Origin of the sequence: Lachnoanaerobaculum sanguinis, assembly GCF_033242365.1 — a bacterium.
Classification (GTDB): domain Bacteria; phylum Bacillota; class Clostridia; order Lachnospirales; family Lachnospiraceae; genus Lachnoanaerobaculum; species Lachnoanaerobaculum sanguinis.
Map to the genome: position 1 here is coordinate 115,343 of NZ_BTHK01000002.1, position 106,482 is coordinate 221,824.

Genomic DNA, 106,482 nt, shown 5'->3' on the forward strand with positions numbered 1-106,482 from the left:
ATGTTATAGATCAGCTTTGCTCCACAGGAGAGGCTACACATTCCATTCAGGGTGCTACATTAAAGACAGGCGTGGCAACACTTCCCGACTTTGAAACTGATGCTACAGACAGAAACAGAACATCACCTTTTGCCTTTACAAATAATAAATTCGAATTCAGAATGGTAGGTTCTTCCGACTCCATCGCATCACCGAATATTGTTTTAAATACAATAGTGGCTGAAAGTTTTAAAGAGGCTGCAAATGAGCTTGAAAGTGCAAGTGATTTTGATGAAGCCGTTCATGATATAATCAAAAGACTCTTCACCGCTCACAGAAGAATTATATTTAACGGAAACGGGTATTCCGAGGAATGGGTAAAAGAAGCAAAGAGAAGAGGACTTTCAAATCTTCCAAGTATGATAGATGCCATTCCGGCTCTTGTATCTGAGGATTCTATAAAGCTCTTTGAAGAGTTTGAGGTATTCACCAGAACCGAGCTTGAATCAAGAGTTGAAATAGAATATGAAGCATATTCAAAAGCAATAAATATCGAGGCAAAGACTATGATAGATATTGCGGGCAAGTCTATTATACCGGCGGTTATAAGATATACCACAAGACTTGCTGATTCTATAATTAAGTTAAAATCTGCGGTTTCAGGTATAGAGCCTTATGCACAAAATGCTATCTTAATAGAAGTTAATGAGCATTTAAAAGAGTCAAAAGTTGCACTTGAAAATCTTAAAAATTATATGGATAATGCCGCAGAAATCACGGATGTAACTGCGCATGCTAAATATATGCATGAGGTGGTGGTTCCTGCAATGGAAGCGCTCAGAAAGCCTATTGATACTTTGGAAATGATAGTGGATAAGGATCTTTGGCCGATGCCAAGCTATGGCGATCTTTTGTTTGAGGTGTAATAATGATAAAGGCTGTTATTTTTGATCTGGACGGTACATTGCTTAATACATTGACTGCACTGTCGTATTGTATGAGTAAAACAATGAAACATTTCGGGTTAAAAGAAATTGATATAGAGCATACAAGATATTTTGTCGGAGAAGGTGCAAAGAAGTTCGTGGACAGATCATTGATATATAACGGTGATAGGGATTTGAAACTTGCAAATGAAGCTTACAAAGTATATGATGAGATATTTGCTGTGGATTGTCTAAAGGGTGTTAAGCCCTATGACGGTATTACAGAGCTTCTTGAAGCTCTAAAGCGGATGGGAATAAAGTCTGTGGTTTTATCAAATAAATCACAACTCGGTGTGGAGAAAAATATAAATGGGATTTTCGGTGCCGGAGTATTTGATTTGATATACGGAGAGAGGGACGGTATTCCAAAGAAGCCCGATCCTACTTCTTTAAATATGATAATAAAGGAGCTTGGACTCTCAAAAACAGAGATACTCTATGTCGGAGATACCGCTACGGATATGCAGACAGCTCTCAGAGCCGGAGTTACAAGCATAGGAGTACTCTGGGGATTTAGAGATGAGGATGAGCTTAGAGAAAATAAGGCTGATTATATTATAAATAAACCAAGTGAAATACTTGAAATAATAAAAGAAAGATAAAAGCAATTCCGGGTCATATGGCCTGGAATATTTTTTATTTTAGAATATTTAAAAATTTGCCGAGAGAAGGATTGATATTCTTTTCATCATATAAAAATACAATCTCTCTTTTTGGTATTGTAAGACCTTCAGGCATCTCTATTTCCACCAATGTTCCTTCTTCAAGTTCTTTTTGTATAAACTCCTTTATAACACAGGCGATACCTATTCCGGTTTTTGCAAACTCTATAAGAAGTTCCATATTGCTTGTTTCAATGGATTGATTGAGCTGAAGTTTGGAATCTTCTATGCAATTGTCAATATATTTTCTTGTGGCATTGTTTTTATCCAATAACATTATATTTCCGTCTCTGAAGGGATTGAAGTTGTTGTTAAATATATGTTTCAGACTGTTAAGATATCCGGGAGTTGCTACAAAGACATCATGTATCTCCATTATATTTATATATGACATATTGTTGACTTTAGCAGGCTTTGCAACAAGACCGATATCAATTTTATTTTCAGAGAGAAGAAAGCTTGTTTCATCGGAAGACTGAGTAAAAATACTTACCATGGTATGTGGATTTTCCTTCATGAATTTGTTCAGATACGGAAGTAAAATATATTTACAAAGTGTATTACTTGTTCCGACCGTTATTTTACCTATATTGAATTGTTTTATCTTTGTGAGATGATTTTCACCTGCTTCTATAGCCGAAAATGCATTCTGCAAATACTCATAAAAAATCTGTCCCTCCGGTGTAAGGCTGACACCCTTTGATGTTCTTACAAAGAGTGCGATTTCAAGACCTTCTTCCAACCTTAGGATTGATTTTGATATGGCAGGTTGGCTGATATACAATAGCTTTGCGGCTTTTGATATACTGCCGGCCTTGGCCACCTCAAAAAATATTCTATATTGTGATAAATGCTGTTCCATATTCCTCCGCCTAGTTACATTATATATATTAAAATTATAGTTAATCTGTAACCAATATAACTATATGTAATACTTGATATATTAAATTTATATCGCTATTATATCATTTGATATGTTACAATCAACAGTAATTAAATGAAAAGAGGAAAAAAATATGGGAATGACAATGACACAGAAGATTTTGGCTGCCCATGCAGGACTGGACTTCGTAGAAGCCGGCCAGCTTATAGAGGCTGACTTGGATCTTGTGCTTGGAAATGATATCACATCACCTGTTGCAATCAATGAAATAAAGAAATTTGAAAATAAAAAGGTATTTAACGGTGAGAAGATAGCACTGGTAATGGATCATTTTGCTCCGAATAAGGATATTAAATCCGCTCAGAACTGTAAGACATGTAGAGATTTTGCAGATGAGAATGAGATAGTTAATTTCTTTGATGTCGGAAGAATGGGAATTGAACATGCACTTTTACCTGAGCAGGGACTTACCGTGGCAGGTGACTGTATAATAGGTGCTGATTCTCACACATGTACTTATGGTGCTCTTGGGGCATTCTCAACCGGTGTAGGTTCTACAGATATGGCCGCCGGTATGGTTACAGGTAAAGCATGGTTTAAGGTTCCGAGCGCAATCAAGTTTAATTTAAAGGGTAAGCTCTCAAGTGATGTTTGCGGTAAGGATGTGATTCTTCATATTATCGGAAAGATAGGTGTAGACGGTGCGCTTTATAAATCAATGGAATTTGCAGGTGAGGGTGTTGCATCCTTATCTATGGATGACAGATTTACAATCTGTAATATGGCAATCGAAGCCGGTGGAAAAAACGGTATCTTCCCGGTAGATGATATAACTTTGGATTATATCAAGGAACATTCAAACAGAAGCCCTAAGATATTTGAAGCCGACAGTGATGCTGTTTATGACGAAGTAATAGATATTGATCTGTCGGCATTAAGACCTACAGTTGCATTCCCGCATTTACCTGAAAATACAAAGGTAATCGGTGAATTCGGTGATATAAAGATTGACCAGGCGGTAATCGGTTCATGTACAAACGGGCATATTTCAGACCTTAGAAGTGCGGCTGCACAGATGAAGGGCAAAAAAGTTGCAAAGAATGTAAGATGTATTGTAATTCCTGCAACACAGGAGATTTACAAGCAGGCTATAAAAGAAGGACTGGTAGATATTTTCATAGATGCCGGTGCAATAGTTTCAACTCCTACATGCGGTCCTTGTCTTGGAGGTTATATGGGAGTTTTGGCGGCAGGTGAGAGATGTATATCCACTACCAACAGAAACTTTATCGGAAGAATGGGACATGTTGAATCAGAGGTGTATCTTGCTTCTCCTGCAGTGGCTGCAGCCAGTGCGATAGCAGGAAAAATAGTGGCACCTACAGTATAAAGATTGGGAGGTTAATATGGAAGCAAGAGGACATGTATTTAAATACGGTGAAAATGTAGACACCGACGTTATAATTCCTGCAAGATATCTTAATGCTACAACAGGTGAAGAGCTTGCAAAGCATTGTATGGAAGATATTGATAAGGAATTTGTGAATAAGGTTCAAAAGGGAGATATAATTGTAGCAAGAAAGAATTTCGGCTGCGGCTCATCAAGAGAGCATGCACCGCTCGCTATCAAGGCAAGCGGAGTAAGTGTGGTAATCGCAGATACATTTGCAAGAATTTTCTATAGAAATGCTATAAATATAGGTTTACCTATTATTGAAAGCCCTGAGGCTGCTGCAGAGATAAAAGCAGGTGATGAGGTCAAGGTGGATTTTAATACCGGACTTATTACTGATATTACAACAGGAAAGACCTATAAAGGTCAGGCTTTCCCTGAGTTTATGCAAAACATAATAAATGCGGGCGGACTTGTAAACTACGTAAATAATAAGAATAAATAATTAAAGGGGCTGAATTTTCAGCCCCTTAGTTTTACTTATTCTTATTTATTTCAGCCATCTTCATAGCCCTTACCTTTAGTGGAAGACCGAATAATGTAATAAATCCGTCAGCATCATGGTGGTCATATAAATCACCTGTAGTAAATGATGCAAGTGACTCCGAATAGAGTGAGTATGGTGATGTTGTACCGGCCTTTATAATATTTCCCTTATAAAGCTTAAGTTTAACTTCACCTGTTACATACTGCTGTGTAGATTCTACAAAGCTTTGAATGGCTTCACGAAGAGGTGTAAACCATTTTCCTTCATAAACTATCTGTGCAAATTTATTGCCCATGTCTTTCTTCACTTCAAATGTCGCCCTGTCAAGTACAAGCTCCTCAAGTGCATTATGAGCTTCCATAAGTATGGTTCCGCCGGGAGTCTCATAAACACCCCTTGATTTCATACCTACAACACGGTTTTCAACTATATCTATGATACCGATACCGTTGGCACCTCCAAGCTCATTTAATTTGGTGATAATCTCTGAGACTTTCATTTTCTCGCCGCCCAGTGCTACAGGAACGCCTGCTTCAAAGCTTAGATAAATCTCTGTTTCCTTATCAGGAGCTTTTTGAGGTGTTACTCCAAGCATAAGCACATGCTCGTAGTTTGGCTCAAGAGAAGGATCTTCAAGCTCAAGTCCTTCATGGCTTATATGCCAAAGATTACGGTCACGGCTGTAACTTGAATCAGCTGAGAACGGAAGATCTATACCATGCTCTTTACAGTAAGCTATTTCATCCTCACGTGAATTCATTTTCCATATATCTGTCATACGCCAAGGTGCAATGATTTTAAGATCCGGTGCTAAAGCCTTGATACCAAGTTCAAATCGTATCTGATCGTTTCCCTTTCCTGTAGCACCGTGACAGATTGCAACAGCACCTTCTTTTCTTGCGACATCTACAAGAGCCTTTGCGATTCCCGGCCTTGCCATTGATGTACCGAGAAGATACTTGTTCTCATATACCGCACCTGCCTGTACACATGGAACAATATAATCATCACAGAACTCATCGATCAAATCTATAATATAAAGTTTCTCCGCACCTGATAATTTTGCTCTTTCCTCAAGTCCGTCAAGCTCATTTCCCTGACCGCAGTCTATGCAGCAGCAGATTACATCATAATCAAAATGTTCTTTTAACCAAGGTATAATAGCGGTGGTATCAAGACCGCCTGAATATGCCAATACAACTTTTTCCTTTGCCATAAAGCCTCCTATGTATAAAAATACTATAAAAATATAGAATAATAGCTTATAAACATCTATAGCTAAAAAATACATTTATAAATATACATTAAAAAAGAATATTATGCAAGTGTATTTTTGTTTTTATACAAAGAAAAATATAAATTTTAAGAAAAATAAAAAACTGCTTGACAAACAAAAATAAATAGATTATTATAAACCCATAAAACAAGTAGGAAAACAGGAATACAGAAAACGGAGGTTTGTATGTCTAGAGTTTATAAGAGCAGTAGTGAGTTAATCGGTAATACACCATTGGTAGAGGTTTCAAATATTGAAAAGGAGCTTGGCCTTAAAGCAAGAGTTTTGGTAAAGCTTGAGTATTTCAATCCGGCAGGTTCTGTAAAGGACAGAATTGCACTTGCAATGATAGAGGCTGCAGAAAAGGAAGGTAAATTAAAGCCGGGTTCTACCATTATAGAGGCAACATCAGGTAATACAGGAATCGGACTTGCATCGGTAGGTACAGCAAAGGGTTATAAGGTTATTCTTACAATGCCTGAGACAATGAGCGTTGAGAGAAGAAATATCCTTAAGGCATATGGAGCTACCATAGAGCTTACAGAAGGATCAAAGGGAATGAAGGGTTCTATTGCCAAGGCTGAAGAGCTTGCTGCAAGTATTGAGGGAAGCTTTATACCTGCACAGTTTGAGAACAAGGCAAATCCTGCAGTTCACAAGGCTACAACAGGTCCTGAGATTTGGAATGATACTGAAGGTGAGGTTGATATCTTTATTTCAGGTATCGGAACAGGCGGTACTATATCAGGTGTAGGTGAGTTCTTAAAGGAGAAGAAGCCAAGTGTTAAGGTAATCGCAGTGGAGCCTACAGGTTCTCCTATACTTTCTGAAGGAAAGAGCGGTCCTCATAAGATTCAGGGTATCGGAGCCGGATTTATTCCTAATACACTCAATACAAAGATATATGATGAGATTATCACGGTAGAAAACGAGGAAGCATTTGAGTATGGCAGACTTATAGCATCAAAAGAGGGTATCCTTGTAGGTATATCTTCAGGTGCGGCACTCTTTGCTGCAATTGAGGAGGCTAAAAAGCCTGAGAATGAGGGAAAGACTATAGTTGCTCTTTTACCTGACAGCGGAGACAGATACTTCTCAACACCTTTATTTACAGAATAAAAATATTTCATACCCTTATTATCAGCGAACGGTAATAGGGGTATTTTTGTAATATTAAGGCTTGTGCGGGATTGCGATAGAGATATATCAATGATATAATAATAGCTTAGTGAATAAACCGATACAGATGGGGGAAACTTATGTCAGAAGAAATTAAAAATACAAATACTGAGACAGTTTCAAAGAATTTTATTGAGATAGAGATAGATAAGGACCTTGAGTCCGGCAGATTTGACCATGTACAGACCAGATTCCCGCCGGAGCCAAACGGTTACCTGCATATAGGTCATGCAAAATCAATTATTTTAAATAATGATATTGCAAAAGAGTACGGCGGAAAATTCAACTTAAGATTTGATGATACAAATCCTACAAAGGAAAAAGAGGAGTTTGTACATTCAATACTTGAAGATGTTAAATGGCTTGGCGGAGAGTTTGAGGACAGATTGTTCTTTGCTTCAAACTATTTTGAAGAGATGTATGAGAAGGCTGTTCTTCTTATAAAGAAGGGCAAGGCATTTGTTTGCGATTTAAGTGCCGATGAGATCAGAGAGTACAGAGGAGATTTCAAAACTCCGGGAAAGGAAAGTCCATACAGAAACAGATCCGTTGAGGAAAATTTAAAGCTCTTTGAGGATATGAAGAACGGACTCTGTGAGGACGGAAGTCGTGTGCTTCGTGCAAAGATTGATATGGCATCACCGAACATCAATATGAGAGATCCTGTAATCTACAGAGTTGCAAGAATGACTCATCACAATACAGGTGATAAATGGTGTATTTATCCTATGTATGATTTTGCACATCCGATAGAGGATGCTATAGAAAATATTACACACAGCCTTTGTACATTGGAGTTTGAGGATCACAGACCGCTTTATGACTGGGTTGTACAGGAGTGTGAGTATAAGAATCCTCCAAGACAGATAGAATTTGCAAAGCTTTATCTTACAAATGTGGTAACAGGTAAGAGATATATCAAGAAGCTTGTAGAGGACGGAATAGTTGACGGATGGGATGATCCGAGACTTGTTTCAATTGCCGCACTCAGAAGAAGAGGTTATACTCCTGATGCAATCAGAAACTTTGTAAAACTTGCCGGAGTATCAAAGGCAGATTCTTCTATAGAGTCGGCAATGCTTGAGTATTGTATAAGAGAGGATTTGAAGCTTAAGAAGGCAAGAATAATGGCAATACTCGATCCTATAAAGCTTATAATAGATAATTATCCTGAAGGTCAGTCGGAATTATGTACAATGCCTAACAATCTTGAAAATCCGGAGCTTGGCGAAAGAGAAATAGAATTCGGCAGAGAGCTCTATATTGAGAGAGAGGACTTTATGGAAGTGCCTCCAAAGAAATATTTCAGACTGTTCCCGGGAAATGAAGTAAGACTTATGGGTGCATATTTTGTAACCTGTACATCAGTGGAAAAGGATGAAAACGGTGAAATTGTAGCAGTTCATGCCACATATGATCCGGCGACAAAGTCAGGTTCGGGATTTAGCGAGAGAAAGGTAAAAGGAACTATCCACTGGGTAAATGCTAATACTGCACTTAAGGCTGAGATAAGACTTTATGAGAATATAGTTGATGAGGAAAAGGGTAAGCTTGATGAGAACGGAAATCTGAATCTGAATCCTAATTCATTGACTGTATTAAAGGATTGCTATGTGGAGCCATGCCTTAAGGATGCAAAGGCTTATGACAGCTTCCAGTTTGTAAGAAACGGTTTCTTCTGCGTGGATGCCAAGGATTCAAAGCCTGATGCATTGGTATTTAACAGAATAGTTTCACTTAAGAGCTCATTCAAGCTTCCGAAGAATGACTGATGGAACTTCTTATAGATTTAAATAGTGATTGCCCTATATACGAGCAAATCTATGAATTTATTAAGAATGAAATAAAAAACGGGCAAATCTTGCCCGAAACCAAACTTCCTTCAACAAGAAGTTTGTCTCAAAGTTTGAAAATATCCAGAACTACAGTGGTCAATGCCTACGAGCAGTTGTCAGCTGAAGGGTATTTAAAATCTAGAGGCGGTAGCGGATATATTGTAAATCGTCTGGATGTTTTAAACATTGAAAGAAAGAAATACAAAAGGGAAGCCAAGAGAGAAGATTTTAAGATTGAAGATGATATTAAGATTGATTTTTCACCGACAAAAATTGACTCAAAAAGCTTTCCCTATGCATCCTGGAGGAGTATCGCAAGGAAGGTGTTTTCAAGTGAAAAGGAGGATGTTTTCACTGCAGGAGATAAGCAGGGAGAGTTTGGGCTTAGAACTCAGATAGCCGATTATCTTCATACTGCAAGAAGGGTTGTATGCACTCCTTCAAATATTGTGGTCGGAGCCGGAAGTGAATATCTGATATTGCTTCTTGGATTATTGCTAGGTACAAGAAATATTGCACTTGAAAATCCGGGATATATTAAGGCCAAAGAAATCTTCAAATCAATGTCTTGGAATGTACTCAGTGTAGATATGGACGATGAGGGTATAAATATAGATATACTCGAGTCGACTGATGCTGATATATGCTATCTGATGCCTGCAAATCAATATCCTACAGGTGTTATAATGCCAATAAACAGAAGAAGAGAACTTATTTCATGGTGCTATGAAAAGAGTGACAGATATATAATAGAAGACGATTATGATTCGGAGTTTCGATTTGTGGGTAAACCTATTCCTGCAATGCAAGGGCTTGATCCTTCAAGGATTATATATATGGGAACATTTTCAAAGGCAATAGCACCGGCGATAAGAGTGGCTTATATGGTCCTGCCTGAAAAGCTGATGGAAGAGTATGAGAATAAACTGAAATTCCTTTCCTGCACGGTTCCCAAGTCCGATCAAAATATTCTTGAAACATTTATAAAGGGAGGATATTTTGAAAGACATCTGAACAGAATGAGAACCAACTACAGGTTGAAAAGAGATGCTCTTATTGAAAGCATAAGAAATAATTTGCCAAAGGCAAAAGTTTTTGAAAACAACTCGGGACTTCATATTTTACTTACACTGGATCATCTTAGCGAGGAAGAGATACTAAACTATGGAAAACTTGCAGGAATCAGACTTTATCCCATATCTGTTTTTTATACAGGTAGAAATATAAGAAAATCTACCGTTTTGGTGGGCTTTGCCGGATTAAGTATAGATGAGATAAAAAAAGGTATAGAAGATTTCGGCAAAAAGATTTATACTGAATAAAAATATTGTAAAGGAGTAAGATTATGACAATAAATAAGAATATGACAATCGGTGAGCTTTTGCTTACAAATGATTTAATAGCACCTATACTTATGAGAGCGGGAATGCATTGCCTCGGATGTCCTTCATCACAGATGGAGACTTTAGAAGAGGCTTGCATGGTACACGGAATTGACTGTGATGTATTGGTGTCACAGATAAATGAAATTTTATCTGCTTCATAAAATAAAGAAAGCTGTAGCTTTAAATAAAATTTAAAGCTGCAGCTTTTTTATGTCAACTATATAAGTTTTGCAAAGAATGAAGCAAATATAACCGTAATAATACCTGCAACCGCTATGGATAAGGAACTCATAGCACCTTCGGTTTCGCCCATTTCAAGGGCTTTTGAAGTACCTATGGCATGTGCGGACGAACCGAGACCTATTCCCTTTGCAATAGGATTTGTTATATTAAAAATTTTATAAACAATATCGGCCGATACATTACCGAAAACACCTGTTACAATGATAACGGCAGTGGTAATAGTGGATACACCTCCAAGTTCTTCCGATACTCCGATACCTATTGCTGTAGTTATTGACTTCGGAAGCATGGAAACATAATTTTCATGACTCAGACCGAAGAGCAGAGACATTACAAATATTGATATCAAAGAGGTTAAAACGCCTGCAATCAGTCCCGACATAATGGCCTTAAAGTTTGATTTTAACAAAGTAAGCTTTGAATACAGCGGTATGGCCAGAGCCACAGTCGCAGGAGTCAATAAAAAGCTGATATATTTTGAACCTTTATAAAAATCTTCAAACTTGATATTAAACATAACAAGTACAAAGATTACTATAATGATGGAAATAAGCAGCGGATTAAAGGCGGCTATTTTTGTCTTTTGCCTTAAGAATACTCCGGCCTGATATGACAGTAAACATAGGAGAACTCCGAAAAATATAGAATTACTTAAAAAATTACTCATCTATTTGCCTTCCTTTTGCTCTTTATTGTCAAGTTTTATAACGAATTCGGTTACCTTACCTGATACAACCATTACCAAAACAGTGGAAACTATAGTCATAATAAGAAGCGGTATAAGTACAGGCTTTAAAGTCGGCCAGATATCAATTAGACCTGCCGAGGCAGGGATGAACATAAGAGGCATTATATCTATTAAAAACATAGAAGCGCCTTCAACCTGTTCAAGCTTAACTACTTTTAAAACAAGTAATGCAAGCATAATGACAAGTCCATATATGCTTGCAGGTATGGGAAGCGGTAAAACGGATTTTAACACTTCCCCTAAAAAACTTACAAATAATATGATTAGAAATTGTCTGATAAAACGCATAAACTCCCTACAATTCTATTAGATTGAAATCCTGCATAGTAGCTGTCATTAACTGAGCTTCTCTCATATGACAACTGAATACAATGATTTGTTCCGGCACATTATTGGTAATCCAAAGTAAAGCGGCTCTAAGACGTATCGAATCGTAGTTTACAAAACTGTCGTCAAATATAAAAGGTAATTCTTTAGCGCGTCCCTGCATAAGTCTGCCGGCTGCTATTCTAAGTGCCAGATACACCTGATCCATAGTACCTGAGCTGGCCTGTTCTATCGGAACAAGTCTGTTCGGAGTATTAAGGAATACATTAAAATTCTCGTCAATGGATATAGAATCATACACACCGCCTGTTATACCTTCAATAAGTTCTGAAGCATCCTTATTCAGATACAATCCGAAAGAATTCTTGATAGTCTGTGAAAGATTTTTCAAGGTCTCGGTGGCAAGATCTATAGCATCTATTTCAAAGCGGATTTTGTCGTTTTCCGCAATGATATTTTTTAATGAAGTATTTGCTTCCTTCAATTGTGCAAGCTTTTCCATCAGTTTTTCGAGTTCCCACTCGTTTTGCTTTTTGGCATCAATACCGCTGGCATATGCGGCTTTTTTTGCACGCAGGTTTTCTATATCTGCGCTCAAAGCCTCACACTTTGCAATTTCGGCTTCCATTTCGTCAAAAATTCTCAGCTTTGAACTTAGTGTCTTGTTGGCTCGGTGGATATTTTCTTCCGTTATAGAATCAAATGAACCTACTCTTGCCATTATTGCAATAAGATTTACTTTAAGCTCGGTCAAATGCCTGTTGTCCTTATTATGAACCGTATAGATATAACTTGCAAAAATCAAAGATGCAAGACATATAATTATAAAAAGGACCATTGCAAACTGATAACTTATACCTGTGGCGGTTGTAAGAAAATTGCTTTTTCCGGTTTTAAAGATATAACCTGCAAGGATTACACTGACTATCGATAAAACAAGGAATATTGTTGAGTAAACCTTATTAATTGATTTCTTCTCATTTTCATAAGCTGAAAGATAATCGTTATATCCTTTATTAAGATCGTTTTGCAATTCTATAATAGTCTTTTTATCATTAAAACCGAGATCGGAAAGGTGCTGACGCTTGGATGCAATACTTTCAATCAGAGACTCTTTTTGAGAATTTAAATCAATAATTCTTTTCTCAGTGATGGCATCGGCCTCTTTCAAAGTTTTCAAATGAGTTGAAAATTCGGGAGAGGAGATTTTCTTTTCAAGAGCTCTTATTTCGGTCAAATTCTGATTGTAAGTCTTTGCTGCATCGGGATCCAAGGAGGCGGTAAACGCTTTCTTTTTTTCTTTCAAGAAATCAGATGCTTTATTGATATTTAAAGACATATTACCGGTGGTATTCATATTAGCAATATAGTTTTTAAGCTCCACCACCATTTTGGCGTCTGTTGCTGATTTGAGCTGTGATATACTCACTGTATTTGAATATGCGGTTTGTGAAAGTCCGCAAAGTGCTTCCTTTAAAAATTCGCCCGGATTTTCAACATTCTTTCCGTCGGTTTCATTCACTACGGCAAAAGGGGTTGTTGCGGTCTTTGTAAAATCTCGCTCTATTCGATAGTTTTTGTCCTGATAAGAAAAACGCAGGTTTCCGCCATATATATCGCCATTGCCCCAAGGTTTGAACTTAGTCCAGGTATCGCTTTTACTTGCTCTGCCTTTTGCTCTTTCGAGACCGTAAAACATTGCTTCGATAAACATAAATATTGTGGATTTCCCGGCTTCATTGTAGCCGTAAACAATATTCATATTATCGGCAAATTGCAAATCTTTATTTTTGAATTTGCCAAAGCCGTCAATATGCAAGCTTAGCAGTTTCATGTTTTCCCCCTTTCATCAGTAGTTCTAAGTAATGCATTAATACCGTAATAAAGGGCTTTTTTATCGAGTTTGCTCATATTGGGCCTGTCAAGTTCCCTGATAAAAAATCCTATCATATCGGAAGGATGCTCCGCAAATAGTTTTGCAAAATCATATTTCGGTTCGGAATCATCTATAATCTCGGCAATTCTAAGTGTTGATGAGAGCGAATCCAAATCAAATTCGATATCTGGATCTCTTAGACCCTTTATTTTAAATCTGTATATATTTTGTTTGCCCTTAATATTAATGGTTTCCGTTAAAGAGGTATGTAACTCCGCATTTGTAGTTTCGGGAGTTACATTTATTGTAAGTGAAATATATGAAGTATTTGAAATTTTTATAAATTCGAAATCCTTCATGACACGTGTGTTATTATCTATCTCACCATAAAAAATTCCGTGGTCTCCGGTTTCAGTCATATCCAGAGGTTCAGGAGACCCACAGTAAGCCATATGTCTGTCAAAAAGTACTTCAGGCTTATGCATATGTCCGAGAGCTATATAAGATGAAGAAATCTTGTTTAATTCATTTTTATCAAAAGGTAAATGCGTTGCATCACCGCCATGTAAAAGAAGAATTTTTACTCTGTCATTTTCACGAATGGAAAGTCCGGAAACAATATTTTCCTTAACCTCCCTGTCATGATATGAAAAGCCGTAGATTTCCGTGTTTATATCCTGGAAATATACACTGCTGATAGTCGGGGTGGACAAATAAACCACATTTTTTGCCCATGGAAAGCTAAGTATATTATTGTTTTCTCTTAAACAGTCATGATTACCGGCAATAATAACCACTTTGGTATCCGGTATTGTGGAAAAAAGGAAGTTGACTTCTTTTAAATCACGACTGAAGGGCTGGGAGTGGAAGAGATCGCCTGCAATAAGAAGCAAATCGACTTCTTTTTTCTTTGCAACATCAATAATCTTTTGAAGCGAAGATTTTACCGCATCGGCTCTTTCCTTACCCCATGGTCTATTTGAATCAGGCTTCATACCATAATGAATATCACCTGTATGTATAAATTTCATATGGCTAAAGTTTACCTCCCTATTATTATAATTCGCAATTTCCTACTGTTCTTGGGAATGGAAGTACATCTCTTATATTTGACATTCCTGTAAGATACATAACGCATCTCTCAAATCCGAGACCGAAACCTGCATGTCTGGTTGAACCGTATTTTCTGAGATCAAGGTAGAAGTCATAGTCCTTTGTATCCATACCAAGCTCCTCTATTCTTGCTAAAAGCTTGTTATAGTTATCCTCTCTTTGGCTTCCGCCCATTATCTCACCTATTCCCGGTACAAGACAGTCCATAGCGGCTACAGTTTTCTTATCTTCGTTTTCCTTCATATAGAATGCCTTGATTGCCTTAGGATAATCTGTAACAAATATAGGCTTTTTAAATACCTGCTCTGTAAGGTAACGCTCATGCTCGGTCTGAAGGTCACATCCCCATGAAACCTTGTACTCAAAGTTTCCATTATTCTTTTCAAGTATTTCAATGGCCTCGGTATATGTGATTCTGCCAAAGTCCGACTCGGCAACATTCTTAAGTCTGTCTAAAAGTCCCTTGTCAACAAACTGATTGAAGAATTCAAGCTCAGGTGCGGCATTTTCAAGTACATAATTTATTATGTATTTGAGCATACTTTCGGCAAGATCCATATTGTCATTAAGATCACCGAAGGCAAACTCGGGCTCAATCATCCAAAACTCAGCGGCATGTCTGGTGGTATTTGAATTTTCGGCTCTGAAAGTAGGTCCGAATGTATAAATATCTCTGAATGCCATCGCAAAAGTTTCACCGTTTAACTGTCCCGAAACTGTAAGGTTTGTCTCCTTACCGAAAAAGTCCTTGGAATAATCTATAGTTCCGTCGTCTTTAAGCGGTGGATTTTGCGGATCGATTGTTGTAACTCTAAACATCTCACCGGCACCCTCGGCATCACTTCCTGTAATGATTGGAGTATGTACATACACAAAGTCTCTTTCCTGGAAGAATTTATGTATAGCATAGGCAATAAGAGATCTCACTCTGAATACCGCCTGGAATGTATTTGTTCTTGGACGCAAGTGAGAGATTGTTCTCAAATACTCCAAAGTATGTCTTTTCTTTTGCAGAGGATAATCTGAACTTGATTCACCCTCGATATCAATATGTGCAGCCTGAATTTCAAAAGGTTGCTTTGCACCCGGTGTTGCTACAAGTGTGCCCTTTATAACAAGTGCGGCACCGACATTAACCTTAGTCAATTTATTAAAATCAGGTAGACTGTCATTGTATACAACCTGAATCTGCTCAAAATAACTTCCGTCACTTATAACAAGAAAGCCGAAAGACTTTGAATCTCTGTTGCTTCTTACCCATCCTCCTATTGTGATTTCAGTATCAATATACTTTGAAGTGTTTTTGTATATTTCTCTTACTGTTGTCAGCTTCATTAGATTTCCTCCTCAATACCGTTTAGGCATAAATTTAGTAACATCTAATTATAACATACATTCAATTGTTTGGACAACTTAAGAACTGATAATATTTTGCGTTTTATGCAACATTTGAAACCTTAGTGAAAATAACTAAAAACATATAAAATACTTTGTGCAATTTTTAATGTAACATGGTAAATGCTGTTAATTGTATCATAATTATTGGAAGCGAATATTAAATTTCATCAAAACATAGAAAAAAATACGTTAAAATAAAATCTTTTATTCACAATCGAGTATATTTGTGCTATAATTCAAGTGTAAACATAAGGAAATAGCATTAGCAACGAGGTGTGTACATGATTAAAAAGGAAATGATAGCTATGCTGTTGGCAGGAGGACAAGGCAGTCGCCTTGGGGTGCTGACACATAATGTGGCAAAACCAGCAGTTTCATTTGGCGGTAAGTACAGAATTATAGATTTTCCGTTGAGCAACTGCATCAATTCAGGTGTTGATACGGTTGGAGTCTTGACTCAGTACCAGCCTCTTAGGCTGAATACCCATATCGGAATCGGAATTCCGTGGGATTTGGATAGGAATATGGGAGGAGTCACTGTATTGCCGCCGTATGAAAATGCTGCAGGTAGTGACTGGTATTCAGGTACTGCCAATGCAATTTACCAAAATCTTGAGTATATGGAGAGTTACAATCCTGATTATGTTTTGATACTTTCAGGTGATCACATATACAAGATGGACTATGAGGTAATGCTCGATTACCACAAGGCAAACAATGCCGATATAACTATTGCGGCTATGCCTGTTTCGATGGAAGAGGCATCAAGATTTGGAATACTTATAACCGACGAAAACAGCAGGGTAACGGAGTTTGAAGAAAAACCTAAAGTTCCAAGGTCAAACCTTGCATCTATGGGAATTTATATTTTCTCATGGAAAGCGCTTAGAGATTCTTTGATCGAATTGTCAAATGAACCGGGATGTGATTTTGGTAAACATATTATTCCACATGTGTTTAACAAAGGCGGTAGAATTTTCAGTTATGAATTTAACGGATATTGGAAAGACGTAGGTACTTTGGAAACATATTGGGAAGCAAACATGGAGCTTGTTGATATAATACCTGAATTCAACCTGTATGAAGAATACTGGAAGATTTATACCAAGGGCGATATTATTACTCCACAATATATTTCGGCGGCTTCCAGCATAAACAAGAGTATTATCGGTGAAGGTGTGGAAGTTTACGGAGAAGTGAACAATTCGGTAATAGGTGCGGGAGTTGTTATTGAAGAGGGTGCGGTGGTTACCGACTCCATAATTATGAAGGGCAGTAAGATAGGCGCTAACTCGAAGGTTACCAAAGCTATTATCGCTGAAAATTCCGAAGTCGGAAAAAATTGCGAGATTGGAGCTTTTGAATTCTGTGAGAGCAGATATGATAAGAAAGTTTACAATTGCGATCTTGCAGTAATCGGGGAGAGAACAACTATCCCTGACGGTGTTGTTATTGGTAAGAATACAGCTATTTTGGGAAAGACAACCATAGATGACTATGTGGATGGTAAACTTTTAAGCGGTGACTTCATTGTAAAGGTAGGTGGTAAGATATGAGAGCAATAGGAATAGTGTTGGCGGGCGGAAACTCAAAAAGGATGAAAGAACTTTCCAACAAGAGGGCTATTGCAGCAATGCCTATCGCCGGAAGTTACAGAAGTATAGATTTTGCACTCAGCAATATGTCAAATTCACATGTACAAAAAGTAGCTGTATTTACACAGTACAACTCAAGATCGTTGAATGAACATTTGAGTTCATCAAAATGGTGGGATTTTGGAAGAAAACAAGGTGGTTTGTTTGTTTTCACACCGACTATTACCGCTGAGAGTTCAGATTGGTATAGAGGTACTGCTGATGCATTGTATCAAAATTTGGTGTTTTTAAAGAGATCTCATGAGCCGTATGTTATTATTAGTGCAGGTGATGGTATTTATAAACTTGACTATAATAAAGTATTGGAGTATCATATTGAAAAGAAAGCAGATATTACTGTAGTATGCAAGAAAGCAAATGATACAGAAGATTTGACTAGATTCGGTATGGTTTCAATAAATGATGATGGTAGAATAGTCAATTTTGAAGAAAAACCGATAGTTACTGATTCTGTAAATATATCCTGCGGGATATATATTATCAGAAGGAGACAACTTATTGAACTGATTGAAAGAAGTATCGCGGAGGACAGATATGACTTCGTAAAAGATATTTTGATCAGATACAAAAATTTGAAGAGAATATATGCATATAAGATTAATTCTTATTGGAGCAATATAGCTTCGGTAGAATCTTATTATAAGACAAATATGGATTTCTTGAAAAAAGAGGTGAGAGATCATTTCTTTGTAGAATATCCGGGTGTGTATTCTAAGGTTGACGATTTGCCACCGGCAAAGTATAATCCGGGGGCTAAGGTGTCAAATTCACTTATTGCAAGTGGCTGTATCATAAACGGTACAGTTGAAAACTCAGTTCTTTTTAATAAATCGTACATAGGTAACGGTTGTATAATTAGGAATTCTGTTATTTTGAATGATGTATATATTGGCGATAACACAGTCATTGAAAACTGTATTGTGGAAAGCCGTGATACAATACGTGCAAATTCGACTTATATTGGGACAGCAGAGCAGGTCAGAATAGTAATAGAAAAAAACGAAAGATATACTCTTTAAGGAGATTAAGGGGGGATTCAAATAATGCAGATTACTGATGTCAGAGTTAGAAGAATTGATAAAGAAGGTAAGATGAAGGCCGTTGTATCGATTACTTTAGATAATGAATTTGTTATTCACGATATTAAGGTTATCGAAGGTGAAAAGGGATTGTTTATAGCTATGCCAAGCAGAATGGCGGCTGACGGTGAGTATAGAGATATTGCTCATCCTATAAACTCTCAAACCAGAGAGCTTATTTCGGATACGGTCATAGGTAAGTATGAAGCAATGTTGCTTGAAGACGCAGCAGATGTGAATGTATAATTTGATGAGTGTGAAATTTATATTATGAAAAGTTTTTAAGGGCTGTGAAAACAGCCCTTATTTAAGTTTTATAGAAAATCGCTAAGCTTGATAGATTATACTTTTCTTGATATAATCAATTAAAACTTTTATAATAAAAGCGATGACATTTTGCCGCATATTATATATGTGGAGGAATACCATTTTTAAAATAATGGAGATGCTAATGAAAAACAAAAAAAATACAAAGGCAATCTTAAGGAAAAACTTGCTGTATTCACTTATAGTCTTGGTGTTTTTGCTTGGAATATTGTTTGTTGCACCGGGGAAAGGCTGTGGTGCAATAATTTTTTTACTGGCGCTTTTCGGAATAATATACATTGTCGTATGGAATATTATGATTTCAAGAAATCTGTCAAATTACATGGTAGAGTATGCCATGGCAAGCGAAAATACGCAGAATATTTTTTCTCAGGATTTGGATATACCATATGCCTTGATGGATAAAAAGGGAATTATAGCCTGGAGAAACAGAGCCTTCAATTCGCTTGTACAAAAAGACAGGCAGTCTAAAAAAGATATTCATGCGATGTTTGAAAATATAACTGAAAATGATATTGAGGAAATTACCGATAAAACGGATTTTCACGGCGAATATCAGGGTAGAAAATATCGTATAAGGATAACCAGATTATATATTGAGGAGTCTTTTGTATATACGATTTGCCTTTTTGATGAAACCGACCTGGTGGAATTACAAAATAAGAAGGATGATTCCATGCCCGTGGTAGGACTTATCTATATGGATAATTATGATGAGGCCATGGAAAGTGTTGAAGAGGTAAGAAAGTCGCTTCTTGAAGCGTTGATTGACAGAAAGATAAATCAATATATAAACAGTTTCAACGGTATTGTAAAGAAGCTTGAGAAAGATAAATTTTTCTTTGTTATAAAGAGAGAGAATTTGAACTCGGCTATAGAGGTAAGATTTGATATTTTGGAGGATGTAAAGACTGTAAATATAGGTAATGAAATGAGCATCACCTTAAGTATCGGTATCGGCTATGGAAGTGAGAATCTTTCAAGAAACTATGAACTGGCCAGAATGGCTATGGATATGGCACTTGGAAGAGGAGGAGACCAGGCTGTTGTAAAGACTGAAAAAGAGATAAAATACTTCGGCGGAAAAGCACAAACTGTTGAAAAGCAAACCAGAGTGAAGGCCAGAGTAAAGGCTCATGCATTCAGAGAATTGCTTGAGAATAAAGATAAAGTGATTATAATGGGGCATAAAATTCTTGATATGGATGCCTTCGGTGCTGCGATAGGAATCTGGAGGATTGCTACCAGTCTTAACAAAAAAGCTCATATCCTGATGGGGGATGTAAATCCTTCGGCAAGGCCTATGATAGAGAAGTTTAAGACTGCGGAGTATCCGGATGATTTGTTTATTTCCGAGGAAAAGGCTGTAAACAGTATTACAAACGAGTCTTTAGTGGTTGTTGTGGATGTAAACAGACCGAGTATTACAGAGGGACCTTCTCTTTTAAAGAAGGCTAAAAATATTGTGGTATTTGACCACCACAGGCAGAGCTCGGAGATAATTACAAATGCAACATTATCTTATGTGGAGACTTTTGCATCATCGGCCTGTGAAATGGTATCTGAGATTGTACAGTATATATCTGACGATATTAAGTTGAAAACCCTGGAAGCGGACGCTATGTATGCGGGAATAGTAATAGATACACAAAACTTTAATGTGCAAACAGGTGTCAGAACATTTGAGGCTGCGGCATTTCTAAAGCGATGCGGTGCAGATGTTACCAGAGTCAGAAAGATGTTTAGAGAAGACGCTATTGATTACCTTGCAAAGGCCGAGGCAATTCACAATGCCGAGATCTTTAAGGAGTGCTATGCCATAAGTGAATGTGATTCCGAGAATACGGCATCACCTACTTTGGTATGTGCACAGGCTGCAAATGACCTTTTAAATATAAAGGGCATAAAGGCAAGTTTTGTTTTGACATTATATAATAATATAATATATATCAGTGCAAGATCCATGGATGAAGTAAATGTTCAGACAATTATGGAAAAACTTGGTGGAGGCGGACACAGATCCGTTGCCGGAGCACAGATAAAAGAGGGCACAATAGAAGATGCGAAAAAACGTGTGAAAGAAGTGCTGAAAGAAATGATTGAAAAAGGAGAAATATAATGAAAGTTGTTTTATTGGAAGATGTAAAATCATTGGGAAAAAAGGGTGATATTGTTGAAGTAAGTGAAGGTTATGCAAGAAACTTTATTATACCTAAAAAGAAGGGTGTAGAGGCGAATCAGGAAAATTTAAACACTTTAAAGCTTCAAAAGGCAAATGAAGAAAAAATTGCAAAGGAAAAGCTTGAGGCTGCAAAGGAGTTGGCTGCAAAGCTTAATGAAGCAAGCGTATCATTGACAATAAAGGGTGGAAAAGACGGAAGAACTTTCGGTTCCGTATCATCAAAGGAAATAGAAGAAGCCATAAAGAGTCAGCTCGGACTTGAAATAGATAAGAAAAAACTTGTAATTGCAGAGCCTATAAAGACTTTCGGAAACCATGAAGTAAAGGTTAAGTTACATAAGGATGTTACAGCCGCACTGAAGGTAAAAGTTGGAGAAGAGTAATGGAAGAAGCTCTGGTTAAGAGAGTGATGCCAAACAGTATAGATGCCGAAAAAGCGGTTTTGGGATCTATGCTGCTTGACAAAGAGGCTGTTGCAAGTGCCATAGAAGTTCTGGATAAAAATGATTTCTACAGTAAGGCATACGGCACTGTATTTGAATGTATGGTTGAACTCTTTAATGAAGGCAAACCTATAGATTTGGTGCTTATTCAAAATAAACTTGTTGAAAAGCAGGTACCTCCGGATATAACAAGTCTTGATTTTTTCAGAGGGATAATGGACTCGGTTCCGACATCTGCAAATATAAAAAATTACGCTAAAATAGTTAAGGATAAGTCCAATGTCAGAAGGCTTATTAAAATATCGGAGGAAATAGTAAACGATTGCTATGTGGGCGAAAAGGGAGTCGATGAACTTTTTGCAAAGACGGAAAATGAGATATTTAAACTGCTTCAGACCAAGGAAACAAAGGATATTGTACCTATAAATGATGTGGTATTAAATGTTTTGGATAAAATAGAAGCCGCATCAAAAAACAGTGATACCGTTACAGGTATTCCTACAGGATTTGTGGATTTGGATTTTAAGACCAGCGGACTTCAGCCTTCCGATCTTGTTTTGGTGGCTGCGAGACCTTCCATGGGTAAGACCGCATTTGTCCTTAATATAGTTCAAAATATTACTATGAAGAAGAAAATTTCATGTATGGTTTTTTCTTTGGAGATGAGTGCCGAGCAGCTTGTCAACAGACTTTTGAGTATGGAGAGTAATGTGGATTCGCAAAAACTGCGTACAGGAAATCTTAATGATAATGATTGGAACAGTTTGATAGAGGGTGCTGTAAGTGTCGGATCTTCCACATTGGCAATTGATGATACTCCGGGTATTTCTATAAATGAATTAAGGTCAAAGTGCAGGAAGATGAAACTTGAAAAAGGGCTTGATATTATTATAATAGACTATTTACAGCTGATGACCGGAAGCGGAAAGGCAAATATAAGCAGACAGCAGGAAATCTCCGATATTTCAAGAAGCTTAAAAGCTTTGGCAAGAGAGATGAGAGCACCTGTTATCGCACTTTCGCAGCTTTCAAGAGCCTGTGAGACAAGGCCGGATCACAGACCTATGCTTTCGGATTTGAGAGAGTCCGGAGCGATAGAGCAGGATGCCGATGTTGTAATGTTTTTGTACAGAGATGATTATTATAATAAGGACACGGAACATCCGAATGAAGCCGAGGTTATTATTGCAAAACAAAGAAACGGTGCAATAGGAACAATAAATCTGGTTTGGAAACCTGATATAACAAAGTTTGTAAACATGGCGAGATAGGCAACTGTCTCGCTTTTTTATATAATTAAATATTTTTTGAGCAATAAAAAAGACCTGCATAAGCAGGTCGTATGATAAGTATTATCGCTTTGAGCAAGCAATAATTAAGCTATAATAGCATCTGTAGGGCAAACTGAAGCACATGTACCGCAATCGATGCAAGCATCAGCGTCGATGTTGAACTGAGTATCTCCCTGTGAAATTGCACTTACAGGACACTCACCTTCGCAAGTTCCGCAACTAACGCACTTATCTGTAATTGTATATGCCATTGAAATTTCCTCCTAAAATTTATATGTTTCTCTTACTTGATGATATTCTAATCTATTTAATGTAAAATAACAAGAGTAAATTTGCATGTATTGAATAAAATACAAGTTAGTACGACCTTACTTAATATACAATTTATACAATGATTTGCATTAATCAGAATATTCTATAATCCTGCTATCTTGCTTTTAAAGAGGTTTTAGTATATAATACTTAATCAAGTTTAAGAAAAAAGGGGAAGTTACGATGACCTTATTGGAAAATTGGAGAAATAAAGCTTACGGCGATGCAACAGATGACAGGCAAAAAGAAGAGATTTGGAAAAACTACTTTATAGTTGAAAAGGGTATCTATGAGAAGATCTTAAAGAACCCTAAAGATGTTATCAGATGCACCGTAGCGGAATTGGCAACAAAATTTGATACAGATATACAGACAATTACAGGTTTTTTAGACGGTATAAATGATTCACTTAATAAGCCTAATTCTATTGAAGAAATGAAGGAAGATACAGAGATTGCTCTTGATATCGACCTTGAGAAGCTCTATTATAACATGGTGGAGGCTAAGGCGGACTGGCTTTATAACTTACCTGAGTGGGACAGCCTTTTGGATGAAGAAAAAAGAAAAGAACTCTACAAGGCTCAGAAAAAGAGCGGTACTGTAGTTAAAGAAAAGAAAGTCGGCAGAAACGATCCATGTCCATGCGGAAGCGGAAAGAAGTATAAATTCTGCTGCGGTAAGAATTAAATAAAGGTATTGTTTTAGGTGGCGGTTTGACGTCACCTAAAATTTTAAGGAAAAATAATGGAGCAATATACAAATTTTGCAAAAGTATATGATTTGTTCATGGACAATGTTCCATATGACAAGTGGGTGGAGCAGATAAAGGATATATTATATAAAGAGAATATAAAAGACGGGTTGATATGTGATCTGGGATGCGGTACCGGAGCAATTACCGAAAGGCTTGCAAACTTAGGATATGATATGATAGGCATAGACAACTCGTATGATATGCTTGATGTGGCAATGGAGAAAAAATATGCTTCGGGCCATGATATATTATATCTTTGTCAGGATATGAGAGAATTTGAGCTGTACGGTACTGTAAGGGCAATAATATCTCGTTGTGACAGTTTGAATTATATAAGAGAATTATCTGAGCTTAAAGAAGTATTTGCCTGGGTGAACAATTATTTAGATCCTGACGGGCTTTTTATTTTTGATATGAATACTGAATATAAATATCAAAATATACTTGGAGACAATACTTTTGCTGAGGTAAGAGAGCAGGCAAGTTTTATATGGGAAAATACATACGACATTGATAAAAGAATCAATGAATATGATTTGAATCTATTTATAAAGCTTGAAGGTGATAATTACAAAAAGTTTGAAGAAAGACATGTACAAAAAGCTTATACTTTCGATGAAATATTATCTGCAATAGATTCAAGTAATATGGTGCTTGAAAGATATATGGATGCGGATACCTATGGGGATGTAAGCGAAAATACTGAGAGAATACTTTTTGTAGCCAGAGAGAAGGGAAAGTAAATGAAAGATTATATGGTGAAAGCCACTGCGGCAAACGGATATATAAGAGCTTTTGCTGCAAATACAAAAGATTTGGTTGAGGAAGCCAAAAACGATCACAATACTTCACCTGTGGCGACTGCGGCATTGGGAAGAATGCTTACCGCGGCGGCAATGATGGGAAGTATGATGAAAGGAGAAAAAGATCTCCTTACATTAAAAATTGAGGGCGACGGCCCTCTCGGAGGAGTGATTGCAACAGCAAACAATAAAGGTGAAGTAAAGGGATATCCTTTTAATCCTACGGTTATTATTCCTCCTAATGCAAAAGGCAAACTTGATGTTGCAGAGGCAATCGGTGTCGGACTTATGAGTGTTATAATGGATACCGGAATGAAGGAGCCTTATGTAGGTCAGGTGGCGCTTTTATCCGGAGAAATAGCTGAAGATTTGACATATTACTATGCGACAAGTGAGCAGACACCTTCAAGTGTCGGACTTGGAGTATTGTTAAATAAAGATAATACAATAAATGCGGCAGGAGGATTTATTATACAGCTTATGCCACATTGTCCTGATGAGATAATAGATAAGCTTGAAACTAAAATCAATAATCTGAAACCGGTGACCACAATGCTGAGTGAGGGCATGTCTCCAAATGATATACTTAAAAGTATTTTGGGGGATATGGATCTTGAATTTAACGAGAGCCTTGATCTTTGCTTTAAATGCAATTGTGATAAGGAGAGGATAGAAAAGGCTCTTATAAGTGTCGGAAAAAAAGAGTTGCAGGAAATGATAGATGATGGTAAGTCTATAGAAGTGAAATGTCATTTTTGCAATAAGGCATATGATTTTAATGTGAACGAGCTTGAGGAAATGCTGAAAAAAGCTACAACAAAGTAGTTTACAGCATCTTGATGAGAAGATGATATAAAAAAAGAGCTCTTAAAAGAGCTCTTTAAACATATCTATGATTATCTGACTACTGTAACGTTTACGGCCTGTGGTCCCTTAGCACCCTCGGTTAAATCATATTCAACTGAGATTCCCTCATCAAGAGTCTTAAATCCTTCCATGTTTAAATCAGAAAAATGTACGAATACATCACTTCCGCCTTCATCTGAGATGAAACCGTAACCTTTTTGGTTATTAAACCACTTAACTGTACCTCTGTTCATAAATAATGCCTCCAAATAAAAAAGTGTAACTACAGAAAAAAGTTAAATAGCTTGAAAGATTACAGGCTCAAAAATCCTTTTTGGGGGGATAATTGAAAGTCGTTCTTTGTTTAGATGAAAGTAAAACTTTCTATCATCAAGCATTCAAGTGGTAATTTTTATCTGTAATCATATAGTATCACGTAATGTGTATATTGTCAAATATTTAATTAGAGGAGATAGATAATTATGCATAATAACAGTGTATTTAATCATTTAAAGACAATAAATAAACATAAGCTTACTGTAATGGACCTTTGTTTTAAAATTGGTCTAATTAAGCAGGGATTCCTACACGATTTAAGCAAATATTCGCCTGAAGAGTTCCTAATAGGTATAAAATACTATCAAGGAGACAGGAGTCCGAATGCCATAGAGAAGCTTGAAAAGGGATATTCAAGCTCATGGCTACATCATAAGGGAAGAAATAAACATCATTTTGAGTACTGGATTGACTATGGTCCTGACGAAAAAGACGGGCTTATGGGTATGAAAATGCCTTTAAAATACGTGCTTGAGATGTGTTGTGACAGAATTGCGGCTTCAAAGGTCTATTCCGGAGACAGCTATACAACAGATGTTCCATGGGATTATTACAGCAAGAGAAAAGATTATATTGATTTACATAAGGATACAAGAGCCTTGCTTGAAAAAATCCTGCTTATGAATAAGAACGAGGGTGAAAAGAGGGCTTTGGCATATATGAGATGGCTTTTAAAACATCCGTATGTATATTGATTTTATATTATAAATTATATAAAAAATTGAAAATATATATTGAGTTAATACATAAAGTCCTTATAATCAGAATTTATAAGGACTTTATAAATTTACAACCTATTTTAGTATTTTTTGTATCTATTTTCTGAATAATCTAATTATTATTTTAATAGTTTAAAATGTTTGAATATTTCGACCAAGTATTTACCGAAAAACTCTTTGTCATCAAAATCGAGTTTCGCTAAATTTATATATTTTTCTTTTGATTTGTAATCTTTTTTAAATGTTTCATCAATATCCGACATATTAAAGCAGTATATATAATCAGCGGACTGTCTGATATAGGCGGTTTGTCTGGTGGCTTTTTTCTTTACCGCTTTGTCTACAAATTCTCCTATACTTTTATGTATGGCATAATCTTCAATTGTCAGATAATAGTAGTCCTTGTAATTTTCAAAGAAAAATTTTAACTCATCTTTTAATATAGGTATGCTTATTTCCGCTTTATTACCTGAAATATATAATAACACATCGTCGGTGAGTTTCAAATCATGCGGTAGGGTTTCATTGCAGATGTAGTTTAAAAACAGTGTATCATTATTTACATGTCCTGATGTGACAGTAAAGTTTGAGTTAAAAAAATCCGGGTAAGAGAGCATTTCTACAACCTTTAACATACCCAAGAGATCTTCTTCGTTATGCAATAGCAGGGCATGTAAAATGTCCGAATCTTTATTTTGTGTATATCTGTAGTAAAATTCTATAAGTTCGCCTCCGGTATAGATATCCTCTCGATGCAGCCCCAGAAATTCCTCCAATGATTTCTGATTCATTCTTTCAAGCCCGAGAGGTTTCTTTAAATGTCTTATCTTCTTGTAAATATCGATGCTTACATACTCATCAAGCGGATTGAAAAGATAGTATTGCTTGGCACATTCTCTTATATAAGGAAGGTCAAAGCCGTCTCCGTTAAAATGAATCAAAGTATCGAATTTAGCGGCATACTCATAAAATGACTGTAACATAGTCGTTTCATCGGACATATTTTCGGAAAACCATTGCTTAAAGTTTAAATTATCTTTTTCAACACTTATACAGCCGATAAGATAAAGTTTTGAATTTTTCGGACTCAGTCCTGTGGTTTCTATATCAAAAAAAAGTACTTTTTCCGGATTTCCTATTTTTGATAAATCATATTTTATATTGTTTTTAAAAATCTTTGTTATTTCTTTCATACCTGTATTATAATATCCTCGCATGTTTTAATCAATAATTTGCGAAAGTGTGTTCGATTTTGTTTGATTTGTAATCTTGCTATATGATATTATAGTCTTGAGATTAAAATATTGGGAAGAGATATGATTGCATATATAAAAGGAATTGTTGTAGAGAAAAATATTGACAATATAATAGTGGAATGTGCCGGTTTGGGCTATGAAGTATTTGTTTGCGGTAGAGATCTGGAAAATATATCAAAGGGAAAAGATATTGTTATACATACATATTTGAAGATTTCAGAGGATGCACATACATTATACGGATTTTTAGACAGAGCGGACCTTAGTATGTTTAAAAAACTTATAGGAATAAGCGGTGTAGGTCCGAAGGCTGCGCTCAGTATAATGTCGACTTTAAGTACATTTGACTTGAAGATGGCTATAGTTTCCGATGATCACAAGGCGATAAGTACGGCTCAAGGTATAGGACCTAAGATTGCAAAGAGAATAATCCTTGATTTAAAAGAGAAGGTTGATCTTGAAAGTATCACATCCATAGAGAATGAAAAGCCTGTAAACGGCGGAGTGCAAAGTGAAGTTGTGGAAGCTTTGGTTTCTTTGGGATATTCAAGCAGTGAAGCTTATAAGGTGTTAAGAAGCATTGATATAAATGAATCCGATACTACAGAGGATATACTGAAAATTGCGTTAAAAAAGATGGCGATATTCTAAGAATAAGATATAGTGGGCATATAAATGGAAAGAAGAATAATTTCAACTGAAATAACAAAAGAAGATAAGCAGATAGAAAAAAGTCTGAGACCTCAATTTTTAAATGAATATATAGGTCAGGATAAAATAAGAAAAAACCTTAAAATTTATATAGATGCTGCAAAGCTTAGAAAAGAAAGTCTTGACCATGTGCTTTTCTACGGCCCTCCGGGACTTGGAAAGACTACACTTTGTAATATCATTGCAAATGAGATGGGTACAAACTTAAAGGTTACCTCAGGACCTGCAATTGAAAAGCCGGGAGATATGGCCGCTATTTTAAATAATTTAAATGAGGGTGATGTACTCTTTGTGGACGAGATACACAGGCTGAATCGTCAGGTGGAAGAGGTGCTTTATCCTGCAATGGAAGATTTTGCAATAGATATTGTAATAGGTAAGGAAGCCGGTGCAAGAAGTATAAGACTTGATTTGCCGAAGTTTACTTTGGTAGGTGCAACTACAAGAGCGGGACTGCTTACAGCACCGCTCAGAGACAGATTCGGTGTGGTGCAAAAGCTTGAATTTTATACTACAGATGAATTAAAAGAGATTGTAATGCGCTCATCCATGGTTTTGGGAGTGGAAATAGATGAGAGCGGAGCTGTGGAAATTGCAAGAAGAAGTAGAGGCACTCCAAGACTTGCAAACAGGCTTTTAAAGCGTGTCAGAGATTTTGCACAGGTAAAGTATAACGGTGTGATAGATAAAAAGGTTGCGGATTATGCACTGGATATACTTGATGTTGACAAGCTTGGGCTTGACAACAATGACAGAATGATTTTACTCACTATTATAGAAAAGTTTGGAGGAGGTCCGGTGGGACTTAATACTTTGAGTGCGGCATTGGGTGAGGATGCAGGTACTTTGGAAGATGTATATGAGCCATATCTTTTGATGAACGGGCTTATAAACAGAACGCCGGGAGGAAGAGTTGCTACGGAGAATGCATATATCCATCTCGGTATTGAAATGAAAGGTTAAGAATGAATAATGTAGAGCTTTTGGCTCCTGCCGGCTCGTATGAGAGTCTTGTGGCGGCGGTCAATGCAGGAGCGGATGCGGTATATATAGGAGGAAAAAAGTTTTCAGCCAGAGCATATGCCGATAATCCGGAAGAGGATATTTTAATAAAGGGTATTGAATACGCTCATACTTTCGGAGTAAATGTCTATATGACTGTAAACACTCTTTTAAAGGAAAGTGAGATTGGAGAGCTTTTTGATTATATAAAGACTTACTATAATGCAGGTGTTGATGCGGTTATAGTACAGGATCTCGGTGTGTTTGAATTTATAAGGAAGCATTTTCCGAAACTTTCGGTACATGCCAGTACTCAGATGACTATAACGGGAAGCTACGGAGCCATATTCTTAAAAAATCAGGGGGCAAGCAGAATAGTTCCTGCCAGAGAGATATCTTTGGAAGAGATAAGAGACATAGATAAAAAGAGCGATATTGAAATAGAGTGCTTTGTACATGGAGCGCTTTGCTACTCGTATTCGGGGCAATGCCTTATGAGTTCAATGATAGGCGGAAGAAGCGGAAACCGAGGAAGATGTGCTCAAACCTGCAGACTGCCTTATGATGTGTATGAAGGTGATAAAAAACTTAATAAATCCGATGAAAGAAATCTTTTAAGTTGTAAGGACCTTTGCAGTTTGGATATTTTGCCGGATCTTATTGAGGCGGGAATAGATTCTTTGAAAATCGAAGGAAGAATGAAAGCACCAAGATATACTGCAGGTGTGGTAAGTATATGGAGAAAGTATTTGGATCTGTATAATGAAAAAGGAAGAGCCGGATATAAGGTTGAGAAGTCGGACAGAAGGCTTTTGCTTGACCTCTTTGACAGAGGCGGACAGACCGACGGTTATTATAAGGAGCATAACGGTAAGGATATGATTGCTCTGCATGAAAAGCCTGTTAACAAGCAGGTGAACTCAGAGTACTTTGATTATCTTGATAAGACTTTTGTTGAAGGTAAAAAGCAACTCTCCGTTTCAGGCTCAATCAGATTAAAAGAAAATACTCCTATAACATTTGATGTAAGTATAAATAATTTAAAAGAGGTCTATGGCAGAGATAAAGAATCTGACAAGTTTTTAGCTGTAGAAAGTATCGGTGATATACCTCAGCCTGCAAAGAACAAAGCTGTTTCTTTTGAAGATGTGGACAAGCAACTAAAAAAGACGGGTAACAGCAGGTTTTACTTTGAGAATTTAAGTATAGAGCTGGATGATAATCTGTTTATCCCTTTAAAGGCTTTAAACGAGATAAGAAGAGAGGCCTTGGATAAGCTTGAAGAGAAAATTTTAACAAGGTATACAAGAGATGATTCGGATATAAAGGAATACGAAGGATTTATACATCCGATTATAAGTGGTGAGAAAAAAGAATCCGAGAGAGTAAAACTCAATATTCTTTGCGAGAGTATGGACCAGATAGACGGTGCAATTCAATTTGCAAGGGAGGAAGGTATTGTATTTGATGAGATAAGTTTAGAGAGTGAACTGCTTGGATATGAAGGAATCACCGGAAAAATAAATACATTAAAGTCTTATTCAAGCACCTGTAATTTATATATGCCGCATATTTTCAGAGATGAGGCAAAGAAGTTTTTCGACAAGTATTTAAATACTATAAGAGATTTTAAATTTGATAATTTTATAGTCAGAAGTCTGGAAGAGATATTTTATATAAATGATAATATAGACGCTTCGGCAAGCATTATACTTGATTATAATATTTATGCTTACAATAAAAGAACTATAGATTTTTATAATGAAAAGTTTAATGTAAAGAGACTTACATATCCTTTGGAGCTTAATCTGAATGAGATGAAGCAACTTGGAAATCCGGGAAATGAAATGGTGGCTTACGGTAAGATACCTATGATGGTTTCGGCGCAATGTTTAAAGAAAACAACAAAGGGATGCGATCATAAGAAGGAAGTACTTGTATTAAAGGATAGAAAAAACAGTGATATGCAGGTAAAAACACATTGCGATTTTTGTTATAACACAATACTTAATTCAAAGCCGCTTTCAGTTATAGGAATGGAAAAAGATATAAAAAAAATCGCACCGGGGACTTTAAGACTCTGGTTTACCACAGAGAGTGAGAGAGAGACAAAGGCTGTTATAAGAAAATATTTCGATTATTTTATTAAGGGAATTGATGTTGAAAATGTTTCAGATTTTACAAGAGGACATCTAAAAAGAGGCATTGAGTGATATGTTCTTTACTATAGAGCGGCATTAGTTTATACTTCTTTTAGTTATCACTAAAGTGGAGGTGTGGAATGATAGAAGCAACCAGCTGCGGTGGTGTAGTTATATATCACGGAAAGATATTGACCTTGTTTAAAAATTATAAAAATAAATATGAGGGATGGGTTTTACCGAAAGGAACTGTGGAACCGGGTGAAACATTTGAGAAGACTGCACTGAGGGAGGTTTACGAAGAAACCGGAGCAAAGGCTAAAATAGTACAATTTATAGGAACCAGCCATTATACATTTAACACAAGTACGGAGATTATTGATAAGAGAGTACATTGGTTTTTGATGAAGACCGACAGCTATTTTTCAAGACCGCAAAGAGAAGAATATTTTGTGGATTCGGGGTATTATAAATACCATGAATCTTTTCATCTTTTGAAATTTTCAAATGAAAGAATGATGCTTGAAAGAGGCTATAATATGTATATGGAATTAAAAAGGAAAGGGAGATGGGATGATAGATTTTAACAGAGTTTATGTTATGAATTTGGAAAATGCCATAAGAGGCGCAAGAAATCCGATGAATTCATGGGCGAGATCTGACAGTTATTATGATGAAAACGGTCAATATATTTTAGGAGAGAATGATTTATCGCTTGCAAAAAGGCTCAGAAATGCCGGAACAAGCGATCACAGAAAGTATTTAAGACAGGTAATGCTTTCCGTTGATATAACCGCACCTATGTATTGGTGGAAAGAGTACGATACATATAAGGTTGCCACAGTTGCAAATTCCACATCCACAATGCACAAGATTCATTCAAAGCCTTTTGAGATGGATGATTTTTCACATGATCATCTGACTGAGAACGGTCTGAGAGTTTTAAGAGCTCTTGTAGATGAAATGGAAAAAATCAGACTTGAATATGTGGAAACTAAGGATAAGGCACTTTGGTATGACCTTATACAGCTTTTACCTTCAAGCTACAATCAAATGAGAACCTGCACATTAAATTATGAGATACTCATTAATATTTATAAATCAAGAAAGCATCATAAACTTGATGAGTGGAGAAGTTTTTGTGAATGGATAGAGACATTGCCTTATGCAAAGGAACTGATTATAGCTGAGGAATAGAATGAATATAATTGTTTCGGTAGATAAAAAATGGGGAATCGGAAATAAAGGGAAACTCTTGGTTTCGATTCCCAAAGATATGAAACTTTTCAGGGAGGAGACTATCGGAAAGGTGATAATAATGGGACATAATACATTATTGTCACTTCCCGGTTCTCAGCCGCTTGCGGGAAGAGAAAATATAGTTTTATCAAAGGATAAAAACTTAAAAATAAAAGGTGCAAAAGTAGTAAACAGTTTGGAGTCGTGTTTGGAGTACCTCAGAGAAAATAATATAAATGATGAAGATGTTTTTGTTATAGGGGGAGAAAGTGTTTACAGGAATTTCTTGCCCTATTGCAATGTTGCTCATGTTACATATATTGACTATGAGTATGCGGCGGACAGACATTTTTTGAATTTGGATCTGGATAAAGAATGGAATCTTGTCCTTGAAACAGAGGAAGAAACTTATTTTGATATACCTTATACATTCAGAATGTATAAAAGAGTTTAGATAATTTTTTGAAAGGCAAAGAAATGGATAAGAAATTTGATTTATTGACTTTGGGACAGGCGCTTCTAAGACTTTCACCTGTAAGAGATGACAGATTGGTAAGAGGAGATACTCTTATCAGGCAGGTAGGAGGTGCGGAGTTAAATGTTGCTGTAGGTGCATCGCTTCTGGGTTTAAAAACCGGTGTTATAACAAAGCTTCCTTCACATGAAATGGGTCAATATATAAAGAATACTGTCAGATCTTATGGAATCAGTGACGATTATATAATATATGATTCAAACAAAGATGCCAGAGTTGGGATATATTTCTACGAAAACGGAGCATATCCAAGAAAGCCTAATGTAATATATGACAGAAAAAATTCCTGCTTTGAAACTATAAGCGTAAACGAGTTTCCTGAAGATATGTATAAGTCTACCACATGTTTTCATACAACCGGCATAACATTGGCCCTTTGTGAAAAATCAAGAGAAACCGCAATAGAAATGATAAAGAAATTTAAAGAGAACGGATCGATTATATCATTTGATGTGAATTTCAGAGCCAATCTTTGGTCGGGTGAAGAGGCAAGAGAGACTATAGAAAAAATATTGCCCTTTGTGGATATATTCTTTTGCTCCGAGGATACGGCCAGACTTACTTTCGGAAAGACCGGAGATGTAAGAGAAATTATGAAGTCGTTTACCGAGGAGTATCCTATCTCAATAGTGGCATCTACACAAAGAACGGTTCATTCACCGAAGGTGCATGATTTCGGTTCCGTAATATACAATGCTTATCAGGATAAGTATTATACGGAAAAACCTTATAAGGCGATTGATGTTGTAGACAGAATAGGAAGTGGAGATGCATATATTGCAGGAACATTGTACGGTCTTTTGCATTACAGACTTGACTGTGAAAAAGCGTTGGCTTACGGCAATGCATATTCTGCCGTAAAAAACACTATACCGGGCGATGTGCCTTCTTCAAATCTGAATGATATCGACAATATAATTGCGGATCATAATATGACTGACGGCTATAAGTCTGAAATGAACAGGTAGCAAAAAATAACATTTAAGGTTAAATTAGCGAAAAAAATAACGAACTGTTCTTATATATTGCTTTTATTTAGTTTGTTTTTTTTATTTTTTTGTGTTAATATTAAGTTTGAGATTTTATCTATTTGGAGGGATAAGCAATATGTTTCCTATTGTGAAGAAAAGAAAATTAGCTGAAAACATTTATTTATTCGATGTTTTGGCTAAGAGAGTAGCAGCAAAATGTCTTCCGGGAGAGTTTGTTATAGTAAAGCAGGATAAGCAGGGTGAGAGAATTCCGCTTACAATCTGTGACTATGACCGCGAAGCGGGAACTGTTACTATAGTTATTCAGGTTATTGGCGGCTCAACCAGACTGATTGCAGATGAGCTCAACGAAGGTGATGAGTTTATGGACTTTGTAGGACCGCTTGGAAATGCAAGTGATCTTATAGGTGAAGACATAGAGGAATTAAAAAAGAAGAAGATTCTTTTTGTTGCCGGCGGACTTGGTACAGCTCCTGTATATCCACAGGTTAAATGGCTGTTTGAAAGAGGCATTAAGGCTGATGTTGTTCAAGGTGCAAAGAGCAAAGACTTTGTAATTCTTGAGGACGAGCTTAAGTCGGTATCGGATAATTTATATGTATGTACAGATGACGGTTCTTACGGATTTAAGGGACTTGTAACAGATAAGGTAAAAGATCTTGTTGAAAATGAAGGCAAGAAGTATGACCACTGTGTAGTTATCGGTCCTATGATAATGATGAAATTTGTATCACTTCTTACAAAAGAGCTCGGTATACCTACTATCGCAAGTATGAATACAATCATGGTAGACGGTACCGGTATGTGTGGTGCCTGCAGACTGTCTGTAGGTGATGAAATTAAGTTTGCATGTGTAGACGGACCTGAGTTTGATGCACATAAGATTAATTTCAACGAAGCACTTCAAAGATTACAGATCTATAAGACGGAAGAAGGTAAAGAACTTTTGAAGATTGTAGAAGGCGAAACACATCATGGCGGATGTGGCGTATGTGGAGGTGACAAATAATGGCACAGGATATGTGGAAGAAAGTTGCTGTTGCTGAGCAGGAGCCTGAAGTAAGAGCTAAAAACTTTGAAGAAGTATGCCTCGGATATACTGAGGAAGAGGCAATGGCTGAGGCTGCAAGATGTTTCAACTGTAAGAATGCAAAATGTATACAGGGTTGTCCTGTATCTATAAATATTCCTGCTTTTATACAGGAAATATTAAAGGGTGATATTGAAGGTGCGTCAGATGTTATCGCACAGTCAAGTTCACTTCCTGCCGTATGTGGAAGAGTTTGTCCGCAGGAGACACAGTGTGAGGGTGTATGTATCAGAGGAAACAGAGGTGAGGCTGTTTCAATAGGTAAGCTTGAGAGATATGTAGCCGATACTGCAAGAAAAATGGGTATTAAGCCGAAGGCAAATCCGAATAAGAACGGTAAAAGGGTTGCCGTAATCGGTTCAGGTCCTGCAGGACTCAGCTGTGCAGGAGATCTTGCAAAACTCGGATATGAAGTTACCATATTTGAAGCATTGCATGAGCCGGGCGGAGTTTTGATTTACGGAATTCCTGAGTTTAGATTGCCTAAGGATGAAGTTGTTTTACCTGAGATTCAAAACGTTATTGACCTCGGAGTAAAGATTGAGACGGACGTCATCATCGGAAAAACCGTTACAATAGATGAACTTTTGGAAGAAGAGGGTTTTGATGCCGTATTTATCGGTTCAGGTGCAGGTCTTCCTATGTTTATGGGTATTCCGGGTGAGAACGCAAACGGAGTATTCTCGGCTAACGAGTATCTTACAAGAAATAACCTTATGAAGGCCTTCAGAGACGACTATCACACACCTATTATTAAGAGTAAAAAGGTATGTATTGTAGGTGGTGGAAACGTGGCTATGGATGCCGCAAGAACCGCCCTAAGACTTGGAGCCGAAGTACATGTTATATATAGAAGAAGTGAAGCCGAATTACCTGCAAGAGCTGAAGAAGTTCATCATGCAAAGCAGGAAGGTATCATATTTGATATTTTGACAAACCCTGTTGAGATCCTTGAAGATGAAAAGGGTTGGGTAAAGGGCATGAAAGTTATCAGAATGGAACTTGGAGAGCCTGATGCCAGCGGTAGAAGAAGACCTGTAGAGGTAAAGGGAAGTGAGTTCGTTATCGACTGTGATACGGTTATCATGTCACTCGGTACTTCACCTAATCCTCTTATCGCAAGAACTACAGAAGGTCTTGATATCAATAAGTGGAAATGTATTGAAGCCGATGAAAAGACAGGACAAACTTCAAGAAAGGGAGTTTTCGCAGGTGGTGATGCCGTAACAGGTGCCGCTACGGTTATTCTTGCTATGGAGGCCGGAAGAGCCGGAGCAAGAGGAATACATGAGTATCTCTCAGAAAAATAAATATAAAATAATATAAATTAATTGAAGCCTTTATAGTCGTATTTAGTAAATAATAACGGTTATAAAGGCTTTGTTATATCTATTTGTTATACCTGCCATGAAAAAAATATATATGCATTTCAAATGTGTTTATTGACAGAATTATATGAAATAAATATAATGAGGTGAGTTTTATAAAATTTAATTTATGGAGGCATTATGAAGAAAAGAGTATTATTGTCAGCAATGGCATTGACATTCGGATTGGCATTGACAGCTTGTGGAAACGCAGGTTCAGATAAAGCTGCAGATTCAGGATCTAAGGCTGAGACTGAAGCTGCTGCAAAAGTTGACGGTGACGTATTTACAATAGGAACTACAGGACCGCTTACAGGTAGTGCTGCATCTTACGGTAACTCGGTAAAGAACGGTGCTACTATAGCTATTGACGAGATCAATGCGGCAGGCGGAGTAAAGGTTGGAGACAAGACATATAAGCTTGCACTTAACTTCCAGGATGATGAAGCTAAAGAAGATAAGGCTGTTAACGCATATAACAATCTTATGGACAGCGGAATCAATGTATTTATGGGTGCTGTAACAAGCGGTTCATCACTTGCACTTACAGATTTAACAGCAAAGGATAATATTTTACAGATTACACCTTCAGGCTCAGCTAAGGCAATCACTGAGAATCCAAATGTTTTCAGACTTTGCTTTACAGATCCCCTTCAGGGAAAGATGATTGCAGATTTCGTTGTAGATCAGGGATATGAGAGTGTTGCTGTTCTTTACAACAACTCCGACGAGTATTCAACAGGAGTATATGAGGCTTTCAAAGAGGAGCTTAACACAGCCGGAAAGTCCGATTTACTTGTAAATGAGCAGTCATTCACAAATGATGATGTAGACTTTACAACTCAGTTGACACAGATCAAGGCTTCAGGAGCTAAGCTTATATTTGTACCGGGATATTATGAAGCTGCAGCATATATTGTACAGCAGGCAAAGCAGCAGGGTATCGATGCGGCATTTGTAGGTTCTGACGGTTGGGACGGAGTTTTAGGACAGGTTACAGATCCAAGCGCTGTTGAAGGTGCGGTATTCTTAAGTCCTTTCTTGGCTTCAGATCCTTCTGCAGCAGATTTCACAAAGGCGTATGAGACTGCATATAAGGCAACACCTGACCAGTTTGCGGCTGACGGATATGATACTGTTTATGTAATCAAGGCGGCTATGGAGAAGGCAGGAAGCATTGAGAGCAATGACCTTATCAAGGCTATGACCGAGATAGAGGTAAACGGTATCACAGGTAAAGTATCATTCAATGCCGACGGTGAGCCGAACAAGGAGCCTAAGTTTGTTACTATTACAAACGGAGAGTATAAGCTTTTTGATTAATCTATGAAATTTTAAAGAGGACGGGATTATTGTCCCATCCTCTTTTTCTGACATAGACCTCGGAAAGCTTCTAACGTAAGGTAGGAGTTTTCCGTAGTTTAGGTAAAGAGGGGTAAAAAAATGTTAATTAACTTTATTGAACAGTTAATAAACGGATTGAGGACAGGAAGCATTTATGCATTGATAGCTATAGGTTATACAATGGTATACGGTATAGCTAAAATGATAAATTTTGCTCATGGAGATATAATAATGGTAGGAGCATATGCTCTTTATTTTAGTATATCGGTATTGGGTTTACCTGTTCCGGTAGCACTTTTATTAACTGTTATTGTATGTTCCGTTTTGGGCGTTTTGATTGAAAAGATTGCGTATAAGCCGCTTAGAAAAGCACAGCCTTTGGCAGTACTTATCACTGCAATAGGTATGAGCTTCTTTTTACAGAGCAGTTCTTTATTGATGTTCGGTTCAACACCGATACCTTTTCAGTCTGTAATTCCGAACGAAAATATAAAGGTAGGACCGGTTATAATTTCAAGTATTACTTTGGTTACATTGGTAGTGACCGCTGTTGCAATGATTTTACTTACATTGTTTATAAACAAGACTAAGCTGGGTTCTGCAATGAGAGCCGTTTCGGAGGATAAGGGAGCGGCGGAACTTATGGGTATTAATGTAAACAGTACTATATCGATGACTTTCGCAATAGGTTCGGCACTTGCGGCTGTAGCGGGTATTTTGTATATAAGTCAGTACCAGTCTATGAAGCCTACACTTGGAGCGTTGCCGGGTATCAAGGCGTTTGTGGCTGCAGTTCTTGGAGGAATCGGAAGTATACCGGGAGCTATGCTTGGTGGAATACTTCTGGGACTTATTGAAAGTGTGTCCAAGGCATATATTTCAACAGAGCTTGCAGATGCTATTGTTTTCGGAGTTTTGATTGTCGTTTTATTGTTCAGACCTTCAGGACTTTTGGGCAAGAAGAAGATTGTAAAGGTATAGGTGTGGTATGAAGATATTAAATAAAAAAACTATATTTAATATAGCTATAATGTTACTGGCCTATGTATTGGTATTTGCTTTGATAAACTCGGGAATACTCAGCAGACAATATAAATCCTTGATAGTTCCTATATGTGTGAACATAATGTTGGCTGTTTCACTGAATCTTGTAACAGGATTTTTAGGTGAGCTTTCATTGGGCCATGCAGGATTTATGTCAATAGGAGCATATACAAGTGCTTTGATTTCCATCAATACAAGCTTTTTACCTCCGGCGCTGTCCTTTTTTATAGCCGTGGTTTGCGGTTGTATATTGGCGGCTGTTTTCGGATTTTTGATAGGCGTACCTGTACTTAGACTTAGAGGTGACTATTTGGCTATAGTAACACTTGCATTCGGAGAGATAATAAAGTCTGTTATAAATTATCTTAATTTTACGGGAGGATCAAAGGGACTTAGTAAGATTCCTTTATATTCCGATTACAATAATTTTACAGTCGTATTTATCATCATGGTAATATGTATAGTGCTGATTTCAAATCTTATAAATTCAAGAGACGGAAGAGCGATAAAGTCAATTCGTGACAATGATATCGCGGCGGAGTCTATAGGAATAAAGATAAGTAAGTATAAGGTAAGTGCTTTTGTTATAGCTGCAGGTTTTGCAGGACTTGCAGGTTCACTTTATGCTCATAATGTGGGCATTATAAAACCTAATATTTTTGATTATAATAAATCAATTGAGATACTTGTATTTGTGGTTCTTGGAGGTATGGGAAATATTCCGGGTTCAATAATATCCGCAATAATACTTACAGTATTACCTGAGTTCTTAAGAGGTGCGGACAATTTGAGAATGTTGCTCTATGCTATAGTATTGATTTTGATGATGATATTTAATAACAGCAAGTTTAAGGCGAATTTATCACTAAATAAAACCTTTAGGAAACTTGGAAAGGAGGATTAATGCTGGAGTGTAAGAATCTTGGAATTCAATTCGGAGGATTAAAGGCGGTAGACAATTTTAATCTTAATATTGAAAAAGGAATGTTATACGGTCTTATCGGACCGAACGGTGCGGGAAAGACTACAGTTTTTAACCTCTTGACAGGAGTATATAAGCCGACCGGAGGTACAATACGACTTGACGGAAATCTTATAAACGGAAAAACACCTACACAGATCAATAATATGGGTATTGCAAGAACCTTTCAGAATATTAGACTTTTTTCAAATATGTCGGTTCTTGATAATGTAAAAGTGGCATTGCATGAAAAGGTAAAATATCCTCTGCTTACATCCATGACTCATATGTTCGGATTTTCCAAAAAGGAAAAGGAAATGGATAATCTTGCTTTGGAGATACTGGATGTATTTTCACTCGGCTCTAAAAAGGATGTATTATCCGGAAATCTTCCTTACGGCGAGCAGAGAAAGCTTGAGATAGCAAGAGCTCTTGCTACAAGTCCTTCTTTGCTTTTGCTTGATGAGCCGGCGGCAGGTATGAATCCTAATGAGACGGAAGAACTGATGGAAACTATCAGAAAAATAAGGGATATGTATAATCTTACAATTCTCTTGATTGAGCATGATATGAAGCTGGTGGCTGGAATTTGTGAAAAACTTACTGTACTTAATTTCGGTACCGAGCTTGCAAGCGGAACACCGAGTGAAGTGCTTAATAATCCTGATGTAATTACAGCATATTTGGGAGAGTAGGAGGAACGATGGAAATATTAAAAGTAAAAGATCTTGTCGTGAACTATGGAATGATCAAGGCTGTAAAGGGTGCAAGTTTTTGCGTCAATCAAGGTGAAATAGTTGCTCTTATAGGTGCAAACGGTGCGGGTAAAACTTCTATTTTGCATACGGTTACAGGACTTCTCAGTGCAAAAGAAGGGAGTATCGAGTTTGACGGCAAGGATATAACCAGGACCAAAGCACATGATATTGTTAAGCTCGGAATGGCACATGTGCCTGAGGGAAGAAGAGTTTTCGGAGATTTGACGGTAATTGAAAATCTGAAACTCGGCGCATATATAAGAAATGATAAGGCCGGAATTGAAGAGAGTCTTGAGAAAATTTATAAGAGATTCCCAAGACTTTTTGAGAGAAAGACTCAGGTTGCAGGCACACTTTCAGGCGGTGAGCAGCAGATGCTTGCAATGGGAAGAGCTCTTATGAGTAATCCTAAAGTCATTGTGATGGATGAGCCTTCAATGGGTCTGTCACCGCTTTATGTAAATGAGATATTTGATATTATAAGAGAAATCCATGAGAGCGGTACTACGGTACTCTTGGTTGAGCAAAATGCAAAGAAAGCGCTTAGTATTGCCGACAGAGCCTATGTTCTTGAAACAGGAAATATAGTTCTTGACGGAGATGCAAAGAAACTTATGGATGATGACAGTGTAAAGAAAGCATATCTTGGGGAATAAAAAAGGACACATAAGTGTCCTTTTTTATTCCATGCCTCCGAGAAGTCTTTTCATAATGTACTGATAGATATCCTGACTGCATGAGCGCCAATTGTTTTTCATAATATTGGCCTGTTCTTCATCAGGGGAATTTATTTCTATATTTATAAGTGGGGTTTTACCTTCTAAAACTTCGCAGTGTACAATCAGGTCGTTTCCCGGAAGCTTATAATATTCTGCTGTAGTGGAAACTTCATTTCTCATACGGAATTTATTTGTCTGTATAAACTCGTTTATATCTGTAATTATAGCCGGAGAGATCTGTTTCTCAAAAAAAGAGAGGGCTTCCTTGCCTTCTTTTGTCATTTCATATCTGGAATTGTTGTTTATATTCTCGACACTCAGTAAGTTTGATTCCAAAAGCTCTGAAAGAGCCTGCTGGACTATAAAATATGTAGTATATTCTTTACTGACAAAAAAGTCGGATATATTTGAGTTTGTAAGTGGGAACTTAACTTGTTTTAACATATATAGTATCATTAACTTATATAAAGTCATCGGTTCTGAGAGCATCGTCGGACCTCCTGTGTAATATAAAGATTTTACAACAAATGGGATATTATGTAAAGTGTAATACATTACCGGTTATTTTATTCGATTGTCTGTGGATTACTAACTGCCGATTAGATATAGAAATTCATTATTATTTATGATAAAATGTAGGTTATGGTTTATGGAAGAGGTGTATAAATGAGAGAGCGAATCAATCGTTTGGCAAAAGGGATTATTGAAGAAGAATTACCTATATTGGTCTGTGAGCCGGATAATATAGAACTGCCTATAAAGATGGATGAAGCCGTTCGCTTTGAAATAGAGGTACGAAGTGACAACAAAGTACCGCTGAGAGGAGTGGCATATTCCGACAATATAAGAGTAAGAGTGGTCGATGCAACTTTTGGCGGAATAAAGAACAAAGTTGTACTTGAGATCAACTCGAAGAATTTGAGCGGAGAAGAAAAAATAGAGGGTATTATAACTTTGGTAACAAATGCCGGAGAAAGAGATATACCCTATACTTTTTATATAAAAAATACCGATACTGTACTTGTGCTTGAGTCATTAAAGACAGTGGACGATTTTATGGTCATTGCAAAGGAAGACATAAATATTGCATTGGCTATTTTTATGTATAAAGACTTTTGTAAGTCAGGTTTTATGAAAGATCTGAGATATCAAAAGATTTATGAGGTACTTAATAAGGGTAATAACTTCAGATTAAACCTTGAAAATTTCCTGCAGGCTGTGGGAAATAAAGAAGCAGTGAATTTTTTGCTTGAATCGGATTCGCTTTATTTAAATACAGTAGAAGAAGATAAAGTTTATACCGTCAAAGTTCACAAAGAAAACTGGGGTTTGCTGGATATTGACGTATCAACAAATGCAGGTTTTATTAAATTAAATACGGATAAAATTAAAAACGAAAACTTTGAAGATAATACTTTTGAACTGGGATTTACTATAGATTCCGAACTCTTGCAAGACAGAAAAAATGTTGCGAGTATAAGGTTTGGTAACGGTTTAAATGAAAAATATCTTGAAGTTGTAATAAATAAAAATCTTGAAAAAGAATATCAAAGAGAAGCAAGAATATTTGAAAGAAAACAGTGGATCAGTTATGTAAAGCTTAGAGTTGAGCATGAACTTTGCAGCGATAAAATTGAAAAAAATGAGATTTTATTTAAAATGCTTGCGGTACTGGACAGATTACAGGCAAGTACATACAGGAGTTTTTTGGTAAAGCTTTTAAAGGCTGAAATATACCTGATGCAGGGAGATAAGGCTACGGCAAAGTCTATTATCAACAGTCTGGATTCAAAAATAAAAGAGAACAGGCACGAACTCAGAGATGAGTATCTGATTTTAGAATACCTGGATACATATATGTATCCGGATGCCGAAAAGATGAGAGATCTTACAAAGCTTATCAAGGATTTATATAAGAAATATCATTCAAACATTGAATTTATGCTTGTATTAAATCTTGATGAAAGTCTTGCAGACAACCCGGCGGAAAGACAGAAGTTTTTGAAGAGAGCCTTTGAGCTTGGTGACAGGTCAAAAATATTGATGATGGAATATGCTCTTTTACTCTGTAAGAATCCACATCTTTTGACAAGCTGTACAAGATTTGAAGTGTTGGCGCTTAGCTTCGGTATAAGGAATAATCTTATATCGGTTAATCTTTCGGAGAAAATACTCTCCGTTGTAAGAGAGACAAAGAAAATTAACGGAGCTATATTAAATATTCTTCTTTCAATATACAATGCATTGCCAAGCAATGAACTTCTTATAGATATATGTGAGATTTTTATAAAAGGTAATGTAAGAAAAAAGTATGTAAATGCATGGTACGAAAGATGTATTGAAAAGGGATTGCCGGTGGAAGGCATATATGAGTATTTTGTTTACTCGCTTCCGGAAAAATATGATTTACCTATACCTGAATCTGTGCTGAAGCATTTTGAAAGAATAAACTCGATGGCTGATGACTTTAAGGTGAAGATATTTGAAAATATCGTAGAGTTTTATCCACATAACAGTGAAGTATACAGAGAGTTTATAAAGAGAATAAAGATTTTTACCATTGATAATGCAATGAAATTGAAAATGGATGATCATCTTATAAATATCTATTCCGGAATTCTTGAAGATGATGATATAGATGAAAGATTGGCAAAAATCATTCCGTTTTTAATGAACTCATATGATGTGAGAGTGCCTGAAGGTAAAGCGGGTTCTATAGTGGTTGTATATCCGGAACTGAACGGTGAAAAGAAATATGAACTTGTGAATAACAGGGCTTTTGTAGCACTGTATTCGGAAAATGCAATTATCCTTGTAGAGGATTGTGAGGGCAACAGATATTATCCAAAAAATTTGACTGTAGATAAGATATTCCATATGCAAAATCTTATAGACAGGTCTTATGAGTTGGATAAAAATCATGATATGCACAGGCTTGAGATGCTTGGAAAGATTGCAAAAGAAAGTGAAATCAGTGATGAAGATATAGTTTTAATAGAAGGTGTATTGGATGAAATAGACATTGATTCAAGATTTAAAAATATACTTTTATCAAAGCTTATTGAACATTTATGGAAAGCTTCAGAGAAGGAAGAAGAGATTAACTTTAAGCTTCTATATAAGACGGCGGAGATGAATTTGGATGAAGACAATATTTTTATGTATTGTGATACATTGATGAATATCGGAAATGTAAAAGAGGCAATAGATGTAGTTAAATTCTTCGGAGTCGATAATTTTAAAAAAGATGAATTACTTAAGCTCATTATTAAGGCAATTGACGATGAAGCATTTAATCAAAATAAAATACTTGCTTTGATGGCTTTTAATCTTTATAAGGATGAAAAGTACACAGATAAAACTTTGGAATTTATTGCAAAGGTATACAACGGAAAAACACAAAATATGTTGGATTGTCTGAAATTATGTGTTGAGAAAAATATAGAAACATATGATTTTGAAGAAAGATTGCTTATACAAATGCTTTTTTCAAATCAGACAGCAGATTTGGATGAGGCTTTCGGAATTTATACTGAGAGAAAAAGAGTTACGGATATAATCATAAGAGCATATTTTACTGTAAAGAGTGATTTATTCTTCATGAATGATGAAAACATAAAAGACAATATATTTGAGTATCTGGAAGACGGACTCAGTGATGTTGACGATATAAAGGAGTTTCCGAATATTTATATGCTGGCATTGTCAAAGTATTATTCAAAAAAGGATAATCTTAACTTTAAGCAGACAAGACTATGTGAGCAGATAGTAAATAATCTTTGCGATATGGGAATGGTATTTTCGTATTTTAAAAATCTGTCAAAGTTTGTACCTGTTGAAAGAGATATACTGGAATCTGCTTTTGTTGAATACAAGGCAAAGAAAGATTCGGTTATATTGAAGTCAAGAATTTTTCCTTTAAGTGATGATTTTATTGAGGAGGAGTTTCCCAATATCTATAAAAATATATTTGTTAAATATAAGAAGATTTTTTCTGACGAGATATGGGAATATCAGATTCTTGAAAATGAAGACGGCGATATGAAAGTTTCAGTAAATGACTGTGTTCAATTCAGTAAAGGGGATAATGCCGGAGAGAGCAGGTTTATTCTTATAAATGATATAGAGGAACTGCCAAAAGACAAAGAGAAAGAACTTAAGGAAAAATTGACCGAGTTTGTGTATAAAGACGAGTTGGTAGCTAATTTATTTACACTGATATAAAAAATGAAAGGAATGTAAATCATATATTTACATTTGATATTTATATAAAATGGGAGATACGATGAATCCGAAGGTACTTGGAATCGCTTTATCGGATATAAGTACAAATCTTATATTTTACCCTGATGATGAAGCATTAATTTTCCCCACTGTGATAAGCAAAAAAAAGGGTGAAGATGCCTGGGTAGTGGGTGAAGATGCTTATGCTTTGGCATTGGACGGAAAAGGTATAATTACCGATAAATTATTAAAATTGACAAGAAAAGACGGTATAGCAACCATTGACGGTACAAGATATGAAGGAAAAGAAATATTAAAGATTTACTTCAGAGAAATAATAAATGCCGGAATGGAAAAATTATATAAGGAAAAGCCTGAGGAAGTAGTTGTAGCTATGGCAGGTTTGGAAGAAGAGATAGTCGGTGATATAAGGGAGGCCTTTGTAGGGCTTGGATATCAACCGAACCATATACATATAATAAGCAAGGAAGAAAGCTTTATCTATTTTGTTCTTTCATTAAAAAAAGATATATGGAACAATAAAGTGGGAATGTACGATCTTTCGGATGTAAGTCTTACATACTATGAAATGCTTGTAAACAGAAATTCAAGGAAACTGCTTGTTAATGCGGAGTCCGAAAATATGGATGAGGCTTTTAACTTGCAGATACTTAATAATCCTTCAGGAGCCAAGCTTGCAGATAAGATTTTGACTTCAGTTGCCGAGAAAGTAATGGATAAGAAAAAATTTTCATCTATTTTTCTTACAGGGCAGGTATTTGCGGAACATGAGTGGGCAGACGGATTTATAAGTTACCTGTGTTCAAGAGGTAAGGTATATCTTGATACAAATATTTTCGCAAAAGGTGCGGCATTTAAAGGTGTTGACCTTGCAAGTGAGAACTCCATATATAATTTAACTGCACTTTGTGAAGGAAGACTGAGGTCGGATGTTTTTATAAATGTGGAGAACAACGGTAAAGACGGAAAGATATACCTTGCAAAGGCGGGAGACTTTTGGGGTGAACCGGATACCGAACTTTTAATGATACCGGATGAGAAGGAAGTAATAGATATCAGTGTGGTAGGTGTTGACGGTAAGGTCAAGAAAAACATTCCTATTGTATTGGACTTTCTACCAAAAAGGCCTATAAAGACCAGAAGATTTTATTTCAGAACAAAATTTCGGGATGATAAAATCATGGATGTCGAAATTGAGGACGCAGGCTTTGGAGATATGTATCCGCCTACCGATGTAAAGAGAAATATCGAGGTAAATATATGGGATTGATACTGTGTGAAGCCTTAAAAGTAAAAAAGCCTTTCCATATAGAAGTATTATCGCTTGATATACACAGTTATGAAGAGTTATGCTATATAATATTTGAGAATCCTATTTTAGTCACCGAGGGAATAGTAAGTGATACCTTGGTTGAATTTATAAGGGATGAGTTGAATTTGGAAGTCTTAGCCGATAATGTGAAAAGGAAAATGTCCAACGGAACGGCTGATGAGGATATTTTGGTATATATCATTGATTCATGCAGTCTGTACAATAATGCCGAGACAATTATTTTCAGAAATGTCATGGGAAAGATAAAGAAAATGGCGGTACATGAAGTTGCCAAGCAAAGAGCGGACTATATGTTTTATATAGGAAAGTATGATTTGGCAAAAAAGTACTATCTGGAAATCCTTGATATGGATACAAAGGCTGAGAACGGTTTTATTGGAAGTGTGTATCATAATCTCGGTGTTATTTATGCAAATCTCTTTTTGTATGAAGAGGCTTTGGATGCGCTGAAAAAGTCATATGAACTTACAAATGATGATGTGATTTTGATGGAAATATATTTCCTTAAAAGAATATTTACAGCATCATATGAAGAAGACAATGATGAGGAAATGAGTAAACTCTTAAAAGCCGGTTTGGCAGGCGAAGCAAAGAAAGCTTTTGATATAGCATTGGAAGGCGTTGGAGAAAGTGAAAGAATAAAGAATATAAATTCTATATTCGAGACGGAAGATACGGCAAGGAAGAAAAAAGTTTTAGATGATTATATCGCTGATTTAAAAGCGGATTACAGAAATATGAAATAAGGCAGGTAGATATGAAAGAATTGGAAAAGACATACAGCCCCGAAAAAATCGAGGGCAGAATATACAAAAAATGGTTGGAAGAAAAGTATTTCCATGCAAAGGTAAATAAGGATAAAAAGCCTTTTACAATTATAATGCCGCCGCCGAATATCACAGGTCAGTTGCATATGGGACATGCACTTGATAATACCATGCAGGATATCCTGATAAGATATAAGAGAATGGCCGGATATGAGGCACTTTGGCAGCCGGGAACGGACCATGCGGCTATTGCAACAGAGGTAAAAGTTATTGAAAAGCTTAAAGCCGAGGGCAAGGATAAGCACGAGCTTGGAAGAGAAGGATTTTTAAAGGAAGCTTGGGCATGGAGAAATGATTACGGTACAAGAATAATCAATCAGCTTCAAAGACTTGGTTCATCTGCAGACTGGGACAGAGAAAGATTTACCATGGACGAACAGGGACAAAAGGCTGTAAAAGAAGTTTTCCTCAGATTGTATGAAAAAGGCTATATTTACAAGGGTAACAGGATTATAAACTGGTGTCCTGTTTGTAAAACATCCATTTCAGATGCCGAGGTTGAACATATTGAGATGGACGGTAATTTCTGGCATATAAAGTATCCTGTTGTGGGAGAAGAAGGAAAATTTGTCGAGATTGCTACAACAAGACCTGAGACACTTCTTGGAGATACTGCGGTTGCGGTAAATCCTTTGGATGAAAGATATAAGGATATTATAGGTAAGAAGCTTGTTTTACCGCTTGTAGGAAGAGAAATACCTGTAGTAGCGGATGAATATGTTGATAAAGAGTTCGGAACAGGATGTGTAAAGATAACACCTGCACATGACCCTAATGACTTCGAGGTAGGAAAGAGACATAATCTGGGCGAAATTAATATAATGCATGATGATGCAACTATTGATATGCCGGGAAGCAAGTATGACGGACTTGACAGATATGAGGCAAGAAAACTTATTGTAAAGGATCTTGAAGAAGCAGGTCTCTTGGTAAAGGTGGTTCCTCACAGTCACAATGTAGGCAGACATGACAGATGTAAGACAGTTGTAGAGCCGCTTATAAAGCCGCAGTGGTTTGTGGCTATGAACGAGATGGCAAAGCCGGCTATAAAGGCGATTGAGACGGGAGAACTTAAGTTTGTACCTGAAAGCTATGCAAAGACATATTTGCATTGGCTTGAAAATATAAGAGACTGGTGTATCTCAAGGCAGCTGTGGTGGGGACATCAGATACCTGCATATACATGTGAAAAATGCGGTGAGATAACTGTTGCCGGAGAGAAACCTGAAAGCTGTCCGAAATGCGGATGCCATGAGCTTGTACAGGATGAGGATACTTTGGATACATGGTTTTCATCAGCACTTTGGCCTTTCTCAACACTTGGATGGCCTGAGGATACCGAGGAAATGAAGTATTTCTATCCTACGGATGTTCTTGTAACAGGTTATGATATTATTTTCTTCTGGGTGGTAAGAATGGTGTTCTCAGGCTATGAGCAGACCGGAAAATCACCTTTCCACACGGTTCTTATCCATGGACTTGTAAGAGATTCCGAGGGTAGAAAGATGAGTAAATCTCTCGGTAACGGTATCGATCCGCTTGAGGTAATAGACAAGTACGGTGCGGATGCACTCAGAATGATGCTTATTACAGGAAATGCACCCGGAAATGATATGAGATTCTACTATGAGAGAGTGGAAAGTGCCAGAAACTTTGCAAATAAAATCTGGAATGCCGCAAGACTTATCATGATGAACATAGGTGAGGACAAGCCGGGTAAAATAGACAGTTCAAAGCTAATGCTTTCAGATAAGTGGATACTTTCAAAGGCAAACAAACTTATAAAGGAAGTTACAACAAATCTTGATAAGTTTGAGCTTGGTATAGCACTTTCAAAGATATACGACTTTGCATGGGAAGAGTTCTGTGACTGGTATATCGAAATGGTAAAGGTAAGACTCTGGAATAAGGAAGACGAAACACGAGATACTGCGCTTGCAGTACTTACAGAAGTTTTAAATACTATTCTAAAGCTTTTACATCCGTTTATGCCTTTCATAACAGAGGAAATCTATTGTACTGTAAATGAAGATGTAAAGAGTATAATGATTGAGCCTTGGCCGGTAGAAAATCCCGAATACAATTTTGAGGATGATGAAAATAAAGCCGAGCTTATAAAAGAGGCCGTAAGAGCAATAAGAAATGTAAGAGCATCTATGAATGTACCGCCTTCACATAAGGCAAAGGGAATTGTCGTAAGTGAAAGTGAAAAGATAAGAGATACATTTGAAAGTGCCGGAGATTTCTTTAAGCAGCTTGCAGGACTTGATAAGCTTATAATAGATTCGGATGACAGTACTGTTGAGAAGGACTCTGTAAGAGTTGCAATACCGAATGCATCCATATGTTTACCTTTAAAAGAGCTTGTAGATATTGAAAAAGAAGTTGAAAGACTGAAAAAAGAAGAAAAGAAGCTTATAGGCGAGGTGGCAAGATCAACAGGTATGCTTTCAAATGAGAAGTTTGTAAGTAAAGCGCCTCAGGCAAAAATAGATGAAGAAAAGAAAAAGCTTGAAAACTATGAGCAGATGCTTTCACAGGTAAGAGAGCAGCTTGCAAGATTAGCCGACTGATATGAATGAAAAAGAATATATAGAGAGCATTCCCATGTGGGCCAAGAAAAAGAATTCACTTTCGGAAGTAAGAAAGAATATTGAAATTCTGGGTATAAAGCTGCCGAAAGTAATACATGTGGCAGGTACCAACGGGAAAGGCTCCGTATGTGCATATCTCAGTAATATTCTTATAAAAAATCATACGAAGGTGGGAACATTTATCTCCCCTCATTTGATAGAAGTAAACGAAAGAATATTGCTTGATATGACACCAATAAGCGATAGAGAACTTGAGAGTATATCAAAATATGTTAGAGAAAAGCTGTCAGGTAACAGTACGGCACCTACATATTTTGAATATATCTTCTATATCGCAACGGTATTTTTTTCAAAAACAAATCCGGATTATGTAATACTTGAAACCGGAATGGGTGGGCGACTTGATGTAACAAATGTTTTCGAGGACACTTTAAGTATTATTACAAGTATAGGAATGGACCATATGCAATTTCTCGGCAACAGTATAAAAGAAATTGCTTATGAAAAGGCCGGTATTATTAAGCATAATTCCACAGTAATCTTTGACGACTCAAATGAAGAGGCAAATGAGATAATAAGAGAATTTGCAAAATCTAAAGCTGCAAAAATAATACCGCTTTCCGATTTTGACTATGAAAGCCTGAAATTTACATATGTAAAGTACAAAAAGAAAGCGGCTGCACTTGCTATACTTGGAGCGGGGCAGCTGCTTAATACTATAGATAATATAGATGAAGCTTTAACAAAGACTGTATGGCATGGAAGAATGGAAGAGATAGAAAAGGATATTATTATTGACGGAGCACATAATGAACCGGCAATTATAGAGTTTACAGAAAATGCAATGAAGCTTGCAAAAGTAAATAATAAGAAAATCAAGCTTTTGATCTCAGTAGTAAAGGATAAAGAGGTGGAAAAGATTTTTGATATTATTACTTCCAAGCTTGAGGTAAAAAAATACTATCTGACAGCCATGAATTCTTACAGAAGCAATTCTACGGATGAGCTTTATAATAGCTTAAATATACTTTTAGAAAAAAATAAAAGACAGTCAAAGATAAGTTGCTATAATAGCAGTATAGAGGCCTTTAACGAAGCAAAAAAAGAAAAGGCTGATGATGAAATTTTGTTTTGTGTTGGCTCATTATATTTAATGGGAGAGATATTAGAGGGAAACAGATGATAGATTTTGAGGAAGAATTAAGAAAATTTAAGCCTTCACCGGATATTTCCGCAGTGGAGGATATTATAGCAAAAAGTGATATTTCAGATATGAATGATATTTTGATGGAATTGTTGAAAGAGCAAGTAAAGGGCTGATATGAAGAAAAACAGACGTCTGGAACAGATATCAAACGGTTATTATAATTTGGGATTGTCTCTTGCAAAGGAAAGGAATTTATCTTCCGCATTGAATGCGTTAAGCATATCTTTGGGATTGAATAAGAAAAATACCGATGCCAGAAATCTATACGGACTTATACAGTTTGAAATGGGTGAAGAGACCAAGGCTTTGATTTCATGGGTTATAAGTATAAATATTAATCCTATAAACAATCCGGCACAGAATTATTTGCAAAAATTGAGAAATAAATCCGCTTACCTGGAAAAATCACAGGATGCCATTTCAAAATATAATAAGGCGATTTCTCAAATAAAGACTGTAAATTATGATATGGCAAGGATAACATTAAAGCAGGCTGTAGATATAAGGCCGCATTTTGTAAAGGCAATGCTCGCACTGGCACTTCTTGATATCAGAGAAGGAAAATCAAGTGAGGCAAAAAAGCTTTTAGAGAATGTGCTTGCAATTGACAGATTCAATACTAAGGCTATCACTTATCTTGAAGAGATGAAACCTCTGACTGAAAAAAATTCAAGGAAAGAAAAACTAAGTGTTATCGGCAGTCCGGTAAAGAAGGAAAAATCTGTAGAAAATGTAAATAACGGTATGCCTGTGACCGAGATATATAAGAATTATTCGGGAATGTTTACAGCTATCAATGTAGGTATAGGATTGATAGTCGGTGCCTGTGCAATGGTATTTTTATATATGCCTACTATGAAGGTGGCATTAAATAATGCACATAATAAAGAAATTGTAGAGATATCACAACAACTTAATGATGTAAATTTATCCATGGAAACACTGAAGAGTGAAAATGAAGGATTGAACGAACAGGTAAATAAACTTACAGAAGTTAATAACACATCAACTGAGAATATGAACTATAAGCTTTTGCAGTATGTTTATTTCTTAGGTCTTATAAAAGAGTACAATACAAAAAATTATACAAGAGCTGCCGAGATATTCTCAAATCTGGATGTGGGTCAGCTTACAGATGTCGACAACGGCTTAGGCATATCCGTAACAGGCACATTTGCCGAAATGGCACCTAAGATGAGAGATGAGGGTCCTAAACTTTTACTTAAGGTGGCGGACGGACTTAACAAATCCGGTGATTTTGCCGGAGCGATAGGCTATTATGACGCCGCTCTCAGAATATCACCGGATTATGTGGAAGCCAAGTATAAGAAAGCTTTGGCATACAAGACTATGGGAGATGTTGATACTGCAAACAATCTGTTTACAGAAATTATTACAAATTATCCTGATGACAGGTTTGCAAATGAATCAAAGAAAGAAAGAGGTTATTGATGAATAATATTTCAAGTGCAAAATATTTTTCGCTTTTTTCAGGAATAATATTCTTGATAGTTGGAATATATGTGATTGTAAATCCTTTGTTTATTGCAGGTACAATAAATATTATATTATGTGTGCTGCTTTTAATAGAGGGAATTTCTCAAATAAGCGCTTATCTGTCTGAGAAAAGAGAAGGCAGAAGTATTTGGCGACTGATTGAAGGTATTTTATCTGTTGCGGCAGGAATATACTTTGCGGTAAAAGATTCTTTAGGATTGTCCGTTGCTTTTATAGTGGTAGCAGGTATCTGGTTACTTCTTATCGGAATAAGCAGAGTATTTATGGGAATGAGAGTAGTGAAGTTTGAAAAGAATATAGGTCAGAGACTTATTTTCATTGCGATAATTGATTTATTACTCGGTATCATTCTTGTGATAAATCCTGTATTTGTGGCAGGCTATATTTCAGTACTTTTCGGGGTTTCATTAATAGTGCAGGCTGTGGTTGCAATATTCAGATTCTTTAGATTAAACAGGATGGAGAGGAAGTTGAGATAAATAAAGCAATAAGGAGAATAGTATGAATATTAAAAACAAATTATCGATATGTGTAGTATTGAGCTGTATCGCTTTTGCTTTAGTGGGATGTAGCAGGACCGCTGTAAATGTACAGGGAAATCAGGTGACCCAAAAAGTATCAGTAGAAAAGAACTATTTTCCTTATGAAAATTTACATGAGCTGTCCATTGATAAAAATGCTGACAGTGAAAACATTAAGAGCATAATAAATAAGCTGCCGATGTTGGCAGATTATCTTGAAATAAAGGATGCAAAAATAGAAAATACAGACATAGGTGTCGGACTTGTTTTAGAATATAATGAAATATATGATAAGGCAAAAGAGCTGAAACTGCCTGAGAACCCTTTGTATCATTCTCCTTATTTTAATACATTTAAATTCAATAACAGTATGTTATTGATGCTTGAAAATGACTACATTTCATATATTAAAACAGAAGTTAATATTCCCAAAGAATATGTAGAAGGAACAGATGAAAAAAGAGTCGATGTAATAAGCAGAGAAAGCTTATTACAAAAAAATATAAACTTTGAGTACATGAAAGAAAATCGAAGTTATTATAATGAATTATTGGAATTTAATAATGCAATATATGCAGACAGACTGTTTTATAATCGTATCAGACTTGGTTCTGATGAAGAAACCTTGATACAGAGGAATGGAGATCCTGATAAAAAAGAAGAGAAAGATGATTTGGAATCTGTTTATACTTATGGAGATGAAAACAGTTACACCTCATTTAAACTGACACCTAAAAACAACGGATCGGGTGAACCGGAAGTATCAGCGATTGTAGTGCATCCAAGTAAAGAAGATATTAACGGCGGTGAGTTACTATATAATTTGGGTTTATTACCTAATGAAAACGAATATTTAAAGAAGGTACAGGTAAGAGATTATTTGGGAGAGCCTGTTTTTGAGATTGAAAATGCAGATTATTATAGAATAAGCTCAGATATATCGGATTATTTATATTTTATTTACTCAGAAGGTGGTGAAGTTATTGAATATGGAGTCCACAAATGGATTATTCCTGTAAACTAGTCTAATATTATATATATAATACTTTGAAACAGTACACAAAAGTGGTAAAATAGAATAAAAATATATGTGAGGTGTATGTATGAAATTTTTTATTGATACCGCAAATGTGGATGAGATCAGAGAAGTTGCTGCCTGGGGCGTGTTAGCAGGCGTTACAACAAATCCTTCATTAGTTGCAAAGTCAGGAAGAAAATTTGAGGATGTTATCAAGGAAATCACAGACATTGTAGACGGGGCTATAAGCGGTGAGGTAAAGGCTACGACTACAAAGGCTGAGGATATGATAGCCGAGGGCAGAGAGATTGCAAAGATCCATAAAAATATGGTTGTAAAGATTCCTATGACTGCTGAAGGCCTGAAGGCAATAGCTGCACTCAGTAAAGAGGGAATTGCCACAAACTGCACTTTAATCTTTACACCGCTGCAGGCACTTTTGGCTGCAAGAGCAGGTGCAAGCTATGTTTCACCATTCCTTGGAAGACTTGACGATGTGGGAACAAGAGGTGTTTCTTTGATAGAGGATATCGTTGAGATTTTTGAAATTCACGGTATAGAGACTGAGATAATTGCCGCATCCGTGCGTAACAATATGCATGTACTTGAGTGTGCCAAGGCAGGAGCAGATATTGCAACAGTGCCTTATTCCGTATTTAAGTCTATGTTAAATCATCCTCTTACAGAAGCAGGAATTGAAAAATTCATAGCGGACTATGAGAAGTCGGTTAAATAACAATAAAAAAGAGCCTTTACGGGCTCTTTTTTATTGTTTGAATACGTATTCTCAAGTATTAATTATGCACGCTCTACAAAACCTGAACGAAGGCATGAAGTACATACATACATCTTCTTAGATCCACCCTCTGTTTTGACCTTAACTGACTTAACGTTAGCCTTCCATATTTTGTTGGATCTTCTATGAGAATGGCTTACTGCATTACCAAAATGAGCAGCTTTTTCGCATATTGAACATTTTGCCACGGTTACACCTCCTTTAACTTTAATTATAAAGATTTATAATTATTTTGGATTGGACTTCATCACAATAGGGAAAAACCCGTGCAAAATCCATAACGGATATATTTTACCAAATAAAAATACTATTTGCAAGACATTTTATAATTTATTATATTGTGGTAAAATGAAAAAGATTGGAGTTCAGAGCGAAATTTTAGATTATCTTTATGAACTGAAAAATCGTATTGTTATGTAAAAAGGAGCATAGAAATGAATAATATTGACATCAAGTCTGTAAATACCATAAGAGTTCTTAGTGCAGACGGTATAGAGAAAGCAAAGTCAGGTCATCCGGGATTGCCTTTGGGAGCCGCCCCGATTGCATATGAACTTTTTGCAAATCATATGAAGCATAACCCGAAGAACCCTGATTGGGCAAACAGAGACAGATTTATTCTGTCTGCAGGTCATGGTTCAATGCTTTTATATTCATTATTCCATCTCTTCGGATATGGCGATTTGAGCATGGATGATTTGAAGAGTTTCAGACAGCTGGATTCAAAGACTCCGGGACATCCCGAGTACGGTCATACAGTAGGTGTAGAGGCTACTACAGGACCGCTTGGTGCAGGTATGGGTATGGCTGTAGGTATGGCTATGGCTGAAGCACATATGGCAAGTGTATTTAATAAAGAAGGTTATGATATAGTGGATCACTATACATTTGTATTAGGCGGTGACGGCTGCTTGATGGAAGGAATATCATCAGAGGCATTTTCACTTGCGGGAACACTTAGACTCTCAAAGCTTATTGTATTCTATGATTCAAACGGAATTTCTATTGAAGGAAGTACAGATATAGCATTTACAGAGAATGTAGTGGACAGAATGAAGGCTTTCGGATTCCAGACTATAGAGGTAGAGGACGGAAACGATCTTGAAGCTATCGGAAAGGCTATACAAGAGGCTAAATCAGATAAGAATAGACCTTCATTTATTAAGATAAATACGGTAATCGGATATGGTGCGGGAAAGAAGCAGGGAACTGCAGGAGCACATGGTGAGCCTCTTGGAAGTGAAGCGCTTGCCGCACTTAAGTCAGGTTTCGGTTTCAATCCGGAAGAGAGCTTTAAAGTTGATGCCGATGTATATGAGAATTTTAATAAAATAAATGAAAAGAATGAAAAGATTGAAGAAGAGTGGAATAAGCTCTTTAAGGAGTATGAAAATAAATATCCTGAAGATGCAAAGAAATGGGATAACTATTACTCTGAAATCAATGCTTCTTTAATAGATAATGATGAGTTCTGGGCATGGGATGATGCACCTGCAGCTACAAGAAATATTTCAGGAAGCATTATTAACAGATTAAAGGATATATTCCCTAATCTTATAGGCGGTTCTGCGGACCTTTCACCTTCAAACAAGACTGTAATGAACGGTGAAGGATATATCTCAAAGGATGATTTTTCAGGAAGAAATATACATTTCGGTGTAAGAGAGTTTGCAATGACCGCTATTACAAACGGTATTTTATTACATGGCGGACTTAGAGCATATTGTGCCACCTTCTTTGTATTCAGTGATTATACAAAGCCGATGGCAAGACTTTCTGCGCTTATGAATATTCCTACAATATTTGTATTTACACATGATTCTATAGGTGTCGGCGAGGACGGACCTACACATGAGCCTATAGAGCAGCTTGCAATGCTCAGATCATTGCCTAATTTCAACACATTCAGACCTGCCGATGCGAGAGAGACAATTGCGGCATGGTATGCGGCTATGGTTTCAAAGTCTACACCTACAGCTATTGTGCTTACAAGACAGAATCTTCCGCAGCTTGACGGAAGCGGAAAGAAAGCGCTTAAGGGAGCTTATATTATAAAAGAAGCTTCAAAGTCTACACCTGATACGATTTTAATAGCGTCAGGATCCGAGGTTTCACTTGCCATTGAAGCTGCAGCAGAGCTTGAGAAGGATAATATATCTACAAGAGTTGTAAGTATGCCGTGTATGGATGTGTTTGAGGCACAGAGCAAGGAGTATAAGGAAGAAGTACTGCCGAAAAATGTAAGAAACAGAGTGGCAATAGAGGCCTTATCAAGCTTTGGATGGGATAGATATACAGGTCTTGACGGAAGAGTAATATCCATGAATTCTTTCGGCGCATCTGCACCTCAGGATTTGCTTTTCAAAAAGTTCGGATTTACAAAGGAAAATGTTGTAACTACAGCTAAAGAAGTATTTAATCAATAAATAATATTAAAACAGATATAGAATTTCTATATCTGTTTTTGTGCTTATTTAGGGAAGGAAAAAACATGGGCGGTATTTTTGGTGTAGTAGGAAAAAATGATTGTGTTATGGACTTGTTTTTCGGGGTTGACTATCACTCGCATCTTGGAACAAGACGTGCCGGAATGGCTGTATTTGACGGAGAGTATTTCAACAGAGTAATCCACAATATTCAAAACTCGCCGTTTCGAACAAAGTTTGAAAAAGATGTGGAAGATTTGCGTGGGTATATGGGAATAGGTTGCATATCGGATGAAGATCCGCAGCCGCTTTTGATACAATCACATCTGGGCAGCTATGCTATAACTACAGTCGGCAAAATAAGCAATCATGATGAGATAATAAAAAAACTCTATAAAGACGGCAGAGTACATTTCCAGGAGCAGAGCGGCGGGCGTGTAAATGACAATGAGCTTGTGGCCACATTGATTTCTTCAATGCCTTCCTTCAAAGAGGGACTTGAGTACGTACAGGAAACAATAAAAGGCTCCATGACTGTTGTAATTATGACAAAGGAGGGTATATATGCCGCCAGAGATAAATTCGGAAGGACGCCTCTGGTTATAGGTCACAAGAAAGATACATTCTGTATTACATTTGAAAATCATGCATATTTAAATTTGGGATACAGCTTTTATAAGGAACTTGGACCGGGAGAAATAGTATTTATCACACCGGATAAGGTAAAAGAAATATCGCCTGCAAAATCCGAGATGAAAATCTGTTCGTTCTTATGGGTATACTACGGTTATCCGACAGCTTCATATGAGGGTGTAAATGTAGAAACCATGAGATATAAATGCGGTGAACTTTTGGCAAAAAGAGATAATGTAGATGCGGATATTGTAGCCGGAGTTCCGGACTCCGGTACCGCGCATGCCATAGGTTATGCAAATAAATCGGGTATACCTTTTGCCAGACCTTTTATAAAGTATACACCTACATGGCCAAGGTCTTTTATGCCTACAAATCAAAGTCAGAGAAATCTTATCGCCAAGATGAAACTTATACCGGTACAGGAACTTATAGAAAATAATGATATACTCCTCATAGACGATTCCATAGTCAGAGGCACACAGTTAAGAGAAACCACAGAGTTTTTGTATAATTCAGGTGCAAAGAAGGTACATGTCAGACCGGCATGTCCTCCGCTCTTATTCGGGTGTAAATATCTTAACTTTTCAAGGTCGAAATCCGACTATGATTTGATTACAAGAAGAATAATAAGAGAAAGAGAGGGGGATAATGTAAGCAAAGAACTCCTCTTTGACTATGCCGATCCGAACAGCAAAAACTATGAAGAGATGGTTGAGGAAATCAGAAAGATTCAAAACTTTTCAAGCCTCAGGTTTCACAGACTTGATGATTTAACAGAATCCATAGGTATAAGCCCATGTAAGTTGTGTACATATTGCTGGAACGGTAAGGAAGCTTGATATTCTGTAATAAATTTAGTATAATATTGGTTTGATAAATCAGGTGTTGTGTTTTATGCAATACGAAAAGGATGAGTATTTTGAGGGGTTCAAAGGAATTTAAAATAATCCTTGTTAAGTTATTTAATGATATACTTGATTATGAGGAAAGCGTTTTACGTGCTTCCGAGTTTAAGGATTTGACCAATAATGATATACATGTAATACGAGCTATAGGAATGAATGAAAAAAAGAATATGTCAATGATTGCAAAGGAGCTGGCGGTTACCATAGGGACTTTGACGATTTCAATAAACAGCCTTGTAAGAAAAGGGTATGTTATAAAAGAGAGATCCGAAAAGGATAAGAGAGTGGTTTTTGTAAACCTCTCATCAAAAGGTGAAGCGGCTTTTTCAAGAAATGAAGAGCTGTACGATCAGATGGTCAATTCAATGCTTGAAGACTTGGAAGACAATGAAATGGACATATTGATGAAATCATTATTAAAAGTAAACAGATGTATTAAACAGAATAAAGCTTAAAAAGTATATCGGTAATAAATACGGATATCAATATTGATGGAGGATTTTATTCTTCATATTTTAGATATAATAGAAATTGTAAGAAGGCGGAATGACAAATGAGTAAGAAACCATATTATATAACAACGGCTATTGCCTATGCTTCAGGAAAGCCACATATCGGAAACACATATGAGATAATATTGGCTGATGCAATAGCAAGATTCAGAAGAGAAGAAGGACTTGAGGTTTTCTTTCAGACAGGAACAGATGAGCACGGTCAAAAAATAGAGAATAAGGCAAAGGATGCAGGTATTACTCCAAAGGAGTATGTAGACAATGCGGCAGGACAGATCAGAAAGATCTGGGATATGATGAATACATCATATGACAAGTTTATCAGAACTACAGATGAAGACCATAAAAAGCAGGTTCAAAAGATTTTCAAAAAATTCTATGATCAGGGCGATATATATAAGGGATTCTACGAGGGCATGTATTGTACTGCCTGTGAGTCATTCTTTACAGATTCCCAGCTTGTTGACGGAAAATGTCCTGATTGCGGCGGTGAGGTATATCCTGCAAAAGAGGAAGCATACTTCTTTAAGATGAGTAAGTATGCGGACAGACTTATTAAACATATCAATGAGCATCCTGAGTTCATACAGCCTGTTTCAAGAAAAAATGAGATGATGAATAACTTCCTTTTACCGGGACTTCAGGATCTTTGTGTCAGCAGAACAAGCTTTACATGGGGAATTCCGGTAGATTTCGATCCTAAGCATGTTACTTATGTATGGCTTGATGCACTTTCAAACTATATCACAGGTATCGGATATGATGTAGACGGAAACAGCAGTGAGAGATTTAAAAAGTTCTGGCCTGCAGATCTTCATCTTATAGGTAAGGATATTATAAGATTCCATACAATATACTGGCCTATATTCTTAATGGCACTTGATTTACCGCTTCCAAAGCAGGTCTTCGGTCATCCATGGCTTTTACAGGGTGAAGGCAAGATGAGTAAATCAAAGGGTAATGTTCTTTATGCGGATACTTTAGTTGATTTCTTCGGAGTTGATGCTGTGAGATACTTTGTATTACATGAGATGCCTTTTGATAATGACGGTGTTATAAGCTGGGATTTGATGGTGGAAAGGTTCAATTCAGACCTTGCAAATGTACTTGGAAATCTTGTAAGCAGAACAATATCAATGACAAACAAGTATTTTGACGGAGTTTTGACCGATGCAAAAGATGAGAGCGTTGCAGGTTCAACAGAAACGGATACCGATTTAAAAGATGTGGTGCTTATGTCTGTTGAAAAGGTTGAAAAGAAGATGTCTGAACTTCGTGTGGCGGATGCCATCACGGAGATATGGACACTGTTTAAGAGATGTAACAAGTACATTGATGAGACTACACCTTGGATTCTTGCAAAAGAAGAGGATAAAAAGGCCAGACTTCAGACTGTTTTATACAATTTGGCAGAGTCAATTTCCATCGGTGCTTCATTACTTTACAGTTTCATGCCTGAGACATCCGAAAAGATACTTGACATGTTCGGAACAAATAAGAGAAGCCTTGAAGATATGAATAAATTCGGACTTCTTATGAGTGGAACGAAGGTTGTAAAAGAGCCTGAAATATTATTTAAGAGACTTGATCTTGAGGAAGTGTTAAAGCAGGTAGAGGCTTTAAATCTCGGCGGAAATACTGAAAAGAAAGAGCCTGAGGTAGAGGGTGTTGATGTAAAGGCAAAGGATACTATAGAGTATGATGACTTTGCAAAGCTTCAGATACAGGTAGGACAGGTTATAAAATGTGAAGAAGTTCCTAAGTCAAAGAAACTTCTATGCTCACAGGTACAGATAGGAAGTACAACAAGACAGATTCTAAGCGGTATCAAGCAGTGGTATTCTGCAAAGGATATGGTAGGAAAGCAAGTGCTTGTTGTTACAAATCTTGCACCGAGAAATATTGCAGGACTTGAGAGTCAGGGTATGATACTTATGGCTGAGGATGATGCCGGAAATGCGGTTTTGGTATCACCTGAGAAGAATATAAAGACAGGTTCTGAAATAGCATAAATATTATTGTGTGGGGAATGCTTTTCTTTGCATTCCCCGATTTTTAAAAGCGCATAAAGGTGAATGTGTTGGAAAAAATAAAAATAAAGTTTTTTTCTTCAGCGGTACTGAAGTATATAGCAATGGTTACAATGCTTATAGATCATATAGGAGCAAGCGGATTGATATTCTTAATGTTTAATATAGGCATTTCCATGAGAATGTACTATATTTCAAGGATGATAGGACGTGTAGCCTTTCCTATATACCTGTTCTTACTGGTTGAAGGATTTGTTCACACAAAAAACATAAAAAAATATATAATCAGACTTACATTATTTGCGATACTTTCAGAAGTACCGTTTGATATGGCATTTTGGGGCGGTTTTGTTAATATGCAGCATCAAAATGTAATGTGGTCATTGCTTATATGTGTTATCATGCTTTGCGGGATAAAAAAATATCCGGATTTCAGTGTGATTTTTGTAGGTATAGGATGTTTTACGGCATGGCTTATAAAGTCCGATTATGAGTATATCGGACCTTTGGCTGTAGGATGTATGTATTTATTCAGAGAAAGAGCGGTATATAAAAATATTGCTACGGCAATTATTTTTTCGTTTGAACCGCCGGCACTACTTAGTCTTATACCGATAAATATGTACAATGGTGAGAAGGGAAAGAGTTTAAAATACTTATTCTACTTCTTTTATCCTGTACATTTGTTGGCTTTGGTTTTAATTAAGAATATTTTGCGATAAAAAATATTACATAAATTTTAAGAAAATATTACATGGACAAAAAAGAAGATTTATATATAATAGATACACATGCTCATTATGATGATGAAGCATTTGAAGAAGACAGGGACGAACTTTTAAAAAGCTTTGAAGCTAAAGGTATAAAGAGAGTTGTAAATATCGGTGCTTCAATGGAAAGTTCAAGAAACAGTATCGCATTGGCAAAGGAATATCCTTTTGTTTATGCTGTAGTGGGAATTCACCCGTCTTGTGCAGAAGAAATCTCAGATAAAAATATTTCTTTACTTGAAGAAATGTCTTTTGATGAGAAGGTAGTGGCTATCGGAGAAATAGGACTTGACTATTACTATGATGAGCCGGATAAAGAGATACAAAAAAAGTGCTTCAGAGCACAGCTTGACTTGGCAAAGAGGTGTGATTTGCCTGTAGTTATACATTCAAGAGATGCCGCAAAAGACACTCTTGATATCTTGAAGGAATTTGAAGGAGTCAAGGGAGTTATACATTGCTATTCTTATAGCAAAGAAATGGCCCGAGAATTTATAAAACTCGGATATGTACTGGGCATTGGCGGTGTGGTTACATTTAAAAATGCAAAAAAGCTTGAGGAAACTGTAGAAGAGATTTCTTTTGAAGATTTTGTGCTTGAAACCGACTGTCCGTATTTATCCCCTGTACCTAACAGAGGGAAGAGAAATTCTTCATTGAATTTGACTTACATTATAGATAAATTAAGTGAGATAAAGGGAGTATCAAAAGATTTTATTATAGAGAAGTCTTTTGAGAATGCAAAAAGATTGTATCCTAAGATGAAATAATGAGTTTTCATTATACTCACATAGAGTGAGATGGAGATTAAAATGACAAATATTGCTAATCCGGCAAATACTATAGAAATAATCAAAAAATACGATTTCAACTTTCAAAAGAAATTCGGACAAAATTTTTTGATAGATACACATGTTTTAGATAAAATATGTCAGGCATCTGGACTTGGTAAAAATGATTTGGCTATTGAAATAGGTCCCGGAATAGGTGCGTTGACACAATACCTTGCAACTGCCGCAAAGGCGGTTGTTGCTATTGAAATTGATAAAAATTTATTGCCGATATTAAATGAAACATTGGCAAATTACGAAAATATAAGTATAATAAATGCTGATTTTCTAAAAGTTGATTTGGAAAAGCTGATTGAGGAGTGTAGGCAAAAATACGGTGACTTTGAGAATATAAGAATTGTTGCAAATTTGCCGTACTATATTACCACTCCTATAATTATGAATGTACTTGAGTCACATATTCATATTGACAGTATTACAGTCATGATACAAAAGGAGGTTGCTGACAGAATACAGGCATTGCCCGGAAGCAAAGATTACGGAGCATTGTCTTTGGCTGTACAGTATTACTCGGATCCGTATATCGTAGCATTTGTTCCGCCTAATTGCTTTATTCCAAGGCCTAAGGTCGGCTCAAGTGTTATACGTTTGGATATTTATAAAGAAAAACCTATCAAGGCAGTTGATGAAAAATTGATGTTTCAAATTATTCGTGCCGGATTTAATCAAAGAAGAAAGACTTTGGTAAACTCACTCGGTAATTTTGAAGGTCTTAATTTTTCAAAAGAGAAGATAATTCACGCTTTGTCATTGCTTGGAAAGTCTGAAAAGATAAGAGGTGAAGCTCTTACTTTAGAGGAGTTTGCAAAATTGGCAGGATATTTAAAAGAGAGCATATAAATTTTGACAAGGAAGAGAAGATGAGCAAGAAAAAAAAGAATGAATTTTTACGAAGTGTAAAAGATAGAGTAGAAACTATACAGGACATGGATAAAAGTAAAAAGATAATGGCCGGAGGAGTCATAGGTATAGTTGCTTTGGCGGCAATTATAGGTGTGTCTATGTCCGGGAAGAGTGCAAGAAGTGTTGTAACCGAAACAACTGCTTCTGTTGAGAGCTCAACTACAGCGGCCCCGGTTGCTGCGGCACAGGTAATGCCTATGGAGAAGGCCGGAAATGAATTTCCTTCACTTGGTATTGAAGTGGAAACGGAGGAGCCGAGACCTGAACTTTTGGAAGAGGGTGTACAGCACTCATATATAGAAAAGGTACAGGAAAGACTTATGCAGCTTGGCTTTATGGACAATGATGAGCCTACAAATTACTTCGGTGAGGTTACAAAAGCGGCCGTAATGATTTTCCAAAGACAAAACGGTCTTGCACAGGACGGTATTATCGGACCTTCAACATTACCTCTTTTGATGGACGAGAATGCAAAGCATTATGCGGCTAAGCTCGGTGATGTAGGTGAGGATGTAAAAAGAATACAGAATCGTCTGTATGAACTTGGATATCTGGCTTCGGCAGATATGATTACAGGTACATATGATGAGAAAACTCAGGAAGCCGCATTAAAACTCCAGCAGGTAAACTCTTTAAGTGAGGACGGTAAGGTCGGAAGCGAGACCATGAACCTCTTATATTCGGATGAGATAAAGGCAAATACACTTTCGCTTGGAGAGCATAGTGAGGTGGTACAAAATATTCAAAACAGACTGTTTGAGCTGGGTTATCTTACTACAAGACCTGACGGTACATATGGTAACGACACGGAGCTTGCCGTAAGAGTATTCCAGTCAAAGAATGACCTTGTAGTGGACGGGTACCTCGGGCCTTCTACAAGAGCTGTTATACTTTCAAGTGAAGCAAAGGCAAACGGTCTCGTCCTCGGTGATGAAAATGAGCAGGTTGCAAGACTTCAAAGTCTTCTTGCAAAGGCGGGATATTTAAATGAATCGAATGCTACAGGATATTTCGGAGAGCTTACAGAATCTGCATTAAAGAGATTCCAAAGCAATAACGGACTTTCTGCAGACGGTAGAGCAGGAGCACAGACATTTGCCAAGTTGAGTTCGGGAAATACAAACGGACCTTCAAGAAATGATTCTTCAAATGTTGGAAAGTCGGACAAAAAATCAAGTGGAGGAAGCTCAGGAGGCGGAGGTTCATACTCAGGCAGTGTAGGAAGTATGATCAGCATTGCTTCATCAAAAATCGGAAGTCCGTATGTATGGGGAGCAAAGGGATCAAACTCATTTGACTGCTCGGGATTTGTATACTGGGTTCTTAAGCAGATGGGAGTAGGACAGTCATATATTACATCTTCGGGATGGAGAAATCCGGGAAGATATACAAGAATAAGTTCATTCTCAGATATACAGGCAGGAGATATCGTAGTAGTTTCAGGACATGTCGGTATAGCTGCCGGAGGCGGTGAGATAATAGATGCTTCATCTTCAAGAGGTAGAGTAAAGAGAAGCAGCATGTCAAGCTGGTGGAGAAATAACTTTATAGTTGCCTGGAGAATATTCTAATATTTAAAATAAAGTCTATATCTGTCTCGGATATAGGCTTTTTTATGTTGATTATTTTTGATTGTAAAAAAATCACTCTAAATATATAATATTTTTATAAAACATTGAAAGGAACAAGTAGATGATTGATTATACCGAAGGTGCCGGCGTTCAATATCATATTGGCGTCGGCAAGGGTGATGTGGGAAAGTATGTAATACTTCCGGGAGATCCGAAAAGATGTGAAAAGATTGCCGCATATTTTGATGATGCAAAACTTGTGGCGGACAGCAGAGAGTATGTAACATATACCGGTTATCTGGACGGTGTAAAGGTTTCCGTAACTTCAACAGGTATCGGAGGACCTTCATCGGCTATAGCACTTGAAGAGCTTGTAAGATGCGGTGCAGATACATTTATAAGAGTCGGAACCTGCGGCGGAATGAAGCTTGATGTATGCGGTGGTGATTTGGTAATAGCTAACGGAGCTATAAGAATGGAAGGTACCAGTAAAGAGTATGCCCCTATAGAATTTCCGGCAGTGGCTGATTTTGATATAATTACCGCATTAAAAGAAGCGGCCGACAAACTGAAATACAAGTCACATATAGGAGTTGTTCAGTGTAAGGACGCATTCTACGGTCAACATGAACCTGAAAATAAGCCTGTAAGCTATGAACTTGTAAATAAATGGGAGGCTTGGCTTAGGCTTGGTACATTGGCTTCAGAGATGGAGTCTGCGGCATTGTTTACAGTGGCATCATATCTTGGCGTAAAGGTCGGATCGATATTTTTGGCAATTGCAAATCAGGAGAGAGCAAAGGCCGGCCTTAGCAATGAGCAGGTACATGATACAAGTAAAGCTATTGAGACGGCTGTTGAAGCTATCAGAATACTTATAAAAAAAGAACAGTTAAAATAATAAAAATACTGAGTTATTTAGAGATTAAATCTATTTAATATTATATTTAAATATAACAACTTGATTACAAATAATTTATGATATATACTTAAAATGTTATTCAAATATAATATTTATATTCGTTTTTAAGGAGGAAAAAATGAAAAAAAGATTATTGGCTATCGGTATGGCGGCACTTATGGGACTTTCACTTGTAGCTTGTTCTTCAGGTTCAACCGAAAGCACAAAGGCTGAGAGCACTGAGAAGGCGCAGGAGAGTAAGGACGGTGGTGAAAGTACTTCAGCCGAAGAGAAGAAGGCATCTACAGATTTAAAAATCGGTATGGTAACGGACGTCGGCGGTGTAAATGACGGATCATTTAACCAGTCTGCATGGGAAGGCCTTCAGAGAGCACAAAAGGAGCTTGGAATTCAGGCAAAGTATCTTGAGTCAAAGACAGATGCCGATTATATTCCAAATATCGAAACATTGGTTGATGATGACTATGATCTTATTATCTGTATCGGATACCAGTTGGCAGATGCTCTCAGAACAGAGGCTGAAGCAAATCCTGATAAGAAATTTGCAATTGTAGACGATGCATCAATCGAGCTTGACAATGTTGCATGCCTTATGTTTGAGCAGGCACAGGCATCATATCTTGTTGGATATATTGCAGGAAAGACAACAAAGACAAATACTACAGGTATCGTTATCGGTATGGCAACAGATGTTATGAACGAGTTCGGATACGGATATCTTGCAGGTGTTAAGGATGCAAATCCTGATGCAAATATTTTACAGAACAATGTAAACAGCTTTGCAGATACAGGTGCAGGTAAGACAGCTGCAAACAACATGGTTGCAAATAATGCGGACGTTATTTTCCATGCGGCAGGCGGTACAGGACTCGGTGTTATAGATGCGGCTAAGGAAGCAGGTATCTGGGCTATCGGTGTTGACTCTGACCAGTCAAAGGTTGCTCCGAAGACAATCCTTACATCAGCTATGAAGAGAGTTGATAATGCAGTATATGATGAGGCAAAGGCTGTACTTGACGGTGAATATAAGGCCGGAGTTAAGACTTATACATTAAAGGACGGCGGTGTTGATATAGCACCTACAACAGACAATCTTCCTGAAGAGCTTCTTAAGGAAGTTGAAGATGTTAAGGCAAAGATTATAGCAGGAGAAATAAAGGTTCCAAACAACAAGGCTGATTTTGAAGCCAAGTATGGTGATATCTACGAATTGGATTAATTAATCTGTTTATTTTTAAAGGGCAGCAAAATGCTGCCCCCTTAAACATATCTACGAATTTCGTAGGTATATTTAAGGGGATACCCTTATAGAATGGAGAAATATGAGAGATATCAGTTTAGATAAGGTAAACGAAATAAGAGAGAGAATGCTTGAGACTGTAAAGACTGCAAGCCTCACACATGAGCAGAAAGTGGCTACTATGGCAAACCATGCTGATTCATTACTTGAAGTTTTGGATAAGCCGGAGGGACTTGACGAGTTACTTGATGCCGATATAGAAAGCCAATGTATATGCGATCTGTTTGAAGGACATGCTCCTATGAGACCCAGATACATAATACCTGATTATGCAAAGTTTATGAAGGAAGGAAGTAAGTTCCTTCAGCTTGATCCGCCGAAGGATCTTTACGAAGCTTTGAATTCATTATTGATTTTCTATCGTCATGTACCGAGTGTAACAAATTTCCCGGTATATGTGGGACAACTTGATGAATTGCTGGAGCCTTTTGTACACGATGTGGACAGAGATTTGGCAAAAAAGATGATAAAGCTTTTCTTTATCAATATGGACAGAACTATTTTGGATTCATTTTCACATGCAAATATAGGTCCTAAGGATACTTTGGCAGGTAGGTTGATACTTGAAGTTGAGGCCGAGCTTGAGCAGGCGGTACCAAATATCACCCTTAAGTATGATCCTGAGGTTACAAGTGATGAGTTTGCTCTTATGGGAATAAATACAGCCCTTCACAGTGCAAAGCCTTCATTTGCAAACCATAAAATGTTTACAAGTGAGTTCGGTGAAAGATATGTTATTGCAAGTTGCTATAACGGCCTGCCTCTTGGCGGAGGTGCATATACTCTTTCAAGATTGATTATAAAGAATATTGCAAAAAGAGCAAAGAATATAGAGGATTTCAAGACAAATACTTTGCCTTATGTAATGGATATTATGGCAAGATATATGGATGCAAGAATCAAGTTTGAAGTTGAAGAGAGCGGATTCTTTGAAAACAATTTCCTTGCGAAAGAAGGCTTTATAAAAAGAGAGAGATTCTCGGCAATGTTCGGTATGGTAGGTCTTGCAGAGGCTGTAAATATTCTTCTTGAGAAAGAAGGAGTTGAAGGAAGATACGGACACAGTGAAGTTGCGGATAAGCTGGCTGTGGAAATAATGGATATTATAGATGAGTTTAATAAAAACCATTTCAATAAATACTGTGAAGTATCGGATTGTCATTTCCTCTTACATGCACAGGTAGGAATCGCTACAGATGTAAATGTATCACCGGGAACAAGAATTCCGATAGGTGAGGAGCCTGAAGATCTTATAGAGCATCTGAAGCATTGCAAGAAATTCCACAAGTACTTCCCATCAGGTACAGGAGATATTTTCCCTATCGACCTTACAGTACATAAAAATCATGAATATGTACTTGATATTATAAAGGGTGCGATGAAAGAAGATATCAGATATCTTTCATTCTATTCATCAGATTCGGATGTAATAAGAATTACAGGATATCTTGTAAAAAAATCGGAAATAAATAAGCTTGAAAAGGGTCAGAGTGTACTTCAGGATACTACAGCTCTCGGAATGGGAGCAAAACACAATTGTAAGATATTGGAGAGGAAAGTACGTTAGTGTACAGTGCCGATATCAATAAGATAATACCGTTTAGCAGCGTGGACGGACCGGGAAACAGGACTGCGATATTTTTGCAAGGTTGTAATTTCAATTGCAAATATTGTCACAATCCGGAAACCAGAAACCATTGCATTAATTGCATGGACTGTGTAGAGCCCTGCCCAAGCGCTGCTTTAAAAAATGAAAACGGTAAGGTTGTATTTTATCCTGAAAAATGTATAGGTTGTGATACCTGTATAAATATTTGTAAACATGGTGCTACACCGAGAATTGTAAGACTTACTTCAGAGCAGACATTTGAAAAGATATGTGAGAATGTTCCTTTTATAAGAGGAATAACATTTTCAGGCGGAGAATGTATGTTGTATCCTGATTTTATGAGAGAAGTTTTTACGCTTTGTAAAGAAAAAAAACTGGGTACATTGATAGACAGCAACGGAAGTGTGGATTTTGAAAAACATACAAAACTTTTGGAAGTTACCGACGGAGTAATGCTTGATATAAAGGCATATGACAGACAGGAACATATAAATGTAACCGATGTAAAAAATGATATCGTGTTAAAAAATGCGTTGTTTTTGGCATCGGTAGGTAAACTCTTTGAAGTAAGAACTGTAATAGTACCTGAATTATTTGACTTTAGAAAAACTGTATTTGATACATCTGCGGCTTTGGCTCCTTTCCTGGTAAAGTCAGATATAAGATATAAGCTTATTTCATATAGAGAGAACGGTGTAAGAAAAGAATACAGAAATTATAGAATGCCGACTGAAGAAGAGATGAATGAGGCTAAAGAAACAGCACAAAAAAACGGCTTTAAGGATATTGTAATTATATAGCAAAATCAGTATCAAAAGCTTTTATATGACAAGGAGGGAAAATGGACGTAGCTGTCAAGATGCAGGATATAGTCAAGAAATTCGGCGACTTTGTTGCTAATGACGGTATCAATCTAACTGTAAAAAAAGGAGAAGTTCATGCCATTTTAGGTGAGAACGGTGCCGGAAAATCTACACTTATGAATATTTTATACGGTTTATACCATCCTACATCAGGAAAAATATTCATTGACGGAAAAGAAACCGCTATAGGTACTCCACAAAAGGCAATTGATTTGGGAATAGGAATGGTACACCAGCACTTCATGTTGATACCTCCTTTTACAGTTACCGAAAATATTGCACTTGGTATGGAAGATACAAAGGGCGTTGTTTTGGATTTGAAAAAGTCAAGAGAAAAGATTGTAGAACTGTCAAAGAAATACGGATTGTCGGTAGACCCCGATGCCAAGATAGAAGATATTTCCGTAGGTATGCAACAAAGAGTAGAGATAATAAAAGTTTTGTACAGAGGTGCAAACACTTTAATACTTGACGAGCCGACAGCTTCACTTACTCCACAAGAGATAGTTGAGCTTATGGATATAATAAAGAGTCTTACAAAAGACGGCAAATCTGTAATTCTTATCACACATAAGTTAAAGGAAATAAAGGCTTGTGCGGATTCCTGTACTATTATCAGACATGGAAAATATATAGATACTGTTGATGTAAAAGCAACAAGTGAAAGTGAGCTTGCTGCCATGATGGTAGGAAGAGATGTCTCATTTACTGTTGAAAAAGAAAAGAGAGAGCCCGGAGAAGTAGTTCTTGAAGTTAAAGATCTCTGTGCAAAAGACTATAGAAAGGTAGATATTCTTAAGTCTTTAAGCCTTAATGTAAGAAGAGGTGAGATAGTCGGTATTGCCGGTGTAGACGGCAACGGACAGTCTGAGCTTGTAGAGATACTTACAGGGCTTAAAAAAGCCGAGTCGGGTAGTGTAAGCATACTTGGAAAAGATGCTTTTAATGTTACACCAAGACGGAGTTTTGAAATGGGTATTACAAGTATACCTGAAGACAGACAAAAGCATGGCCTTGTACTGGATTTCACAGTTGCGGAAAATCTTATTTTGCAAAACTTTGAAAAAGAGCCTTTTTCAAAGAGCGGAATATTAAATGATAAAAATATAGAAGCACATGCAAAAAAACTTATAGAAAAGTTTGATATAAGACCGAATGACAGTGCGAAAAAAGCTGCAAAGACATTATCAGGAGGAAATCAGCAAAAGGTTATAATTGCGAGAGAGGTTACAAACGACTCGGATCTTTTGATTGCGGTAAACCCTACCAGAGGTCTGGATGTAGGAGCTATTGAGTTTGTTCACAGATACCTGGTTGAACAAAGAAATAAAGATAAGGCGGTATTGCTGGTATCTTTCGAGCTTGATGAGATAATGAATCTTTCAGACAGAATAGAGGTAATTTTTGACGGACAGATAACAGGAGAGGTTCTTGGCGAGGATGCCGATGAGAAAGAGCTTGGACTTTTGATGGCAGGAGGAAAAAAGGATGAGTAGGAAAAATAATATACTTTCAAGCAATGCTTTTTATACTCTTATATCAATAGTCATAGGCTTTGTTGTAGGTGCAATACTTTTAAGTATTGCAAAAATCAATCCTTTGGACGCGTATAAACAGCTGTTTAACGGTGTTTTCGGTAAGCCCAAATTTATGGTCTGGTGTTTGATTTATGCGGCACCGCTTATATTTACAGGGCTTAGCGTAGCATTTTCATTTAAAACGGGTGTTTTTAATATAGGTGCGGAGGGACAATTTGTAGTCGGATCACTCACAGCCTGCGTTTTAGGTATACTTGTGAAGGCTCCGGCAATTATTCATGTTCCGCTTTGCTTTATAGGTGCGGCGCTTGCAGGCGGTATCTGGGGAGCAATAGTAGGAGTTTTGAAGATTAAAAAAGGTGTAAATGAAGTTTTATCCTATATTATGTTTAACTGGATAGCTTTCTATTTATCAAACTTTGTTGTAAATCTAAGTATCATCCATAAAGACGGTGGTGGTGAGGCAACAAAGGATATAGCGGCAACAGCAAGAATTTTGGCTCCTAAATCAATTATAGCGGCTACAGGCGCGTCAGCTGCAAACTACGGTTTTATTCTTGCAATAATATTTGCTGTAATAGTATGGTTTATTATAAACAGAACAACTCTGGGATTTAAGCTCAGAGCCGTAGGTTTCAGCAATACTGCCGCACAGTATGCGGGTATTGATACAGGAAAATCATTCCTTACGGCAATGGCATTTTCAGGTGCATTGGCAGGTATCGGAGGTGCCGTACAGCTTATGGGTATGAGTGGAAGAATTTCACAGTTCTCAGGGCAGGAAGGATACGGCTTTCAGGGTATTACAGTAGCACTTATAGCTTCATCAAATCCGATTGCATGTATTTTTGCCGGAATATTCTACGGCGCAATGAAATACGGCGGTGGTAAACTCTCTTTGGTAAATGCTCCGGCAGAGGTGGTAGATATCATAATGGGTATTATCATCCTGTTTATAGCAATATCAAGCCTGTTTAAAAATATATTCTTAAATCATGGAAAGAAGGGAGCGGTATAATGGACGTTTTAATAAGGAATTTAGGTCTTCTTATAAATGCAATATTGATAGCAACACCACCTCTTCTTTTGGCGGCGCTCGGATCATGCTTTTCCGAGAGAAGCGGTGTGGTAAACATCGGTATAGAAGGTATGATGACAATCGGTGCATTCATGGGTGCATGTGTGGCATATTTTAGCGGCAACGGTTGGTTAGGATTTTTTGTGGGCGGACTTAGCGGTGCTCTTCTTGGAGTTATACATGCAATTGCATGTATACAGTTTGGAGCGGATCAGACTATATCAGGTACCGCGATAAACTTTATAGGACCCGGACTTGCTGTATTTTTATGTAAGGCGATATTTGACAATTCATCCGATTCACCGGCACTTGACACAGCTGCAAAGCTTCCAAAAATGTTTGAAGGTGTGTTTAAGTCAGGTTCATTCGGCTATAATGTTTTTTCCACTTATTCAGTGGCGTATTTAAGCTTTTTATTGGTTTTGGTAGTGTGGTTTGTATTCTATAAAACAAAGTTCGGAATGCATTTAAGAGCTGTCGGAGAGCATCCACAGGCTTGCGCAACTCTTGGAGTTAATGTATATCTGACAAGATATATCTGTGTTATACTTTCAGGCTTTCTTGCAGGACTTGGAGGAGCATTCGTTACACTTGCAACTGTAAGTCAGTTTAGACCTGCGGTAATAGTAGGACAGGGATTTATTGCGATTGCGGCGGTAATCTTCGGTAAGTTTAAACCGCAGGGAGCATTTAAGGCATGTTTACTTTTCGGACTTTGTAACGGTATAAAGGCACTGCTTGGAGCAGGTAATGCTGTTTCACCGAATTTAGTTTCAATGATTCCATATGTAGTAACAATTCTTGCACTTGTGTTTGTAGTAGGAAGTACAAGAGTACCGGCTGCAAATGGTAAGCCTTTCTTAAAGGCTAGATAGGGGGATTATGTTAGCAACAAAATTATTTGATCACACAATTTTAAAGGCTGATGCAACAAAGGAAGATGTAAAAAAAGTATGTGAAGAGGCAATGGCTTACAGCTTTTGCTCTGTATGTGTAAATTCATACTATGTTCCTTATGTTGCCGAACTTCTTCACGGAAGTGATGTTAAAATATGCACTGTAGTGGGCTTTCCTTTGGGAGCTATGTCTACAAGAGCAAAGGCGCTTGAAGCAAAGATTGCTGTAATGGACGGTGCCGATGAAGTAGATATGGTTATAAATATCGGTGCATTAAAAGATAAAGATTATGATGTTGTTCTGGAAGATATAAAGGCTGTAAAGGAAGCTTGCGGAAACGCTCTTTTAAAGGTAATTATTGAGACCTGTCTTTTGACTGACGAAGAAAAGATTAAAGCATGTGAGCTTTCAAAAGAGGCAAATGCCGACTTTGTAAAGACTTCTACAGGATTTTCTACTGCAGGTGCCAAAGTGGAAGATATTAAGCTTATGAGAGAAACTGTAGGTAAGGACATGGGAGTAAAAGCAAGTGGTGGAATAAATGATAAAGAGTTTGCAAATGCATTGGTTGAAGCAGGTGCAAGCAGACTTGGAACAAGTGCTACTATAAAGATAGTGGAATCAGCCTTTTATGATGTATAACGGTTAAGATATGAATAGAGAAGATATTTTAAAATTACCTAAACTTGACTTACATTGCCATTTGGACGGTTCATTATCAAAGACATTTTTAGAGAATGCTTTGGGAAGAACTTTTACCATGGAAGAGCTGTCAGTCAGTATGGATTGTAACAGTCTGGTGGAATATCTTGAAAAATTTGATATTCCATTGGAAGCCATGAACACCGCCAAAAATATCAAGGCCGCTACTGTTGATGTAATGAAGTCGGCATCAAAAGAAGGCGTAAGATATATTGAAATAAGATTTGCCCCTCTTTTGTCTGTTTCAGACAGTTTGAAGACAGGTGATGTGATAGAAGCTGTAATAGCAGGAATCAATGAAGGAAGCAATCTTTTTAATATTCATGGCAATGCCATATGCTGTGCAATGACACATCATGATATTGAAGATAGTAAGGCTATGTTTAAGGTTGCAAGAGAATACTATGGTAGCGGCGTGTCAGGACTTGATTTGGCAGGAGATGAAGCAAATCATCCTATAGGAGAGTTTAAAGATCTGTTTAAATATGCAACAGATTTGGGTATGAACTATACTATTCATGCAGGTGAGGCAGGACCTAAGTCCAATATAGAAGGCGCTATAGAATATGGTGCAAAGAGAATCGGACATGGTATTGCTATGAGAAATGATGAAAGGCTTTTGAAACTTGCTAAAGATAAACGTATTGGTATAGAAATGTGCCCGATAAGTAATTATCAGACAAAGGCGGTAGGAAAAAATGAGATTCATCCATATTCAGACTACATAAAAAGGGGCATACTTGCTACCGTCAATACAGACAACAGATTGGTCAGCAATACAAGTATTACAAATGAGATATTATTCTTGCAGGAAAGAGATATGATATCCGATTCGGATATTATTCAGGGAATAAAAAATTCAATAGAAGTATCATTTGCAAGTGATAATATTAAAGATATGCTCTTAAAAGAATTAAATTAAGGGAATATCTGCTTGTGTACACGTTTGTATGACCGGAAGGTTTTATTTATGAGAAAATATAAAAGAGTTTTTGTGGTTGTACTGGATTCTTTGGGAATCGGTGCAATGCCCGATGCCGAAAGATTCGGTGATGCAAATACAGATACTTTCGGACATATAGTAAAAAGCTATGGAAAACTTGATATTCCAAATTTGAAAAAACTGGGGATGTATAATCTTCATCCTGTAGAAGGAGAGTCCGGAGTGGAAAAACCGCTTGGAAGATTTTTCAGAATGGAAGAGATGAGTAACGGTAAGGATACAATGACAGGTCATTGGGAAATGATGGGACTCAGAATTGAAAAGCCTTTCCAAACATTTACTGATACAGGCTTTCCTAAGGAGCTTATAGATGAGCTTGAAAAAAGATGCGGTAAGAGAGTAATCGGTAACAAGTCAGCTTCAGGTACAGAGATACTTGAAGAACTTGCGGAAGAAGAGATAAATACCGGAGCAATGATAGTGTATACATCTGCCGATTCGGTACTTCAAATCTGTGGAAATGAAGAGACATTCGACCTGCAAAACTTATACAGATGCTGTGAGATTGCAAGAGAACTTACAATGAAGGATGAATGGAAGGTAGGAAGAGTAATTGCCAGACCTTATGTAGGTAAGAAAAAAGGGGAATTTAAGAGAACTTCAAACAGACATGACTATGCCCTGAAACCTTTTGGAAGGACTGCTCTTAATGTATTAAAGGATGCCGGACTTGATGTTATTTCTATCGGAAAGATAAACGATATATTTGTCGGAGAGGGAATTACAAAGGCATATCATTCGGATTCAAGTGTGCATGGTATGGAACAGACCATTGATATGCTTGTGGAAGATTTTACCGGCCTTTGCTTTACAAATCTTGTTGATTTTGATGCACTTTGGGGGCATAGAAGAAATCCGATAGGATATGCAAAAGAAATTGAAAAGTTTGATGTTAAGCTTGGTGAGTTTATGGAAAAGATGAATGATGACGATCTTTTAATACTCACTGCAGATCATGGAAACGATCCTACACATACTGGAACAGACCACACAAGAGAGGCCGTATTCTTTATGTCATATTCAAAGAAATTTGACGGCGGAAAATTACTTGATACAACCGATACATTTGCAGTAATCGGTGCAAGTATAGTGGACAACTTCGGACTGAAGATGCCTGAAAATACAATAGGCTACAGTATTTTAGATAAGCTATAATGGAGGTTATATGAATCCGGTTTTCGAAAAAGTGAAAAAGAGCTATGATTATATCAGAACAGTTACAGATTTTACACCTGAGGTTGCTTTGGTACTTGGCTCAGGTCTTGGTGAGTTTGCAAAGCATATGGAAGTTGAATGTGAGATTCCATACTCAAGTATTGAGGGATTTCCTGTATCGACTGTGGCAGGGCATGACGGAAGATTTCTCTTCGGTACGGTTGAGGGTGTAAAGACAGTTATTATGAAGGGAAGAGTTCACTACTATGAGGGTTATCCTGTAACAGATGTAGTACTTCCTACAAGACTTATGATTATGCTTGGAGCAAAGAAGTTAATTCTTACAAATGCTGCAGGCGCTGTAAATACTTCATATAAGCCGGGTGATTTGATGATGATCACAGATCATATATCAACCATAGTACCTTCACCACTTATAGGTGAAAACATAAGTGAATTCGGAACAAGATTTCCTGATATGAGTAATGTCTATTCAAAGAGACTTCAGGATGTGGTAAGAAAGTCCGCTAAGGAAGTGGGAGTTTCTCTAAGAGAAGGCATATATATGCAATTTAGCGGTCCTGCATATGAGACACCTGCCGAGGTAAAACTTGCAAGATTGCTTGGTGCCGATGCTGTAGGCATGTCCACTGCGATAGAGGCTGTTGCTGCAAATCATATGGGCATAGAAATCTGCGGTATTTCATGCTTTACAAATATGGCGGCAGGTATCTTAGATCAACCTCTCAGCCATGAAGAGGTATCTGAGGCTGCAAATAAGGTTTCTCATATATTTGAGGGATTGGTAAAAAGTATAATAAAGAATGCGTAAAAAAGGAGGCTACGAGCCTCCTTTTTGTATTAAATAAAATAATGAAATTTGAATAAATATTAAAATATATAACATATTTAAATATAAAACAATTACATAAAAATAACATCTATTGACATTATATATATATATATATATATAATGTCAATAGAATATATTTAACATATAGGAAATAAAAATATTAAAAATATTATGTATAAAAGCATGATAATTTTAAGCTGAATAAAGTGAAAAAAAGAGGAAGATATATATGATAAAAATAACTAAAAGAAAAATAGAAAAAAAAGGTATTGTAACGGTTGAAAAAGCTGAGTTTGAATGTAGAGGTAAGCAAGGTACATTCATCCGTGAGGGAATAAAGTATGAACTACGTTATCCTTGTTCACTTTATTGTAATAATTTTAATGATTTCTCGACATCATTTCAATTTTTACTTAGTGATGAAAATCAAATTACTAATTATATGGAAGGGCTGTATGAGGTTGCAAATGAGTTTGGAGTAAAAAAAGTTCCTGTGTCATTAGAAGAGAATTATATTAAGCGAACAAACTTAAATATTGAAACTATTGATGGAATTCCTGTAGATACATTCGGAGTAAATATTATAAACTTTGTAAAATATGCTATGAATAATAATATTTCAGGTATACTGATAATTCAGAATGACAAGGCATACAAAGGCTCAAAGTCAATAAATAATGGTAAAATATTAAAGGGATCAATTGATTATACAGAAGAAATACAAAGAAATATTGAGCTTTATAAAACTAAAGATGGTGGAGTAAATTATGGAGTAAAACTAAAATATTATGATAATACGGTTGAATGCTGTATATTTCCAAGTCTAAATGTTGCAGTTATTGGGAAAAAAGCTATTACGAAAGTTAAGAGTATAGTAAGAACTAATTATATGATTGTAAGGAATGGATTTACAGATACTGAGATAAAATTCTATGGAAGTTATCTTGATGGAGATGATAAAATATTTGAAAAAGATTTATATAATATAACATTTGATTAATTTGTTATAGTGTATGGATAACAGTTATTAGTTGTGTTATATGGGAGATCGAATGCATGGTGAATAATACAATTTCCCAAGATGAATTTAATGTATTTATGGGAATATCAAATGTAACCAAAGTAAAAGTTATGGAATTATACCTTATTGAGGGTTATACCATGAATGATGTTGGGTATGAAGTATTTGGTAAAGATGATCGTAGTTTTACTGTATCTTTGATACATAGATGCTACAATTTTTCAGGGAGGAATGGTGGTAGGTATAGAAAGGGATGTAAATTCCAATTAGAGCATAATTATATTGTAAGCAAAAAAGATATTGAAGAGTTTATTAAGCGATATCCACGTGGGACTTTTGGAAATGGAATTACATTTGAGGATTTTCTGATTGAAAAAATCAGACGATATGGAACTCAAAGTCAGAATAATGTTATGAACAACAATTCTGGAAGATTAAACAGAGGAATATCAAGTGATACTGGTGCAAGAAACAATTTTAGTCAAGAGTTGGAGTTAGATCATGCAGATAATTTTGATTGGAGTCAGATGGATCAAGATTTATTTGGAGATAGATTTAATAGTAGATATGGGAATAGCTCAGATAAGTCATCTGTGACATACGGTAGTAATAATAGTATTTATTCAAATAATAGAAGAACAAATTATAAAGAGGGTGTTCAAAATAATAGACGTAAAAGAAATCCTAATATTCTAATTGTAGCAATTATATTCTTGTTAATTTTTATTACTATGATAAACAGTGGAACAATATTTATATATGGAGATTATGCATTAGCTTCATTTGCACTTACCGTTATTGCATTTGTATTATGGTGGAAAAGTTAGGAATAGATTATATATGAAATTTTAAAGTAGGTTGATTTTCAACCTACTTTTTTAAATTAACATAGATAAAATTGATGTGTTAATTACTTTTTTAATCTTTATTATATTACTTTGATAAAGAAAAAATTAAGGATATTATTGAAAAAATATTACTTTATCATAGAATAATATTATACACATGGCATTTCAATATATTTTTCTAATAGAGATATTGCAAAATACTGGAATAACAGTAAAATAAATTTATCAATGTTCGGACTGGAAAATCAGAGTAAACCGGAAAAGTTTATGCCGTTTAGAGTTTTTGGATATGACGGAGCGGAGTATGTAAGACAATCCAAAAAAGAAAATAAGAAAGATGCCAAGTATCCGGTGATTACATTAGTATTATACTTTGGATATGATGAAAGGTGGAATCAGCCGAAGAGTTTGTTTGAACTTTTAGATATAGATGAAAAAATCAAACCATATGTAAATGATTTTAAGATGAATCTCTTTGAGATAGCATACCTTGAAAGGGAGACGATAGATAAGTTTAGGAGTGATTTTTGGATACTTGCTGATTATTTGTATCAGATGCGTGTAAATAATGATTATGTTGCATGTGAGACGGTAATTAAACATGTAGATGAGCTTTTGATGTTAATGTCTGCAATGACAAAAGATGACAGATTTGAAGAAACAATAAACGAGCTTAGCAGAAAGGAGAGTGTAACAATGTGTGAGGTACTGGATAAAGTGGAAGCAAGAGGTAGAAAAGAAGGTGTGATAAGTGTGCTTATCTCTTTGGTAAAAGATGGCATATTAAGTGTATCGGAAGCTGCGATAAGGGCAGATATGAGTGAAGAAAGCTTTAAGAAGTATTTAGAGTCTTGATAATTGTCGATTTAAACGTAAACTCACAGAATTAAAATAAAATTTTTTGTTCTGTGAGTTTTATTATATGCTTACCTGTTGTGGTTTTATACAACAGTAAAAAAAATTGATAGAAATGAATATTATTTCACTGCTTTTGCCCTTGTTTTTTTGTTGATTTCATTATAAAATAGTTTAAGATTGTTTTGTATTTAACAATATCAGTGATACTATATTTTACAAAAAATATAATGTCACAACGGTCAAAATATACTTTGACCGCAACAATTTATTAATTAATACGGAGGTTTGTATATGGCTCAAATAGGAGTTTCTGCTATGAAACGAATTGAAGATTTGCTGGATACCGGAAGTTTTGTGGAAATTGGATCATATATAAGTTCAAGGAACACAGATTTTAATCTATCTGACAAGGAGACTCCAAAGGATGGGGTTTTGACCGGTTACGGTACGATTAATGACAGTCTGGTATATGTGTATAGTCAGGATCCTTCAGTGCTTGGCGGCTCAATAGGTGAAATGCATGCAAAGAAGATTGTTGCACTATATGATATGGCGATGAAGATGGGAGCACCGGTAGTAGGACTGGTTGATTGTGCGGGTCTTAGACTTGAAGAGTCTTTTGATGCATTGGATGCCTTTGGAAAAATATATTTAGCACAGACAAAAGCAAGCGGTGTTATTCCACAGATACAGGCCGTATTCGGTCTAAGCGGCGGCGGAATGGCAATAAGCAACGGACTCAGTGATTTTGTATTTATGGAGCAGGATAAGGCAAAAGTCTTTGTAAATTCTCCAAATGCTATAAACGGAAATTCACAGGATAAGAATGATTTTTCAAGTGCCAAGTTCCAATCGGAATCTACAGGTCTGGTTGATTTTATAGGAACCGAGTCTGAAATCATTTCAGGAATCAGAGAGCTCATTTCAGTTCTTCCTGCAAATAATGAAGATGATATGTCATATATCGAGTGCACAGATGATTTAAACAGACTTACACCTGAACTTGAGGGTAGAATAAGCGATCCTGCACTTGCACTGAATATTATCTCAGACAGTGGATATGTGCTTGAAGTAAAGAAAAACTTTGCAAGAGAGATGTTTACAGGATTTATCAGATTAAACGGTAATACTGTCGGAGTTGTGGCAAACAGAAGAGCACTGTATGATGAGAACGGTGAGATTGCAGATGAGTTTGAAAATGTACTTTCTCATCAGGGAAGTGATAAGGCGGCAGGTTTTGTTGAATTTTGTGATGCTTTCAATATTCCTGTACTTACACTTGTAGATGTAAAAGGATATAAAGCTACAAAATGCAGTGAGAAGAGAATGCCTAAGGCAGGCGCAAAGCTTACATATGCATATGCAAATGCAACAGTTCCTAAGGTAAGCCTTATAGTAGGTGATGCTTACGGAAGCGCTTCACTTTCAATGAATTCAAAATCAATAGGTGCTGACATTGTATTTGCATGGGAAAATGCAAAGATGGGTATGATGAATGCAAGTGAGGCTGTAAAGATAATATATTCTAAAGAAATTGATTCAAGTGAGGATATAAAGACAACTCTTGAAGAGAAAACAAGGGAGTATGAGAACTTACAAAATTCAGCCGTATATGCTGCAAGAAGAGGATATGTAGATGATATTATCACAGTAGCAGATACAAGAAAGAGATTGTTGGCAGCCTTTGAAATGCTTTTTACAAAGAAAGAAGATCGTCCATATAAGAAACATGGATCAATTTAGAGGTGAATCATGAAAAAGAGAATAAAGTATTTAATCTTAAGTCTGTTTATGATTGCCATGCTGGCACTTAGTGCATGCGGTAAGAAGGCCGACTCTGAGAGTTCAATACCGGAGGATGTTTCAAACCAGCTTCCTGTACAGGCTGAAAGCTTATTGAATCAGCTGTACAAAATGGATGATGCGGAGCTTGATCAGGTAATTGAGGGTGTAGAGCAAAACGGTCAGACGGCATTTGCCGAAGGAGTAAAAAACTTTAAATCAACAAAGGAGCTTGTTGGAGATCTTGTAGGAATTGATGATACAAAAGTCTCAGTTTCAGAAGGCAATTATGTTGTTAAGGTAAATTATTCCGGCGAAAACAGAAAATCCGAGATGACACTCGGTTTTGACAGCAAAACAAATCAGGTAGCGGTATTTTCTATCACACCTAAGTACAGCGTTATTGAAAATATGGAAAAGGCCGCACTTAATACAGTTCTAGGTATGGGAACAGTATTTATTATATTGATTTTTATATCATTCCTTATAAGCTTGTTTAAGTATATAAATGTATTTGAGAATAAATTAAAAGCAAAGACTAAGGAAGAACCTGTAATTGAGGCGGTAAAGGTAAACGAGCCTGAAAATCTTGAGGATGATTTGGAGCTGGTAGCGGTTATAACGGCAGCCATAGCGGAGTTTAGCAATACAGATGCATCAAACCTTATCGTTCGTTCAATAAAGAGAGTTAAAAGATAGTGGAGGGAAAAATGAAGAATTATACTATTACAGTAAATGGCAAATCATATGAAGTTTCTGTTGAGGAAAGAGGAGGAGCAAGTGCTCCTGTTACACCTGTAGTGTCTACACCGGTTGCACCTGTTGTTAAGCCGGCGGCACCTGCTGCAAGTGGAAGTGAAGGTAGAGTAAAGGTTGTTGCACCTATGAGCGGAAAGATCCTTGGCATCAAGGTAAGTCTTAATCAGGCAGTTAAAAAAGGTGAAGTGGTAGCCGTGCTTGAAGCTATGAAGATGGAAAATGATATCGTTGCACTTGAGGACGGTACAATTGCAAGTATAAATGTAAATGTTGGAGACAGTGTTGAAACTAATCAAACTCTTGTAACAATCAACTAATATCCGGAGGGAGAAAAAATGGATTATATATTAAATACATTATCCAATTTGATTGCTCAGACCGCATTCATGAATCTTACCTTTGGCAATTTGATAATGATTTTTGTTGCCTTTATATTCCTGTATTTGGCAATCAAAAAGGGATTTGAGCCTCTTTTGCTGGTTCCGATTGCTTTCGGTATGTTACTTGTAAATATCTACCCGGATATAATGCTTAGACCTGAGAATTCGGCAAACGGTGTTGGAGGTTTGCTTCACTATTTCTATGTATTGGATGAATGGAGTATACTACCTTCACTTATATTCATGGGTGTAGGTGCACAGACCGATTTCGGTCCGCTTATAGCAAATCCGAAATCATTCTTACTCGGTGCGGCGGCACAGTTTGGAATTTATGCGGCTTATTTTATAGCAATCTTTATGGGATTTAATGATAAGGCGGCAGCGGCAATATCTATTATTGGTGGAGCTGACGGCCCTACTTCTATCTTCCTTGCAGGTAAGCTTGGACAGACTGAATACCTGGGACCTATAGCTGTAGCGGCGTATTCATATATGGCTTTGGTACCTATCATACAGCCGCCTATTATGAAATTCTTTACAACTGATGAAGAGAAGAGAATCAAGATGGAGCAGCTTCGTCCTGTATCACAGCTTGAGAAGATTCTTTTCCCTATAATAGTTACGGTAGTGGTATGTCTTATACTTCCTACTACAGCACCTTTGGTAGGTATGCTGATGCTTGGAAACCTCTTTAAAGAGAGTGGAGTTGTAAAGCAGCTTACAGAGACAGCAGCAAATGCAATGATGTATATCGTTGTTATCTTACTTGGAACCAGTGTGGGTGCTACAACAAGTGCGGAGGCATTCCTTAAAGTTACAACTTTAAAGATTGTAGCACTTGGACTTATAGCTTTTGCTTTCGGTACCTGGGCAGGTGTAATATTCGGTAAGATAATGTGTAAGGTTACAGGCGGTAAGGTAAATCCGCTTATCGGTTCGGCAGGTGTTTCGGCAGTGCCAATGGCAGCCAGAGTTTCACAAAAGGTTGGTGCGGAGTATGATCCTACAAACTTCCTTTTGATGCATGCTATGGGACCTAATGTGGCAGGTGTTATAGGTACGGCTGTAGCGGCAGGAACCTTTATGGCAATATTCGGAATAGTATAAGGAGGGATTATGGCAGAAATTCAGAAAAAGCCTGTTCAGATAGTTGAGACCGTGCTGCGTGATGCACATCAGTCTTTGGTAGCAACAAGAATGACTACAGAACAGATGCTTCCTATAATAGATAAAATGGATAAAGTAGGCTACAGAGCTGTAGAATGTTGGGGTGGTGCTACATTTGACGCTTCGCTCAGATTCTTACATGAAGATCCGTGGGAAAGACTTCGTAAGTTTAAAGAGGGATTCAAAAACACTAAACTTCAGATGCTCTTTAGAGGGCAGAATATCCTTGGATACAATCATTATGCAGATGATGTTGTAGAGTACTTTGTTCAAAAGTCGGTTGCAAACGGTATTGATATAATTCGTATCTTTGATGCGTTAAATGATATCAGAAACTTAAAGACAGCTGTTGATGCGGCAAATAAAGAGAAAAATGCTGAAGTTCAAATAGCTCTTTGCTATACTTTGGGTGATGCATACACACTTGAGTATTGGAAAGATATTGCAAAGAGAATTGAGGACATGGGTGCAGATTCTCTCTGTGTAAAGGATATGGCAGGACTTTTGACACCATATGCCGCAGAGGAACTTATAGGAAGCCTTAAGGAATCTACAAACTTACCTATAGAGCTTCATACTCACTATACAGCAGGTTTGGCTTCTATGACTCTTTTAAAGGCGGTAGAGTCAGGATGTGATATAATTGATACAGCTATTTCACCTCTTGCACTTGGAACTTCACAACCTGCAACGGAAGTAATGGTAGAGACTTTCAGAGGAACACCATATGATACAGGTCTTGATATCAACTTACTTTCTGAAATAGCAGACTATTTCCGTCCGATAAGAGAAGAATTTATAAAGAGCGGATTACTTAATCCTAAGGTACTTGGAGTAAATATCAATACTTTAAAATACCAGGTTCCGGGAGGAATGCTTTCAAACCTTATAAATCAGCTTAAAGAGGCCGGTAAGGAAGATAAGTACAGAGAAGTTTTGGAGGAGATTCCAAGAGTTAGAAAAGACTTCGGAGAACCGCCGCTGGTTACACCTTCATCACAGATAGTAGGTACACAGGCGGTTATGAATGTGCTCTCAGGTGAGAGATATAAGTTGGTTCCAAAGGAATCAAAGAAGATAATGCTTGGAGAATTCGGTCAGACTATCAAACCTTTCAATAAGGAAGTGCAAAAGAAGATAATAGGTGATGAGAAGCCTATTACATGCAGACCGGCAGATCTTATTGCACCACAGCTTCCTGAATTTGAGAAGCAGGTTGCAAAGTGGAAAGAGCAGGATGAAGATGTACTTACATATGCACTTTTCCCAAAGGTTGCAGAGGAGTTCTTTGAGTACAGAGCAGCACAAAAGACAAAAGTGGATATGACTAAAGCAGACAAAGAAGCAGGAGCATATCCGGTATAAGTAAAATAAGTATTCAAAAATCCCTTACTTAATGTAGGGGATTTTTATGTAAGTGAAAATGAGAGAAATAAAGAGAAAAGTTTTAAAACAATTTAGCAGTGCCAGAATTATTCTGTTTGGATTTATTATTATGATATTTTTAGGGGCAAGTATTCTAAGTTTGCCTATTTCATCAAGAAGCAGGGAATTTACACCTTTTATAGATGCCCTGTTTACCGCAACCAGCGCAAGCTGTGTTACAGGCCTTATAGTATATGACACCGCTACACATTGGTCGGTATTTGGGAAAATTATAATAATAGCTATGATACAATGCGGAGGACTCGGTGTGGTAACGATGTTAACCGTATTTACTCAGGTTACAGGCAAAAAAATAGGACTAAGAGACAGAGCCACATTACAAAGTGCACTTTCAGCACCGCAAATTGGCGGTATTATCAGACTTACAAGTTTTATATTTAAAGCGACTATTATTATAGAGATGATTGGTGCACTCCTTATGTTCCCAAGTTTTATGAAAGATTTTGGGATAACAAAGGGAATATATTATTCTGTATTTCATTCTATATCTGCATTTTGTAATGCAGGTTTTGATTTGATGGGTGATGTAAGCAAATTTTCATCTTTGACAAAGTATCAATCCGATATAATGATAAATATAACAATAATGTTATTGATACTGATAGGAGGTCTGGGTTTTCTTATATGGAAGGATATATTTGATTACAGGTTTGATATAAAAAGATATTCCACTCAAACTAAGATAGTGCTTACAATGACATCTGTTTTGGTATTGTTTCCGTCCATATTATTTTTCTTTACAGAATTTAGCGGATTGGACATCAAGACAAGAGTGCTCTCAAGTTTATTTCAGGCGGTTACACCAAGGACTGCTGGATTTAATACTATAGATTATACGAAGTTTAGCGACAACGGTATAGCAATGACGGTTATTTTGATGTTGATAGGTGGAGGATCGGGATCTACAGCAGGCGGTATCAAGCTGACTACAATTTTTATTTTAGTTGCTACAATGTGTTCTGTTTTAAAGCAGGACAAAGAGGTAGCAGTATTTAAGAAAAGGATTGAACCGGATATAATAAAGAATGCCGTTGCGGTATTTGCTTTGGATATATTTTTATTTATAGTCGGATCAATGATTATAAGCGGAATAGAAGGATTTTCGCTTAAAGAAACAATGTTTGAGTGTGCATCTGCTGTTGCAACGGTAGGACTGACTTTGGGTATTACACCACATCTTGGAATTATTTCAAAAATATTGTTGATATGTATGATGTATTTCGGTAGAGTCGGAGGTATAACACTTATATTTGCGGCAGTTACTCCAAAAAAGAACGGGAATGCAAGATACCCTAAGGATCAGGTAGCGGTAGGATAAATTTTATAGAGGTGAATTATGAAGAGTTTTTTGGTAATTGGTGTCGGAAGATATGGACGACATTTATGTAAAAAGTTGTATGAAATGGGATATGATGTAATGGCTGTAGACAGAAATGAGGACTGTATAGAACCGGTATTGCCTTATACTTTAAATTCAATGATAGGAGACAGTACAAAGAAGGATTTTATAAAATCAATCGGTGTAAGTAATTTTGACACCTGTTTTGTAGCCATAGGTGATGATTTTCAAACTTCTTTGGAAACCACATCGCTGCTTAGTGAATGTGGTGCAAAATATGTGGTATCCAGAGCATCCAGAGATACACATGCTAAGTTTTTACTTAGAAACGGAGCAAATGAAGTGGTATATCCTGAAAGGCAGTTGGCGGAATGGGCCGCTATAAGATACAGCTCAAATAATATTTCAAATTATATTGAATTGCCCGGAGAAAACTCTATATTTGAATGTAAGGTGCCTAAAAGCTGGGAGGGAAAAACCGTATTGGAGCTTGATATAAGGAAAAAATACAAAGTTAATATTATGGGAATAAAAAAAGGTGAGAACTGGTATATGACTATTACTCCACAGACAAAGTTTGAAAAGGATCAGGATATAATGGTCTACGGAGCAAATAAATATTTGCAAAAATTCTTACATTTTGATTCAAGCAATTTTACAACTGAAGAAGAGGCTGAAGAAGATGATTGATGATATTTCTATAAGATCGGCAAATCCTGAGGATGCTAAAGAGCTGCTCAAAATATATGCATATTATGTAACGGATACGGCAATATCATTTGAAACAGAAGTACCAAGTGAGGAAGAGTTTAAATTAAGAATAGAAGAGGTTTTAAAAAGCTATCCGTTTATTGTTGCCTGTAAGGATGATGAAATACTGGGATATGCCTATTTGCATTCATTTGTAGGAAGAAAGGCTTATGAATTAAGTGCAGAGACTACCATATACCTAAATCCGGATAAGAAGAAAATGGGTATAGGAAAAAAATTATACTCTGTCTTGGAGGATATAGCAAAGGCGCAGAATATAACAAATTTATATTCATGTATCGGTTATGTGGATAAAGAGGATGAATATTTAAATAATAACAGTGTGCAGTTTCATGAACATATCGGGTTTAGAATGGTTGGAAAATTTGAAAACTGCGGTCATAAATTCGGTAGATGGTATCATATGGTGTGGATGGAGAAGATAATAGGAGAACATGGAGAGATTAGGGAGTTTTTGAAGTTTAAGGAGGTGGACTATCGTATTTAACTTTCAAAAATTAGATAGTTAAAGGTACATTCAAAATTTCATATAGATAATATACAAAATAAATAGATATATATTAAAGGATAAAGTACATCATAGCTTTCAAAATATATTTGCGATATACAAATATATTTTGAGCTTTTTAAAGTGTATTTTGGTATAAATTTACAAGTAATGTATTGACAAAATAAATGATTATGTTATTATAAAGAAAAAACGTAACGTTACGAATTGGAGAAATATGATAACTATAACAGAAGTTGCTAAGAAGGCAGGGGTTTCTCCTACAACTGCTTCATATGCGCTAAACGGTAGGGATGGAGTAAAGGCAGAAACAAGAGAAAAGGTACTAAAAGTTGCAAAGGAACTTAATTACATACCGAATAAGATTGCCCAAAGTTTTAGAAATGGTAAGACAAGGACAATAACTGTAATAACAAATGAGCTTATTGAAAGAGATAATACATTCACAGGAGAATTTTTTGGAATACTGTCTGAAGCCAGAAAACAGCATTATGATGTACTAATTAAGCTTATCGATAATAGAGAGATATCAGAGCATAAGATAAATGCAATATTCTCAAACAGAGTTTGTGACGGATTTTTATTGTTAGGTAATTTCCCGGAATTATATTTAAAGAGTTTAGTAGAGAGTAAATCATGTGGAATATTGATATCTTCACACACCGATGAGGATATACTACAAGTCAATTGTGATGGTAAATCCGGAATATATAATATAACTAAACTAGCAATAAAAAAAGGTCATAAAAAATTGGAATACTTGACTTATCAGTACTTGACTGAAGAAGAGAAGTTGCGTTTTTCCGGTTTTAAGGATGCAGTAAAAGAAAACAAAATAGGAAATGCAGAAATTTCAATTTGTGGATTTGATAGGGGAAGTATTTATAAGACAGTTTTCAATTGTATAAAGAAGGGAACTACTTGTTTTGTTTGTTGGAATGATACCTTGGCTTATACAGTAATAAATATTTTGGAGGAAATGGATATTAAGATTCCGGAACAGGTAAGTGTGACAGGATTTGATGATATTATTCCAACAACAGGAGAAGCTATTCTTACAACAGTTCATCAGCCGCTTTTTGAGAAAGGAAGAAAAGCTACAGAACTGCTTTTAGCTCAGATTAATCATGATATTGAGCCGGGGAAGAAAAATAATTTTTTTGTAGAAAGCCATATAGTAGAAAGGAAAAGTTTGTAGTGTTATACATCTACAAACTATTATTTGAAACACAATACGTAACGTTACAATATAGATAATAGAGGATTTGTCCTATGGTAAAAGATAAAGAAAAAATAATATGTCCGGATCCATTCATAATAAGATGGAAAAATGATTACTATTGTTATTGCTCAGGTGAAGATGGTATAAGAGTATTCTTTTCACATGATTTAGATAAATTTGAGGATATGGGTTACGTATATAAGGTATCTAATGAACATAGTTTTTGGGCACCATGTGTAATTGAAATAAAGGGTATTTTTTATTTATATTATTCTTCATTGAAAGAAAATGAGTATGATGACCACAGTCATTTTTTGAAAGTTATTAGTTCTAATAGTCCTTTAGGTCCATTTAAGAATAGTGTTACATTAACAAATAAATTTTGTATTGATCCACATGTTATAAAAAAATCGGGTAAATATATAATTTTTTATGCGGCAAATATTAATGAAAATCCGGAGTATGGAAGGATGGGTACTGCAATATGGAGAGATAAATTGGAAAGTCCATGTAAACTATCTGGGAATGAAGAAACTATACTTTTCCCCAGTATTGATCAAGAGATATTTATGAAAAACAGGTTTGGTGATGGAGTTGACTGGCATACATTAGAAGGACCTTTTTATATGTCAGATGGAGAAGAAAGCTGGCTTATGTATAGTGGAAATGCATATACAAGTCCGGATTACTTTATAAATTATGCTATTGAAGATAGTAGTAGCGGTAAACTCAAATACTATAAACAACCGTCAGATAGAGATTATTTACCACTTGTTAAAGGAAACTCAATATTGGATGGAACAGGTCATAACAGTATTACAAGAGCACCTGATCATATTACTCCAATTTTAGTATATCATGGGAGATCAAACAATCTTGAAAAATATGAAGGAGAAGATAGAGTGTTGTGCTTGGATAAAATATGGCGTGAAGGAAATATTTTGAAAACAAGTGCACCGAGTTGGGATGAGAATTTAATATTACCTAAGGCTGATATTAACTTTTTAGATAATTACTCGAAGAACGGAGAAGTATATAAACTAAAATCTAAAACAACATTTAATTTCCCGGATAGTGGTTCATACTATATTGAAGGATGCTTTAAAGCTGAAAATAAGGACATATATATTTATCTGATGGAAGGTAAAAAAATAGTAAAAAAAATAGAGATAGAGGAGGGGGATTATTGGCAGACAGTTGGAATATTGGTTTTTAACGGATTTATTAAGTTAAAAATTGAAGAAGAATGGATTGGTGAAAGAATATTGGGAGTTCCGGGCAATATGGCTATAGATACATTTGGGGAGTTAGAAATAATATACTTAGATTGTACATTTGTAAGAGATATTTATAGGAATATACCATGTTACCTTTTGTGAGAAGTCAGTTTAAAAAAGGCAGTTGTAGAAATTTAAAAAATATGTTGATGGAGGGAAAATGATATGAAGAAATTATTAGCTGTGATAGTTGGAGTAAGCGTTGCGTTAAGTGCAGTTGGGTGTAGTGCAAAAGCTAAAAGTGAAAAAGAAACAAAAGCAGATGAAAAAACTGTAATAACATACTGGAACGGTTTTACAGGTACAGATGGAGAAGTAATGCAAAGAATTGTAGATAACTACAATGAATCCAATCAATTAAATGTTGAGATACAAATGGAGAGGGTATCATGGGATACATTATATCAACAGCTTGCGACCTCTTTACCTGTAGGAGATGGACCTGATATTACTGCATTTGCTACAGAACGAATAGGTGAGTATGCGAAATCAGGTGCAATAAAACCAATTGATGAATTATATTCGAGTAAGAAAGTTGATACAACTAAAATTCCGGCAGTTTTCAATGAGAATCTTCAATATAATGGAAATTATTATGGTGTTCCTTTAAATATAGCTTCTTTAGTTATGTATTATAATAAAGATATTTTTGATAAAGCAGGTGTAGAATATCCTAACGAAAATTGGACATGGACAGATCTGGAGGATGCAGCGTTGAAACTTACAAAGGATATAGACGGTGAGCATCAATATGGATTTGGTATGGCTACTAATAACACAATTCCAATGTGGCCAATTATGATTTGGGCAGGTGGAGGAGACTATATAAAGGATGGAAAATCGGTATTTAACAGTGAAGAAAATATTGAAACTGTTAAGAAGTGGGCAGGATTAATAAGGGATAGTAAAATTGGCCCTCAAGTTTGTACAGGTGCTGAGATTGACACATTATTTTCAACAGGAAAGTTAGGAATGTATTTTTGTGGCCCTTGGGCAGCAGGAAGTTTTGATTCTGCAGGAGTAAACTACGGCATGGCCGGAGTTCCAAGCGGACCTTCAGGTAAAGCAACACTAGCACAAGGTGTCGGTATGTATATGACTTCAAGTGCATCAGAAGAAAAGAAAAATGCAATTTATGACTTCTTTGCATATTGGCAAAGTGTAGATGTACAAGTTGAGTGGTCAGGTAGTGTTGGCTATCCGGTAGCAAATACAGATGCTATTAAAGATGATAGATTGAAAGATAATAAAGCTGTAGCACTATTTAGTGACCAGATTCAATATGCACATTTTTATTTACAGCAACTTACTAACTTTAATGAGATAGACAGTGATGCAATTACTCCCGCAATTGAAAAAATTTTATTAGATGGAGATGATGTGAAAACAACTTTAGATAATGCCTCAAAACAGATAGATACATTACTCAAGTGATTTTATTAAAGAGTAGTGAAAATATTTCACTACTCTTTAAAAAGGAGAATATATGATAAATTCTAAAGGTAAAAAGTATTTTGTAAAACAAAGAAGAGCAGGTGTATTATTTATATTACCGTCTATGTTGATATTCAGTATATTTGTTTTTGTACCTCTTATCATGTCATTTATCTATAGTACTCAGACATTTAATATGATGTTTAATAATGTAAAATTTGTAGGTGCTTCAAACTATATAAAGCTGATTTGTGATTCCAGATTTTGGAATGCGTTGAAAAATACTGTGTTTTACACAGTATGTATAGTTCCTTTACAAGTTATATTGGCTTTATTTGCAGGTATAGCGCTAAAAAAACAAAGTCGATTTACTGCTTTTGTTCGCTCAATATATTTTCTGCCGGCGATTGTATCAATGACGATAATTGCAATTACATGGTCATTTTTGATAAATAATGATTATGGAATATATATGTATTTTTTCAGAAGGATTGGAATTAATATTCCAAATTTATTAAACAGTACAACGTGGGCTATGCCTACAATGATTGTTATAGGTATATGGAAGAATCTTGGCTTTAAAATGATAATTATTATTGCAGGTCTTGAAGGAATTTCAGATACATATTATGAGGTGGCTATATTGGACGGTGCCGGAAAGATGGACAAGTTTAGATATATTACTGTCCCTATGTTAATGCCGACTTTAACTTTTGTAGTTGTAGATTCTGTAATATCTTCTTTTCAAGTATTTGATCAAGTATATGTTGTTACTAAAGGTGGACCACTCTTTACAACGGAAACATTAGTTCAATATGTGTATTCAAATGCTTTTGAGAAATCAAATATGGGTTATGCCTCTGCTATAGCAGTATCACTTTTAATGATAACATTACTGTCATCAATTCCGTTATTTAAAATTATGAAGAAAAATGAAAATGAATTATCATAGGTGACAAAAATCCGATTTGAAAGGTTTGGTTATTATGAGTATGAAGAGGATAAAGATTTTAAGATTATTTACCGGTATATTATTGAGTATTGGCTTAATTATTATGTTATACCCTTTTTTATGGATGTTAATTACGTCATTTAAAAGAGAAGCAGATATAAGAAGTTTTCCACCTACGCTATTTTCAGTCAATTATACATTTGAAAACTACATAAATATTTGGAGAAGAATTCCTTTTTTATTATATTATAGAAATACAATTATTTTTGCAAGTTGTGTAACCATGTGTTCTATTATATTAGACAGCATGGCAGGCTATTCCTTTGCAAGAATAGATTTCAAAGGCAAGAATATATTGTTTGTTTTTGTGCTTTTAACTTTAATGATTCCGTTTCAAGTTATTATGGTTCCATTGTATTCGGAGTTATTTCACTTGAAACTTTTAAATTCTTATTTGGGATTGATTTTACCTAGAGCAACAAATGCATTTGGAATTTTTATGATGAGACAATTTTTTGTATCACTTCCAAAAGGACTGGAGGAGGCGGCTCGTATTGATGGGTGCAGCGAGTTTCAAATATATAAAAAAATTATGCTACCTTTATGTAAACCTGCGTTAATCACATTAATTATTTTTCACTTTATGTATAATTGGAATGATCTTTTGTATCCACTTATTATAGCGACAAAGCCTGAAATGAAGACATTATCAGCAGGTTTGGCATCTTTTATGGGAACTCATGTAGTTGATTATGGAATTATGATGGCTGGATCAATAATGTCACTATTACCGATTTTTGTTTTTTATTGTTTTGCACAAAAGGTTTTTGTTCAAGGTATAGCGATGACCGGTATGAAGGGATAAAGTATGAAAAATATAAAATTGAATATTGATAGAAGCAAAATAATTGGGGTAATGCCCGAAAATTTTTTCGGACATTTTATAGAATACATGCATGATTGCATTGAACCGGGTTTACTGGCTCAATTACTAAAATCAAGGAGTTTTGAAAACCTTGATAAAGAAGGACTACTTTCTTTTGAGCCATGGAAATGTTTTGGCAAAAATACAAAATGTGAGTTGGATGATAAGATTATTTATGCACCTTCATATTCTATACATATACTAAATAATAGTGAGGGATATGGAGGGATAAGACAGGAAAAAATAAAGTTATATGATAGTGAAATTTATAATGGATATATTTGGGCTTATTCTAAAGATACTATAACATTATATATTAAAATAAAATGTGATAGAGAAATTATATTTACAGATAGTATAATCTCAGGAAAATGGCAAAAAATAAATTTTTCTTTTTGCAATGGTTCTTCAGATTTAGATGCAGAAATATCGTTTTATATAGAGGGTAAAAATGAAGTATGGTTGGATCAAGCGTCTTTAATACCAAATAATTCAATTGTAGGTACTTGGAATACAGTTGCAAAAAAAATAAAGGATTTGAAACCGGGTACCTTGAGATTTCCGGGAGGATGCGTTGCTGATTGTTACTTTTGGGAAGATGGAATCGGATCTGTAGATAAAAGACCTTGTAAAGAGAATAAACATTGGGGAGGAATGGAAAGTAACAGTTTCGGGACAGATGAATATATTACGTTTTGTAGAGAAGTGAGAGCGGAACCGCTTATATGTGTTAACTTTGGGTCGTCAACATCATATGACGCTGCAAATTGGGTTGAGTATTGTAATGGTGATTGTAATACTGAATACGGAAAAAAGAGATTAACAAATGGCAATTCAGTTCCATATAAAGTCAAATATTGGGAAATAGGAAATGAAGTTTTCGGTAATTGGGAAATAGGACACAGTAATGAATTTGACTATATAAAAAAATATTTAGTTTTTGCAAAAGAGATGAAAAAAAGAGATGAAAGTATATTTCTATTAGCTTGTGGTGGTGATGGTGGAAGTTTAGATCAAAGTTGGAATGAAGTTGTACTGAAAGAAGGAAAAGGATATATAGATGCGTTAGCGTTACATTTTTACGCTCCCCTCATTGAAGATCAGGAGTTAGACGATGAACAAATATACTATGCTACAGTTTCTGCTTCAGAAAAATTTGATAAAGTAATTAAAGATACTTGTAGGACAATGGATAAAACCGGATATAAAATTCCAATTGCAATAACTGAATGGAACTGTAATTATGGTGAGAAAAATAAGTCGGAAAGAGAACAGAGTTTAGAAGCAGTTATAGCAAATTCATGTATAATAAATACATTTCTTAATAATATAAATGATCTTAACATATGTAATATTTCAGATTTGATAAATGGATGGGCAGGTGGCATTATACGAAGTAATGATGGAGCTGTATATGAAACCGGCACATATAAATTAATAAAGCTATATGTAGATGCGGATATTGAATATGTTATAGACAGCAATTATAATTGTGATGTGTTTAAAGTAAAAGAAACAGGAAATATTGAGGACATGAGTAATATCACATATTTGAACATGGTATGTTGTCTGGATAAACTAGGAAAATGTATTATATTTGCTGCAAATAGAAGTATATCTGATAGTTATATTCTTGACTTGGATTCGGAAGTAGAAAGCTATGAGTATATATGGGCAGATAATATACATGCAAGAAACACTTTAGAATATAAGAATAATATTGATTGTGTAAAAGTAGATTCTAATGTAAATAGGCTTGTTTTGCTACCACATTCCGTATACAAAATAAAAATAAAATAATTTATAAAATAATAAAGTTGATTTTTTATAGATATTCTAATCTGTAAAATTATCAACTTTATTTTTATTATAGAAGTAACTTTAATTATTAATATTTCATTGACAAAAACATATGAATATGATTAAATGAACTTAGAAATAATATTCCATAAAATAAAATATTTACTGAAACAATATTTTATAATTTGCGAATGATAGGAGTTTTATGAGAGAAGAAGATTATCAGATTTCTTTTGAAATAATTGCTACAGCAGGGGACAGTAAGGGGTATTCAATGGATGCCATCTGTGATGCAAGAAAGGGCGACTTTGAATCTGCAAATGAAAAGCTTAAAGAGGCGAATAAGAGACTTTTACAAGCTCATGAATTACAGACAGATATGATTGCAAAGGAAGCCGGAGGTGAGCAGGTTCCTGTAAATATTATTCTGATACATTCACAAGACCATCTTACAATGGCGAATGTAGCTGAGGAATTGGCTGAGGAGATGATCTCACTCTATAAAACTATTGCCGATCTAAAGACGGAAATAGAGGAAATAAAAAAGAAAATATAAAAGTGATTGGGAGTTCCATAAAATTTGGAGGTAATACATTGGATATAGTATTGCAAATCAAAGAGGAATATTCAAAACTGACCAAGTCGGAACAGAGAGTGGCGGATTATTTTATAGATAATTATAAAGATGCTATAAATCTAAGTACACAATCAATTGCGGCAATAACGGGCACATCACCGGCTACAGTCATCAGATTTGTAAAAAGTCTGGAATTTGACGGTATTCAACAGCTGAAACTGGCATTGGCTGCAGATTTGGATTCGGATAAAGATTATACAGGCGATGAGATAATACATCCTGAAGACGAACTTGAAGATATTATAGAAAAAAACAAAATAAATCTTATTAAGAGTATTGAAAAACTTTATGCTCTGATGGATATAAGTCTTATTGAAGAGGCGATAGATGCAATAGATAATGCAAGGAAAATATATCTGTTCGGAGTAGGAGCCAGCGGTATAGTTTGTTACGATATAAATTATAAGCTTTCAAGAATAGGTAAGGATGTTGTATTTAATAATGATATACATTTACAGCTTGTTAATTTGAACTTTATTAAAAAAGAAGATGCCTGTGTTTGTATAAGTTATAGCGGAAATACAAAGGAGACTGTTTTGGTAGCTGAAATTGCAAAAAGAGCAGGGGCAAAGACAATAGGTATTTGTTGTTTCGGCAAGAATGAATTGTCTAAAATCTGTGATATAACTCTTCGTGTTCCGCATGATGAGAGAGAATTAAGACTTGGAGCAATTTCAAGTCGTAATACCACACTTACTTTATTGGATATGATTTATCTTGCAATATCACACAGACATTATCCCGAAGTTCTTAAAGATATTGAAGCCACAAGAGATTTGATAAAGAAACTTAGAGACTGATTTTGTTAAAGGAAGTGAAAAATGAGAATGCTATGGGGAGGTGCAAGTGCCTCAAGTCAATATGAAGGAGGATTTACTCTTTTTAATAAGGGTATGGATACCCAAGACTGCAGAAGATATATAAAAAGGACAGATAATGCGACTACCTCTACAAGACTTCTGACAAAAGCCGATATAGAAAGAGCGAAAAATCCGAAAGATGGTGACTTCTTCCCGGGAAGAAAGGGAAGTGAAGGACTTGCACATATTGATGAAGATATAGAATATTTATCTGAACTTGGGATAGACATATACAGGATTTCCGTTGCATGGTCCAGAATTTTTCCGACAGGTGAAGAAGAGGAACCGAATGAAGATGCTCTTAATATGTACGGGGATATTCTTAAAAAATTAAAAGAAAAGGGTATTAAGATATATCTTAGTCTTACACATTATGCACTACCTCTTGCATTGGTTGAAAAATACGGTGGATGGAAAAACAGAAAGCTTGTTGATTTGTATTTAAAATATGCAAAAGTAATATTTGAAAGATTTGGAAAGTACTTGGACTATGTAGTACCTTTCAATGAGATAAACACCGGCTTTTTCAGTCCTTTCAACGGACTTGGACTTCTCAGAGATGAAAACAAAGAGGGAAGCGGATATGAGTTAAATGATATATTTGCAGGACTGCACAATCAGTTTATAGCTTCCGCAAAGGTAATTGAGCTTGGAAGAAAAATGCTTGATGCAAGTTTCGGATGTATGGCCGCCTGTTTTTGCTATTACGGATATTCATGTAATCCCTTCGATCAGTTAAAGACGCTTCAATATGAACAGGTGAATCAATGGTTCTTTACAGATGTATTGGCCGGTGGAGAGTATCCGTATTATATGAAGAAGTATTTCAGAGATAATAATGTGAAAGTGGAGTTTCTACCGGGAGATGAAGAACTGCTAAGAAATAATACGGCGGATTTTGTAGGATTTTCATATTACCAGTCAAATGTATGTGCATCGGAAGAGATGGAAAAAACAGCGGGAAATCTTGTTGTGAGTACAAAGAATCCTTATTTAAAAGCAAATGAATGGGGGTGGCAGATTGATCCTGTCGGAATAAGAATTTCCATGAATAAGATTTATGACAGATACAAAAAGCCTGTAATGATTACTGAAAACAGTTTCGGATACAATGATGTACTTTTGGAAGGCAATATTATAAATGATGATTACAGAATAGAATATCTGAAAGATCATTTTGAACAGATAAAGCTGGCAATCGATGACGGAGTGGAATGTCTGGCATATTTGCTCTGGGGAATTATAGATATTGTATCGGCCGGTTCTTTGGAAATGAGTAAGAGATACGGTGTAGTATATGTTGATGCCGACAATCTTGGAAACGGAAGCTACAAAAGATATAAAAAGAAAAGTTTTGAATTCTACAAGGATTATATAGAAAAGGAGAGAGAAAGTGTTAAGTCTTGATAGATTGGATACTGAAAAAAGAAATATTAACACGATGAATCTTGACGAACTTTCCACAGTAGAAATCATTGAGAAAATAAATCAAGAGGATAAAAAAGTTGCAGACTGTGTGGAGCCAGTTATTCCGGAAATAGGAAAGGCAGTGGACTTTGCAGTACAAAGTATAAAAAGAGGCGGCAGACTTATTTATATCGGTGCCGGTACATCCGGCAGACTTGGAATACTTGATGCCAGTGAATGTCCGCCGACTTACGGAGTACCTTTTGATATGGTGATAGGAATCATGGCAGGTGGTGACAAGGCCATGAGAAAAGCTGTTGAAGGTGCGGAAGATTCCAAAGAACTTGCTGTTAATGATTTAAAGGAACTTAAACTTGACGAGAGGGATACTTTGGTAGGACTTGCGGCAAGCGGTAGAACTCCTTATGTAATAGGCGGTCTTGAATATGCAAGAAGTCTGGGCAGTAAAACGGTAGCTATCAGCTGTGTACAGGAAGCTCAAATATCCGATTATGCGGATGCAAAAATAGAAGTGGTTGTAGGAGCCGAGGCTATAACCGGTTCAACCAGAATGAAGGCCGGTACGGCACAAAAGATGGTCCTTAATATGATTTCCACAACTACAATGGTAAAGATAGGCAAGGTATATCAAAACCTTATGGTAGATGTGGCTACAACCAATGAAAAGCTGAGAGTAAGGGCTTTGAATATAGTAAGTGAAGCTACAGGAATAGATAAGGATATCTCAAAAAAGCTTTTGGAAGAATCAGGGTATGATGTCAAAGTTGCCATAGTTATGGGAATTGTATCTGTGTGTGCCGATAAGGCTAAGGAAACTTTGGAAAATAATAATCTTGATGTCAGTGCAACGATAAAGAAATTGCTTAAAAATAACAGGTGATTGAAAATATTTATTTAAAAATATTAAAATTCGATTTCATACAAAATCGGGTTTAGAAAGAAGGTAATATATGAAGGTATTATTTGTTTGTTCGGGCGGCATGTCATCAACCATTGCCGTAAATGCCTTGAAAAAAGAGGCCGAAAAGCATGGTGAAACGATTGAAGTTCTTGCAATAGGAACTCAGGCTGTTGATGACGAGGTAAAGAACGGTTGGAATTGTGTGATGGTTGCACCACAGATTCGCCACAGATTTGATAATATCAAGGCTGCGGCAGATGCACAGAATATTCCATGTGCATTAATCGAACCTATGGCTTATTCACCTCTGGGTGGACCTAAGCTTTATACACAGATGAAGGGATTAACAGGAGGTAATTAAAATGTTTGATAATATTGCTGCATTTTTAGACAAAAATTTAAGTACACCGATGGCAAAGCTCAGTGAACAAAGACATTTAAGAGCTGTAAGAGACGGTATTATTGCCACTTTGCCTATAGTAATTGTAAGTTCACTTTTTCTTGTAATTGCATTCTTGCCGAACCAAATGCCGGCAACTTGGGGAATTTCACAGTTTATAAAAGCAAATGCGGGAAGAATTCTTCTTCCATATCGTATGGCAATGTATATTATGACATTATATGCAGTGTTCGGAATAGGATTTTCATTGTCAAAGAGCTATGATTTGGACGGACTTTCAGGAGCTATTCTTTCAGAATTGACATTCCTGTTGACAGTTGTACCTGTATCACTTCCTGAGGCAAGTGAAGAAATTCAAAGCCTTGCCGCAAACAATCAGGCTTTGGCAGATTATATTAAGGCAATACCAAGCGGTTGGCATCTTGGAATGTCGTATATCGGATCTGACGGAATGTTTGTAGGTATTCTTTCAGCATTCTTTGCGGTAGAAATCTATAGATTTACCCAGAAATCAGGCTTTAAAATCAGAATGCCTGAGCAGGTTCCGGAATCTGTTGCAAGAAGTTTTGAAGCACTTACACCTACCGTTATTATTCTTCTTATAGTTTCAACTATATGCATGTGGCTTGGAATAAATGTTCACGGTATTGTAGGTTCAGTTATAAGACCTATAGTACATGTTGCGGATACACTTCCGTCAGTACTTTTACTTACATTCCTTGATTCATTCTTCTGGTGCTTCGGTATACACGGAAGCAGCGTGGTAGGTAGTGTTACAAGACCTATATGGCTTATGCTTCTTGAGCAGAATTCAAATGCGCTTGCAGCAGGAATGGCTATTCCGAATATTGCTCCGGAGCCTTTCTATCAGTGGTTTATATATATCGGAGGTTCAGGAACAACTATAGGACTTGCAATCTTACTTTTATTCAGATCAAAATCACAGTATGGCAAGACACTTGGAAAGGTAGCTTTTGTACCGGCGCTATTTAATATCAATGAACCGATGATTTTCGGATGCCCTATAATCCTTAACCCTGTTCTTTTGATACCTTTTGTTTTAAATCCGATTATTTGTGCTATAATTGCATGGATAGCAACTGAGCTTGGACTTGTAAACAGGGTGGTGGCGTCAGCACCATGGACCTTGCCGGGACCTATAGGTGCATTCCTTGCAACAAACGGAGATATCAGAGCACTTATATTAAATGTACTTTTGATAATTCTTTCAATACTTATTTATCTTCCGTTCTTTAACAAGTATGATGCCGATTTAAAGAAGCAGGAAGAAAGTGATGTTGCTGCATAATATTTTACGTAATAATATAAAGGAGAGTTATGCGTAGACTTGGGATATCAATTTATCCTGAAAAAGACAATGTGGAAAATATTATTGAATATATTAAGAAAGCCGGATTTTCCGGCTTTTCTCGTATCTTCTCATGTCTTTTATCAGTGAATAAATCAAAAGAAGAGATAATACATGATTTCAGTAAGATAAATCGTTATGCAAAAAGCCTTGGGTTTGAAATAATAGTTGATGTGTCACCTTCAGTTTTTGATAAACTAGGAATATCATATAAGGACCTTTCTTTCTTTAAAGAAATAGGAGCGGACGGACTTAGACTTGATATGGGATTTAGCGGACTGGAAGAGTCTGTTATGACTTTTAATGAATACGACTTGAAGATAGAAATTAATATGTCAAATGATGTTTCAACTATTGATACAATAATGAATTATGAACCTAACAGATACAATCTATACGGATGTCATAATTTTTATCCGCATAATTACAGCGGACTCGGACTTGATTTCTTTAAAAGCTGTACAAAAAGATTTAAAAAATACGGTCTGAACACTGCGGCATTTATTACTACAAGAAGTAAAGGATCGTTTGGTCCGTGGCCTACCGATTTCGGGCTTCCGACTTTGGAAATGCACAGAAATATGAGTATTGATAAGCAACTAAAGCATATGATTGCTATGGATGACATTGATGACATTATTATTTCAAATTGCTATCCGACAGATGAGGAGATTGAAAAGATAAAAAGCATTCCTCTGGACAGAGTATGCTTCGATGTAAAACTTTTGCCCGAACTTCCTGTACTTGAAAGAACTATAGTTTTAAAAGAAATGCATTTTAACAGAGGCGATAAGTCGGACAATTTTATCAGATCTACAGCTTCAAGGGTAAAGTACAAGGGTGAAAAGTTTGAAGTAATAAATCCTGCACCTATAAAAAGAGGTGACATTATAATTGAAAGTTCGCTCTACGGTCATTATGCGGGAGAACTGCAGATTGCTCTAAGCGATATGGAAAATTCGGGGATGAGCTCCGTGGTCGGGCATATTGATAAAGATGAGTTGTTCTTGCTTGATTATATAAGGCCTTGGCAGAAGTTTGCAATGAAGGAATCAAAGGAAGTATAGATGAAAAATACTTATTACATAGGAATAGACGGTGGGGGAACAAAGACAAATTTTATACTGTTTGACAGTGATAAAAACAGTATAGCATCCGTTTTAATGCCTACAATCCATCCTGCGCAGACAAGTTTTAAAGAGGCGGTATCTATTCTTGCCGAGGCGAGAGAAAAGTTGCTTATTAATATAAAAGACTGTGATTATGATTTGAAGGTGGGAGCAGGTCTTGGAGGATACGGTATAAATAAGGATTACAGAAAAAAGCTTGAGGATGAGTTTTCATCAGTATTTGAAGAGTTCAGGCTTTATTCTGATGCCTACGCCGCAATGCTTGGCGCACTTGGAGGAGATGACGGAATACTTATTATTGCAGGTACAGGAAGTATAGGGCTTGCAAAGATAGGTGAGAATACATACAGGTGTGGAGGTTTCGGATACAGATACGGCGACGAGGGCAGTGCATACAGTATAGGAAAAGCGATTATTTCAGCAGCCTTAAAGGAATCTGACGGCAGAAACAAAAAAAGTAAGATATATGATTTGGTACTTGAATATTTTAAGATGAATAGTGTTAATGATATAGCAACGAGCGATTTCACAAGAGAGCATATAGCAGGTCTGGCGGCAGAGGCATCAAAATATATTTATAGCTGTGAAAGTATAAAGACTATCTTTGAAAGAGCGGCAGGAGAAATAACTCTACATATAAAAGCATTGAGTGAAAAATTTGAAAATAAAATAAAGTTAAGTTATATAGGAGGAGTCTTTAAGTCTGAGTTTATAATGAAAATGATAAAAGAAATGAATCCGGATATTGATATTGTTTCACCGATATTTCCACCTGAAAAAGGGAGTATACTACAAGTATAGTGAAAAGCGGGAATATTTCTGCTATAATGAGTATAAATAAAAAAATTATATTTTGTTGAGGTGAAAAATGGGAAAAAGAAAACTGGCATCCATACAGTATGTACATAATATCACGCCTATAGAGGGTGCTGAAAAGATAGAATGTGTACATGTATTGGGATGGCAATGTGTAGCTAACAAAGGTCAATTCAGTATAGGTGATAAATGTATATATATGGAAGTGGATTCATTCCTTCCTGTATGTGAACGTTTTGAATTCCTTCGAGCAAGCAGCTTTAAAGAGAATGAAATAATGGGAGCAGGATTCAGGCTGAAAACCATGAAATTCAGAGGACAGATATCACAGGGATTGGTACAACCTTTAGAAATACTTCCTGAAGGTAAATATGAAATAGGTGATGATGTAACCGAACTTCTTGGAATAAGAAAATGGGAAATAGAAGAGAGAGTAAGCAATGACGGCACTGTTATTGCAGAGTTTCCGAGTGAAATCTCAAAAACCGACGAGCTGAGAGTGCAGTCATATCCTGAGTTAATAGAGGAGTTTAAATCTGTAAAGGGATATTACATTAGTACTAAAATGGACGGGTGCAGTGTAACCATGTATAAGAGCGGTGATCATTTCGGTGTATGCGGAAGAAACTATGAATATGCAGATGATGATAAATGTGATATGTGGAAATATGCACATGAACATAGAATAGAAGAGAGATTAAAAGAAAATAATCTTGACGATATAGCAATTCAGGGTGAATTTTGCGGACCGGGTATTCAAAAAAACAGACTTAATCTGAAAACACCTGAGTGGTATGTATTTACAGTAACGGATATGAAAACTAATACAAGGCTTTCCATGTATAAGACCGAGGAGATATGTAAGCTTCTTGGTTTAAATATGGTGCCTGTAGAGGAAGTGGAAGAAGAGTTTAAGTATAAAAACGTTGATGAACTTTTGGAGAGAGCAAAGGGAAAGTACGCTTCAGGAAGGAATAAGGAAGGTATAGTAATAAGACCGGTTGAAACTGTCTATTCAAACACCATAGCAGGCCCGCTGTCTATGAAAGTTATAAATAATGATTATCTTTTGAAAGAGTAGTAAAATACTTTTATAAAATTGAGAGGGCTACAGTTTAGGATGTAAAAATGAGTTCGAAACTGTAGCTTTTTTTGTATTTTTTTAAAAAGTCACTTGACTTTAGAAATACGAAAAAGTATAATAAATACACTGCTTTTGCAGGAGGCTTAATTCAAACATCATAATAACTTAAAAATAATTTAAATTGTAGTTGACAAGATGTTGAATTAATGGTATTATATCTAAGTTGCTTGAAAAGAGCAAAATAAGCTTTAAATAATCTGAAAAAACTTTTAAAAAGTTGTTGACAAGATAAAATGAGCTTGATATAATAGCTAAGCTGTTTCAAACAGCGAAGCAAACGAACCTTGATAATTTAAGATTAAACAGTACACACAACCCTGAAAAAATTCTTGATTATTTCAATAATCAATGAAGTTTCAGAAAAAACAACGTTTAGATTCGAACAGAATTTAAAACCTTTAAAAAAACAGTAGATCTGTGAAAACAGATGCAAGCTAGCGAGAAGGCTAGATTAAACTTTTATATGAGAGTTTGATCCTGGCTCAGGATGAACGCTGGCGGCGTGCTTAACACATGCAAGTCGAACGAAGCTGTTAGAAGGAAGTCTTCGGATGGAATTTTGACAGACTTAGTGGCGGACGGGTGAGTAACGCGTGGATAACCTGCCTTATACAGGGGGATAACGGAGAGAAATTTCCGCTAACACCGCATAAGACCACAGCACCGCATGGTGCAGGGGTAAAATATTTATAGGTATAAGATGGATCCGCGTCCGATTAGCTAGTTGGTGAGGTAAAGGCCCACCAAGGCGACGATCGGTAGCCGGCCTGAGAGGGTGAACGGCCACATTGGGACTGAGACACGGCCCAAACTCCTACGGGAGGCAGCAGTGGGGAATATTGGACAATGGGGGGAACCCTGATCCAGCGACGCCGCGTGAGTGAAGAAGTATTTCGGTATGTAAAGCTCTATCAGCAGGGAAGAAAATGACGGTACCTGACTAAGAAGCCCCGGCTAACTACGTGCCAGCAGCCGCGGTAATACGTAG

98 protein-coding genes, 1 rRNA gene and 1 pseudogene (1 of these 100 running past the window's edge) are annotated in these 106,482 nt (G+C 36.3%); 88 read left to right on the plus strand and 12 right to left on the minus strand.

All coding sequences use genetic code 11. From position 1 onward, the window contains the following. Together SBH76_RS01825 and SBH76_RS01830 are read left to right on the plus strand one after the other, a co-directional pair. Positions 1-905 carry the 3' end of a glutamine synthetase III family protein gene (locus SBH76_RS01825; protein WP_034212077.1) on the plus strand. Its footprint begins 1,210 nt before the window's first position, so 905 of the gene's 2,115 nt are visible here — the last part of the coding sequence; its start codon lies off the left edge, out of view; the stop codon is at positions 903-905. 2 nt (positions 906-907) lie between these two features. Continuing rightward, complete coding sequence (locus SBH76_RS01830; protein ID WP_317976582.1) at positions 908-1,567, plus strand: HAD family hydrolase; 660 nt, start codon at positions 908-910, stop codon at positions 1,565-1,567. A 34-nt stretch (positions 1,568-1,601) separates the two neighbouring features. On the opposite strand, the gene SBH76_RS01835 is transcribed toward SBH76_RS01830, so the two are convergent. Then, entirely contained in the window at positions 1,602-2,489 is an 888-nt protein-coding gene (locus tag SBH76_RS01835) for a LysR family transcriptional regulator (protein WP_007592746.1), read from the minus strand. Between the two features lie 154 nt (positions 2,490-2,643). Between SBH76_RS01835 and leuC the strand changes: the two genes are divergently transcribed. Beyond that, positions 2,644-3,900: a 3-isopropylmalate dehydratase large subunit gene (leuC, locus tag SBH76_RS01840; RefSeq protein WP_317976583.1), complete on the plus strand. Its 1,257-nt coding sequence runs from the start codon at positions 2,644-2,646 to the stop codon at positions 3,898-3,900. Positions 3,901-3,916: 16 nt separating this feature from the next. Continuing rightward, a complete protein-coding gene (leuD, locus tag SBH76_RS01845) occupies positions 3,917-4,408 on the plus strand; it encodes a 3-isopropylmalate dehydratase small subunit (RefSeq protein ID WP_007592744.1) in 492 nt (163 codons plus the stop codon). A gap of 31 nt (positions 4,409-4,439) precedes the next feature. Here leuD and SBH76_RS01850 read toward each other — a convergent pair whose 3' ends face one another. Further along, positions 4,440-5,666: an argininosuccinate synthase gene (locus tag SBH76_RS01850; protein ID WP_317976584.1), complete on the minus strand. Its 1,227-nt coding sequence runs from the start codon at positions 5,664-5,666 to the stop codon at positions 4,440-4,442. A 246-nt stretch (positions 5,667-5,912) separates the two neighbouring features. Between SBH76_RS01850 and cysK the strand changes: the two genes are divergently transcribed. From cysK to SBH76_RS01870, 4 genes are all read left to right on the plus strand, one after another. Beyond that, the gene (gene cysK, locus SBH76_RS01855; protein ID WP_317976585.1) at positions 5,913-6,845 is read left to right on the plus strand and encodes a cysteine synthase A; all 933 of its coding nucleotides are present in this window, start codon (positions 5,913-5,915) and stop codon (positions 6,843-6,845) included. A 140-nt stretch (positions 6,846-6,985) separates the two neighbouring features. Continuing rightward, on the plus strand, positions 6,986-8,677 hold the full coding sequence (locus SBH76_RS01860) for a glutamine--tRNA ligase/YqeY domain fusion protein (RefSeq protein ID WP_317976586.1): 1,692 nt from the start codon (positions 6,986-6,988) through the stop codon (positions 8,675-8,677). Continuing rightward, entirely contained in the window at positions 8,677-10,062 is a 1,386-nt protein-coding gene (gene pdxR, locus SBH76_RS01865) for a MocR-like pyridoxine biosynthesis transcription factor PdxR (RefSeq protein ID WP_317976587.1), read from the plus strand. The genes SBH76_RS01860 and pdxR overlap by 1 nt, the downstream gene beginning before the upstream one ends. 23 nt (positions 10,063-10,085) lie before the next feature. Continuing rightward, on the plus strand, positions 10,086-10,286 hold the full coding sequence (locus SBH76_RS01870; RefSeq protein WP_034212062.1) for a DUF1858 domain-containing protein: 201 nt from the start codon (positions 10,086-10,088) through the stop codon (positions 10,284-10,286). A 56-nt stretch (positions 10,287-10,342) separates the two neighbouring features. Here the strand turns inward: SBH76_RS01870 and SBH76_RS01875 are convergent, their stop codons facing one another. From SBH76_RS01875 to asnS, 5 genes are read right to left on the minus strand one after another with little or no spacing between them, the layout of a single operon-like run. Beyond that, a complete protein-coding gene (locus SBH76_RS01875) occupies positions 10,343-11,035 on the minus strand; it encodes an LrgB family protein (RefSeq protein WP_315035470.1) in 693 nt (230 codons plus the stop codon). Then, positions 11,036-11,404, minus strand: a complete 369-nt coding sequence (locus SBH76_RS01880; RefSeq protein ID WP_007592732.1) for a CidA/LrgA family protein — start codon at positions 11,402-11,404, stop codon at positions 11,036-11,038. 7 nt (positions 11,405-11,411) lie between these two features. Further along, positions 11,412-13,277, minus strand: coding sequence for an ATP-binding protein (locus tag SBH76_RS01885; protein WP_317976588.1), 1,866 nt, complete (start codon positions 13,275-13,277; stop codon positions 11,412-11,414). Further along, positions 13,274-14,350: a metallophosphoesterase family protein gene (locus SBH76_RS01890; protein WP_007592722.1), complete on the minus strand. Its 1,077-nt coding sequence runs from the start codon at positions 14,348-14,350 to the stop codon at positions 13,274-13,276. The genes SBH76_RS01885 and SBH76_RS01890 overlap by 4 nt, the downstream gene beginning before the upstream one ends. A 25-nt stretch (positions 14,351-14,375) precedes the next feature. Beyond that, on the minus strand, positions 14,376-15,767 hold the full coding sequence (gene asnS, locus SBH76_RS01895; protein WP_317976589.1) for an asparagine--tRNA ligase: 1,392 nt from the start codon (positions 15,765-15,767) through the stop codon (positions 14,376-14,378). A 344-nt stretch (positions 15,768-16,111) separates the two neighbouring features. Here asnS and SBH76_RS01900 point away from each other — a divergent pair, with 344 nt between their 5' ends. The 6 genes from SBH76_RS01900 (at position 16,112) to dnaB (ending at position 22,787) form a co-directional block, all read left to right on the plus strand. After that, on the plus strand, positions 16,112-17,386 hold the full coding sequence (locus SBH76_RS01900) for a glucose-1-phosphate adenylyltransferase (protein WP_317976590.1): 1,275 nt from the start codon (positions 16,112-16,114) through the stop codon (positions 17,384-17,386). Continuing rightward, a complete protein-coding gene (glgD, locus tag SBH76_RS01905) occupies positions 17,383-18,504 on the plus strand; it encodes a glucose-1-phosphate adenylyltransferase subunit GlgD (protein ID WP_007592716.1) in 1,122 nt (373 codons plus the stop codon). Before SBH76_RS01900 ends, glgD begins: the two co-directional genes overlap by 4 nt. A gap of 24 nt (positions 18,505-18,528) precedes the next feature. After that, on the plus strand, positions 18,529-18,810 hold the full coding sequence (gene spoVG / locus SBH76_RS01910) for a septation regulator SpoVG (protein WP_007592713.1): 282 nt from the start codon (positions 18,529-18,531) through the stop codon (positions 18,808-18,810). 205 nt (positions 18,811-19,015) lie between these two features. Continuing rightward, positions 19,016-21,010 (plus strand): DHH family phosphoesterase, encoded by a 1,995-nt coding sequence (locus SBH76_RS01915; protein ID WP_317976591.1) that lies wholly within the window; start codon positions 19,016-19,018, stop codon positions 21,008-21,010. Next, the gene (gene rplI, locus SBH76_RS01920; protein WP_007592710.1) at positions 21,010-21,456 is read left to right on the plus strand and encodes a 50S ribosomal protein L9; all 447 of its coding nucleotides are present in this window, start codon (positions 21,010-21,012) and stop codon (positions 21,454-21,456) included. The genes SBH76_RS01915 and rplI overlap by 1 nt, the downstream gene beginning before the upstream one ends. Beyond that, positions 21,456-22,787, plus strand: a complete 1,332-nt coding sequence (gene dnaB / locus SBH76_RS01925) for a replicative DNA helicase (RefSeq protein WP_007592709.1) — start codon at positions 21,456-21,458, stop codon at positions 22,785-22,787. The genes rplI and dnaB overlap by 1 nt, the downstream gene beginning before the upstream one ends. A gap of 104 nt (positions 22,788-22,891) precedes the next feature. On the opposite strand, the gene fdxA is transcribed toward dnaB, so the two are convergent. After that, positions 22,892-23,059 carry a 4Fe-4S ferredoxin gene (gene fdxA, locus SBH76_RS01930; protein WP_007592708.1) on the minus strand — a complete coding sequence of 56 codons (168 nt, stop codon included), beginning with the start codon at positions 23,057-23,059 and terminating at the stop codon, positions 22,892-22,894. A 244-nt stretch (positions 23,060-23,303) separates the two neighbouring features. Between fdxA and SBH76_RS01935 the strand changes: the two genes are divergently transcribed. Genes SBH76_RS01935 through hslO form a run of 3 tightly spaced genes read left to right on the plus strand, consistent with a single transcriptional unit; the run spans position 23,304 to position 25,502 of the window. Further along, entirely contained in the window at positions 23,304-23,807 is a 504-nt protein-coding gene (locus SBH76_RS01935; protein WP_317976592.1) for an SEC-C metal-binding domain-containing protein, read from the plus strand. A 57-nt stretch (positions 23,808-23,864) separates the two neighbouring features. Continuing rightward, on the plus strand, positions 23,865-24,617 hold the full coding sequence (locus SBH76_RS01940) for a class I SAM-dependent DNA methyltransferase (protein WP_317976593.1): 753 nt from the start codon (positions 23,865-23,867) through the stop codon (positions 24,615-24,617). Continuing rightward, entirely contained in the window at positions 24,618-25,502 is an 885-nt protein-coding gene (gene hslO, locus SBH76_RS01945) for an Hsp33 family molecular chaperone HslO (RefSeq protein ID WP_317976594.1), read from the plus strand. Between the two features lie 71 nt (positions 25,503-25,573). Here the strand turns inward: hslO and SBH76_RS01950 are convergent, their stop codons facing one another. Next, positions 25,574-25,777, minus strand: a complete 204-nt coding sequence (locus SBH76_RS01950) for a cold-shock protein (protein ID WP_007592698.1) — start codon at positions 25,775-25,777, stop codon at positions 25,574-25,576. Positions 25,778-26,005: 228 nt separating this feature from the next. Here SBH76_RS01950 and SBH76_RS01955 point away from each other — a divergent pair, with 228 nt between their 5' ends. Next, the gene (locus SBH76_RS01955) at positions 26,006-26,554 is read left to right on the plus strand and encodes a DUF5662 family protein (protein ID WP_317976595.1); all 549 of its coding nucleotides are present in this window, start codon (positions 26,006-26,008) and stop codon (positions 26,552-26,554) included. 143 nt (positions 26,555-26,697) lie between these two features. Here SBH76_RS01955 and SBH76_RS01960 read toward each other — a convergent pair whose 3' ends face one another. Next, on the minus strand, positions 26,698-27,771 hold the full coding sequence (locus tag SBH76_RS01960; protein ID WP_317976596.1) for a ribonuclease H-like domain-containing protein: 1,074 nt from the start codon (positions 27,769-27,771) through the stop codon (positions 26,698-26,700). 123 nt (positions 27,772-27,894) lie between these two features. Between SBH76_RS01960 and ruvA the strand changes: the two genes are divergently transcribed. The 14 genes from ruvA to SBH76_RS02030 all read left to right on the plus strand — a co-directional run bounded on the left by ruvA (position 27,895) and on the right by SBH76_RS02030 (position 41,674). Beyond that, positions 27,895-28,485: a Holliday junction branch migration protein RuvA gene (gene ruvA / locus SBH76_RS01965; RefSeq protein WP_317976597.1), complete on the plus strand. Its 591-nt coding sequence runs from the start codon at positions 27,895-27,897 to the stop codon at positions 28,483-28,485. A gap of 24 nt (positions 28,486-28,509) precedes the next feature. Next, positions 28,510-29,508, plus strand: coding sequence for a Holliday junction branch migration DNA helicase RuvB (ruvB, locus tag SBH76_RS01970; protein WP_317976598.1), 999 nt, complete (start codon positions 28,510-28,512; stop codon positions 29,506-29,508). A 2-nt stretch (positions 29,509-29,510) separates the two neighbouring features. Further along, complete coding sequence (locus SBH76_RS01975; protein ID WP_317976599.1) at positions 29,511-31,760, plus strand: U32 family peptidase; 2,250 nt, start codon at positions 29,511-29,513, stop codon at positions 31,758-31,760. Between the two features lie 68 nt (positions 31,761-31,828). Then, positions 31,829-32,275, plus strand: a complete 447-nt coding sequence (locus SBH76_RS01980) for an NUDIX hydrolase (protein WP_009664109.1) — start codon at positions 31,829-31,831, stop codon at positions 32,273-32,275. Further along, entirely contained in the window at positions 32,262-32,885 is a 624-nt protein-coding gene (locus SBH76_RS01985) for a hypothetical protein (RefSeq protein ID WP_317976600.1), read from the plus strand. The genes SBH76_RS01980 and SBH76_RS01985 overlap by 14 nt, the downstream gene beginning before the upstream one ends. A gap of 1 nt (position 32,886) precedes the next feature. Next, positions 32,887-33,381, plus strand: a complete 495-nt coding sequence (locus SBH76_RS01990) for a dihydrofolate reductase (RefSeq protein ID WP_317976601.1) — start codon at positions 32,887-32,889, stop codon at positions 33,379-33,381. Positions 33,382-33,404: 23 nt separating this feature from the next. Beyond that, on the plus strand, positions 33,405-34,430 hold the full coding sequence (locus tag SBH76_RS01995; RefSeq protein WP_317976602.1) for a sugar kinase: 1,026 nt from the start codon (positions 33,405-33,407) through the stop codon (positions 34,428-34,430). A gap of 139 nt (positions 34,431-34,569) precedes the next feature. Beyond that, on the plus strand, positions 34,570-35,463 hold the full coding sequence (locus tag SBH76_RS02000) for a sulfide/dihydroorotate dehydrogenase-like FAD/NAD-binding protein (protein ID WP_007592676.1): 894 nt from the start codon (positions 34,570-34,572) through the stop codon (positions 35,461-35,463). Beyond that, on the plus strand, positions 35,463-36,854 hold the full coding sequence (gene gltA / locus SBH76_RS02005; RefSeq protein ID WP_007592674.1) for an NADPH-dependent glutamate synthase: 1,392 nt from the start codon (positions 35,463-35,465) through the stop codon (positions 36,852-36,854). The genes SBH76_RS02000 and gltA overlap by 1 nt, the downstream gene beginning before the upstream one ends. A gap of 198 nt (positions 36,855-37,052) precedes the next feature. Then, positions 37,053-38,234 (plus strand): ABC transporter substrate-binding protein, encoded by a 1,182-nt coding sequence (locus tag SBH76_RS02010; protein ID WP_317976603.1) that lies wholly within the window; start codon positions 37,053-37,055, stop codon positions 38,232-38,234. 120 nt (positions 38,235-38,354) lie between these two features. Then, positions 38,355-39,236 (plus strand): branched-chain amino acid ABC transporter permease, encoded by an 882-nt coding sequence (locus SBH76_RS02015; protein WP_317976604.1) that lies wholly within the window; start codon positions 38,355-38,357, stop codon positions 39,234-39,236. A 7-nt stretch (positions 39,237-39,243) separates the two neighbouring features. Then, positions 39,244-40,203 (plus strand): branched-chain amino acid ABC transporter permease, encoded by a 960-nt coding sequence (locus SBH76_RS02020; protein WP_317976605.1) that lies wholly within the window; start codon positions 39,244-39,246, stop codon positions 40,201-40,203. Continuing rightward, complete coding sequence (locus SBH76_RS02025; protein WP_315086938.1) at positions 40,203-40,955, plus strand: ABC transporter ATP-binding protein; 753 nt, start codon at positions 40,203-40,205, stop codon at positions 40,953-40,955. The genes SBH76_RS02020 and SBH76_RS02025 overlap by 1 nt, the downstream gene beginning before the upstream one ends. Positions 40,956-40,963: 8 nt before the next feature. After that, a complete protein-coding gene (locus SBH76_RS02030) occupies positions 40,964-41,674 on the plus strand; it encodes an ABC transporter ATP-binding protein (RefSeq protein WP_317976606.1) in 711 nt (236 codons plus the stop codon). A gap of 24 nt (positions 41,675-41,698) precedes the next feature. Here the strand turns inward: SBH76_RS02030 and SBH76_RS02035 are convergent, their stop codons facing one another. Next, the gene (locus tag SBH76_RS02035; protein WP_007592661.1) at positions 41,699-42,226 is read right to left on the minus strand and encodes a DUF4364 family protein; all 528 of its coding nucleotides are present in this window, start codon (positions 42,224-42,226) and stop codon (positions 41,699-41,701) included. Positions 42,227-42,403: 177 nt separating this feature from the next. Here SBH76_RS02035 and SBH76_RS02040 point away from each other — a divergent pair, with 177 nt between their 5' ends. From SBH76_RS02040 to fsa, 10 genes are all read left to right on the plus strand, one after another. Further along, positions 42,404-45,961 (plus strand): DUF5717 family protein, encoded by a 3,558-nt coding sequence (locus SBH76_RS02040; RefSeq protein ID WP_317976607.1) that lies wholly within the window; start codon positions 42,404-42,406, stop codon positions 45,959-45,961. Positions 45,962-46,022: 61 nt separating this feature from the next. Continuing rightward, on the plus strand, positions 46,023-47,252 hold the full coding sequence (locus SBH76_RS02045) for a DUF5716 family protein (protein ID WP_317976608.1): 1,230 nt from the start codon (positions 46,023-46,025) through the stop codon (positions 47,250-47,252). Next, entirely contained in the window at positions 47,243-48,061 is an 819-nt protein-coding gene (locus tag SBH76_RS02050; RefSeq protein WP_317976609.1) for a tetratricopeptide repeat protein, read from the plus strand. Before SBH76_RS02045 ends, SBH76_RS02050 begins: the two co-directional genes overlap by 10 nt. A gap of 11 nt (positions 48,062-48,072) precedes the next feature. Continuing rightward, positions 48,073-50,715: a valine--tRNA ligase gene (locus SBH76_RS02055; protein WP_317976610.1), complete on the plus strand. Its 2,643-nt coding sequence runs from the start codon at positions 48,073-48,075 to the stop codon at positions 50,713-50,715. A gap of 1 nt (position 50,716) precedes the next feature. Next, a complete protein-coding gene (locus SBH76_RS02060; protein ID WP_317976611.1) occupies positions 50,717-51,919 on the plus strand; it encodes a bifunctional folylpolyglutamate synthase/dihydrofolate synthase in 1,203 nt (400 codons plus the stop codon). Continuing rightward, a complete protein-coding gene (locus SBH76_RS02065) occupies positions 51,916-52,056 on the plus strand; it encodes a hypothetical protein (protein WP_007592648.1) in 141 nt (46 codons plus the stop codon). The genes SBH76_RS02060 and SBH76_RS02065 overlap by 4 nt, the downstream gene beginning before the upstream one ends. Before the next feature lies 1 nt (position 52,057). Then, positions 52,058-53,395 (plus strand): tetratricopeptide repeat protein, encoded by a 1,338-nt coding sequence (locus SBH76_RS02070; protein ID WP_317976612.1) that lies wholly within the window; start codon positions 52,058-52,060, stop codon positions 53,393-53,395. Further along, a complete protein-coding gene (locus SBH76_RS02075) occupies positions 53,395-53,940 on the plus strand; it encodes an HdeD family acid-resistance protein (protein WP_317976613.1) in 546 nt (181 codons plus the stop codon). Before SBH76_RS02070 ends, SBH76_RS02075 begins: the two co-directional genes overlap by 1 nt. A gap of 22 nt (positions 53,941-53,962) precedes the next feature. Further along, a complete protein-coding gene (locus tag SBH76_RS02080) occupies positions 53,963-55,006 on the plus strand; it encodes a hypothetical protein (RefSeq protein WP_317976614.1) in 1,044 nt (347 codons plus the stop codon). A 79-nt stretch (positions 55,007-55,085) separates the two neighbouring features. Continuing rightward, entirely contained in the window at positions 55,086-55,736 is a 651-nt protein-coding gene (gene fsa / locus SBH76_RS02085) for a fructose-6-phosphate aldolase (protein ID WP_009664108.1), read from the plus strand. Positions 55,737-55,798: 62 nt separating this feature from the next. Here fsa and rpmB read toward each other — a convergent pair whose 3' ends face one another. Beyond that, complete coding sequence (rpmB, locus tag SBH76_RS02090; RefSeq protein WP_007592637.1) at positions 55,799-55,984, minus strand: 50S ribosomal protein L28; 186 nt, start codon at positions 55,982-55,984, stop codon at positions 55,799-55,801. 246 nt (positions 55,985-56,230) lie between these two features. On the opposite strand from rpmB, the gene tkt reads away from it, so the two are divergent. The 46 genes and pseudogenes from tkt to SBH76_RS02320 all read left to right on the plus strand — a co-directional run. Beyond that, positions 56,231-58,222 (plus strand): transketolase, encoded by a 1,992-nt coding sequence (gene tkt, locus SBH76_RS02095; protein ID WP_317976615.1) that lies wholly within the window; start codon positions 56,231-56,233, stop codon positions 58,220-58,222. A 65-nt stretch (positions 58,223-58,287) separates the two neighbouring features. Then, positions 58,288-59,697, plus strand: coding sequence for an amidophosphoribosyltransferase (locus SBH76_RS02100; RefSeq protein ID WP_317976616.1), 1,410 nt, complete (start codon positions 58,288-58,290; stop codon positions 59,695-59,697). A 71-nt stretch (positions 59,698-59,768) separates the two neighbouring features. Beyond that, on the plus strand, positions 59,769-60,218 hold the full coding sequence (locus SBH76_RS02105) for a MarR family winged helix-turn-helix transcriptional regulator (protein ID WP_198006706.1): 450 nt from the start codon (positions 59,769-59,771) through the stop codon (positions 60,216-60,218). A 98-nt stretch (positions 60,219-60,316) separates the two neighbouring features. Continuing rightward, positions 60,317-62,287: a methionine--tRNA ligase gene (metG, locus tag SBH76_RS02110; protein WP_317976617.1), complete on the plus strand. Its 1,971-nt coding sequence runs from the start codon at positions 60,317-60,319 to the stop codon at positions 62,285-62,287. Between the two features lie 65 nt (positions 62,288-62,352). Beyond that, the gene (locus SBH76_RS02115) at positions 62,353-63,027 is read left to right on the plus strand and encodes a TraX family protein (RefSeq protein ID WP_317976618.1); all 675 of its coding nucleotides are present in this window, start codon (positions 62,353-62,355) and stop codon (positions 63,025-63,027) included. A 32-nt stretch (positions 63,028-63,059) separates the two neighbouring features. Continuing rightward, positions 63,060-63,845 (plus strand): TatD family hydrolase, encoded by a 786-nt coding sequence (locus tag SBH76_RS02120; RefSeq protein ID WP_290649472.1) that lies wholly within the window; start codon positions 63,060-63,062, stop codon positions 63,843-63,845. A gap of 42 nt (positions 63,846-63,887) precedes the next feature. After that, the gene (gene rsmA / locus SBH76_RS02125; RefSeq protein ID WP_317976619.1) at positions 63,888-64,766 is read left to right on the plus strand and encodes a 16S rRNA (adenine(1518)-N(6)/adenine(1519)-N(6))-dimethyltransferase RsmA; all 879 of its coding nucleotides are present in this window, start codon (positions 63,888-63,890) and stop codon (positions 64,764-64,766) included. Positions 64,767-64,786: 20 nt separating this feature from the next. Further along, entirely contained in the window at positions 64,787-66,400 is a 1,614-nt protein-coding gene (locus SBH76_RS02130; RefSeq protein WP_009664215.1) for a C40 family peptidase, read from the plus strand. A 121-nt stretch (positions 66,401-66,521) separates the two neighbouring features. Next, positions 66,522-67,301 carry a uridine phosphorylase gene (udp, locus tag SBH76_RS02135; RefSeq protein WP_084544485.1) on the plus strand — a complete coding sequence of 260 codons (780 nt, stop codon included), beginning with the start codon at positions 66,522-66,524 and terminating at the stop codon, positions 67,299-67,301. 139 nt (positions 67,302-67,440) lie between these two features. After that, complete coding sequence (locus tag SBH76_RS02140; protein WP_317976620.1) at positions 67,441-68,541, plus strand: BMP family lipoprotein; 1,101 nt, start codon at positions 67,441-67,443, stop codon at positions 68,539-68,541. A 103-nt stretch (positions 68,542-68,644) separates the two neighbouring features. Continuing rightward, positions 68,645-70,189 (plus strand): YjjI family glycine radical enzyme, encoded by a 1,545-nt coding sequence (locus SBH76_RS02145; RefSeq protein ID WP_317976621.1) that lies wholly within the window; start codon positions 68,645-68,647, stop codon positions 70,187-70,189. Further along, complete coding sequence (locus tag SBH76_RS02150; RefSeq protein ID WP_317976622.1) at positions 70,189-71,031, plus strand: YjjW family glycine radical enzyme activase; 843 nt, start codon at positions 70,189-70,191, stop codon at positions 71,029-71,031. Before SBH76_RS02145 ends, SBH76_RS02150 begins: the two co-directional genes overlap by 1 nt. Before the next feature lie 41 nt (positions 71,032-71,072). Then, positions 71,073-72,590: an ABC transporter ATP-binding protein gene (locus tag SBH76_RS02155; protein ID WP_317976623.1), complete on the plus strand. Its 1,518-nt coding sequence runs from the start codon at positions 71,073-71,075 to the stop codon at positions 72,588-72,590. Next, positions 72,583-73,650, plus strand: coding sequence for an ABC transporter permease (locus SBH76_RS02160; RefSeq protein WP_290649458.1), 1,068 nt, complete (start codon positions 72,583-72,585; stop codon positions 73,648-73,650). The genes SBH76_RS02155 and SBH76_RS02160 overlap by 8 nt, the downstream gene beginning before the upstream one ends. Continuing rightward, on the plus strand, positions 73,650-74,585 hold the full coding sequence (locus SBH76_RS02165) for an ABC transporter permease (protein ID WP_314757591.1): 936 nt from the start codon (positions 73,650-73,652) through the stop codon (positions 74,583-74,585). The genes SBH76_RS02160 and SBH76_RS02165 overlap by 1 nt, the downstream gene beginning before the upstream one ends. Positions 74,586-74,592: 7 nt before the next feature. Further along, positions 74,593-75,249 (plus strand): deoxyribose-phosphate aldolase, encoded by a 657-nt coding sequence (gene deoC / locus SBH76_RS02170; RefSeq protein WP_317976624.1) that lies wholly within the window; start codon positions 74,593-74,595, stop codon positions 75,247-75,249. A 10-nt stretch (positions 75,250-75,259) separates the two neighbouring features. Beyond that, positions 75,260-76,231 carry an adenosine deaminase gene (add, locus tag SBH76_RS02175; RefSeq protein WP_317976625.1) on the plus strand — a complete coding sequence of 324 codons (972 nt, stop codon included), beginning with the start codon at positions 75,260-75,262 and terminating at the stop codon, positions 76,229-76,231. 48 nt (positions 76,232-76,279) lie between these two features. Further along, on the plus strand, positions 76,280-77,467 hold the full coding sequence (locus SBH76_RS02180; RefSeq protein WP_317976626.1) for a phosphopentomutase: 1,188 nt from the start codon (positions 76,280-76,282) through the stop codon (positions 77,465-77,467). Between the two features lie 10 nt (positions 77,468-77,477). Further along, the gene (locus SBH76_RS02185) at positions 77,478-78,299 is read left to right on the plus strand and encodes a purine-nucleoside phosphorylase (protein ID WP_290649447.1); all 822 of its coding nucleotides are present in this window, start codon (positions 77,478-77,480) and stop codon (positions 78,297-78,299) included. A 250-nt stretch (positions 78,300-78,549) separates the two neighbouring features. After that, on the plus strand, positions 78,550-79,320 hold the full coding sequence (locus tag SBH76_RS02190; RefSeq protein WP_317976627.1) for a hypothetical protein: 771 nt from the start codon (positions 78,550-78,552) through the stop codon (positions 79,318-79,320). 56 nt (positions 79,321-79,376) lie between these two features. Continuing rightward, positions 79,377-80,168: a hypothetical protein gene (locus tag SBH76_RS02195; protein WP_317976628.1), complete on the plus strand. Its 792-nt coding sequence runs from the start codon at positions 79,377-79,379 to the stop codon at positions 80,166-80,168. A gap of 204 nt (positions 80,169-80,372) precedes the next feature. Next, positions 80,373-81,044, plus strand: a pseudogene (locus SBH76_RS02200) (Rpn family recombination-promoting nuclease/putative transposase); the annotation flags it as partial. Positions 81,045-81,338: 294 nt separating this feature from the next. Then, complete coding sequence (locus SBH76_RS02205; protein ID WP_314757594.1) at positions 81,339-82,790, plus strand: acyl-CoA carboxylase subunit beta; 1,452 nt, start codon at positions 81,339-81,341, stop codon at positions 82,788-82,790. 9 nt (positions 82,791-82,799) lie between these two features. Beyond that, on the plus strand, positions 82,800-83,528 hold the full coding sequence (locus SBH76_RS02210) for an OadG family protein (RefSeq protein ID WP_317976629.1): 729 nt from the start codon (positions 82,800-82,802) through the stop codon (positions 83,526-83,528). Positions 83,529-83,539: 11 nt separating this feature from the next. Then, positions 83,540-83,905, plus strand: coding sequence for a biotin/lipoyl-containing protein (locus SBH76_RS02215; RefSeq protein ID WP_317976630.1), 366 nt, complete (start codon positions 83,540-83,542; stop codon positions 83,903-83,905). A gap of 18 nt (positions 83,906-83,923) precedes the next feature. After that, on the plus strand, positions 83,924-85,075 hold the full coding sequence (locus SBH76_RS02220) for a sodium ion-translocating decarboxylase subunit beta (protein ID WP_009664072.1): 1,152 nt from the start codon (positions 83,924-83,926) through the stop codon (positions 85,073-85,075). A 9-nt stretch (positions 85,076-85,084) separates the two neighbouring features. Then, positions 85,085-86,500: an oxaloacetate decarboxylase subunit alpha gene (locus SBH76_RS02225; protein WP_317976631.1), complete on the plus strand. Its 1,416-nt coding sequence runs from the start codon at positions 85,085-85,087 to the stop codon at positions 86,498-86,500. A gap of 58 nt (positions 86,501-86,558) precedes the next feature. Then, on the plus strand, positions 86,559-87,899 hold the full coding sequence (locus SBH76_RS02230) for a TrkH family potassium uptake protein (RefSeq protein ID WP_317976647.1): 1,341 nt from the start codon (positions 86,559-86,561) through the stop codon (positions 87,897-87,899). 18 nt (positions 87,900-87,917) lie between these two features. Next, positions 87,918-88,610, plus strand: coding sequence for a potassium channel family protein (locus SBH76_RS02235; RefSeq protein ID WP_317976632.1), 693 nt, complete (start codon positions 87,918-87,920; stop codon positions 88,608-88,610). After that, a complete protein-coding gene (locus SBH76_RS02240) occupies positions 88,603-89,178 on the plus strand; it encodes a GNAT family N-acetyltransferase (protein ID WP_317976633.1) in 576 nt (191 codons plus the stop codon). The genes SBH76_RS02235 and SBH76_RS02240 overlap by 8 nt, the downstream gene beginning before the upstream one ends. Positions 89,179-89,416: 238 nt before the next feature. Further along, a complete protein-coding gene (locus tag SBH76_RS02245) occupies positions 89,417-90,397 on the plus strand; it encodes a LacI family DNA-binding transcriptional regulator (protein ID WP_317976634.1) in 981 nt (326 codons plus the stop codon). Positions 90,398-90,471: 74 nt separating this feature from the next. Then, positions 90,472-91,800: a family 43 glycosylhydrolase gene (locus tag SBH76_RS02250; protein WP_317976635.1), complete on the plus strand. Its 1,329-nt coding sequence runs from the start codon at positions 90,472-90,474 to the stop codon at positions 91,798-91,800. A gap of 63 nt (positions 91,801-91,863) precedes the next feature. Continuing rightward, positions 91,864-93,132: an ABC transporter substrate-binding protein gene (locus tag SBH76_RS02255; RefSeq protein WP_317976636.1), complete on the plus strand. Its 1,269-nt coding sequence runs from the start codon at positions 91,864-91,866 to the stop codon at positions 93,130-93,132. A 52-nt stretch (positions 93,133-93,184) separates the two neighbouring features. Then, the gene (locus tag SBH76_RS02260; protein ID WP_317976637.1) at positions 93,185-94,084 is read left to right on the plus strand and encodes a carbohydrate ABC transporter permease; all 900 of its coding nucleotides are present in this window, start codon (positions 93,185-93,187) and stop codon (positions 94,082-94,084) included. 16 nt (positions 94,085-94,100) lie between these two features. Continuing rightward, entirely contained in the window at positions 94,101-94,949 is an 849-nt protein-coding gene (locus tag SBH76_RS02265) for a carbohydrate ABC transporter permease (protein WP_290651628.1), read from the plus strand. 3 nt (positions 94,950-94,952) lie between these two features. Beyond that, on the plus strand, positions 94,953-96,809 hold the full coding sequence (locus SBH76_RS02270) for a carbohydrate binding domain-containing protein (RefSeq protein ID WP_317976638.1): 1,857 nt from the start codon (positions 94,953-94,955) through the stop codon (positions 96,807-96,809). A 205-nt stretch (positions 96,810-97,014) separates the two neighbouring features. Continuing rightward, entirely contained in the window at positions 97,015-97,365 is a 351-nt protein-coding gene (locus SBH76_RS02275) for a PTS sugar transporter subunit IIA (protein ID WP_317976639.1), read from the plus strand. Between the two features lie 38 nt (positions 97,366-97,403). Continuing rightward, the gene (locus SBH76_RS02280; protein WP_034211962.1) at positions 97,404-98,246 is read left to right on the plus strand and encodes a MurR/RpiR family transcriptional regulator; all 843 of its coding nucleotides are present in this window, start codon (positions 97,404-97,406) and stop codon (positions 98,244-98,246) included. A 21-nt stretch (positions 98,247-98,267) separates the two neighbouring features. Further along, positions 98,268-99,713, plus strand: a complete 1,446-nt coding sequence (locus SBH76_RS02285) for a glycoside hydrolase family 1 protein (RefSeq protein ID WP_317976640.1) — start codon at positions 98,268-98,270, stop codon at positions 99,711-99,713. After that, positions 99,700-100,614, plus strand: coding sequence for an N-acetylmuramic acid 6-phosphate etherase (murQ, locus tag SBH76_RS02290; RefSeq protein WP_317976641.1), 915 nt, complete (start codon positions 99,700-99,702; stop codon positions 100,612-100,614). Before SBH76_RS02285 ends, murQ begins: the two co-directional genes overlap by 14 nt. A gap of 70 nt (positions 100,615-100,684) precedes the next feature. Next, positions 100,685-100,996 (plus strand): PTS sugar transporter subunit IIB, encoded by a 312-nt coding sequence (locus SBH76_RS02295; protein WP_007592556.1) that lies wholly within the window; start codon positions 100,685-100,687, stop codon positions 100,994-100,996. Position 100,997: 1 nt separating this feature from the next. Next, entirely contained in the window at positions 100,998-102,344 is a 1,347-nt protein-coding gene (locus tag SBH76_RS02300) for a PTS sugar transporter subunit IIC (protein WP_317976642.1), read from the plus strand. 29 nt (positions 102,345-102,373) lie between these two features. Then, positions 102,374-103,471: a DUF871 domain-containing protein gene (locus tag SBH76_RS02305; RefSeq protein WP_317976643.1), complete on the plus strand. Its 1,098-nt coding sequence runs from the start codon at positions 102,374-102,376 to the stop codon at positions 103,469-103,471. Continuing rightward, a complete protein-coding gene (locus SBH76_RS02310) occupies positions 103,472-104,335 on the plus strand; it encodes an N-acetylglucosamine kinase (protein WP_317976644.1) in 864 nt (287 codons plus the stop codon). It begins immediately after the preceding gene. Between the two features lie 67 nt (positions 104,336-104,402). Continuing rightward, entirely contained in the window at positions 104,403-105,431 is a 1,029-nt protein-coding gene (locus SBH76_RS02315; protein WP_290651646.1) for an RNA ligase family protein, read from the plus strand. A 522-nt stretch (positions 105,432-105,953) separates the two neighbouring features. Further along, positions 105,954-106,482, plus strand: a 16S ribosomal RNA gene (locus SBH76_RS02320); the annotation flags it as partial.

What these genes read in the sequence shown, in the direction of transcription:
- SBH76_RS01830 (WP_317976582.1), top strand. Translation starts at nt 908, where the DNA reads ATGATAAAGGCTGTTATTTTTGATCTGGACGGTACATTGCTTAATACA.
- SBH76_RS01835 (WP_007592746.1), bottom strand. Translation starts at nt 2,489, where the DNA reads ATGGAACAGCATTTATCACAATATAGAATATTTTTTGAGGTGGCCAAG.
- leuC (WP_317976583.1), top strand. Translation starts at nt 2,644, where the DNA reads ATGGGAATGACAATGACACAGAAGATTTTGGCTGCCCATGCAGGACTG.
- leuD (WP_007592744.1), top strand. Translation starts at nt 3,917, where the DNA reads ATGGAAGCAAGAGGACATGTATTTAAATACGGTGAAAATGTAGACACC.
- SBH76_RS01850 (WP_317976584.1), bottom strand. Translation starts at nt 5,666, where the DNA reads ATGGCAAAGGAAAAAGTTGTATTGGCATATTCAGGCGGTCTTGATACC.
- cysK (WP_317976585.1), top strand. Translation starts at nt 5,913, where the DNA reads ATGTCTAGAGTTTATAAGAGCAGTAGTGAGTTAATCGGTAATACACCA.
- SBH76_RS01860 (WP_317976586.1), top strand. Translation starts at nt 6,986, where the DNA reads ATGTCAGAAGAAATTAAAAATACAAATACTGAGACAGTTTCAAAGAAT.
- pdxR (WP_317976587.1), top strand. Translation starts at nt 8,677, where the DNA reads ATGGAACTTCTTATAGATTTAAATAGTGATTGCCCTATATACGAGCAA.
- SBH76_RS01870 (WP_034212062.1), top strand. Translation starts at nt 10,086, where the DNA reads ATGACAATAAATAAGAATATGACAATCGGTGAGCTTTTGCTTACAAAT.
- SBH76_RS01875 (WP_315035470.1), bottom strand. Translation starts at nt 11,035, where the DNA reads ATGAGTAATTTTTTAAGTAATTCTATATTTTTCGGAGTTCTCCTATGT.
- SBH76_RS01880 (WP_007592732.1), bottom strand. Translation starts at nt 11,404, where the DNA reads ATGCGTTTTATCAGACAATTTCTAATCATATTATTTGTAAGTTTTTTA.
- SBH76_RS01885 (WP_317976588.1), bottom strand. Translation starts at nt 13,277, where the DNA reads ATGAAACTGCTAAGCTTGCATATTGACGGCTTTGGCAAATTCAAAAAT.
- SBH76_RS01890 (WP_007592722.1), bottom strand. Translation starts at nt 14,350, where the DNA reads ATGAAATTTATACATACAGGTGATATTCATTATGGTATGAAGCCTGAT.
- asnS (WP_317976589.1), bottom strand. Translation starts at nt 15,767, where the DNA reads ATGAAGCTGACAACAGTAAGAGAAATATACAAAAACACTTCAAAGTAT.
- SBH76_RS01900 (WP_317976590.1), top strand. Translation starts at nt 16,112, where the DNA reads ATGATTAAAAAGGAAATGATAGCTATGCTGTTGGCAGGAGGACAAGGC.
- glgD (WP_007592716.1), top strand. Translation starts at nt 17,383, where the DNA reads ATGAGAGCAATAGGAATAGTGTTGGCGGGCGGAAACTCAAAAAGGATG.
- spoVG (WP_007592713.1), top strand. Translation starts at nt 18,529, where the DNA reads ATGCAGATTACTGATGTCAGAGTTAGAAGAATTGATAAAGAAGGTAAG.
- SBH76_RS01915 (WP_317976591.1), top strand. Translation starts at nt 19,016, where the DNA reads ATGAAAAACAAAAAAAATACAAAGGCAATCTTAAGGAAAAACTTGCTG.
- rplI (WP_007592710.1), top strand. Translation starts at nt 21,010, where the DNA reads ATGAAAGTTGTTTTATTGGAAGATGTAAAATCATTGGGAAAAAAGGGT.
- dnaB (WP_007592709.1), top strand. Translation starts at nt 21,456, where the DNA reads ATGGAAGAAGCTCTGGTTAAGAGAGTGATGCCAAACAGTATAGATGCC.
- fdxA (WP_007592708.1), bottom strand. Translation starts at nt 23,059, where the DNA reads ATGGCATATACAATTACAGATAAGTGCGTTAGTTGCGGAACTTGCGAA.
- SBH76_RS01935 (WP_317976592.1), top strand. Translation starts at nt 23,304, where the DNA reads ATGACCTTATTGGAAAATTGGAGAAATAAAGCTTACGGCGATGCAACA.
- SBH76_RS01940 (WP_317976593.1), top strand. Translation starts at nt 23,865, where the DNA reads ATGGAGCAATATACAAATTTTGCAAAAGTATATGATTTGTTCATGGAC.
- hslO (WP_317976594.1), top strand. Translation starts at nt 24,618, where the DNA reads ATGAAAGATTATATGGTGAAAGCCACTGCGGCAAACGGATATATAAGA.
- SBH76_RS01950 (WP_007592698.1), bottom strand. Translation starts at nt 25,777, where the DNA reads ATGAACAGAGGTACAGTTAAGTGGTTTAATAACCAAAAAGGTTACGGT.
- SBH76_RS01955 (WP_317976595.1), top strand. Translation starts at nt 26,006, where the DNA reads ATGCATAATAACAGTGTATTTAATCATTTAAAGACAATAAATAAACAT.
- SBH76_RS01960 (WP_317976596.1), bottom strand. Translation starts at nt 27,771, where the DNA reads ATGAAAGAAATAACAAAGATTTTTAAAAACAATATAAAATATGATTTA.
- ruvA (WP_317976597.1), top strand. Translation starts at nt 27,895, where the DNA reads ATGATTGCATATATAAAAGGAATTGTTGTAGAGAAAAATATTGACAAT.
- ruvB (WP_317976598.1), top strand. Translation starts at nt 28,510, where the DNA reads ATGGAAAGAAGAATAATTTCAACTGAAATAACAAAAGAAGATAAGCAG.
- SBH76_RS01975 (WP_317976599.1), top strand. Translation starts at nt 29,511, where the DNA reads ATGAATAATGTAGAGCTTTTGGCTCCTGCCGGCTCGTATGAGAGTCTT.
- SBH76_RS01980 (WP_009664109.1), top strand. Translation starts at nt 31,829, where the DNA reads ATGATAGAAGCAACCAGCTGCGGTGGTGTAGTTATATATCACGGAAAG.
- SBH76_RS01985 (WP_317976600.1), top strand. Translation starts at nt 32,262, where the DNA reads ATGATAGATTTTAACAGAGTTTATGTTATGAATTTGGAAAATGCCATA.
- SBH76_RS01990 (WP_317976601.1), top strand. Translation starts at nt 32,887, where the DNA reads ATGAATATAATTGTTTCGGTAGATAAAAAATGGGGAATCGGAAATAAA.
- SBH76_RS01995 (WP_317976602.1), top strand. Translation starts at nt 33,405, where the DNA reads ATGGATAAGAAATTTGATTTATTGACTTTGGGACAGGCGCTTCTAAGA.
- SBH76_RS02000 (WP_007592676.1), top strand. Translation starts at nt 34,570, where the DNA reads ATGTTTCCTATTGTGAAGAAAAGAAAATTAGCTGAAAACATTTATTTA.
- gltA (WP_007592674.1), top strand. Translation starts at nt 35,463, where the DNA reads ATGGCACAGGATATGTGGAAGAAAGTTGCTGTTGCTGAGCAGGAGCCT.
- SBH76_RS02010 (WP_317976603.1), top strand. Translation starts at nt 37,053, where the DNA reads ATGAAGAAAAGAGTATTATTGTCAGCAATGGCATTGACATTCGGATTG.
- SBH76_RS02015 (WP_317976604.1), top strand. Translation starts at nt 38,355, where the DNA reads ATGTTAATTAACTTTATTGAACAGTTAATAAACGGATTGAGGACAGGA.
- SBH76_RS02020 (WP_317976605.1), top strand. Translation starts at nt 39,244, where the DNA reads ATGAAGATATTAAATAAAAAAACTATATTTAATATAGCTATAATGTTA.
- SBH76_RS02025 (WP_315086938.1), top strand. Translation starts at nt 40,203, where the DNA reads ATGCTGGAGTGTAAGAATCTTGGAATTCAATTCGGAGGATTAAAGGCG.
- SBH76_RS02030 (WP_317976606.1), top strand. Translation starts at nt 40,964, where the DNA reads ATGGAAATATTAAAAGTAAAAGATCTTGTCGTGAACTATGGAATGATC.
- SBH76_RS02035 (WP_007592661.1), bottom strand. Translation starts at nt 42,226, where the DNA reads ATGCTCTCAGAACCGATGACTTTATATAAGTTAATGATACTATATATG.
- SBH76_RS02040 (WP_317976607.1), top strand. Translation starts at nt 42,404, where the DNA reads ATGAGAGAGCGAATCAATCGTTTGGCAAAAGGGATTATTGAAGAAGAA.
- SBH76_RS02045 (WP_317976608.1), top strand. Translation starts at nt 46,023, where the DNA reads ATGAATCCGAAGGTACTTGGAATCGCTTTATCGGATATAAGTACAAAT.
- SBH76_RS02050 (WP_317976609.1), top strand. Translation starts at nt 47,243, where the DNA reads ATGGGATTGATACTGTGTGAAGCCTTAAAAGTAAAAAAGCCTTTCCAT.
- SBH76_RS02055 (WP_317976610.1), top strand. Translation starts at nt 48,073, where the DNA reads ATGAAAGAATTGGAAAAGACATACAGCCCCGAAAAAATCGAGGGCAGA.
- SBH76_RS02060 (WP_317976611.1), top strand. Translation starts at nt 50,717, where the DNA reads ATGAATGAAAAAGAATATATAGAGAGCATTCCCATGTGGGCCAAGAAA.
- SBH76_RS02065 (WP_007592648.1), top strand. Translation starts at nt 51,916, where the DNA reads ATGATAGATTTTGAGGAAGAATTAAGAAAATTTAAGCCTTCACCGGAT.
- SBH76_RS02070 (WP_317976612.1), top strand. Translation starts at nt 52,058, where the DNA reads ATGAAGAAAAACAGACGTCTGGAACAGATATCAAACGGTTATTATAAT.
- SBH76_RS02075 (WP_317976613.1), top strand. Translation starts at nt 53,395, where the DNA reads ATGAATAATATTTCAAGTGCAAAATATTTTTCGCTTTTTTCAGGAATA.
- SBH76_RS02080 (WP_317976614.1), top strand. Translation starts at nt 53,963, where the DNA reads ATGAATATTAAAAACAAATTATCGATATGTGTAGTATTGAGCTGTATC.
- fsa (WP_009664108.1), top strand. Translation starts at nt 55,086, where the DNA reads ATGAAATTTTTTATTGATACCGCAAATGTGGATGAGATCAGAGAAGTT.
- tkt (WP_317976615.1), top strand. Translation starts at nt 56,231, where the DNA reads ATGAATAATATTGACATCAAGTCTGTAAATACCATAAGAGTTCTTAGT.
- SBH76_RS02100 (WP_317976616.1), top strand. Translation starts at nt 58,288, where the DNA reads ATGGGCGGTATTTTTGGTGTAGTAGGAAAAAATGATTGTGTTATGGAC.
- SBH76_RS02105 (WP_198006706.1), top strand. Translation starts at nt 59,769, where the DNA reads ATGAGTATTTTGAGGGGTTCAAAGGAATTTAAAATAATCCTTGTTAAG.
- metG (WP_317976617.1), top strand. Translation starts at nt 60,317, where the DNA reads ATGAGTAAGAAACCATATTATATAACAACGGCTATTGCCTATGCTTCA.
- SBH76_RS02120 (WP_290649472.1), top strand. Translation starts at nt 63,060, where the DNA reads ATGGACAAAAAAGAAGATTTATATATAATAGATACACATGCTCATTAT.
- rsmA (WP_317976619.1), top strand. Translation starts at nt 63,888, where the DNA reads ATGACAAATATTGCTAATCCGGCAAATACTATAGAAATAATCAAAAAA.
- SBH76_RS02130 (WP_009664215.1), top strand. Translation starts at nt 64,787, where the DNA reads ATGAGCAAGAAAAAAAAGAATGAATTTTTACGAAGTGTAAAAGATAGA.
- udp (WP_084544485.1), top strand. Translation starts at nt 66,522, where the DNA reads ATGATTGATTATACCGAAGGTGCCGGCGTTCAATATCATATTGGCGTC.
- SBH76_RS02140 (WP_317976620.1), top strand. Translation starts at nt 67,441, where the DNA reads ATGAAAAAAAGATTATTGGCTATCGGTATGGCGGCACTTATGGGACTT.
- SBH76_RS02145 (WP_317976621.1), top strand. Translation starts at nt 68,645, where the DNA reads ATGAGAGATATCAGTTTAGATAAGGTAAACGAAATAAGAGAGAGAATG.
- SBH76_RS02155 (WP_317976623.1), top strand. Translation starts at nt 71,073, where the DNA reads ATGGACGTAGCTGTCAAGATGCAGGATATAGTCAAGAAATTCGGCGAC.
- SBH76_RS02160 (WP_290649458.1), top strand. Translation starts at nt 72,583, where the DNA reads ATGAGTAGGAAAAATAATATACTTTCAAGCAATGCTTTTTATACTCTT.
- SBH76_RS02165 (WP_314757591.1), top strand. Translation starts at nt 73,650, where the DNA reads ATGGACGTTTTAATAAGGAATTTAGGTCTTCTTATAAATGCAATATTG.
- deoC (WP_317976624.1), top strand. Translation starts at nt 74,593, where the DNA reads ATGTTAGCAACAAAATTATTTGATCACACAATTTTAAAGGCTGATGCA.
- add (WP_317976625.1), top strand. Translation starts at nt 75,260, where the DNA reads ATGAATAGAGAAGATATTTTAAAATTACCTAAACTTGACTTACATTGC.
- SBH76_RS02180 (WP_317976626.1), top strand. Translation starts at nt 76,280, where the DNA reads ATGAGAAAATATAAAAGAGTTTTTGTGGTTGTACTGGATTCTTTGGGA.
- SBH76_RS02185 (WP_290649447.1), top strand. Translation starts at nt 77,478, where the DNA reads ATGAATCCGGTTTTCGAAAAAGTGAAAAAGAGCTATGATTATATCAGA.
- SBH76_RS02190 (WP_317976627.1), top strand. Translation starts at nt 78,550, where the DNA reads ATGATAAAAATAACTAAAAGAAAAATAGAAAAAAAAGGTATTGTAACG.
- SBH76_RS02195 (WP_317976628.1), top strand. Translation starts at nt 79,377, where the DNA reads ATGGTGAATAATACAATTTCCCAAGATGAATTTAATGTATTTATGGGA.
- SBH76_RS02205 (WP_314757594.1), top strand. Translation starts at nt 81,339, where the DNA reads ATGGCTCAAATAGGAGTTTCTGCTATGAAACGAATTGAAGATTTGCTG.
- SBH76_RS02210 (WP_317976629.1), top strand. Translation starts at nt 82,800, where the DNA reads ATGAAAAAGAGAATAAAGTATTTAATCTTAAGTCTGTTTATGATTGCC.
- SBH76_RS02215 (WP_317976630.1), top strand. Translation starts at nt 83,540, where the DNA reads ATGAAGAATTATACTATTACAGTAAATGGCAAATCATATGAAGTTTCT.
- SBH76_RS02220 (WP_009664072.1), top strand. Translation starts at nt 83,924, where the DNA reads ATGGATTATATATTAAATACATTATCCAATTTGATTGCTCAGACCGCA.
- SBH76_RS02225 (WP_317976631.1), top strand. Translation starts at nt 85,085, where the DNA reads ATGGCAGAAATTCAGAAAAAGCCTGTTCAGATAGTTGAGACCGTGCTG.
- SBH76_RS02230 (WP_317976647.1), top strand. Translation starts at nt 86,559, where the DNA reads ATGAGAGAAATAAAGAGAAAAGTTTTAAAACAATTTAGCAGTGCCAGA.
- SBH76_RS02235 (WP_317976632.1), top strand. Translation starts at nt 87,918, where the DNA reads ATGAAGAGTTTTTTGGTAATTGGTGTCGGAAGATATGGACGACATTTA.
- SBH76_RS02240 (WP_317976633.1), top strand. Translation starts at nt 88,603, where the DNA reads ATGATTGATGATATTTCTATAAGATCGGCAAATCCTGAGGATGCTAAA.
- SBH76_RS02245 (WP_317976634.1), top strand. Translation starts at nt 89,417, where the DNA reads ATGATAACTATAACAGAAGTTGCTAAGAAGGCAGGGGTTTCTCCTACA.
- SBH76_RS02250 (WP_317976635.1), top strand. Translation starts at nt 90,472, where the DNA reads ATGGTAAAAGATAAAGAAAAAATAATATGTCCGGATCCATTCATAATA.
- SBH76_RS02255 (WP_317976636.1), top strand. Translation starts at nt 91,864, where the DNA reads ATGAAGAAATTATTAGCTGTGATAGTTGGAGTAAGCGTTGCGTTAAGT.
- SBH76_RS02260 (WP_317976637.1), top strand. Translation starts at nt 93,185, where the DNA reads ATGATAAATTCTAAAGGTAAAAAGTATTTTGTAAAACAAAGAAGAGCA.
- SBH76_RS02270 (WP_317976638.1), top strand. Translation starts at nt 94,953, where the DNA reads ATGAAAAATATAAAATTGAATATTGATAGAAGCAAAATAATTGGGGTA.
- SBH76_RS02275 (WP_317976639.1), top strand. Translation starts at nt 97,015, where the DNA reads ATGAGAGAAGAAGATTATCAGATTTCTTTTGAAATAATTGCTACAGCA.
- SBH76_RS02285 (WP_317976640.1), top strand. Translation starts at nt 98,268, where the DNA reads ATGAGAATGCTATGGGGAGGTGCAAGTGCCTCAAGTCAATATGAAGGA.
- SBH76_RS02295 (WP_007592556.1), top strand. Translation starts at nt 100,685, where the DNA reads ATGAAGGTATTATTTGTTTGTTCGGGCGGCATGTCATCAACCATTGCC.
- SBH76_RS02300 (WP_317976642.1), top strand. Translation starts at nt 100,998, where the DNA reads ATGTTTGATAATATTGCTGCATTTTTAGACAAAAATTTAAGTACACCG.
- SBH76_RS02305 (WP_317976643.1), top strand. Translation starts at nt 102,374, where the DNA reads ATGCGTAGACTTGGGATATCAATTTATCCTGAAAAAGACAATGTGGAA.
- SBH76_RS02310 (WP_317976644.1), top strand. Translation starts at nt 103,472, where the DNA reads ATGAAAAATACTTATTACATAGGAATAGACGGTGGGGGAACAAAGACA.
- SBH76_RS02315 (WP_290651646.1), top strand. Translation starts at nt 104,403, where the DNA reads ATGGGAAAAAGAAAACTGGCATCCATACAGTATGTACATAATATCACG.